This is a genomic window from Klebsiella sp. 10-1, assembly GCF_009758445.1.
Taxonomy (GTDB): domain Bacteria; phylum Pseudomonadota; class Gammaproteobacteria; order Enterobacterales; family Enterobacteriaceae; genus Klebsiella; species Klebsiella scottii.
Map to the genome: position 1 here is coordinate 1,143,598 of NZ_WQRE01000001.1, position 111,705 is coordinate 1,255,302.

Annotated in this window: 112 protein-coding genes, 1 tRNA gene and 6 pseudogenes (1 of these 119 only partly in view); 61 read left to right on the forward strand and 58 right to left on the reverse strand. The window is 54.4% G+C overall.

What is annotated here, in order from left to right; all coding sequences use genetic code 11:
- Positions 1–419: 419 nt before the first annotated feature.
- The 12 genes and pseudogenes from GO007_RS29390 (at position 420) to GO007_RS05500 (ending at position 7,806) form a co-directional block, all read left to right on the forward strand.
- Positions 420–542: a hypothetical protein gene (locus GO007_RS29390; protein ID WP_255430872.1), complete on the forward strand. Its 123-nt coding sequence runs from the start codon at positions 420–422 to the stop codon at positions 540–542.
- Positions 543–731: 189 nt separating this feature from the next.
- Positions 732–1,043 carry a Ref family recombination enhancement nuclease gene (locus tag GO007_RS05450; protein ID WP_095096535.1) on the forward strand — a complete coding sequence of 104 codons (312 nt, stop codon included), beginning with the start codon at positions 732–734 and terminating at the stop codon, positions 1,041–1,043.
- A gap of 35 nt (positions 1,044–1,078) precedes the next feature.
- The gene (locus GO007_RS05455) at positions 1,079–1,381 is read left to right on the forward strand and encodes a RusA family crossover junction endodeoxyribonuclease (protein WP_095096538.1); all 303 of its coding nucleotides are present in this window, start codon (positions 1,079–1,081) and stop codon (positions 1,379–1,381) included.
- Between the two features lie 88 nt (positions 1,382–1,469).
- Positions 1,470–1,737: pseudogene (locus tag GO007_RS05460) on the forward strand (antiterminator Q family protein).
- A 323-nt stretch (positions 1,738–2,060) separates the two neighbouring features.
- Positions 2,061–2,705: a hypothetical protein gene (locus GO007_RS05465; RefSeq protein ID WP_095096541.1), complete on the forward strand. Its 645-nt coding sequence runs from the start codon at positions 2,061–2,063 to the stop codon at positions 2,703–2,705.
- A 408-nt stretch (positions 2,706–3,113) separates the two neighbouring features.
- Positions 3,114–3,194, forward strand: a tRNA-His gene (locus tag GO007_RS05470).
- 842 nt (positions 3,195–4,036) lie between these two features.
- Positions 4,037–4,309: a hypothetical protein gene (locus GO007_RS05475; protein WP_095096546.1), complete on the forward strand. Its 273-nt coding sequence runs from the start codon at positions 4,037–4,039 to the stop codon at positions 4,307–4,309.
- 11 nt (positions 4,310–4,320) lie between these two features.
- Positions 4,321–4,509 carry a phage holin gene (locus tag GO007_RS05480; RefSeq protein ID WP_095096548.1) on the forward strand — a complete coding sequence of 63 codons (189 nt, stop codon included), beginning with the start codon at positions 4,321–4,323 and terminating at the stop codon, positions 4,507–4,509.
- A gap of 61 nt (positions 4,510–4,570) precedes the next feature.
- Positions 4,571–5,104 (forward strand): annotated as a pseudogene (locus GO007_RS05485) (lysozyme).
- Positions 5,097–5,675 carry a lysis system i-spanin subunit Rz gene (locus tag GO007_RS05490; RefSeq protein ID WP_095096551.1) on the forward strand — a complete coding sequence of 193 codons (579 nt, stop codon included), beginning with the start codon at positions 5,097–5,099 and terminating at the stop codon, positions 5,673–5,675. Before GO007_RS05485 ends, GO007_RS05490 begins: the two are co-directional and overlap by 8 nt.
- Before the next feature lie 109 nt (positions 5,676–5,784).
- Entirely contained in the window at positions 5,785–6,075 is a 291-nt protein-coding gene (locus GO007_RS05495; protein WP_095096554.1) for a hypothetical protein, read from the forward strand.
- Between the two features lie 795 nt (positions 6,076–6,870).
- Positions 6,871–7,806 (forward strand): LysR family transcriptional regulator, encoded by a 936-nt coding sequence (locus GO007_RS05500; RefSeq protein ID WP_095096556.1) that lies wholly within the window; start codon positions 6,871–6,873, stop codon positions 7,804–7,806.
- On the opposite strand, the gene GO007_RS05505 is transcribed toward GO007_RS05500, so the two are convergent.
- Genes GO007_RS05505 through GO007_RS05520 form a run of 4 tightly spaced genes read right to left on the reverse strand, consistent with a single transcriptional unit; the run spans position 7,787 to position 14,479 of the window.
- Positions 7,787–8,449: a DUF6250 domain-containing protein gene (locus GO007_RS05505; protein ID WP_143350136.1), complete on the reverse strand. Its 663-nt coding sequence runs from the start codon at positions 8,447–8,449 to the stop codon at positions 7,787–7,789. The two genes, GO007_RS05500 and GO007_RS05505, sit on opposite strands and share 20 nt — an antisense overlap.
- 13 nt (positions 8,450–8,462) lie before the next feature.
- Complete coding sequence (locus GO007_RS05510; RefSeq protein WP_095096561.1) at positions 8,463–11,213, reverse strand: exo-rhamnogalacturonan lyase family protein; 2,751 nt, start codon at positions 11,211–11,213, stop codon at positions 8,463–8,465.
- A gap of 5 nt (positions 11,214–11,218) precedes the next feature.
- Positions 11,219–13,483 (reverse strand): TonB-dependent receptor, encoded by a 2,265-nt coding sequence (locus GO007_RS05515; protein ID WP_095096563.1) that lies wholly within the window; start codon positions 13,481–13,483, stop codon positions 11,219–11,221.
- Between the two features lie 15 nt (positions 13,484–13,498).
- Positions 13,499–14,479, reverse strand: a complete 981-nt coding sequence (locus GO007_RS05520) for an ABC transporter substrate-binding protein (RefSeq protein ID WP_095096565.1) — start codon at positions 14,477–14,479, stop codon at positions 13,499–13,501.
- Between the two features lie 269 nt (positions 14,480–14,748).
- Between GO007_RS05520 and GO007_RS05525 the strand changes: the two genes are divergently transcribed.
- Genes GO007_RS05525 through GO007_RS05545 form a run of 5 tightly spaced genes read left to right on the forward strand, consistent with a single transcriptional unit; the run spans position 14,749 to position 18,902 of the window.
- On the forward strand, positions 14,749–15,516 hold the full coding sequence (locus GO007_RS05525; RefSeq protein ID WP_095096567.1) for an energy transducer TonB: 768 nt from the start codon (positions 14,749–14,751) through the stop codon (positions 15,514–15,516).
- 10 nt (positions 15,517–15,526) lie between these two features.
- The gene (locus tag GO007_RS05530) at positions 15,527–16,207 is read left to right on the forward strand and encodes a MotA/TolQ/ExbB proton channel family protein (RefSeq protein WP_095096570.1); all 681 of its coding nucleotides are present in this window, start codon (positions 15,527–15,529) and stop codon (positions 16,205–16,207) included.
- Entirely contained in the window at positions 16,208–16,609 is a 402-nt protein-coding gene (locus tag GO007_RS05535; protein WP_095096573.1) for an ExbD/TolR family protein, read from the forward strand. It begins immediately after the preceding gene.
- A 3-nt stretch (positions 16,610–16,612) separates the two neighbouring features.
- On the forward strand, positions 16,613–18,154 hold the full coding sequence (locus tag GO007_RS05540; protein WP_095096575.1) for an ABC transporter permease: 1,542 nt from the start codon (positions 16,613–16,615) through the stop codon (positions 18,152–18,154).
- Between the two features lie 13 nt (positions 18,155–18,167).
- A complete protein-coding gene (locus tag GO007_RS05545; protein ID WP_095096577.1) occupies positions 18,168–18,902 on the forward strand; it encodes an ABC transporter ATP-binding protein in 735 nt (244 codons plus the stop codon).
- Between the two features lie 662 nt (positions 18,903–19,564).
- On the opposite strand, the gene GO007_RS29070 is transcribed toward GO007_RS05545, so the two are convergent.
- Positions 19,565–19,810 carry a hypothetical protein gene (locus GO007_RS29070; RefSeq protein ID WP_223261750.1) on the reverse strand — a complete coding sequence of 82 codons (246 nt, stop codon included), beginning with the start codon at positions 19,808–19,810 and terminating at the stop codon, positions 19,565–19,567.
- A gap of 286 nt (positions 19,811–20,096) precedes the next feature.
- Between GO007_RS29070 and GO007_RS29500 the strand changes: the two are divergent.
- Positions 20,097–20,303: pseudogene (locus GO007_RS29500) on the forward strand (major capsid protein); the annotation flags it as partial.
- 234 nt (positions 20,304–20,537) lie between these two features.
- Here GO007_RS29500 and GO007_RS05560 read toward each other — a convergent pair.
- The 3 genes and pseudogenes from GO007_RS05560 to GO007_RS05570 all read right to left on the reverse strand — a co-directional run bounded on the left by GO007_RS05560 (position 20,538) and on the right by GO007_RS05570 (position 22,661).
- The gene (locus tag GO007_RS05560; RefSeq protein WP_095098069.1) at positions 20,538–21,149 is read right to left on the reverse strand and encodes a DJ-1/PfpI family protein; all 612 of its coding nucleotides are present in this window, start codon (positions 21,147–21,149) and stop codon (positions 20,538–20,540) included.
- A gap of 151 nt (positions 21,150–21,300) precedes the next feature.
- Positions 21,301–21,495: pseudogene (locus GO007_RS05565) on the reverse strand (IS110 family transposase); the annotation flags it as partial.
- A gap of 632 nt (positions 21,496–22,127) precedes the next feature.
- On the reverse strand, positions 22,128–22,661 hold the full coding sequence (locus GO007_RS05570; protein ID WP_095096582.1) for a hypothetical protein: 534 nt from the start codon (positions 22,659–22,661) through the stop codon (positions 22,128–22,130).
- Between the two features lie 1,026 nt (positions 22,662–23,687).
- Between GO007_RS05570 and GO007_RS05575 the strand changes: the two are divergent.
- Together GO007_RS05575 and GO007_RS05580 are read left to right on the forward strand one after the other, a co-directional pair.
- Positions 23,688–23,855 (forward strand): annotated as a pseudogene (locus GO007_RS05575) (NADP-dependent isocitrate dehydrogenase); the annotation flags it as partial.
- Between the two features lie 776 nt (positions 23,856–24,631).
- Complete coding sequence (locus GO007_RS05580; RefSeq protein ID WP_095096585.1) at positions 24,632–26,806, forward strand: TonB-dependent siderophore receptor; 2,175 nt, start codon at positions 24,632–24,634, stop codon at positions 26,804–26,806.
- 217 nt (positions 26,807–27,023) lie between these two features.
- Here the strand turns inward: GO007_RS05580 and iraP are convergent, their stop codons facing one another.
- Both iraP and GO007_RS05590 read right to left on the reverse strand, forming a co-directional pair.
- Positions 27,024–27,365, reverse strand: a complete 342-nt coding sequence (gene iraP / locus GO007_RS05585) for an anti-adapter protein IraP (RefSeq protein WP_095096587.1) — start codon at positions 27,363–27,365, stop codon at positions 27,024–27,026.
- A 189-nt stretch (positions 27,366–27,554) separates the two neighbouring features.
- On the reverse strand, positions 27,555–28,349 hold the full coding sequence (locus GO007_RS05590) for an AraC family transcriptional regulator (protein ID WP_095096590.1): 795 nt from the start codon (positions 28,347–28,349) through the stop codon (positions 27,555–27,557).
- Between the two features lie 156 nt (positions 28,350–28,505).
- Between GO007_RS05590 and GO007_RS05595 the strand changes: the two genes are divergently transcribed.
- The 3 genes from GO007_RS05595 to GO007_RS05605 are packed head-to-tail and all read left to right on the forward strand — an operon-like array spanning position 28,506 to position 31,634.
- Positions 28,506–30,575: an FUSC family protein gene (locus tag GO007_RS05595; protein WP_095098072.1), complete on the forward strand. Its 2,070-nt coding sequence runs from the start codon at positions 28,506–28,508 to the stop codon at positions 30,573–30,575.
- Positions 30,559–30,774, forward strand: coding sequence for a DUF1656 domain-containing protein (locus GO007_RS05600; RefSeq protein ID WP_095096593.1), 216 nt, complete (start codon positions 30,559–30,561; stop codon positions 30,772–30,774). The genes GO007_RS05595 and GO007_RS05600 overlap by 17 nt, the downstream gene beginning before the upstream one ends.
- Positions 30,771–31,634 (forward strand): efflux RND transporter periplasmic adaptor subunit, encoded by an 864-nt coding sequence (locus GO007_RS05605; protein ID WP_095096596.1) that lies wholly within the window; start codon positions 30,771–30,773, stop codon positions 31,632–31,634. The genes GO007_RS05600 and GO007_RS05605 overlap by 4 nt, the downstream gene beginning before the upstream one ends.
- Positions 31,635–31,654: 20 nt before the next feature.
- Here GO007_RS05605 and GO007_RS05610 read toward each other — a convergent pair whose 3' ends face one another.
- The 3 genes from GO007_RS05610 to GO007_RS05620 form a co-directional block, all read right to left on the reverse strand.
- Entirely contained in the window at positions 31,655–32,686 is a 1,032-nt protein-coding gene (locus GO007_RS05610; RefSeq protein ID WP_095096599.1) for a methionine synthase, read from the reverse strand.
- A 26-nt stretch (positions 32,687–32,712) separates the two neighbouring features.
- Complete coding sequence (locus GO007_RS05615) at positions 32,713–33,690, reverse strand: DUF1852 domain-containing protein (RefSeq protein WP_095096601.1); 978 nt, start codon at positions 33,688–33,690, stop codon at positions 32,713–32,715.
- Positions 33,691–33,979: 289 nt separating this feature from the next.
- A complete protein-coding gene (locus GO007_RS05620; protein ID WP_095096604.1) occupies positions 33,980–34,510 on the reverse strand; it encodes a glyoxalase superfamily protein in 531 nt (176 codons plus the stop codon).
- Positions 34,511–34,838: 328 nt separating this feature from the next.
- Here GO007_RS05620 and GO007_RS05625 point away from each other — a divergent pair, with 328 nt between their 5' ends.
- Positions 34,839–35,378, forward strand: a complete 540-nt coding sequence (locus tag GO007_RS05625) for a DUF2058 domain-containing protein (protein WP_095096606.1) — start codon at positions 34,839–34,841, stop codon at positions 35,376–35,378.
- A 122-nt stretch (positions 35,379–35,500) separates the two neighbouring features.
- On the opposite strand, the gene GO007_RS05630 is transcribed toward GO007_RS05625, so the two are convergent.
- Both GO007_RS05630 and GO007_RS05635 read right to left on the reverse strand, forming a co-directional pair.
- Entirely contained in the window at positions 35,501–35,983 is a 483-nt protein-coding gene (locus tag GO007_RS05630; RefSeq protein WP_095096609.1) for a cold-shock protein, read from the reverse strand.
- A 191-nt stretch (positions 35,984–36,174) separates the two neighbouring features.
- Entirely contained in the window at positions 36,175–37,230 is a 1,056-nt protein-coding gene (locus GO007_RS05635) for an SDR family oxidoreductase (protein WP_095096612.1), read from the reverse strand.
- 111 nt (positions 37,231–37,341) lie between these two features.
- Between GO007_RS05635 and GO007_RS05640 the strand changes: the two genes are divergently transcribed.
- Positions 37,342–38,289: a LysR family transcriptional regulator gene (locus GO007_RS05640; protein ID WP_223261751.1), complete on the forward strand. Its 948-nt coding sequence runs from the start codon at positions 37,342–37,344 to the stop codon at positions 38,287–38,289.
- 97 nt (positions 38,290–38,386) lie between these two features.
- Here GO007_RS05640 and GO007_RS05645 read toward each other — a convergent pair whose 3' ends face one another.
- Positions 38,387–40,171, reverse strand: coding sequence for a diguanylate cyclase (locus GO007_RS05645; protein ID WP_095096618.1), 1,785 nt, complete (start codon positions 40,169–40,171; stop codon positions 38,387–38,389).
- Positions 40,172–40,253: 82 nt separating this feature from the next.
- Positions 40,254–41,453, reverse strand: a complete 1,200-nt coding sequence (locus GO007_RS05650) for an HD-GYP domain-containing protein (RefSeq protein WP_095096621.1) — start codon at positions 41,451–41,453, stop codon at positions 40,254–40,256.
- Between the two features lie 310 nt (positions 41,454–41,763).
- Here GO007_RS05650 and fraE point away from each other — a divergent pair, with 310 nt between their 5' ends.
- Positions 41,764–42,807: a fructose-asparagine asparaginase gene (gene fraE / locus GO007_RS05655; RefSeq protein WP_095096624.1), complete on the forward strand. Its 1,044-nt coding sequence runs from the start codon at positions 41,764–41,766 to the stop codon at positions 42,805–42,807.
- A gap of 25 nt (positions 42,808–42,832) precedes the next feature.
- Here the strand turns inward: fraE and fecE are convergent, their stop codons facing one another.
- From fecE to fecI, 7 genes are all read right to left on the reverse strand, one after another.
- Entirely contained in the window at positions 42,833–43,600 is a 768-nt protein-coding gene (gene fecE / locus GO007_RS05660) for a Fe(3+) dicitrate ABC transporter ATP-binding protein FecE (protein ID WP_095096627.1), read from the reverse strand.
- Positions 43,601–44,548: a Fe(3+) dicitrate ABC transporter permease subunit FecD gene (fecD, locus tag GO007_RS05665; RefSeq protein WP_223261767.1), complete on the reverse strand. Its 948-nt coding sequence runs from the start codon at positions 44,546–44,548 to the stop codon at positions 43,601–43,603.
- Positions 44,549–44,550: 2 nt separating this feature from the next.
- Positions 44,551–45,549 carry an iron-dicitrate ABC transporter permease FecC gene (gene fecC / locus GO007_RS05670; RefSeq protein ID WP_095096633.1) on the reverse strand — a complete coding sequence of 333 codons (999 nt, stop codon included), beginning with the start codon at positions 45,547–45,549 and terminating at the stop codon, positions 44,551–44,553.
- Entirely contained in the window at positions 45,546–46,448 is a 903-nt protein-coding gene (locus GO007_RS05675) for a Fe(3+) dicitrate ABC transporter substrate-binding protein FecB (RefSeq protein ID WP_095096636.1), read from the reverse strand. The genes fecC and GO007_RS05675 overlap by 4 nt, the downstream gene beginning before the upstream one ends.
- A 91-nt stretch (positions 46,449–46,539) precedes the next feature.
- Positions 46,540–48,870 carry a TonB-dependent Fe(3+) dicitrate receptor FecA gene (gene fecA / locus GO007_RS05680; RefSeq protein ID WP_095096639.1) on the reverse strand — a complete coding sequence of 777 codons (2,331 nt, stop codon included), beginning with the start codon at positions 48,868–48,870 and terminating at the stop codon, positions 46,540–46,542.
- A 97-nt stretch (positions 48,871–48,967) separates the two neighbouring features.
- On the reverse strand, positions 48,968–49,915 hold the full coding sequence (fecR, locus tag GO007_RS05685; protein WP_095096642.1) for a ferric citrate uptake sigma factor regulator FecR: 948 nt from the start codon (positions 49,913–49,915) through the stop codon (positions 48,968–48,970).
- The gene (gene fecI, locus GO007_RS05690) at positions 49,912–50,433 is read right to left on the reverse strand and encodes a ferric citrate uptake sigma factor FecI (protein ID WP_095098075.1); all 522 of its coding nucleotides are present in this window, start codon (positions 50,431–50,433) and stop codon (positions 49,912–49,914) included. Before fecI ends, fecR begins: the two co-directional genes overlap by 4 nt.
- 257 nt (positions 50,434–50,690) lie before the next feature.
- Here fecI and GO007_RS05695 point away from each other — a divergent pair, with 257 nt between their 5' ends.
- From GO007_RS05695 to GO007_RS05710, 4 genes are all read left to right on the forward strand, one after another.
- Positions 50,691–51,473: a class I SAM-dependent methyltransferase gene (locus GO007_RS05695; RefSeq protein ID WP_095098078.1), complete on the forward strand. Its 783-nt coding sequence runs from the start codon at positions 50,691–50,693 to the stop codon at positions 51,471–51,473.
- Between the two features lie 584 nt (positions 51,474–52,057).
- Positions 52,058–52,972 carry a kdo(2)-lipid IV(A) palmitoleoyltransferase gene (gene lpxP / locus GO007_RS05700; protein ID WP_095096645.1) on the forward strand — a complete coding sequence of 305 codons (915 nt, stop codon included), beginning with the start codon at positions 52,058–52,060 and terminating at the stop codon, positions 52,970–52,972.
- Positions 52,973–53,063: 91 nt separating this feature from the next.
- The gene (gene leuE / locus GO007_RS05705; protein ID WP_095096648.1) at positions 53,064–53,702 is read left to right on the forward strand and encodes a leucine efflux protein LeuE; all 639 of its coding nucleotides are present in this window, start codon (positions 53,064–53,066) and stop codon (positions 53,700–53,702) included.
- Between the two features lie 128 nt (positions 53,703–53,830).
- Positions 53,831–54,094, forward strand: coding sequence for a DUF2534 family protein (locus tag GO007_RS05710; RefSeq protein ID WP_095096650.1), 264 nt, complete (start codon positions 53,831–53,833; stop codon positions 54,092–54,094).
- A 42-nt stretch (positions 54,095–54,136) separates the two neighbouring features.
- On the opposite strand, the gene GO007_RS05715 is transcribed toward GO007_RS05710, so the two are convergent.
- The 3 genes from GO007_RS05715 to GO007_RS05725 all read right to left on the reverse strand — a co-directional run bounded on the left by GO007_RS05715 (position 54,137) and on the right by GO007_RS05725 (position 55,636).
- Complete coding sequence (locus tag GO007_RS05715; RefSeq protein WP_095096653.1) at positions 54,137–54,259, reverse strand: hypothetical protein; 123 nt, start codon at positions 54,257–54,259, stop codon at positions 54,137–54,139.
- Positions 54,260–54,460: 201 nt separating this feature from the next.
- Positions 54,461–54,565 (reverse strand): YoaK family small membrane protein, encoded by a 105-nt coding sequence (locus tag GO007_RS05720; RefSeq protein WP_041145046.1) that lies wholly within the window; start codon positions 54,563–54,565, stop codon positions 54,461–54,463.
- Between the two features lie 57 nt (positions 54,566–54,622).
- A complete protein-coding gene (locus GO007_RS05725; protein ID WP_095096656.1) occupies positions 54,623–55,636 on the reverse strand; it encodes a GGDEF domain-containing protein in 1,014 nt (337 codons plus the stop codon).
- A 299-nt stretch (positions 55,637–55,935) separates the two neighbouring features.
- Between GO007_RS05725 and GO007_RS05730 the strand changes: the two genes are divergently transcribed.
- The gene (locus GO007_RS05730) at positions 55,936–56,187 is read left to right on the forward strand and encodes a putative hemolysin (RefSeq protein WP_095096659.1); all 252 of its coding nucleotides are present in this window, start codon (positions 55,936–55,938) and stop codon (positions 56,185–56,187) included.
- On the opposite strand, the gene GO007_RS05735 is transcribed toward GO007_RS05730, so the two are convergent.
- Both GO007_RS05735 and GO007_RS05740 read right to left on the reverse strand, forming a co-directional pair.
- A complete protein-coding gene (locus GO007_RS05735; protein ID WP_095096662.1) occupies positions 56,177–56,542 on the reverse strand; it encodes a DUF488 domain-containing protein in 366 nt (121 codons plus the stop codon). The two genes, GO007_RS05730 and GO007_RS05735, sit on opposite strands and share 11 nt — an antisense overlap.
- Entirely contained in the window at positions 56,529–57,005 is a 477-nt protein-coding gene (locus tag GO007_RS05740) for a 2-thiouracil desulfurase family protein (RefSeq protein ID WP_255430876.1), read from the reverse strand. The genes GO007_RS05735 and GO007_RS05740 overlap by 14 nt, the downstream gene beginning before the upstream one ends.
- A gap of 703 nt (positions 57,006–57,708) precedes the next feature.
- On the opposite strand from GO007_RS05740, the gene GO007_RS05745 reads away from it, so the two are divergent.
- Together GO007_RS05745 and GO007_RS05750 are read left to right on the forward strand one after the other, a co-directional pair.
- Positions 57,709–58,992 carry an HAAAP family serine/threonine permease gene (locus tag GO007_RS05745; RefSeq protein ID WP_095096668.1) on the forward strand — a complete coding sequence of 428 codons (1,284 nt, stop codon included), beginning with the start codon at positions 57,709–57,711 and terminating at the stop codon, positions 58,990–58,992.
- A gap of 63 nt (positions 58,993–59,055) precedes the next feature.
- Entirely contained in the window at positions 59,056–60,423 is a 1,368-nt protein-coding gene (locus GO007_RS05750; RefSeq protein ID WP_095096671.1) for an L-serine ammonia-lyase, read from the forward strand.
- Between the two features lie 91 nt (positions 60,424–60,514).
- Here the strand turns inward: GO007_RS05750 and GO007_RS05755 are convergent, their stop codons facing one another.
- The gene (locus tag GO007_RS05755; RefSeq protein ID WP_095096673.1) at positions 60,515–60,955 is read right to left on the reverse strand and encodes a helix-turn-helix domain-containing protein; all 441 of its coding nucleotides are present in this window, start codon (positions 60,953–60,955) and stop codon (positions 60,515–60,517) included.
- 331 nt (positions 60,956–61,286) lie between these two features.
- Here GO007_RS05755 and GO007_RS05760 point away from each other — a divergent pair, with 331 nt between their 5' ends.
- Entirely contained in the window at positions 61,287–61,979 is a 693-nt protein-coding gene (locus GO007_RS05760) for a CTP synthase C-terminal region-related (seleno)protein (RefSeq protein WP_095096676.1), read from the forward strand.
- A 65-nt stretch (positions 61,980–62,044) separates the two neighbouring features.
- On the opposite strand, the gene GO007_RS05765 is transcribed toward GO007_RS05760, so the two are convergent.
- Positions 62,045–63,229 carry a CynX/NimT family MFS transporter gene (locus GO007_RS05765; protein ID WP_095096679.1) on the reverse strand — a complete coding sequence of 395 codons (1,185 nt, stop codon included), beginning with the start codon at positions 63,227–63,229 and terminating at the stop codon, positions 62,045–62,047.
- A 97-nt stretch (positions 63,230–63,326) separates the two neighbouring features.
- Between GO007_RS05765 and GO007_RS05770 the strand changes: the two genes are divergently transcribed.
- The gene (locus GO007_RS05770) at positions 63,327–64,121 is read left to right on the forward strand and encodes an AraC family transcriptional regulator (RefSeq protein WP_189339838.1); all 795 of its coding nucleotides are present in this window, start codon (positions 63,327–63,329) and stop codon (positions 64,119–64,121) included.
- Here the strand turns inward: GO007_RS05770 and GO007_RS05775 are convergent.
- A complete protein-coding gene (locus GO007_RS05775; RefSeq protein WP_045854946.1) occupies positions 64,105–64,551 on the reverse strand; it encodes a DUF441 domain-containing protein in 447 nt (148 codons plus the stop codon). The genes GO007_RS05770 and GO007_RS05775 overlap by 17 nt on opposite strands.
- 115 nt (positions 64,552–64,666) lie before the next feature.
- Complete coding sequence (locus GO007_RS05780) at positions 64,667–65,167, reverse strand: YbaK/prolyl-tRNA synthetase associated domain-containing protein (RefSeq protein WP_095096685.1); 501 nt, start codon at positions 65,165–65,167, stop codon at positions 64,667–64,669.
- 263 nt (positions 65,168–65,430) lie between these two features.
- Between GO007_RS05780 and GO007_RS05785 the strand changes: the two genes are divergently transcribed.
- Entirely contained in the window at positions 65,431–66,579 is a 1,149-nt protein-coding gene (locus GO007_RS05785) for a glycosyltransferase family 9 protein (RefSeq protein WP_095098081.1), read from the forward strand.
- A 147-nt stretch (positions 66,580–66,726) separates the two neighbouring features.
- Here GO007_RS05785 and GO007_RS05790 read toward each other — a convergent pair whose 3' ends face one another.
- Entirely contained in the window at positions 66,727–67,614 is an 888-nt protein-coding gene (locus GO007_RS05790) for a LysR family transcriptional regulator (RefSeq protein ID WP_095096688.1), read from the reverse strand.
- Between the two features lie 112 nt (positions 67,615–67,726).
- Here GO007_RS05790 and argC point away from each other — a divergent pair, with 112 nt between their 5' ends.
- From argC to GO007_RS05820, 6 genes are all read left to right on the forward strand, one after another.
- A complete protein-coding gene (argC, locus tag GO007_RS05795) occupies positions 67,727–68,650 on the forward strand; it encodes an N-acetyl-gamma-glutamyl-phosphate reductase (RefSeq protein WP_095096691.1) in 924 nt (307 codons plus the stop codon).
- Between the two features lie 364 nt (positions 68,651–69,014).
- Complete coding sequence (locus tag GO007_RS05800; protein ID WP_095096693.1) at positions 69,015–69,677, forward strand: DUF3313 domain-containing protein; 663 nt, start codon at positions 69,015–69,017, stop codon at positions 69,675–69,677.
- Positions 69,678–69,917: 240 nt separating this feature from the next.
- Positions 69,918–70,391 (forward strand): paraquat-inducible protein A, encoded by a 474-nt coding sequence (locus GO007_RS05805; RefSeq protein WP_312009745.1) that lies wholly within the window; start codon positions 69,918–69,920, stop codon positions 70,389–70,391.
- Entirely contained in the window at positions 70,384–71,004 is a 621-nt protein-coding gene (locus GO007_RS05810; RefSeq protein ID WP_095096698.1) for a paraquat-inducible protein A, read from the forward strand. Before GO007_RS05805 ends, GO007_RS05810 begins: the two co-directional genes overlap by 8 nt.
- Positions 71,001–72,635: a PqiB family protein gene (locus tag GO007_RS05815; RefSeq protein WP_095096700.1), complete on the forward strand. Its 1,635-nt coding sequence runs from the start codon at positions 71,001–71,003 to the stop codon at positions 72,633–72,635. Before GO007_RS05810 ends, GO007_RS05815 begins: the two co-directional genes overlap by 4 nt.
- Positions 72,632–73,237, forward strand: coding sequence for a PqiC family protein (locus GO007_RS05820; RefSeq protein ID WP_095096703.1), 606 nt, complete (start codon positions 72,632–72,634; stop codon positions 73,235–73,237). The genes GO007_RS05815 and GO007_RS05820 overlap by 4 nt, the downstream gene beginning before the upstream one ends.
- Positions 73,238–73,325: 88 nt before the next feature.
- Here the strand turns inward: GO007_RS05820 and GO007_RS05825 are convergent, their stop codons facing one another.
- Positions 73,326–73,949, reverse strand: a complete 624-nt coding sequence (locus GO007_RS05825; protein WP_095096705.1) for a TetR/AcrR family transcriptional regulator — start codon at positions 73,947–73,949, stop codon at positions 73,326–73,328.
- A 55-nt stretch (positions 73,950–74,004) separates the two neighbouring features.
- Positions 74,005–74,142, reverse strand: coding sequence for a hypothetical protein (locus GO007_RS05830; protein ID WP_157349081.1), 138 nt, complete (start codon positions 74,140–74,142; stop codon positions 74,005–74,007).
- 96 nt (positions 74,143–74,238) lie between these two features.
- On the opposite strand from GO007_RS05830, the gene dgcJ reads away from it, so the two are divergent.
- Entirely contained in the window at positions 74,239–75,756 is a 1,518-nt protein-coding gene (gene dgcJ / locus GO007_RS05835; RefSeq protein WP_223261753.1) for a diguanylate cyclase DgcJ, read from the forward strand.
- 183 nt (positions 75,757–75,939) lie between these two features.
- On the opposite strand, the gene GO007_RS05840 is transcribed toward dgcJ, so the two are convergent.
- Entirely contained in the window at positions 75,940–77,142 is a 1,203-nt protein-coding gene (locus GO007_RS05840) for an MFS transporter (protein ID WP_095096708.1), read from the reverse strand.
- 79 nt (positions 77,143–77,221) lie between these two features.
- Positions 77,222–77,605, reverse strand: coding sequence for a tautomerase family protein (locus GO007_RS05845; protein WP_095096711.1), 384 nt, complete (start codon positions 77,603–77,605; stop codon positions 77,222–77,224).
- A 105-nt stretch (positions 77,606–77,710) separates the two neighbouring features.
- Here GO007_RS05845 and GO007_RS05850 point away from each other — a divergent pair, with 105 nt between their 5' ends.
- From GO007_RS05850 to GO007_RS05860, 3 genes are read left to right on the forward strand one after another with little or no spacing between them, the layout of a single operon-like run.
- Positions 77,711–78,172, forward strand: a complete 462-nt coding sequence (locus tag GO007_RS05850; RefSeq protein ID WP_095096714.1) for a MarR family winged helix-turn-helix transcriptional regulator — start codon at positions 77,711–77,713, stop codon at positions 78,170–78,172.
- Between the two features lie 51 nt (positions 78,173–78,223).
- Positions 78,224–79,078, forward strand: coding sequence for an AraC family transcriptional regulator (locus GO007_RS05855; protein ID WP_223261754.1), 855 nt, complete (start codon positions 78,224–78,226; stop codon positions 79,076–79,078).
- 55 nt (positions 79,079–79,133) lie between these two features.
- Positions 79,134–79,544: a DUF2000 domain-containing protein gene (locus tag GO007_RS05860; RefSeq protein WP_095096717.1), complete on the forward strand. Its 411-nt coding sequence runs from the start codon at positions 79,134–79,136 to the stop codon at positions 79,542–79,544.
- 244 nt (positions 79,545–79,788) lie between these two features.
- Here the strand turns inward: GO007_RS05860 and GO007_RS05865 are convergent, their stop codons facing one another.
- The 8 genes from GO007_RS05865 to GO007_RS05900 form a co-directional block, all read right to left on the reverse strand.
- Positions 79,789–80,082 carry a YciI family protein gene (locus tag GO007_RS05865; protein ID WP_095096720.1) on the reverse strand — a complete coding sequence of 98 codons (294 nt, stop codon included), beginning with the start codon at positions 80,080–80,082 and terminating at the stop codon, positions 79,789–79,791.
- Between the two features lie 182 nt (positions 80,083–80,264).
- Positions 80,265–80,636 (reverse strand): VOC family protein, encoded by a 372-nt coding sequence (locus tag GO007_RS05870; protein WP_095096723.1) that lies wholly within the window; start codon positions 80,634–80,636, stop codon positions 80,265–80,267.
- Between the two features lie 342 nt (positions 80,637–80,978).
- Complete coding sequence (locus GO007_RS05875; protein ID WP_095096726.1) at positions 80,979–82,094, reverse strand: M20 family metallopeptidase; 1,116 nt, start codon at positions 82,092–82,094, stop codon at positions 80,979–80,981.
- Positions 82,094–82,849 (reverse strand): glutamine amidotransferase, encoded by a 756-nt coding sequence (locus GO007_RS05880; protein WP_095096729.1) that lies wholly within the window; start codon positions 82,847–82,849, stop codon positions 82,094–82,096. The genes GO007_RS05875 and GO007_RS05880 overlap by 1 nt, the downstream gene beginning before the upstream one ends.
- Before the next feature lie 15 nt (positions 82,850–82,864).
- A complete protein-coding gene (locus GO007_RS05885; protein ID WP_095096732.1) occupies positions 82,865–83,944 on the reverse strand; it encodes a phosphotriesterase family protein in 1,080 nt (359 codons plus the stop codon).
- A 3-nt stretch (positions 83,945–83,947) separates the two neighbouring features.
- Positions 83,948–84,949: an ABC transporter permease gene (locus GO007_RS05890; RefSeq protein WP_189339824.1), complete on the reverse strand. Its 1,002-nt coding sequence runs from the start codon at positions 84,947–84,949 to the stop codon at positions 83,948–83,950.
- An 18-nt stretch (positions 84,950–84,967) separates the two neighbouring features.
- The gene (locus tag GO007_RS05895; protein WP_161795676.1) at positions 84,968–85,714 is read right to left on the reverse strand and encodes an ATP-binding cassette domain-containing protein; all 747 of its coding nucleotides are present in this window, start codon (positions 85,712–85,714) and stop codon (positions 84,968–84,970) included.
- A gap of 381 nt (positions 85,715–86,095) precedes the next feature.
- Positions 86,096–87,118: a LacI family DNA-binding transcriptional regulator gene (locus GO007_RS05900; RefSeq protein ID WP_095096741.1), complete on the reverse strand. Its 1,023-nt coding sequence runs from the start codon at positions 87,116–87,118 to the stop codon at positions 86,096–86,098.
- A 344-nt stretch (positions 87,119–87,462) separates the two neighbouring features.
- Between GO007_RS05900 and GO007_RS05905 the strand changes: the two genes are divergently transcribed.
- Positions 87,463–88,416, forward strand: a complete 954-nt coding sequence (locus GO007_RS05905; protein WP_095096744.1) for an ABC transporter substrate-binding protein — start codon at positions 87,463–87,465, stop codon at positions 88,414–88,416.
- A gap of 3 nt (positions 88,417–88,419) precedes the next feature.
- On the opposite strand, the gene GO007_RS05910 is transcribed toward GO007_RS05905, so the two are convergent.
- Positions 88,420–89,289: a ribokinase gene (locus tag GO007_RS05910; RefSeq protein WP_095096747.1), complete on the reverse strand. Its 870-nt coding sequence runs from the start codon at positions 89,287–89,289 to the stop codon at positions 88,420–88,422.
- A 26-nt stretch (positions 89,290–89,315) separates the two neighbouring features.
- Here GO007_RS05910 and GO007_RS05915 point away from each other — a divergent pair, with 26 nt between their 5' ends.
- Positions 89,316–90,161, forward strand: coding sequence for a BtpA/SgcQ family protein (locus GO007_RS05915; protein ID WP_095096750.1), 846 nt, complete (start codon positions 89,316–89,318; stop codon positions 90,159–90,161).
- The gene (locus GO007_RS05920; protein WP_095096753.1) at positions 90,161–90,805 is read left to right on the forward strand and encodes a TenA family protein; all 645 of its coding nucleotides are present in this window, start codon (positions 90,161–90,163) and stop codon (positions 90,803–90,805) included. The genes GO007_RS05915 and GO007_RS05920 overlap by 1 nt, the downstream gene beginning before the upstream one ends.
- 173 nt (positions 90,806–90,978) lie before the next feature.
- On the opposite strand, the gene GO007_RS05925 is transcribed toward GO007_RS05920, so the two are convergent.
- Positions 90,979–91,677: a GntR family transcriptional regulator gene (locus GO007_RS05925; protein WP_095096755.1), complete on the reverse strand. Its 699-nt coding sequence runs from the start codon at positions 91,675–91,677 to the stop codon at positions 90,979–90,981.
- A gap of 260 nt (positions 91,678–91,937) precedes the next feature.
- Between GO007_RS05925 and GO007_RS05930 the strand changes: the two genes are divergently transcribed.
- Together GO007_RS05930 and GO007_RS05935 are read left to right on the forward strand one after the other, a co-directional pair.
- On the forward strand, positions 91,938–93,473 hold the full coding sequence (locus GO007_RS05930) for a PTS transporter subunit EIIC (RefSeq protein ID WP_095096759.1): 1,536 nt from the start codon (positions 91,938–91,940) through the stop codon (positions 93,471–93,473).
- An 11-nt stretch (positions 93,474–93,484) separates the two neighbouring features.
- Complete coding sequence (locus GO007_RS05935) at positions 93,485–94,813, forward strand: 6-phospho-alpha-glucosidase (RefSeq protein ID WP_095096762.1); 1,329 nt, start codon at positions 93,485–93,487, stop codon at positions 94,811–94,813.
- A 275-nt stretch (positions 94,814–95,088) separates the two neighbouring features.
- Here GO007_RS05935 and GO007_RS05940 read toward each other — a convergent pair whose 3' ends face one another.
- The 5 genes from GO007_RS05940 to GO007_RS05960 all read right to left on the reverse strand — a co-directional run bounded on the left by GO007_RS05940 (position 95,089) and on the right by GO007_RS05960 (position 101,141).
- Positions 95,089–95,652 carry a YagU family protein gene (locus GO007_RS05940; RefSeq protein WP_095096765.1) on the reverse strand — a complete coding sequence of 188 codons (564 nt, stop codon included), beginning with the start codon at positions 95,650–95,652 and terminating at the stop codon, positions 95,089–95,091.
- 470 nt (positions 95,653–96,122) lie between these two features.
- A complete protein-coding gene (locus tag GO007_RS05945; protein WP_370525526.1) occupies positions 96,123–97,871 on the reverse strand; it encodes a glycoside hydrolase family 13 protein in 1,749 nt (582 codons plus the stop codon).
- A gap of 98 nt (positions 97,872–97,969) precedes the next feature.
- Entirely contained in the window at positions 97,970–99,025 is a 1,056-nt protein-coding gene (locus GO007_RS05950; protein ID WP_095096770.1) for an aromatic amino acid transport family protein, read from the reverse strand.
- Between the two features lie 28 nt (positions 99,026–99,053).
- Entirely contained in the window at positions 99,054–100,193 is a 1,140-nt protein-coding gene (locus GO007_RS05955; protein ID WP_095096773.1) for an MFS transporter, read from the reverse strand.
- Positions 100,194–100,241: 48 nt separating this feature from the next.
- Positions 100,242–101,141, reverse strand: coding sequence for a DMT family transporter (locus GO007_RS05960; protein ID WP_095096776.1), 900 nt, complete (start codon positions 101,139–101,141; stop codon positions 100,242–100,244).
- A gap of 211 nt (positions 101,142–101,352) precedes the next feature.
- On the opposite strand from GO007_RS05960, the gene GO007_RS05965 reads away from it, so the two are divergent.
- The gene (locus GO007_RS05965) at positions 101,353–102,432 is read left to right on the forward strand and encodes an iron-containing redox enzyme family protein (protein WP_095096779.1); all 1,080 of its coding nucleotides are present in this window, start codon (positions 101,353–101,355) and stop codon (positions 102,430–102,432) included.
- A gap of 3 nt (positions 102,433–102,435) precedes the next feature.
- Here GO007_RS05965 and GO007_RS05970 read toward each other — a convergent pair whose 3' ends face one another.
- Entirely contained in the window at positions 102,436–103,014 is a 579-nt protein-coding gene (locus tag GO007_RS05970; protein ID WP_095096782.1) for a TetR/AcrR family transcriptional regulator, read from the reverse strand.
- A 54-nt stretch (positions 103,015–103,068) separates the two neighbouring features.
- Positions 103,069–103,512 carry a MarR family winged helix-turn-helix transcriptional regulator gene (locus GO007_RS05975; protein ID WP_223261755.1) on the reverse strand — a complete coding sequence of 148 codons (444 nt, stop codon included), beginning with the start codon at positions 103,510–103,512 and terminating at the stop codon, positions 103,069–103,071.
- Between the two features lie 171 nt (positions 103,513–103,683).
- Between GO007_RS05975 and GO007_RS05980 the strand changes: the two are divergent.
- From GO007_RS05980 to GO007_RS05995, 4 genes and pseudogenes are all read left to right on the forward strand, one after another.
- Positions 103,684–103,988 (forward strand): annotated as a pseudogene (locus GO007_RS05980) (NAD-dependent epimerase); the annotation flags it as partial.
- Between the two features lie 329 nt (positions 103,989–104,317).
- Complete coding sequence (locus tag GO007_RS05985; RefSeq protein ID WP_095096787.1) at positions 104,318–105,007, forward strand: helix-turn-helix transcriptional regulator; 690 nt, start codon at positions 104,318–104,320, stop codon at positions 105,005–105,007.
- A gap of 70 nt (positions 105,008–105,077) precedes the next feature.
- A complete protein-coding gene (locus GO007_RS05990; RefSeq protein ID WP_095096790.1) occupies positions 105,078–105,827 on the forward strand; it encodes an SDR family NAD(P)-dependent oxidoreductase in 750 nt (249 codons plus the stop codon).
- Positions 105,828–105,871: 44 nt separating this feature from the next.
- The gene (locus GO007_RS05995; RefSeq protein WP_095096793.1) at positions 105,872–106,216 is read left to right on the forward strand and encodes a cupin domain-containing protein; all 345 of its coding nucleotides are present in this window, start codon (positions 105,872–105,874) and stop codon (positions 106,214–106,216) included.
- Between the two features lie 85 nt (positions 106,217–106,301).
- Here the strand turns inward: GO007_RS05995 and GO007_RS06000 are convergent, their stop codons facing one another.
- Positions 106,302–107,180 (reverse strand): LysR family transcriptional regulator, encoded by an 879-nt coding sequence (locus tag GO007_RS06000; RefSeq protein ID WP_157349082.1) that lies wholly within the window; start codon positions 107,178–107,180, stop codon positions 106,302–106,304.
- A gap of 137 nt (positions 107,181–107,317) precedes the next feature.
- On the opposite strand from GO007_RS06000, the gene GO007_RS06005 reads away from it, so the two are divergent.
- The 4 genes from GO007_RS06005 to GO007_RS06020 all read left to right on the forward strand — a co-directional run bounded on the left by GO007_RS06005 (position 107,318) and on the right by GO007_RS06020 (position 109,340).
- Positions 107,318–108,043: an AzlC family ABC transporter permease gene (locus tag GO007_RS06005; protein WP_223261756.1), complete on the forward strand. Its 726-nt coding sequence runs from the start codon at positions 107,318–107,320 to the stop codon at positions 108,041–108,043.
- Complete coding sequence (locus GO007_RS06010) at positions 108,033–108,338, forward strand: AzlD family protein (protein WP_095096799.1); 306 nt, start codon at positions 108,033–108,035, stop codon at positions 108,336–108,338. The genes GO007_RS06005 and GO007_RS06010 overlap by 11 nt, the downstream gene beginning before the upstream one ends.
- A gap of 120 nt (positions 108,339–108,458) precedes the next feature.
- Positions 108,459–109,019, forward strand: a complete 561-nt coding sequence (locus GO007_RS06015) for a nucleotidyltransferase family protein (RefSeq protein ID WP_095098096.1) — start codon at positions 108,459–108,461, stop codon at positions 109,017–109,019.
- Between the two features lie 69 nt (positions 109,020–109,088).
- The gene (locus GO007_RS06020; RefSeq protein ID WP_143350151.1) at positions 109,089–109,340 is read left to right on the forward strand and encodes a plasmid SOS inhibition protein A; all 252 of its coding nucleotides are present in this window, start codon (positions 109,089–109,091) and stop codon (positions 109,338–109,340) included.
- Positions 109,341–109,513: 173 nt separating this feature from the next.
- On the opposite strand, the gene GO007_RS06025 is transcribed toward GO007_RS06020, so the two are convergent.
- Positions 109,514–109,882 carry a cell envelope integrity TolA C-terminal domain-containing protein gene (locus GO007_RS06025; RefSeq protein WP_157349084.1) on the reverse strand — a complete coding sequence of 123 codons (369 nt, stop codon included), beginning with the start codon at positions 109,880–109,882 and terminating at the stop codon, positions 109,514–109,516.
- Between the two features lie 833 nt (positions 109,883–110,715).
- Here GO007_RS06025 and GO007_RS06030 point away from each other — a divergent pair.
- Complete coding sequence (locus tag GO007_RS06030; protein ID WP_095096805.1) at positions 110,716–111,120, forward strand: nuclear transport factor 2 family protein; 405 nt, start codon at positions 110,716–110,718, stop codon at positions 111,118–111,120.
- 179 nt (positions 111,121–111,299) lie between these two features.
- Here the strand turns inward: GO007_RS06030 and GO007_RS06035 are convergent, their stop codons facing one another.
- Positions 111,300–111,705 carry the 3' portion of a LysE family translocator gene (locus tag GO007_RS06035; protein ID WP_095096807.1) on the reverse strand. The gene runs 302 nt beyond the window's last position, so 406 of the gene's 708 nt are visible here — the last part of the coding sequence; its start codon lies off the right edge, out of view; it ends in the stop codon at positions 111,300–111,302.

Genomic DNA, 111,705 nt, shown 5'->3' on the forward strand with positions numbered 1-111,705 from the left:
GTACCGTCATTCAATTTTAACATTAAATGGTTTTTGCACTGTAATCTCTGGTTGTTGATTGTTAGTTTATTTTTGTTGTGAATATGATGCAGATAAATTATTAGGTGTCAATATTTAGATTTCGTTAGTGCCCTGAGAATACTAAATCGTTGCGTTTTGGTCATACCTTTAACATCATTATGTATGGACGGATAGTATGCCGTGGAAAATGAAGGTTTGTTCCTTTCTAAACGATCGTCAAATGAAACTTAATTAGAATTCGTATTTCAGTTATTCTTTGCTTACATCATTGTATTACCAGTTGATGCGTTCAGCACATTGTGAACTGTTATCTCACAAATATAATCCGCCACGATAAGCCGCGTGCAGGGAAGGGAGGGACAGGGCCTGTAACGGCAATACTTTATGTTGGAAGTTATATGAATATCGAAGAACTGCTTCAGTTTATTACTATCGTTGGTCGCTATGAAGTCATTACTAGTTTGGATGGTACGTATGCGGTGATACCGATCCCAGCAGAGGCAATTCTTATTACCAAGTAATCACACCAACAACTTTCGACGCACTTTAAGCCTGACGAGTTGTGACGTATACTAACCTCGTCAGCCTGAACACCAGATAACCTGTCGCACCATCACGGAGATAACAGTGGTGGCGCATCAAAAACAGAACTTCTTCCCACACCGCACATCCTGTCGCGGTGTATTTGTCTTTTCTGCTGGTGGCTCGGCATGACTAAGGCAGAACGCATATATCTTTCACGAGTGTCTGCACTGGGCTGCATAGTGTGCCGTAACCTCTGTCTGGGGGATACGCCGGCGGAGATTCATCATATCCGGACTGGGCAGGGCACCAGCCAGCGGGCCGATCACTATAAAACAATCCCACTTTGCCACATCCACCATCGCACCGGTGGTTACGCTGTGGCTTTCCATGCTGGCCGCCGTATCTGGGAGTCTAAGTTCGGTACTGAAGCGGAGCTATTGCTGCAGGTTTACAATGAGCTGGGGGGCCTGAATTATTTCGTAACCGGCCCCGGGTAGCTCAATACCTTGTCACCCCATTGGGCAAACCTCGGATGACCCAGTCGGACAGGTGGAAAGAACGTCCACCTGTTGTCCGGTACCGGCATTATTGTGATGACGTTCGTCTCCATGAGATCCGGGTACCGGAGGCGGGCGCCCATATCACTTTCGTTCTGCCGATGCCGAAAAGCTGGAGCAAAAAGAAACGAGCTGAGATGGATGGTCAACCGCACCAGCAAAAACCGGACATCGACAACCTCACTAAAGCTCTGCTGGATGCGTTGTTCGAGGACGATGCACACATATGGGATGTTCGAACATCGAAGCGCTGGGGTGAAATCGGGATGAGAGACTGAAGGGGAACATAATGCGTGATATTCAACAGGTGCTGGAACGCTGGGGGGCTGGGCGTCAAACGAAGGCTCCCAGGTAGATTGGTCACCGATTGATGCTGGGTTTAAAGGTCTGCTCCAGAAAGAGGGCAAATCGCGGCCATCATGCTGTGACGACGACGGTAGGTATGTTGAGAAAGACAGGACGCAATAATGAACTTGAGTTGATTATGCTTCACTACATGTACGGTGTATCCAAGTCCACAATTTCCCGCTGGAAGAAATGTTCTGAAGGAAAAATTAGGCAAAGACTGATGATAGCGGAGACGTTTATTGCCGCCTGCATCATCATGTCGGGGGCAAAGCTTGAGATCACGTAGCTGGATAATGAAAGTTGCATAAAAAGCTATTCGTAACGAATTATACTCGCTATTGTGCTAAGAGTAATGACTTCGACTTAACCCTTAACAGTTCTGGAATATCTATAGTCCAATGGATAAATCATTGAAACTGTTTGTGACAATAATGTTGCATTGTGATTCCATTTGTCGTTTAACTGTTATTAAAGAAGGTGAGAAGGTGAGAAGGTGAGAAGGTGAGAAGGTGAGAAGGTTTGTAATGATTCTTAATGAATATAAAGTTGCGAGAGGTTCTGTTTAGAAATTATGAGCTATCCTGATATTTTTTATTTGGATGGCTTTTTATGTCTAGAAAAAATACTGGCAGATATTATGTTGTTATTCAATCTTTCTTTATCTTTGTTGCGGTTGCGTTCCTTTTTGTTGTCGGAATGTTACTTGTCAATGAGTTTTCATCGGAAAACGACTTCATTCATCATAAGATAAATAACATCATCAAACATGTAGACAGTGGCTTTGAAAACGATGAGCTTCTTAAAGTCTTTCATGATCTCAGTAATGAATGTGACGATCACTCAACAATAAATGTAGATTCGATTCCAGAAAATGAGTTGAACGAGTTGTATCAGTTTCTAACGCAAAATGATGCGCATATAAAACTTGATGCGAAACGTCAGTCCGAGAGCGATTTGGTTGTCTGTGCTATATCTGCAGCGGAAAATATTGGTGTTCCTGCTGATATGCTTACGGAATTTATTGGCTATACGCTTACGACAGCATCTCAGTCCAATCAACATTTTGAACCTGATGCCTTTCTTGTTTATGCCGCAGAGAATTTTGTGAACACTCATAATGAGTATGGGGTGGAAGGGTATGATTTCTCAATGATTTACAACTCATTGGATGTTATTTTTGAGTTTATGGTTTACCTTCTTCTGGTTACATTTTTGTTTCTACTGATGCGAATAGAAAGGAATACAAGGAAGTGAATAAGTTATTTAAGATAGGTTTGGTTTTATCACGTTAATATCATTGGCGTTGTGGTGATGTTCATCTTCGGGTGAGGCGTAATCAGTCAGTCGACGGTAAAGTTAAAAACAGTTGGTAGCAATCTCGCGGGTTAGGTGACTGATCTAGATCCACCAGTTATTCTGGCCCAACAACACATTTACGTTATTTAGCGGTCGATGATCTTTGAAAGCTTAACTAATCATGGTTGCTGACCAAAGGTTTACATAAGAGGCTCTCAGTACCACGCCTCTATTTGAGCCCATGCTTATGCGTGGGCTTTTTCATTTGTTCTGTCAGAAAGTTAATCACTCTGTGTTTGTCGTATTTAGGTGTACAAAATACAGGGTTGAATGCGAGTATTCATGACGATATCCTTATCTTCTATTCCGCCATTAGCTCAGCCAGGCAAGAGCATTGCTTTGTGACAGGAAGTAGGGGCCGGGGTTCGAGGCCCCGATGGCGGACCAGTTTATCTAATCTTCGCCATTTCTCTCTGATAGTCCGGATACCTGATGATAATCTGGCGTCCGTATTTGCTTCTTGCGATATACATGAGGAAGCCTGTCGTTTCATCATGGCACACATGAAGTGTCCAGCCCCTTTCAGCCAGACATAACTCAATTGCTGCACATTGATGCATTATCAGGGTGTTACGGAAGATTTCCCACGGGAAATGAATGGACTGTGATTCGGTTAGCAACGTATACCGGGCTGAATACCGGCTTAGCTGTTTCCTCAGACTGTACATGGCATCCTCGCCGAAAAAAAGCCCATAGTGGGAACTGTGGGGCAGCAAATTATGCAATAAAGCATTAAGGGCCGGAATGTCTGTCTACCGGATACGAAGATGATAGTTATTCTCATTTAGCATGTAAACAACCTTTCGAAACATAGTGATATGTTGTTTGGGAATTATTTATTCACGACGGGGTATTTTCTTCTGCGTTGTGGTGAATCCCCCTAAGCGGAGGGGCCAAAACAGCAGCCATAGCCGCTAGTTTATGGATACTCACTACTCGCGAGCCACGGAGGCTGTCCAAATGCTCACCGGGAGGCACCCGGCACCACAATATTGCACGATACCTTTCAAAGGCTCACTTCGGTGGGCCTTTTTCTTTTTCAGGCCCGCGGGTATCAATATCCGGTCGCTTTGTTGTCAATCCAGCCCGACGGGCTGAACCACTTTCCCGGTTTAATCCATGAATAAAAAATACCTGTATATCGCGGGCGGCATTGTCGTTGCCGCGTTGCTGCTGCACGCCTGTCGTGACGATAACGAATACACCGCGGGCACGCCGGCATCTCGCTGGTGGTTCTGTCTCAGCCGCAGGCACAGCAGTCTGTCATCGTTCAGAGCCAGACACCGTCGGTGGTGGTGCATGACCATGACAGTGGTTTTCTCAGCGGTATGCTGATGGGCCACCTGATGAGCGGTGGCGGCCACAACTACCACAGCCACACAACTGTGGTACATCACTACAGCACGCCACGCTATACCGGACCAAAAAGCTATTACGGCTCTCGCTCCCGGACGGTCACCCATTCCCGTACCACCTACCGCCGTTACGGTCGCCGTCGTTAAGGGAGCAGTCAATGAACACGCATCACGTGACGACCGCCACCTCCTATGGCGTGGCCATCGGTTCTTTTGTCACCGGGCTGCTGAATTACTTCACTCCGGAAGAGTGGAGTGCTGTCGGTGTACTGGGCGGAATTATTGTGGCGGTAGTGATATCAGTGATTAACGCTCATTTCCGCAATCTTGACAGCAGGGCTTACTGAGAGCATCTGGCCCGGCAGCAGAAAGACGCGCTACCACCAGAACAGGGCCGGGGACAGGATGATGGCAAGAGCCTCTAAGGGTCATATCGGCGTTGCCGTCGTCGCCTGCTCGGTGACGTTGATTATCAATATTGTGTTGTCACACGGCACACTGCGGACCAACCGGGAAGGGCTGGAGCTGATCGGCAACGCTGAAGGCTGCCGCCGTGACCCGTACACCTGCCCGGCAGGCATCATTACCGACGGTATCGGGAACATGCACAACGTGAAGCCGGGCGCCCCGAAGACCGACCAGCAAATCGCCCGGGACTGGGAAAAGAACATCGGTGCTGCTAAATGGTGCGTAAATGAGTATGTCGACGGCAAATCGCTGACGGATGACACCTTCTCGGCAGTGATGTCCATCACATTCAATGTGGGATGCCCGACGATGCGCCGTTCGATGCTGTTTGCGCTGCTGAGCAAAGGTCAGGTGATGCAGGCCTGTAATTAGTTCACCCGCTGGATTTACGGTGGTGGTGTGGTGTTACCCGGTCTGGTGGAACGCCGTGGCAAAGAGAAAACGCTGTGCCTGAAGGGGCTAAGGAATGAATAAATATCTTATTGCCGCGCTCGCCGCTGCCGTTCTTTCACTGGGCTGGGTAGTTGACCACTACCACGGCAAGGCAGTCGGCTGGCGTGCCATGGCACACTGGGCACAGAAAGCCGTTAACAGTCTGGCTGCCACCATCACCGATATGCAGGTACGCCAGGAACAACTGGCACAGCTCGACCGAAAACACACACAGGAATTAGCTGATGCGTATCACGATATCAATGTTTTGCAGCGCGATGTTGACGTTGGCCGTCAGCAGTTGCAGCTCCACGCCACCTGTCCAGCCCTGCCAGCGGGTACCCGTTGTGGGGCGGCAGGAGATAACCAGAGTCTGGAACGCACCCTGATTATGATCGCTCACTGGATGCGTCAGGGGCAGCGGGTGACGTTTACCGAATATGCCAGCCAGTGGACTGAGGCACAGAAACACAGGAAAGACGGTAACCAGTCAACGCCTGAGATGGCGGAGGCCTGGCCTTTTCGTGGGAAACGCTGTATCAGCCCCGGCGGCTCCGATTACTTTGCGCAAGGAGTCCGGGGGGGGAACGTGTCGACGATGAGACGGAAATAAGGCATGCGGTAACGGATTACTGGCCAATTATCCGGCGTTTAACGGTGATGGTCTGGAGTTGCATAACCGGGGAAGTACGTGGGTTCACCCCGCCGAAAAGCCGGCGTTTATGACGGCGGCGATCAGCTGCCTGGACTGGATCCGACGGTTCGGGCTGCTGAACAGTCAGGTGAAGTATTTCAATACCGACAATCCGACATCGTACGGTCTTAAACATCACATTGAGGATTTTAACAGGCAAAACCACGGGCAGAGCGTTTCTCACCCGGCATACATCATGAACGGAGCGGTGATGGTGGCGATGGTGGTAAGCGGATATAGGGTAAAACAGGCCACCCGAATGAATGTGTGGTTTAACATCTCACGAAAGACGTTAACGTTCGCCATGAATAAAAAATAAGCGTGTGGTATGGGTTGGGACAGGGCGGGAGGGATAATTTCACTGCCCTGTACCACCCTCCAGCCCACGCCATTAAAGGAATTGTGTACAGGCGGCTTAGGTGGGATAGCCAAAACGGTGATTTTCTTTATATACGGTTAAAATAGCCCTGTTTTTCGTAAATATATTTCTCAGATGTTAATTATATGATTCTGGTTCAGTCGGGACATTCTTAGGCAGGACAAATCTCAGCATACGGCCGCAAGGTGGACAACCCACAAACCAGCCAAGGGTACGAATATGGTAATGGCCCGGATGGACGTTCCCGAATTTGGTAAACAGGCTGACGTGCTGGCGAAACACAGAAAAGGGACCTTGTGAGCGTGGTGGACTATATGCAGACCAATCACTGGCCGATGTCATGATGCATTAGGGGGAGCCGTTAGGATAGGAAGGAAATGCTGTGTATAAGGAAAGCAAGTATAAAAGCAGTTCGGGGCCTTCCGCACCGGAGTAGGACGCGCATAACACACCAGAGGATTTCTGAATACTTCCAGATCTCTGTTCTATAACGAAAGGAATCGTAGCAGTGGAGGCTGCTTGTCCTGCAATGACTAATAGTCAGGACAGGCTTACGAGTTGCTCATGACTGAAGGAGATTACCTCAATCACTCCGCGCAATTGGGTCTATCCTTCAGCATCCAGAATTACCTGCTAACCATATGCGTATATAATTATGATATTAAATTCTTTCAGTTACATTCACGAAACTCATAACCTGAAAATTAATTTCTGTACTTTATGGTTTTTGCACCTATGAATATTGAACTGCGCCAACTTCGCCATTTCGTTGCGCTCGTTGAATTCCGTAACTTTACAACGGCAGCGCAGGCAATGAAGATCTCGCAACCTGCTTTTAGTCGAAGTATTCAGTCGTTGGAACAAACGGTTGGTGCACGACTCATCAACCGTCAGAATCCACTTGAGCCCACCAAAAAAGGCCTGCTGGTGCTGGAACATGCCCGCCAGCTTTTACAGCACAGTCAGGATCTCCTTAACGATATTGCCGCATTTAATGAAAAAGACGACGGTGAAATTCGTTTTGGTCTTGGGCCTGCTCCCGCAGCCTGGTTATTACCGCAGGTGATGGGGGCGTTCTCCCGCGATTATCCGCGCGTACGTTTGCTATTTCGCGTGGATAACTGGCAGGCGTTGGGCGAAAAATTACAGGCGGGGGAGTTCGGATTTATTGTTGCCGATACGCGTAATTTTGAATTTGATACACGCTTTCAGGTTCAACCGCTGATCCGCCACCGCTGGGGTTTTTGCTGTCGCCAGCAACATCCACTGGCACACCTGGACGAAATAACTGTTGAACAACTGTTCAGTTACCCGCTGGCCGCCACGATCCGCCCGCCGAACTTGCACCGGGCGTTGGTACAGCTTAGTGGGCGTCAGGATATTCGTACCAGTATTGAATGTGAAAATGGCTACAGTCTGCTTGAGGTGGTTCGTCATTCGGATGCGATTGGCACCACCAATTACTCACAGGATGCCGCGCAACAAGGGCTGAATATGCTGAAAATCGCCGGGCTGGATGACGATACCGACGAGTTTTATACCCACTATGGCATTGTTTCGCTGGCGGGTGCGCGCTTGTCGTGGCTGACGCGCACCCTGATGGAAACGTTTATGCACGTGGATGAAGCCATTCACGGTCAGCGTGAGACGGCTACAACGGCGTTACTCTAAAATTGCGGATCACCTGCCGCGACCACACAGTTCGAAATGCAAAATATCCGGGCGCGGGCGGCGAGGTGTAGGCCGCGCTGAACCACAATTCACCGTCTACCCACAGGCGGGTGGCGTTGTTCGCCACTTCAATCACCATATGATAAGCGTGGTGCGGGCGTAGCAACCGGCTGGCATCGGTGAATTCCTCAAGCAACTGGCGCTTACCGCGACCGTCGTAACGGCGAAAACGGCTGGTGGTATTCCAGTTGCCGCCAATACCGGCGTAATACAGCTCCAGCGCGTCGTACTGGCTTAACTCGCCGTCGCGAGTAAATAGGTCCGGGTTGGCCGGATCGCGCGCCGCCCAGAACAGGTTAACGTCAGACAGTCGGTCATGAGGGCGGTTTTGCATCATGACTTCGCGGGTAAAACTAATGCGATAGGTGCCGGACAGGGGCTTGTTCAGCCACATAGTTAACCCGGCGGCGCTGTCTATCTCCAGGGTATTGGCATCCACGAATATCGCTGTATCCTGCGGTTTCTCCTGCTCTACGCGCCATCGTTGTGGCTGGCCTTGCTCATCTCGTCCCCAACTCAACACATATTGGTGCTGGGGGCCGTGACATCGTTCGATCCCTGCACTGTAACTTAAATCCGTCATGGTTTTTCCTGCATTATTTATCCGAAGGGGTGTTCAGCAGTGCCAGCAACGAGAGCGCTGTGAGTCCCCACTGCGCAACGGCGTTGGTGGCAAGATTGGTCTCACCGGTGCTGCCAGAACGTTTATCAATATTGGAGTCGATGGCGGCTTCCCGCACCGGGTACAGCACTTCTGGCGGTCGGATCAGGCGCTGCTGCTGATTGGGATGGGCAATGCCGCCTTCGCCGCTGTCAAATTCGCGCCAGGCACGTTTCGCCAGCGCATTATCGTGCTGGTACCAGGCGGCAAACGCGGTTAGACGGGCGTGGCCCTGTACCAGATTGAGTTTTTTCACCTCTTTGCCAACTGTCTTACTCAATGCAGGCAGATCGTTGTACAGGCGACAGTAATCAAGCCATGCCTGGGTGAAGTCTTCATCCGGCAGCAGTTGCAGTAATTCACTGCAAATCTCCGCCAGCCCGAACACGGCGCTTAAGTGGGAGATAAATAACTGATCCACCGGGGCGGGCTTAAATTCGCCGCTGTCGGCGTTCATTTCGGCTAAGCCGGTGAAAAAGCCATGTGGCTGTGCGGCAATGGATCGCATGCTGGCGAGCAGTCGTTGGCGCATGGCGTCATCATTACGCCGTTCCCATGCCGTTAGCCACGCAGCGGCCACGGCGCTCCAGTCCGTGCCGAAATAGAGGCTGACAAAACGGGGATCTGCCGCGGGCTGCTGTCCGATTTTGCGCCCAGGCGACACGCTTTTTAGCGTCCGCACCCCTTCGATCTGCTCATCCATCAAATCGCCAATCCGCTCGTCAGCAGTGAGGTAAAAGAGAAAGCGGCGGTTTGCCACGGTGGAGATACGCAGTTGCTTGGCACTGTCGCCCCAGTGGCGTACGTTATGGCGTGAACCGAGCGGTGCAAAACGCCCCAGATGATAAACATCCACTTCCCCGGTGTGGCGCGTCATCGCCTCCGCCATGCGGAACACATCGGCGCGCCCGCTATGTAAAAAGTAGTACCACAGCCACAGATCGGTGCTCAGCTCTGAGTTATCCCACGCATAACCGCCAACATCGTAACGCCAGACGTGGCGATCGCCATCGTAGGTGTGCATTACGTCGCCAAAATCCCAGAAACCGTACCATTTACGCTGTTCCACTTCCCGGCGATAAAAGTCGAAATACCAGCCCAACTGCTCGCGCAGCGGCTGATGCTGCTTGCCGAGAACGCTGGCCGGTGCCCATACCGGGCCAAACACACCTGCCCGCCACAGGTCTTCCCCCTGCGCCACCAGCAGCGGCGGTTGTTGCATACGTTGCGCGATTGCCACCAGATGGCTGTCATCAGGCGTGCGTGGCAGTAAGTCGATAAACAACTCACTGGTGCGCGCTACGCCGTGCGGCGTATCGAAACCGGGTTCATAATCTTCGTAGGTGATATCCAGCGCATCGCGCTGGGCGGTAAAGCTGCCGAGCCCCATTTCATCATGCCAGCTACGCATATCCATCGCTTCCGCCCACGGTGACCACAGCCACAGCGTCACCGTGGCGAGATCGGTGTGCGCGCGGGCAATCTCGAGGCTGGCCGGGTAACTCTGCCAGAAGTTGCGCAGACCAAACGCTACGCCGCCCTGCGCTGAGCCAAGATAGCCGACGCCACCGGCACGCGTGCCGGTGGCCGACAGCACCCAGCCCTGATTTTCGCCGGTGCGTTTGTGGATATGGTAACCATCGGGGTGGTGCTGCGTCAGGCGATAGCTGCCAAATGCCGGGATCGTTGCCAGCCGTTCGGCAACAATTGGCGTAAAGTCACTCAGGGCAGGCGTTGCAGCACCTTGCAATTGTGCTGCGATCACCGCGCTGCCGGGATCTCGACGCAGGCCGGTCAGACCACGTATCGCTTCGCGAAAGATCCCGCCCTGGTCGGAAACAAAACGCACGTGCCGATCGTGAAGCGCCGCCTGCTGCGGTGTATCAAATGCCAGTCCCACACCGCTGATTGCCCGCTGTGGCCGCTCGTTGTCGTAGAGAAGGGTATGCATCACGCGCACCGTTCCGGATCCTGCATACCAGTACAGCCGTACCACAAACTGAATCACGGCATCGCTGCCTTTGCGGTGCGTTCCCCGTAGCGTCAGCACCGCACGTTGTGGGCCATTTTGTTCCAGCACGACTGAATCTGCATGACCGGCCAGCGTGTCGACCGTCTGCGTTTCATCGGCTTCGTCACTGGTGCGAGTGCGTAACACCAGTCGTCCATTGGTCAGCGCCAGGCGTTGATCCTGCCAAATCTCTTTCACCAACGTGTCGCCGCGGCGGGCGATCACTGCCCGCACAGTGCCGGTATCAATGATCCAGCCACTGTCGGTTTCTGTGGCGATGCACACCCCGACGGGTTTCTCCGGCACAGGTACCACGCTCAGCTGTGCGCCACATGGAACCTCTCCCCCCAGCGCGTGAGCCGACCATTTAACGGAGCCGTCCGGCCACCAGGCCAGCGGCCAGCTTTGCAGATCGCGCTCGCCGCCTTGCTCCTGCAGTACAAACGCACTCTGCGCTTGTACTGCGCCCTGTGTCCACGGAACGCCCCAGGTCACGCCGCTAAATGACGCTGGCTGTTGTTGCTCCAGCCAGTGTAGTTGCACCTTCACTGGTATTGCACTGGCCTCATTTTTCCGGGGGGCGGCAAGGCCCGAGCCTGACCATAGCGGCAGTGCCAGGCTGAGCAGGGCGCTGTCACGCAGGAAGTGACGGCGTGAGTACGGAAAATAGCTCATAGTCCTTACCCTTTGAAGTCCCAACCCACGGTGACGCCGAACAGACGTTCGTCCGCAAGTTGCCCGTAGGCGGAGCCGTAATCACCGGCTTTGATTACCCGGTAGTAAGATTTATTCAACGCGTTTTGCAACCACAGTGAGACGCGCCAGGTGTGGTTATCCTGCTTACCGCTTAACCCGGTGGAGAGGTTAAGTACGCCGTAAGACGGAATGCGCGTGTAGTCGGAGTTATCGACCGTGCCGTAGGTCCAGCTGCGCCAGGAGTATTGACCTGAAACAAACACCTGCAGGTTATCAAAGGCGTTCCACTCGTAACGGGCGCGGGCGTTCCAGCTCAGTCGTGGCGAGCTAAAGACGCGTTTACCGGTTAGATCGCAGGTGGCGGGTGCATTTGCCTGCAACGAGATTTCAGCCGGGCATTTGGCATTTTTGAAATCCAGGTAGCTGGCATCAAGCAGGGTGCCATTCAGGGCGAGGCTCAGGCCTTCTGTCGGGTAAAGCGCCAGTTGTGACTCAATGCCACGGCTGCGGTATTTACCCGCGTTAATCAGATAACTGCTGAGCGTCTCTTCATCATAGGCGGTGGTCTGGAAGTCACGCACTTCACTCCAGAACAACGCGGTATTCCATTCAACTTTACGTTGCAGCCAGTGGGTTTTGACCCCCAGTTCAACCGAACGGGTTTTCTCCGGATCGATATACAGCGAATCCGTACCGGCTTTTGATGCTGCGCCGGAGGAGATATTCAGACCTCCGGATTTCTCGGCATAGGCCAGCGTCAGGTAAGGGGTGATATTGGGTGTCGCATACCAGTTGAGGCTGGCGGTAGCAGCAGGCAGGTGGTTGGTTTGCGACAGCTTGCCGGAATCAAAATCGTTTTTGTTGATCCGGCGGAAAGAGCCAGTTTTCTTCTCGTAAGTGCCGCGCAGGCCGGTAATCAGGTCCCACTGCTCGTTCAGGTGCCATGTGCTGTTGGCGTAGAGCGAGACGGCATTGTCATTCAGCTTGCCAAAACGCTGTACATATTTACCGGTGTTGCTGGTATTGCCGTACCAGGTTGTGACTCTGGAACCACTGTAATAGTGGTCATGGGCGAAGGTATCGAGGTTTTCGCCCCAGTAATCGATACCGACGGTGTAGTCGACGACGCCGCCTTTAGGCGAATCGAACCAGAAACGCTGTTCCCAGATGCGATCGTGCACATCTGCGCCACTGTTGGCATACAGCGGGATACTCAGGCCATCGGCACTTTGCGGCAGAAAGCGGAAATAACGCCAGGATGAGAGTGAATGCAGCGTGTAACCGCTATCCAGGCGCAGATCCGCCGCCAGTGAGGTGCCGCCTTGGGTGACGCGGGTTTTGGACTCATCGTCCAGCGCCACCTTGCGGCCTTTCACCACCGTTGCGCCGACCTGGCTTGCCCGATTAAGGAACGTATCGTTTCCGTTCACCGCATGGGTATCGACCAGCGACATCACCGGGAAGCTTGTGGCTTCGCTGTAGTCGCCAATAAAGCGCACATCGAGGTTATCTGCCGGTTGCCACAATAACTGGCCCCGTACACCATTGCTACGGCTGCCGCCGAGCTTATTGCCGGTTTGCACATTATCGACGTAACCGCCTTTTTCAGTGTGGGAGAGATTGATGCGCCCGGCGAGGGTATCGGTCAGCGCGCCGGAGGCCATCAGCTTTGACTGCACATAACCCCGCTGGCCAACGGATTGCTCAAGCGAATATTCCGGGGTGAAGGTCGGTTTGCGGCTGCGGATATCAATGGCACCCGCGCTGGTATTAAAGCCATACAGCGTGCCCTGCGGGCCTTTTAAGACATTGACGCTGTCTATATCCAGCAGATCGTTGGCCAGCATTCCCGGCCGCGACAGGCGCACGCCGTCGAGAAATTGACCGACGCTACTGGGCATACCGATATTGATTTCGCTGCCTCCGCCATCGCCAATGCCGCGAATGGTGACCCGGGTGTCGAGTGCGTCGGTGGCGGCAATATCCACGCCGCTGATGGCCTGGGAAAGATCTTCAAACCGATACAGTCGATCCTGCTCCAGCGTTTTGCCCTCCACACGTGAAGAGAGGGTGGTTTGCTGGCGTACCTGTGGCCGCGAAGCACTGACTTTCACTTTTTTCAGTTGCACTGTGGTGTCAGTTGCACTGTTGCTGGTGGTTGTCCCGGTGGTATCAGTCGCCTGCGCGGTCGATAATCCCGCCAGAATACTGGCGGTAAGCAGTGAATAATGCCATTTGCTTCTCATCATTATTATTCCCGTCTTTTAATTTGTTTTTAAAAACGAACTGTCCAGCCATTGATTCACATCGACAGGCTGACGAATTAGTTTCGTCTGCCGGGCAATATCGATCGAGTTGGTTAATTGCGATACAAATTGCGCATCCAGGTCAGGAGATAACCGCTGGGATAATGGCGGTAAACCATCCCATTCTTCGCGCAACAGGGTTTGTGGGTAGCCAGATTGATTAGCCAACAACTGAATAAACGCGTCTTTATTTTTATCTTCGCTGGCCCACGCCGCTGCTTTACGTTGCACTTCAACGATCCTCTGCAAAATATCGCTATTGGCACGAGCGAACTGCCCCTCAACGAGGATCAGACCACTTAATTGACCGGCTCCATTTAGATCGCGAGTCGACAGTGGAATATCCGCCACGCCCTTATCCCGCAGCGCTAGTGTGTTATTCCCGCCCCAGGTAGCGTCAATTTGTTTCGCGGCCAGCGCTGCGCTGGCCGCGGCAAAGTCGAGGTTGATGATTTTCACCTCGCTGGCTTTCAGACCCTGCGACTCCAGCGCAGAAACGAACGATAATTCTGCTGCGGTACCGCGAAATAAACCGATGCGTTTGCCTTTTAAATCCTCCAGCGTATGAATGTTGGTGCCTTTTGCCACCGCCAGGTAGTGGTTAATACCACGAGCGGCAACGCCAATGACTTTACTGTCCAGTCCACGCGAACGCCCGACAATGCTGGCGAGATCGCCAAGGTAGGCCATATCAATTTGATGGTTGGCGAAACCTTCGTTAATCACCGGCCCGGCACCTTTAATAAACAGCCAGCGCACCGAAATACCACTGCGACCAAACTCCTGCTCCAGCAATTTCTGGCTGTAAATCACATCCACCAGCCCGCCGCCTGCGGGTTTATCTCCGGCACCAATATCCGATACCGCAATACGAATCTCATTGGCTGTCGCACCAGCCAGTGTCGACCAGGCCAGGCTTAAACTGACCAAGGCATTCATCAGCCATTTCGGAGAAAGAACACATTTCACGCTGCCACCCGCTATTTATTGATTATCCAGGCGGCAAGATTTAAAGGATGGTTATTCTGCTGGCTAATATAAAAATCGGCATTGTATTTTTGGATATTCGCTAAATCAGGCATAGCGCGAAAGTAAGCGGTCATGCATAGAATGGAAATAAACTATGCGAAATACGCATTAGCCATGTTGGCAATTTGCTTTTAAATAGCAGAGACCTAAGAAAATATTAATGCCAGGAGTTGTAGAGAATGACGCAGATTGTCTGTGCCGGTGAACCTGGAATTACCGGGAATGCATTATTGACGCCGAAAAAAACACGCCGGGTTTTTACCCCGGTAGACCAGTTGCTGGCGCTGGCGGTTGCTGTGGGATTACACGCGGCAATTTTGCCGTGGCTGCTCACTGCGCCACCCGCGGTGCCGCCGGTCAGCGTACCGCAGGCCTTACCGATGGAGATTGAATTTGCTGGGCCACAGCCGGTTGCCGTTGAGGCGCCACCACCGGAGGTGGTGTCTGAACCGGTTGTGGAACCGCCGCCTGCACCGCCAGAGGTGGATGAAAATGCGCTCGCCGCCGCGAAACCGAAAGTGCGGCCTGAGACGAAAGCGAAACCTAAGCCGGTGAAGAAGAGGGCCGTGCCGAAACCGAAACCACAACCGGCGGCAGCGGTGGCGAATAAACCGCTACATGCGGCGGTGGCACCGGAAAACCCGGCACCGCCGGTAACGTCGGTCACGCCGCCGCTGGCGAACGCCAATTACTTGCACAACCCTGCGCCTGAGTACCCCGAAAGTGCCATTAACCGGGGGCTGGAGGGAACCGTATTGCTCAAAGTGCAGGTCAGCCCGGCAGGGAAAGTAACGGAAATCCAGATTTACAAATCCAGCGGTGTAAGCGCACTCGATGAGGCGGCGCTTGGCACTGTCAGGCGCTGGTCGTTTGTTCCGGCTAAACGGGGCAGTGAGGCCGTGAGCGGCCAGGTCATTGTTCCGATCGATTTTTCGCTTAATTCATGAGGTACTTTTGATGACTCCCGAACATTTTAACCTAACTTCACCGGAAGGCGCGGTCATTGCCGTACTGGTGCTGTTTTCACTGTTCACGTGGACGGTTGGCGCGCTGAAACTGGTGCAGTATTTGCGTTTGCAGCGTCGTAATCAGCAGTTTCGCCGCCTGTTCTGGCAGCAGGAAGATCTGCGTCAGGCACTGGCACAAAACTCAACGCCCGGTGCGCTGGCAAACCTGGCGCAGGCGGCACTGCATGCACCGGAGCGCCTGAAAGGGCGTAATACGCTGGAAGTGCAGTTGCCGGATCGCGTTGAGCGTGCGTTGCAACAGCAGATCCAGCGTGAGCGGCGTACGCTAGAATCCGGGCTGGCACTGCTTGCGAGTATCGGTACCACTTCACCGTTTATTGGTCTGTTCGGTACGGTATGGGGAATTATGGCCGCCCTACGGAATATTGGTCTTGCGGGTTCCGCCAGCCTGGATACTGTCGCCGGGCCCATTGGCAGCGCACTGGTGGCAACCGGCATTGGTATTGCCGTCGCGGTTCCGGCGGTGCTGATTTACAACTACTTCCAAAGGCGTCTGAAACTGGCGGTCGCGGACATGGATGACTTCGCGCATGACGTCTACAGCCTGATGCAGGCGCAGGGTTTTCAGGGGGCCGCCTTTACGGTCGACGGGTTGAGGGGGGCGGCATAAATGGCATTCTCTTCGAACAATCACGACGATATTATGAGCGAAATGAATATCACGCCGCTGGTGGATGTGATGCTGGTGCTGCTGGTGGTGTTTATTGTTACCGCTCCGATGCTGACCAACGCGATTCCTGTCAACCTGCCTAAAACCTCTGCCGTGGCCCCGGCGGATCGACCCGATCCGTTGGTGGTTAGCGTCGATGGCACGCAGCAGCTGTTTTTGAATAAACAGGCGATGGCGCGTGAACAACTACTGAGCCAGTTGACGGAGGCGCAGCGCGCCAACAGCGACGTAGTGGTGCAGGTGCAGGCGGATAAAGATGCCAGCTACGGCACAGTGGCAGCGTTGCTGGCGGATATTGAGCAGTCCGGCATTCACCGCCTGGCACTGTTAACGCAGAAATAGCCGATGCTCAGTGCTAAGCAGCGTTTACTTCAGCAGGGCAGCGGCTGGCTGTTACCTGTCGGGCTATTAGTCTGCTGGTGGCAGGCCAGCCTTCATGGCTGGATGTCCGAGCAGATTTTACCCTCCCCGGCGCTGGTGCTGGAGAGCGCCCGTGACTTTATTGGCGAGGATCTGCTGCGCGAGTTGCCCATCAGTCTGTGGCGGTTGGCCGTGGGGCTGGCGGGCGGCATTGCGCAGGGTTTTTTGCTCGGCATGGTCTTTGGTTTGAGCCAGACGGTTCATCGCCTGTTGATGCCGCTCTTTACCGTGCTGGTGCAGATCCCGACGCTGGCGTGGATCCCGCTGTTAATGCTGATGCTTGGTATCGGTGAAGCATTGAAGCTCACTGTGCTGATCAAAGCGGTGACCGTGCCAGTGGCGCTTTATACCTGTGCGGGCGTGCAGCAGATCCCCCCGGGACTGAAGGAGGTGGCGCGCAGCTTGCGCCTTTCACCATGGGTATATGGGCAGCGGCTGGTATTACCCTCGCTGTTGCCCTTCCTGATGACCGGCATCCGGCTGGCGTTTTCCCAGGGTTGGGTGTCGCTAATTGCGGTTGAGTTACTCGCCTCCAGTGAAGGGCTGGGTTATTTGCTGGTGCAGAGCCGGCAGTTGTTTATGCTCGATCTGGTGTATGTCTGCGTGGTGGTTATCGGTGTGCTGGGGTTTGCTGGCGAGGGGTTGCTGCTATCACTCAGCCGACGCTGGATCTCCTGGCCTGCTCCGGTCACTGGGGCGGGAAAGGTAACGTCTCCCGTCACGCGCGATCTTTATGGCTGGCTGCTGCCGCTGACATTAATCATGATCTGGCAACTGGCTTGTGCCGTTGGCTGGCTGAACAGCGCCTTTTTCGCTTCACCGCTGACGGTAGGGCAAACGCTCTGCTCCGGGTTGTTGCAGGGCATACTGGCCAGCGAACTGGCTGCCAGCCTGTGGCGTATGCTGCTGGGGTTTGCGGTGGGAGCTGTTGCCGGGTTACTGCTGGGCGGGTTTACAGGCAGCAGCGTGTGGGCTGACCGTGTGTTCACACCGCTATTTTCTGCGCTACGCAGCGTGGCTATTTTTGCCTGGCTGCCGCTGATCACTGCATGGTTTGGCCTCGGGGAGAGTGCGCGGGTGGCTTTTATTTCGCTGGCGAGCTTTTTCCCTGTGCTGTTAGCAACGCACCAGGGGATCGCCCAGTTGCCGCCAACGTTACAGGAAGTCGCCACGGCTTTGCGCCTGTCGCCATTATCCCGCTTGCGTCACCTGGTGCTGCCAGGAATGTTGCCACACCTGTTTACCGGGCTGCGTCTCGGCATGATGCATGCGTGGGTGGGGACCATTGGCGCGGAGTATTTCGTCTCATCGGGCGAAGGGCTGGGCAGCATGATGATGCGCGCCCAGCAGCTGCTGGCGGCGGATCGCATCCTTGCGGGGATTGTGTTGATTGCGCTGGTGGCCGCTTTTATTTCCTGGGCCATCGGTCGGATTGAGCGCCGCCTGACTGCCTGGCGCTACGACTGACAGTGAGAACCTTATGACCTTACAATTTCGCCATATTCATAAAACGTTTACTGTTAACCAGCAGCCGATGGCCGCGCTGGAGGACATTGACCTGACTCTGGCACCGGGTGAACTGGTGGCGATTATTGGTGCCAGCGGCTGTGGTAAATCGACGCTACTGAGGCTTGCCGCCGGACTGGAGCGTGCGGAGCTGGGAACAATTACCGTCAATGATCAGCCATTACAGGGGATACCGTCACAGGTAAGTCTGGTGTTTCAGGAGGCGCGGTTGTTCCCATGGCTGACTGTGGCGCAGAACATTGAACTGGGCATGGAGCAACTTTCGCTGACGCCGGAGTATAAAGCGAAACAGGTGGAATATTATCTGTCCATGATGGGATTAAACGGGTTTGGTCGTGTATTTCCCCATCAGTTATCCGGCGGGATGGCACAGCGCGTGGCGATTGCTCGTGGTCTTGCCACTCAGCCGGAAATATTGCTGCTGGATGAGCCTTTCGGGGCGCTGGATGCGTTAAAGCGACAGCAGTTGCAGGATGTACTGGTGACCATTCGTCAGCATACACCGTTGAGTATTTTGCTGGTGACACACGATGTGGAAGAAGCTCTATACCTTGCCGATCGTGTGGTGGTTATGTCTCCGAGACCAGGGCGAATCCGAGCCACATTGCCTATTACGTTGCCCTGGCCTCGAAGCCGCACCGACAGTGCATTGCAATCACAGCGTCAGCAGTTGTGCGATTTATTATAATTGTTTTATGTTTCCATTTAGATTTGTCCTTTGAATTTTGAGACACTTCGATGCTCTTAAATTAATGACTAGCCTTAAACCAGTCATTAGACCAAGCCGGAGTTAAATATGATCGAAGTAAGGTTGACGTATTACGTTAATCTGCAGGTTGGTTCTGGCCTGCTGGTCACGACTATGGGGATTTTCTCTGGTATGTAGGGGGCCCTACCTAACCTCTGCTCATACCTGGATCTCGGAACAGAAGCTGAAGGTGACCCCGTGGCTGGGCTTGGGTTAGGAACGCCCGGCAGAACCGCAGGGAAAGTGATTTATGTCTCTGCCTTTAGATCGATACCGCCAGCCAGACACAGGTGCAGGCCTAAAAAACGGGCGTACTGGATATCGATGTTCTCAAATGGCTGTGTTCGCCGGCATCGGCATCTCGGTTTAGTCACTGGCCAAGGTGTAAGGAAAACAAAATGCAGCAGGCTAATGAATACAACGATCTGATGGAAGGGAAGCCGCTGAACTCATATATCCGGACAAAGCTCATCAGGAGCTGATGGATATCATGGACATAATGAACCGCAGCGAAAGTCTGGTGACAATAAAGCAGCTGGCAGAGATATTCACGCTGAGCCGTCGGATGCTACTGATCAAGGCGCGACGAGTTTCATTTTCAGCTACAGCTCACTCATTTCTTGTATTGCCGCAGGAGCGCCAAGTCCAACAGGTGGGGCATCTACTGTTTCTTGAAATTTTTCAATCAATTCCGCTGGTATGCCTAAAGGAAATAGCGTTTGGTAAACACCTAACATCGTTCTAATTCTTGGATTTAAATTTTGGGTGTCTTCTCCAGGATTAATCAATTCTGCTATCAACTTGCGAGCTAAAGCTTTACCGATATTAACCTCGTTAATTCCTGCCATGACTTCTCTTGGAACATCAAAGGGATCATTAAATATGACCGGGGAACTCCATCTAAGGCTACATGAATCAAGAACAATCTTTCCCGTATTCAACGGCATATACTTAAAAAATGTCGAACGTTCATGCATTCTGTGGGGTGAGTGCATAGATTCCTCTTGTTAAATGTGCGATGGCTTTCATCAATGTATTGCACGTTGTATTGCATCCAAAGATTTCCCATTTCAATTCTATAGCTAAAACGCAATGAAATCATTCACATCCTTTCGTATTTGACTCATGTAGCTGAAACACGAGGTTAATCCGCAGATGACCCTGCGCCGCCTGCCGGACGAGGATCCGCAAAAACTGGCCGACCCGGCCTACCGCCGCCGTCTCATTCTGCAAAATATGGGCGATGAGGAACTGGCAATCGCGCAGGAGGTAGAAAAGGTGCTGCCGGAGCTGGTGAACACACTGAGCGACGGCCACAAGGCGCTGGATCCGCTGGAAGTGCTGGGCCTGCTGCTGGCAGCGAACAAGGAACTGCTGGCGCGGGTGGAAACGCTCGAGGAGCGGCTGTCCGGATAGTGAGCTGAACAACATGCTGAAAAAAGCCCCTCATCAGGTGTGAGGGGCGGGGAAGTAATAATACAAATCAGGGCTGTTTAATGTATTAGCTCAGACTTGATCTGACGGTTTTCACTAACAGCACACAATCAAATCTGACAATCTGCTTTGAAAAGCGGACTACATTATTCCGGCTGGATCGATAGAGAGGGATTCAAATCCCATTCCTTCTTTTATTCGTTCAACATTAGCTCTTGATGTCAGCTTTTCTATTAAAGTAAATGCAACATTAATAGCTGTTGCCGGACTCTGAGACGTAATAATATTTCCGTCCACCACTATGGGGCGCTGAACAACATTGACTCCCATTTCTAGCAACTGCGCTTGACGCTTACTGCTCAGATGATACGTTGTGCCCGCTCTTCCTTGTAGAGCGCCACTCTTTGCAATTGCTAAGGCACCTACGCAAACAGAAGCAATAATTTTGTTTTTTGCGTTAAATTTTCGGATAAGATTTAGAAGCCGCTCATCAAATGCATCTTCATAAAAGCCGGCCCGACTCATCCCCCCTGGAATAGCTATGGCGTCAAAGCCATCATCATCAATTTCATGTAGTTGATATTCTGGTTCGATAGTGAAATTCCAGGCGCATTTAACTTTTTGACGTAGACCAACTGTCACTAATTTTATGGGTTCTAATCCGTATGTTGTTGTCCAGCCAATGGTATCTGTGAATACACTAGCCTCATACTCTTCTAATCCCTGGCAAAGGAATAAGATAACTTTCTTCATCTTATGATGTCCATGATAACTATACAAATTCACAGTGACGATAGCATAAACACTCTGCATTTTTAACCTGTTGTCGGTACGGTTTTAATCTACCACTTGAGAGACTACGGAGTGAATGTCTGCTTCACGCCCTGAGATATTCGACAAGTTTTTATGGCTTTAGTAAGGGCGACTTTCGCGCTTCCAGTGCCAGCAAATATTTCGCTTCGTCGTACCGGGTTTTGGCCTTCCAGCAGCGGTAAATTATCCTTATCCATTTAAACACCAAAGCCCGGATAGCTGCTTGATGCGATTTTCCTTTTTCTCGCTGGCCCTGGTAATACAGTCTGGCCCAGTATGATGAGTTAACCGTCTTCGCAGTCCATTATCAGGTACACTTTCATCGTCTATTCTGACGTCTGGTATCAGTTCTGTCCATCAAGTCTTGTACCACTCAGGCAGACCTTTAATCCACCAGTCAGGAGGATTATAAGATAATTGAGTCGAGAGAAATTGTCGGCTTTTTTTAGATGCGAGATTTGATCCATCCCCTTCTTCAACGATCCGCGCAGCAATCAATCTGCCGAAAGGAGTTAACCTGATGGCTAATTTATCACCATAAATGTGTGTCAGATTTAACAAGCCCGAGTATTCCATTCTCTGGCAAGAACTTTGAAGGCTCGAGACATGTATCGGACAAGACATTTTTTCACTCAGTAACGTTCGGATCGTACGGAGAGTCACTGCTCCTTCATTATGTATCGTCAATGACGAAAGTATAGACAAAATATTACATTGCAGGGGGGAAGACCGTCGTTTTGTGATGATTTTTTCGATAATGTTAGTTTTCTTTCTGTCCAACAATGATGCCCTCTCAATTTAGATTTAGAAAACAGTTAATGAGTTGATGACAACCAATTGCTATTTTAGTATGTGATTAGAATCTGAATAAGGCCGCAAGTCTGCGGCCTTAAACATTATTTAGGCTTCGTTTTTTTGTCAGAGGCGATTGCCTGCCTGATGATTTTTTTTTGGTATGAACAACCAGGAAAGCAATGATATTATTCCTAAAATTAGTCCTCCACATCCTACATGTGTCAATAATTCTACCGGTAGTACGCTATGGGCTGCTTTTTTCCCGATCACAGGGGCGTAGAAGAACATAGCAAGCCAGGCAAGGGGATAAAATACGGACAGTCCCAAAAGGATGGACGTTATTTTTTTTCTCAAATAGCTCATGTCTGTTAATGCAGTAATGATGACCATGCCCAGCACATAAGCGCCGATTCCACCCGCATGATAATGAGCGCGTTGCACCATCTTCCACATTGTGATGCTATCTTTTTTTGCATTGGGGAAAAGATCGGGATGTAGCGACATACCTGAGTGGATATAATTTTTGAAAAACTCATCGCATACGCCGAACAATATTCCCATGATTATATTCATTAAGAGCATTGAAATGGCGAGTGCAAGACCGATCTTAACAGGGGAAAGATCGATTCCTGGTTTGATTCCTTTTAGGGTAGTCATAAAAAGCCTTGTTATGAATGTGTGAAAATATTTGTATATTGTTACGAGGTTGTGTTATTGCCTACATGTCAATCATTCCTAAAAAGAGAATCATTCGTATAATCATCCATATTTTATTTAAACGAAACGTATACGACTGATGTTTATACAAAATACTCTATCCATTAGTAGTGCGGAGTTATAAACGATACTACATCTTGTGTTGTATATTTCTGTTCATCATAGGTTTGATGTGTTTTGAATATTTTAACAATTTATTTTCAATTATATACTGGTAGGTATGATTGATGGTTGCATATCAAAATAGAGGTGATGTGAGTATATGAAATAATAAGAAAAAGAGCCTCAGCACCAGGAATCACATACTGAGGCAAAACAGCAGTTACAGAATTAATCCAGCAAATGGTGTATTTCCATTAGCTGATAATGAAATTACCTAAATAATAATCAACAGGGCATCAACAAATTGTTCATTCTTGTCATTAATTACAATTTGATACTGTTTATGAAACAATAAAATAAAACTTATTCACAGATGCTTATCATTTTTATTGTGATATTAACACGAGATCAAAATTTGTATTTTATAATATCGAGTACTGTCAGATAGACAGGTTTTCGTTTTACTGCTGTTTTGCACTCATGAAGTATAATAGAAGATGTGATAATTATATGAGGCAATATAGATATATGCTGTCAAAAATAAAAAATAATGTCGAAACAATTATTTTCGTGGTATTGGCTGGCATCTATCTGCTGGCGATGGACGCTGGTGTTGAGTATGTCAATCATGGGCACTGGTTTGTCGTTAGGTGAAAGGTATAGTCAAGAGATGGCGACGTCTTCACTGATGTATGATTAGACGATGGTCGGGTGCTTGATGCATTAATCATCAGAGATACTTCTGCAAAACTAATTTTATTAATATATATCAATACGTTAAAGTTACGATGGAATGCAATAACTTAACGCGTTGCAACCCACTAAAACGCATTATAAACATAATGTTATGTGACTTTCAGAGTAATACTGCTGCGCCACCTGCAGTGGTTCGAAGCCGCAGACCTGATCGTTAAAGGCACCGAAGGCGCTATCGCCGCTAAGACCGTGACCTATGACTTTGAACGTCTGATGGAAGGCGCTAAACTGCTGAAATGTAGCGAGTTTGGCGACGCGATTATCGCGAACATGTAATCCAGCCTCTGGGTTAGACAAAAACGGGAGCCAATGAGCTCCCGTTTTTTATTATATGCTGTTCATTTTTGACTTTTATTAGTTTCAATTATCCGGTTTTTTTCTTACTTAAAATCATCTTAAAGCGACTTACCTCGCGGGTAAAAGCGTAAAACAATTTCGCATGCTTCCTCTATTAACCCGGTCAGGCATCTCTGCTCAGTTTACGCTTTATTCAAAATTAAGTTGGCTCACTATATCCACGATAGTGAAAAGGCTATTTGACCCTGGGCCCTGACCGGAAATTCCTGATTATGAGCGAGGCCAGGTCACAACCTCAGATTTAACTGATTCACCCGACCGGTATTACGGCGTTACCAGGCGGTAACCCGTGCACTATTGTTGATGAGGGAACGCATCAGCGAAATAATGACGATCAATGTAAAGGTTTGTATGATCCTGAGCACAGTTTCTCCTCAATTTACCCGCACCCAGGGACGCTGTTTCAGGCGTAACGCCGAAGTTAAATGAAAAGCCAGATAATTTCAATACGTTATTACTATTCCCATTGCTATGATTTATAAGCATATTAGTGACTTTTTTTTTGCCTGCTTATTATAGGTGTCGTTTTGCGATTTTACTTATTAGCGCACTTACGTTTATTTACATATAAAGCGCAAAGCCATCAAATAATGTAGAAAAAAAGGAGGAGCTATTTCACTGTGTGTACAGTGATAATCATTCTCATTATCATAAGCATTTACTTACAAATATTAACTCTTCTGGGGATTATCTAAGTGAATGTAACTTTATGTAAGAAGCGCCCGATTGCGCTGTTTTTGGCTGGCTTCCTCACCTCACCGGCTTTTGCGGAAGAACCCACGGAGAAACTGGCTGACGATGAAACGATGCTCGTCACCGCTGAGCAGGGCCTGAAACAGCAGCCCGGCGTCTCGATCATCACCGAAGAAGACATTCAAAAAAGCCCTCCAGTGAACGATCTCTCCGACATCATCCGCAAAATGCCCGGCGTGAACCTGACCGGCAATGGCGCCAGCGGCAGCCGCGGTAACAACCGTCAAATCGATATCCGTGGTATGGGGCCGGAAAATACCCTGGTGCTGGTTGATGGCGTGCCGGTGAGTTCTCGTAACTCCGTGCGCTACAGCTGGCGCGGCGAACGCGATTCTCGCGGCGATACCAACTGGGTGCCAGCGGAAATGGTGGAACGTATTGAAGTGATCCGCGGCCCGGCAGCGGCCCGCTATGGTTCTGGCGCTGCGGGTGGCGTGGTAAATATTATTACTAAACGCCCCACCAATGACTGGCACGGCTCGCTGTCACTTTTCACCAATCAGCCGGAAAACAGCAAAGAAGGTGACACCCGCCGCGCGAACTTCAACCTCAGCGGCCCGCTGGCGGGTGACGCGCTAACGATGCGTCTGTATGGCAATATCAACCGCACCGATGCCGATGCCTATGACATAAATACCGCACAAAACGGCTCCTATGCTGCCGGTCGCGAAGGCGTGCGTAATAAAGATATCAGCGGCGTGCTGTCCTGGAAAATGACGCCAGCCCAGATCGTTGATTTCTCCTATAGCTATAGCCGTCAGGGCAATATTTATGCGGGTGATACGCAAAACAGCAATGGTAATAGCAGCGCTGGCGGTTTAGTTGAGTCGCTGTATGGCAATGAAACCAACCGTTTATATCGCCAAAACTATGGCATCACCCACAACGGTATTTGGGATTGGGGAACGTCCAGACTTAATTTTAACTATGAAAAGACCAATAACACGCGTTTAAAAGAAGGTACTGCCGGCAGCGTTGAAGGGATGATCAACAGCGATGTCTATTCGACCAGCCGTCTGGAAAGCTATCGCGCGGGCGGAGAAATCAACTTCCCGCTGCAGCTGCTGGTTGATCAAACGGTGACCCTGGGCGCGGAGTGGAACCGCGATGAGCTCAACGATCCGGCCTCCATGCAGTCGTCAAGCACTAACTTCTATTTACCGGGTAGCTCAGGCGATCCTTCTCAACGCAGCAGTAAAAATTCCGCAACGATTAGCTCGCTCTATTTCGAGGATAATATTGCCGCGACCGACAGCACCGAGATTATTCCGGGGCTGCGCTTTGACTATCACGATAATTTCGGCGCGAACTGGAGTCCAGGCCTGAATATTTCGCAGGGACTGGGGGAATATTTCACCATGAAAGCCGGTATTGCACGCTCGTTCAAGGCGCCAAATCTGTATCAGTCAACGCCGGGCTACCTACTTTCCACGCGCGGCAACGGCTGTCCGATTGGTCTTAGCAACTGCTATTTACTGGGTAACGACAACCTCGATCCTGAAATTAGCGTTAACAAAGAGGTGGGGATTGAATTCAGTCATGCCGGCTACGCCGCTGGCATTACCTACTTCCGCAATGACTACAAAAACAAAATCGTGTCCGGCACTTCTGTCGTTTACAGCAGCAGCGACTATAACGTGCTGCAGTGGGAGAACGGGGGTAAGGCCATCGTTGAAGGGCTGGAAGGCAACCTGACCATTCCTCTGATTGCCGATACGCTGGAGTGGCGCTCTAACGCCACCTACATGTTCCGTTCTGAAAGCAAGAAGACCGGCAATCCGCTGTCGGTGATCCCGGAATTTACCATCAACTCCCAGCTGGAATGGCAGGCCACTGAAGATCTGAGCGCGAACGTTAACTGGACGCAATATGGTCGCCAGAAACCGCGCCAGTATGCGGAAACGTCCCTTGAAAGCAGGAATGGCCTTTCACAACGTGAAATTAGTCCTTATTCCATCGTTGGCCTGAACGTTAACTACGATATCACCAAAAATCTGCGCGCCAATGCGGGTATCAACAACCTGTTTGATAAGCAGATCTACCGTGAGAACGCGGGGGCTTCAACCTATAACGAACCGGGGCGCGCTTATTACGCCGGCGTAACCATGTCGTTTTAATTAATGGTGGGCGGCCTGAGGGCTGCCCCCACTATTATTTACGGTCCGGCCGATTAATGCGCGATAGCGTTCCTGGCGATGGCTCCCGTTTCTTATGCCGCGCAAAAATTCCCCTCAGCCCTGCTAACCAAACTGGCCGCTACTGAGCCTGTTTTCGCGTCAACGATGATTTGCCTGGGTGGCTTTTGTTTTATCGGCCAGCTATTGGCGCGTGAGCTCAATCAGGGCGCTGATCGGATGAAGGGGAGGCGTTATCCGCCGCTTCCTGGTTTATCTCATCGCCATGCGTGCTGATCAGCTGCGTTAGCGCGATTTGCTCATGGAATTTTGTCAAAAGAAGCTCAGCGTCCGTTTTCAGGAGGTCTTCGGAAGATTCAAGAACCGAATTTATCGCCTTAGAGACGCTGCCTACCAGTTCTGATACGCCGCCTTCTTTGCCGATGGCAAGCATTAAGGCGCTGATCAGTAAAGACTGTGCTTCAACCTGAGCCGCAAGCTGTTTGCTCTCTGCGTCCATAGAAGAGATTTTCGCGATGATGCTGAGAATGACATTGTTCATGATACTCCTCAAATCAATAAGATAAACGGGGTTGCCGATGGCTATCTTCGTTGTTGGTACGGCGAAATACCCATAGCACATAAATATGCCAGAAAAAATATCTTCAGTGTTAGCAGGGCCGCGATCTTGCAGGAATGCCGCAAGGAAACGGGCGAATATGCTTAACCGCGGTTCATCCGCGCGCGAGGATCAGGAAGCCGCCTTTTTGCGTTCGGCAAAATAGTGCGCCGGCGTGCTGCCCATCATTTTTCTGAACATGGTTATGAAGGCATTAACGGACTCATAGCCTAATTGCGTCGCGACGTTTTGTACGGACGTACCGCTGGCCAGCTCCTGTAGCGCAATAATCAAATGCAGCTGCTGGCGCCAGCGCCCGAAGGTCAGTCCCGTCTCCCGCTGCATCAACCGCGCCAACGAGCGCTCGCTGAGCGCCAGCCGCTTCGCCCACTCTTGCTGCGTGCTGCGATCTTCCGGATGGCTCACCAGCGCATCGGCCATAGCGCGTATTTTGGCATTGGCTGAGACCGGCAGGCTGAAGTTCTGCTGCGGCATAGCGGCTAACTCATCGAGCGTCACCCGGGTCAGCCTGGCCGCATGGCTATCCGCTGGATACCCGACGTCCTCGCGGGTTAACCGCTCGACCAGCTCTTTGATCAGCGGAGAAACCTCGAGGGTACAGCAGCTATCCGGGAGCGCCGCGGCCCCGGGTTCAATAAATAAATAGTTGAGGTGTGCATTCCAGGTGGCTTTAGCGCTATGGGGGATGCCGCCGGGGACCCACACGGCACAGTCGGGGGGGACGATCCACAGGTTATTTTCCGCGCGACAGATAACGGCGCCGTAAAGCGCGATGATCAGCTGCCCCTTACGGTGGGTGTGGACCGGCACTTCCGCGGCGTAGTCAACGAAATCAAGATGCCGGGCGACCGCCGGGCACCCGGCGGCGTCAGGATCAAAGAAGGTGGTGGCGTATTGAGGTTGCATCGTATTCAAGATGCCGGGCGACCGCCGGGCACCCGGCGGCGTCAGGATCAAAGAAGGTGGTGGCGTATTGAGGTTGCATCGTATTGGCAGTATTTGGGTATTTTTTGACAGAATATAGTATTTAATGAGATGTACAAGCCGGTAATAATTGCCGGTATGAGCAAAATATACGTTCGTCCGTCCCGCCTGCTGCGGGCTAAAAGCGTGGTCTTCCGTCATGCGGGAGCGATACTGGCCTCGCCCGCCTTCCTGAGCGATGCCAATGCCTTGCTGTACTCCGCCAGGAGCTTTGCGGCCGCGATGCTGGCTTATTACATCGCCTTATCTATTGGCCTGGAAAGGCCCTCCTGGGCCATCATTACCGTCTATATTGTGTCGCAAACGTCGGTTGGCGCGTCGCTGAGCAGATGCGTCTATCGTCTGACAGGGACGCTGGCGGGCGCCGGGGCAACCGTTTTAATCGTGCCGGTTTTTGTCAATACGCCGATAGTTTGCAGCGTGGTGCTCACCGGCTGGATTACCTTCTGCCTTTTCCTGTCGCTGCTTGAACGCACGCCCCGCGCTTATGCCTATGTATTGGCCGGTTACACCGCCAGCCTGATTGGCTTTCCCGCGGTACTCGCTCCCGGCACAATTTTTGATGTCGCCATCACCCGGGTGCAGGAGATCGCGATCGGCATCCTCTGCGCCGCCCTTGTCCACAGGTACGTTTTGCCAAAACGGCTATCAGGACTGTTTAACGGCAAGGTAGCGGAAACGCTGGGTTCTGTACGCCAGACGATCGCCCGCGCGCTAACGGGTAAACCCGATGAGGCCTCAGAGAGCCTGCGGCTGGCGCTGGCGCTGCAGTTCCTGCAGGGGGTCAATCACCATCTCCCCTATGACTTTGCGCTCCCGGGTTCCGCCCTGAAGGGGAGAAAAGCCATCCATGACCGGCTGGCGCAGCTGCTGGTGGTCAGCGGCGAATTGCGCGATCGCCTGCAGACGATCGATGCCGTACCTGGCGACCTGCAGCGGCTGCTGGACGATGTCATAAAATGGCTGGCCTGCGAGGAGGCGGGAGAGCGAAAAATAGCGGGAGAAGCGCTGGAAGAACGCAGCGCCCGGCTAACGGCGCGGCTCGCTTCGGATGCGCAGACGTTCGCACAAGAGCTGCAGGTGAGCCTGGCCCGTCATCTCCGGCAGGCAATCAGCCTGCTGCTGCAGTGCGAACGACTCGCTGACGCCATCCGCCATGCGCAACCCGCGCAAATACCGACCGAAAGCAGGGCGGTAAAGGGCTACGTTTTCCACCGCGACGGCCTCGCGGCTGCGCGTACCGCGCTGGGGGCTTTCACGATAATACTGAGCGGCTGCCTGGTATGGATTTACTCTGCCTGGCCCGATGGCGGCACGGCGGTTTCCATTCTCGGGGTCTGCTGCACGCTGTTTGGCAGTTTCGATACTCCGGCACCCCATATCGTGAAGTATATCGTCGGCTCAGCCTATGGCGTGACGGCGAGCCTGATCTACAGCTTCGTCCTCCTTCCTCAGATTACCGATTTCAACGTGCTGGTTGCGGCGCTTGCTCCGGTCTATTTACTGGCCGGATCGCTGCAGGCGCGGCCGCCCACCACGTTTATGGCTATGGGGATTACGCTGACGCTGCCCATTTTGTGCGAGCTAGGCGCCCACTACAGCGGAGACTTCGCCGTGGCGGTCAATACGGCCATCGCCCTATTTGCCGCGACCGGTTTTGCCGTGGTGAGCATGAGCGCGCTGCAAACGGTGCAGGCAGACTCCGCCATCAATCGCCTGCTGCGCATTTGCCGGCGCGACGTCAGGCGCAGCCTGAAGGGGACTTTTGCGCCGGATGAGGCGCGGTGGACGAATTTGATGATCGACCGAACGGCGCTCCTGCTGCCGCGCCTGCAGCGAAGCCGGCAATCGTCGGGGCAGGCGCTCAACCAAATGCTGCACCATCTGCGCGTGGGGCTCTGCGTTATGCGGTTACGCCGTTTATGCCTTCAGATGGGGAGTGAAGCGGTAACGGAGATTGACGAGCTGCTTTCCCGGCTGGCCCGCAGGGAAAACACCGCGGCGTTACGCCAGCGAATCGAAGCCATAGCTGAGCGTTATTCTCCGACGACGGTTGAGCCATCGCGCCGGCTGACAGACGGGCTGGTTGATCTGCACTGTGCCTTGAGAGAACAAAACAGGGAGCCATCCGATGATGAGCGACGTTAATTTTGGCGGAGTCTTCGTCCCCGGTCTGCTGGTGGTCGCTCTGGTGGCCTTAGCGTGTACGCTGCTGCTGGTGCCGCTTTTCACTTTCAGCAGGCTGTACCGCAGTTTGCCCGCTCGCCCGCTGATCGGGTTCGCAACTTATATTTTTACCTTTTTCCTGCTTATGCAGGGACTTAACGCGCTGGGGTTATTAGCATGAAGTCATTTCTATCTCTGTTGAGCCGCTACGCGCTGACGCTAAGCGCGGTCGCGGCGGCGTCCATTCTGGCTTTCACGATGTGGCAGCATTATGCCGAGAAACCCTGGACCCGGGATGGTCGGGTTCGTGCGGATGTGGTGCGGATTGCGCCGGATGTTTCCGGGCCCGTAAACGGCGTGGCAGTGAGGGATAATCAGTGGGTCAATCAGGGCGATATTCTCTATACGATCGATCCGCACTGGCTGAAGCTGGCGGTGGTAAGCGCCCAGGCCGAAGTTGAAGCCAGGCGCCATGAGATGTCCATGCGCCAGGATGCCGCCCGTAGACGCGCGCAGCTCAGAAGCGTGATTTCAAAAGAGGATCTCCAGCAAACGGACAGCGCGGCGAACGTCGCGGCGGCGAACTATCATGGCGCGCTGGCGTCGCTGGAGCTGGCGCAGCTTAACTTATCCCACGCCACGGTTCGGGCGCCGGTCGCGGGCTACGTCACGCATCTCAGGCTGCGTCCCGGTGATTACGCCACCGCCGGAGTGACCACCGTTGCCGTTATCGATGCGCAGAGCTTCTGGATTGTGGGCTATTTTGAGGAGACGAAGCTGCGTCATATTCGCGTGGGCGATACCGCGCAGATCGCGCTGATGGGATTTGAACCGACCATAACCGGCCACGTTGAGAGTATCGGACGCGGGATAGGCGACAGCAATGACGAGACGGGCGGGCTGGGTCTACCGGAGGTAAACCCGACCTTTAGCTGGGTGCGGCTTGCGCAGCGAGTGCCGGTACGTATCCATATAGACACGCTACCGGCGGGGATCGAGCTCGTCGCCGGCCTGTCCGCGAGTATCGCCATCATCCCTTAATGGCGAATAATCTGGCGATGTTACTTGTTTGCAAGTTCCCGGCGAACGATCTCTGCGCCTGCGCTTAAGGCATGGAGTTTACCCGTGGCTACCCGGCGGGAGAGGGGAGCCATGCCGCAGTTGGTAGAAGGATAGAGCTTGTCGGCATCGACAAACTGCAGCGCCTTACGCAGGGTACTGGCGACCTCTTCTGCCGTCTCGATGGTGTTGGTCGCCACGTCGATGGCCCCGACCATCACTTTTTTACCGCGGATCAGCTCAAGCAGATCCATGGGAACGCGCGAGTTATGGCACTCCAGGGAGATGATATCAATATTAGAGGTTTGCAGTTTAGGAAACGCTTCTTCATATTGGCGCCACTCTGAGCCTAAGGTCTTTTTCCAGTCGGTGTTGGCCTTGATGCCATATCCATAGCAGATATGTACCGCTGTTTCGCATTTCAGCCCTTCAACGGCTCTTTCTAAAGCGGCGATCCCCCAGTCATTGACCTCATCAAAAAAGACGTTAAAGGCGGGCTCATCGAACTGAATAATATCGACCCCGGCCGCTTCCAGCTCTTTCGCTTCCTGATTGAGAATTTTTGCGAATTCCCAGGCGAGTTTTTCGCGGCTTTTGTAGTGGTTATCGTACAGCGTATCGATCATCGTCATGGGGCCAGGCAGGGCCCATTTAATCGGTTGAGTGGTCAGCTGACGTAAAAATCGGGCATCTTCGACAAAAACGGGCTTTTGCCGAGCCACGGCGCCAACCACCGTCGGCACGCTCGCATCATAGCGATTACGAATTTTAACGACCTCGCGTTTCTCAAAATCAACTCCGCTGAGATGCTCAATAAACGTGGTGACAAAGTGCTGCCGCGTTTGCTCGCCGTCGCTGACGATGTCGATGCCCGCACGCAGCTGGTCTTCCAGGGACAAGCGCAGAGCATCCTGTTTCCCCTCGACGAGTTCTTCGTTGTGCAATTTCCACGGCGACCACAGGGTCTCAGGCTGCGCAAGCCAGGAAGGTTTAGGTAAGCTGCCGGCGGTTGAAGTCGGTAATAACGTTTTCATAATGGATGACCTTTATTTTCTATTAATCAAAGAGGGCAGCTAGCAGACCATTGCGCAAGAATATTCTGGTATGGTTTGATGAAATGCTCTTCGGTAAATTTTCCCTGTTCAATAGCCAGCCGGCTACGCTCTTCCCGGTCATAAACGATTTTGGTCAATGAATGATCCTGGTGATTCAGGTTGGGCTGATAGTATTGTCCTGCCGCCGAGTTGGCATTGTAAATCTCCGGGCGGTAAATCTTTTGGAAGGTCTCCATTGTGCTGATGGTGGCGATCAGCTCAAGATCGGTGTAGTCACTCAGCAAATCCCCGGTGAAATAAAAGGCCAAAGGCGCGGCGCTATTTTTAGGCATGAAATAGCGAACCGCTAAGCCCATTTTGCCAAAATACTCTTCGGTCAAAGATGAACCATTTTGCTGGTATTCGATGCCTAATACCGGATGCTGATTGCCGGTCCGCTGATAGGTGTCCTTACTTGAAATACTTAAACATATAACCGGTGATTTTTTAAACTTCTCTTTATACTGGGTGGAGTTGACAAAATGTTTAAATATATTGCCATGCAGAACGCCAAAGTTGTCCGGGATGCTAAATTGTGCCTGGTTCTTATTGTGCTCTAACAGCACGACGCTAAAGTCATAATCTCTCACGTAGGACGAGAAATTATTCCCCGCAATACCGTCAAGGCGTTGCTGGGTCTTTTTATCGATAATATTAGTTTTCAGTATTTCGATCGCCGGGAAGGTTTCGCCATTGGCTTCGAGATTCATTTCAACAGAAATAATTTCAAGTTCAACCGCATAACGATCGCCTTTAGGGTTATCCCAATGCGCCAGCGTATTGAAACGATTGTCAATCATCACTAAGGTGTTGCGCAAATTCTGCTGGCGGTCTTTCCCTCGGGCTAAATTCGCGAAGTTGGTGGTAATACGCGTATTTTCAGAAGGGTTATAGTTTTCATCGAAAACCGTGCTCTTAACCGTAAACGTAAAGTCTTTATTCATCGCGATCTTGTATCCCAGGTTCTGACATGAAAACTGAATTTCTTCGGTGGTTTTTCAGCAGCGGTTGGTTTGCTCAGCCACCACTCTTCATGTTGTCAATAAGTTAATATTGTGTATTTTATGCCAGAGGCGTTGGATGAGTGAAAGCGACTTAATTTCATTACAACATGAGCCATCTTCATGATCCGGGATGAGGCCGGGGACGGCGGCGTCGCACGCGCCCCCGGCCTGCAAGATTTCCCCCGGAAATCGACGGGGGAAGGGCGCTGCGCGGAGGCGTTAGCGGGGATTAGCTTTGGCAGAAACGCAGCCTGTTGCCAAAGGGATCGTGAACCTCAAGGGTTTTCCCCCAATCCTGGTGCGCGATTTCTGGCCGTCCGTAGCCGTAATTTTTGTGCCTTAACTCATCCCTGAATAATTCAATGTTGCGCATCGGTATAAAAATTGTCGCACCCGGGCTGGCGTCGCCGTGATGTTCTGAGAGGTGCAGCTGCAGGCCGTTTCGGCCGATGCCCATATAAAGGGGGAGGTCAGCCGCAAAACGATGTTCAAATTCAACGCTGAAGGCGAGAAAATCTACATAGAATTCCCGCGCCTTGCGCTCGTCAAACATGCGTAAAATGGGAATGCTTTTTTCAAAAGACACGGCCGCCGGCGCCGCCGGGGGATCTAACCGTGCCGATGCCGTATTCCAGTCCTTATAGCCCAGCTGCTGCGCCACGATTTCAAGCGCGGAAGAGTGGGTTATTTTGACATTGCGCGACTCAAGCGAGTTGCGCAGTTTTGTCGCCATAAGTTTTGCCTGCTCGATCGAAAACATCTTTTCTCCTGTCGTCAGGGTATTTTGGCGCTCGCATTACCAAACCCCGATCGTCACAAGATGTGAGCTAAGCAACGTGGGATAATGACGTGCTTTCACCCTTTCCCGAAGGAAGCGAGCGGCAGGCAGCACGGGCCGAAGATTAAAATATATAATGAGAGTTAAGGACGCAAGCGCTACGCCAGGCATCCGGGACGTCGGTCCGGGATTAAAGGAGTCGATAAACGCGGGCGTCGCTTTCTTCACCCGACCGGCGCCAGCAGCCTGGTACATCGGCAAAAATTACAGGTATAATCCCACGCATTATTCAACGGGTTCAGAAGCGGAAATGACAAAACTTACCTTACAAGAGCAGATGCTAAAAGCGGGTCTGGTGACCAGCAAAAAAATGGCTAAAGTCCAAAGAACGGCCAAAAAATCACGCGTTCAGGCGCGTGAGGCGAGAGAGGCGGTGGAAGAAAACAAAAAGGCGCAGCTTGAGCGCGATAAGCAGCTAAGCGAACAACAAAAACAGGCCGCCTTATCTAAAGAGTATAAGGCTCAGGTGAAGCAGCTGATTGAAATGAACCGAATCAGCGTCTCAAGAGGCAATATCGATTTTAACTTCACCGATAACAATTTAATTAAAAAAATCGTGGTCGATAAGCCGACCCACGCCCAGCTGATTAACGGCCGCCTCGCTATTGCGCGCCTGATTGCTGAGGGCAGCGGCGAGAGTGAATACGCGATTATCCCCGCCGTCGTCGCCGATAAAATTGCGCAGCGCGATGCGAACAGTATTGTCTTAAACAGCGCGCTGAGTCAGGAAGAGCAGGATGAAGACGATCCGTACGCCGACTTTAAAGTGCCTGATGATTTGATGTGGTAAGCCGGCTTTCGCCGCGGCTTGCAGATGAAAAGTCCTGCAGGACTTTTCATTCAGTTTTGCGGGCGGAGAGCTTTTGGCGAACGTGGCCCTGGCCCTTCGGCACGGGGCCGCTCCGCGCGATCTCAGACCTTGAGCATTTTCACCGTGGCATCGACGTCTATCTCATCTTCCGAGAAGATTAGCGTCGTTCCCTGGAAGGTGGTGATCGCCAGTTTTTTCAGCGCGCGCATTTCACCCGGCTCGGCGGCTGACTTCGGCCGGATACTCCCCATCAGCGCCCCCACCGAGAGCACCGCATTTTCTTTATCGATACGGATATCGGCAGGCACTTCTTCGCTGTAGACCAGGTAAGACTTGATCGACGTGAGCTTAATGCGCTCGCCGGCGATATAGATATATTTGCTTTCCGGGACGACCTTCACCGCATAGGCCGACAGGCCCTTGTTATTGGTCGTGGGTTCGAAAGTCACCGCCGCATCTTTCTTAATCAGCTCCGGATTGGCGACCTTAATCACATGAAAATAACGGTTATCGCCGTTTTCATCTTTGATAAATCCAAAACCTTTATCTTTAAACCAGGTTGTGATTGTTCCGTTCATCGCCATTACCGCCTACTTAATCGTTTATCTACTGAGTTTTTGCAGCGCGCAGTGTAAAGCACAATGCCTGCGCAGACTACGTCTTTGCTTTAAGTCTGGATGATAAATTTCAGGTATGCGAGCAGGCGGCGGCCGGCTAACGGCGAATCAGCCGCGGCCTGGCTCATTGAGCACGGGTTGACAAGCGCATACGTCGTTCAGGGAATGAGCCTCATCTGGCGAAACCGGGTAAACAGCTGATAGAACATCTGCTCGGTTTCACGGTAATCATGGAAGCCGGCGCGGCGGATCTTGCTGCCATCGGCGAACATGTCGTAGTCCCAGCTAAAAACAAAATCGACGAATTCCCAGCCGGTAATTTGGCCGATATCGCTCTCCCTGAGCCGATATTTTGCCGCCATTTTTTGCCAGATGGCCGCTTTATCCGCCATCACCTCCCGCAGCGACATCGGCAGGGGCGGGGCGACCGGCAGTTCGAACCAGGCCGCAATGCGGGGCCACATCTCCTGCCAGCGGAACAGATCGCCGTTATTGACGTTGAAGGCCTGGTTCTCAGCCGCCTCGCTGGTGGCCGCCCACAGCGTCGCTTTGGCCAGCAGGCCGGAGTCGGTCATCTCAATCAGGCTCTGCCAGGCGCCCGGCCTGCCGGGGAAGCGCAGCGGAATGTTTAACTCCTTGCAAATAGCCGCATATATCGCCAGCGACAGGGCAAGATTCATCGGGTTGCCGGTGGATAGCCCGCCCACGACGGAGGGGCGTAACGCCGTCCAGTGCCAGCTTTTCCCTCGCTGACGCTCCTCCAGCAGCCCCTGCTGGGCAACGTTGAACTCCGGCGGCATATGCTCCGCGTCGCTTTCGCGCGCCGGGGTCTTAAACGGGCCAAGATGCGCACCATAGACCTTATAGCCCTGCATCAGGCTGACGTGCGCCAGCCGGGGCGACTGCTCGGCGGCGCTGAGCGCGTTATCCAGCATATTGAGATTCGGCTCCACCAGCCCGGCCCAGCTATCGGCATGCTGATAGGCGGCATAAAACAGATGGCTGACCTCCAGATGCTCCAGCGCCGCCATCGTCGCCTGTCGGTCATGCAGGTCTACCGCCAGGTAGCGCACGCCGGGACGCGAGATGCCTCCCCGCCGCGACAGCCCAATGACCTGCCAGCCGGACTGCTCCAGCTCATCGATAAGCTTGTTTCCGGCGACGCCGTTGGCGCCGGCAACCACGGCCAAACGCTGATGTTGTTGAGTCTTCATGCTAAGCACCTCTTTTCGGGTCGAAAGTGAAACCAGAGCATGATTCATTAGCGATGAAGGCAGAAGATAGGGATATGTAATAAGATTAATAACAAAACCTTTGAAGTGAAGATGATGAACAAGCTCAAAGCGATGGAAATTTTTATCCGGGTGGCTGAAACCGGCAATCTCTCGGCCGCAGCCCGTAGCCTGGGGCTGACCCAGCCGGCGGTCAGCCAGCAGGTCATGGCCCTCGAACAGAGCCTCGGCGTGGCGTTACTGCTGCGCACCACCCGCTCGGTTACCCTCACCGAGCCGGGCGAGCGCTACTATCAGCAGATTCGCCCGATCCTCGATGCGCTGACCGAGACCGAGGAGACCTTGCTCAGCCAGCAGCAAAAACTCAGCGGAACGCTACGCGTGCAGGCGCCCACCGGGATCGGCCAGCATCTTCTGACGCCGATTGTTATCGCCTTTCAGCAGCGTAATCCGCAGCTTAGCGTCGAGCTGATGCTGGAGGACCGGCTTGCTGATGTGGTGAGCGAAGGGATCGATCTTGCCATCCGCCTGGGAGAACCCACCGGGCTCAGCCAGGTCGTCAGACGGCTGGCTAAAGTTCAGCGCGTGCTGGTGGCCGCGCCGCATTATCTGCAGCAGGCAGGGACGCCGTCGCGGCTGTCAGAGCTGGCGCAGCACCGGACGCTTCGCTACAGCGGCCTGGCCGCCGGGGATGAGCTGACGCTGGAAGGGCCGGGCGGAAAAGAGACCGTGCGCCTGAACGCCGTTTTCCGCGCCAACAATAGCTTTTCGCTCATTGCCGCGCTGGAAGCGGGAGGCGGGATCGGCGGCATTCAGCAGCCGCTGGTGGCCAGCCAGCTGGCACAGGGAACGCTGATCCAGGTGCTGCCGGATTACCGCTGGCAGCCGCTTGCGCTGTATGCGCTCTATCCCGCCAGGCGCTTTATCCCGCTGAAGGCCCGGATGCTCACCGAGGCCATTATCAGCGGATTGAACAACGTCAGCGGGATAGCAATGCATAGGTCCCTCGACCCTCGCGGTACATCGTTTGCCGGTCTCTGAACGCCCGAGCTGGATACTGCTCCGAACCTGCCGCTGAAAGGCCGGATCGGCAAGCGAGGTTGGCGAACGTTGCTGAGCGGGGATAGGCGACTCGCCGTCAGTCGGTCTTGAGCATCCCGAAGCTGACGATCCGCGAGCGGCCGAGCTCTTTTGCCCGATACAGCGCGGCGTCGGCGGCGCGCAGCAGGCTGTCGCTTTGCGTATGCTGCGGGAAGCTAGCAATCCCGATAGAGACATCTATCTGACCCATCTCGCTCAGGCCGTAGCGCAGCGTCATGTTGCGGACGTTGTTGTAAATATCCTCGGCGCACGCCAGCGCCGACTCTTCGTTGGTGCCGGCGAGCAGGACTAAAAACTCTTCGCCGCCGTAGCGGAAAGCCATGCCGATGTCGCGCACCGCGCGCTGCACGATGGACGCCACGTTTTTAATCACCAAATCACCCGCTTCGTGACCATACCTGTCGTTGATCGCTTTGAAGTGGTCGATATCGATCATCAGGCAGCTCAGCGGCGTGCCGTTGCGTACCGCCAGATTCATTTGGGTATGCAGGGCGTCTTCAAGGTGGTGGCGGTTGCGCAGCCCGGTCAGCGAGTCGAAAAGCGCCTTTTCCAGCAGCGCGTTGCGCAGGCGCTGGTTCGCCAGCGCCAGGCCCAGCGCTTCGGCCATCAGCTCAAGATAGGCGCGTGAAGGGGCCGTGGCCGGCGTGACGTTTCTGAAGGAGAGCAGGCCGATGGCTTCCCCCTGGGCAATCAGCGGGACGCAAAGCGACCACTCCGCGCTCGACTCCGGCAGGTGGTAGCAGGCAATATCCGGCTCGCCGTTAACCGGAGGATGGCTCAGACCGCGCCGCACGGCCCAGCAGTTCTCGGGATGAAAGACCTCCGGTTCATCCGGCGGCGAGAGCCAGCGGGCGACGCAGCGCATCTGCCAGGGGTCGAGGTCGAGAATATACAGCCGCCCGGGGATCTCCGGCGCGATGTTGGGCGCGAAAAGCTCGGCTACTTTAATCACATCCTCGAAAGATTCGCACCCCTGCAGGCGCTGGGTCATCCGCGCCAGCAGCTCGCGGATCGCCCAGTCGGCGTCCCGCTCCTGCTCCAGACGCTGGCGCGCCAGGCCGTTCTCGCGGAAAATGCGGATCGCCTGCGCCATATCGCCAATCTCATCAATCTGGGTGAAATTAGGCGCTTCGACCGCATAATCCTGCGAGGCGAGCCTTTGCACGACATCGCTCAGGCGCACAACCGGGTACAGCACCCGGCGTTGCAGAATAAAACCAAGTACAAACAGGAACATCAGCGCCGTCAGTCCAACCATCAGCTCTGACAGGCTGCGCCAGGTATGGGACTTTTCGGTGGCTTGCGCAATAGCGCTGTTGGCCCGGCCTTCCAGCAGCAGCCGGAAGTGGTCGATCTGCGTCTGAACCCGCTCCAGCTCCTGCTCATAAGGCTTACCGTACAGCAGGCCGACCGCGTCTTTATCCTCACCGCGGGCGATATTAGCCAGCGCCGCCTGCTGCTCGTCCTGCAGCTCGTCGGCAATCCGCAACCCCTCGCGCAGCAGCCCCAGCTCCTCGGCGGTCGCGCCGTTATCTTTAAGCTTTCCTAGCCGCTGCTCGATGGCGGTCATCACCTGAGCCTGCTGGCGATACTCCTCCAGGACCTCAGGGCTTTTATTGATGACATAGGTTCGCGCGAGGTCCGAAAGCGCCCAGGCGTCCGTTTCAACTTCTTCGGTGAGCTGGTCGAAAATCTGGCGCTGTTGCACCGCCTGGCGTTCGGCAGTATCCGCGTTTGAGGCCATCAGCATCGCAATGCCTGAGGCGAGGGTCAGGGCGACGGTGATGCCGTAGGCCCAGTTGGTCATGGTGGCGATTCTCACCCGTGTTTTCCTTGCGTGCAGATGAATTTATAATGTCATTTTTTATTATAGAACCCCGTCCTGTCCGCCGGCTGCCGGCAGGTCACGGTGGCGACTGGTCGCGTTTTTTGCCGATAATTTCGCGATGGAGCGTTGCGGCATGCTGGCGTAAAACGGCAAAAACATTCGCATCCAGCGCGCCATTTATAACATCGTTTTCAATCAGCCGTAATGCCTGCTGATAGCTCATCGCCTGGCGATAGGGGCGATTTTCGGTCAGCGCGGTAAAAATGTCGGCGACGGCGATGATTCTGTCCGGCAGATGCAGATAATCTGCGCTCAGATGCAGCGGATATCCGCTGCCGTCGAGCTTTTCATGATGGTTGGCGGCCCAGTTAATAATCTCGCCAAGTTCGCTAAAGGCGCTGAGAAGCTCGCCGGTCATATAGCTGTGTTCGCGCACCTGCAGCCGCTCCTCCGGGGCCAGCTCTCCCTGTTTTTCCAGAATATTTAGCGGGATAAAGATCTTGCCAATATCGTGCAGGTAGCCGGCGGCCTCGATTTTCTTACACTCTTCTACCGGCAGATCCATGTAGCGTGCCAGCTGCCAGGATATTTCGCCGACCATAATACTGTGGCTGGCGGTGAAGCTGCTGTAGGTATCAACGATTTTGGCAATCAATAAGCAAATATCCTTCAGGCCGTCGATATCGATATACAGATCGTTAATCGGGCCGATAATTTCCAGCATCCGCTGGATATGGCCGGGATTAAGATGCAGCCAGAAGTGCTCCTTTTTCGCCAGCTGACACAGGGTACGGCACAGCTGCGGGTCCAGCTCCTGATGCAGGGTGCGGAATTTATCAATAATAATATCAGTCTGATACGCGGTCGCCGTCTCGTCTGCGGAGAGCAGACGTTCGAAGGAGTCGGCAAAACAGACGATATGCTCGTCGAGGCTACCTTTATAGTCCACGCTGAAGTGGTGGTGACGAATAATGGGCAGGATCGGCGCGAAGGTGGCGAGGCCGCTGAGCATTTCCACCCCTCGCTGCTGGTGAGGATCGTCAAGGTTATCTATCGCATTGAGCGAGGTAATCATCCGCTTATCGCCCAGCACGCCGATATCGTGCAGCAGCGCGGCGCAAAAGATGGTCTGCTGCTGCTGACGCGGCAGCCGTAACGCCAGCGAAAGCTCAAGGGCGATGAGGGCCGTTCGCTGCATATGCAGATGGAGTTCGGGATTGATTATCTGTATGACACGAGTGGTAAGCATCAATGCTGATTTTAAGGCGAGACGCATCGTTTTTCCCTCTTCGCGATATCCACATAAAATAGGTCGATCATGGCCGTTACTGTCGTGATAATTTAATGGCAACGCGTCTGAAGCGGGACGACGAAAATAATAAACGCTTAGTCCGGCGGCGATTTCATTGTCAAAACATGCCCATCCTGGAGCATCGCTGCACCAAATCTGCGCGAGAAATGAATGAAAAAGCCTTTACTGCCCGATAGTTAACCATTTTGCCTGTAAAAAGAAAATAAATAGTGGCAAGCCGTTTGCATTAACTCTCCGCCAGTTTGATTAATATCTATTTTGGGGATGAGTGAATATGAATTTTAGAGCATTACTTGCGATTGCGTTACTGACAATGAGTTCGTTGGCTGCCAGTGAAACGCGCCTGCCGCATATCGTGATCCTCGCCACCGGCGGGACCATTGCCGGGTCGGCGGCCAGCAATACCCAAACTACCGGCTATAAAGCCGGCGCAATTGGCGTCCAGACCCTGATTAACGCGGTGCCTGAAATGAGCAAGGTTGCGCGGGTGGACGGCGAGCAGGTGGCGAATATCGGCAGTGAAAATATGACCAGCGATATTATCCTCAAACTCTCTAAGCGGGTGAATGAACTGCTGGCCAGAGACGATGTTGACGGAGTGGTGATCACCCACGGTACGGATACGCTGGATGAAACGCCTTACTTCCTCAACCTGACGGTGAAAAGCAATAAGCCGGTCGTCCTGACGGCGGCGATGCGGCCGGCAACGGCGATAAGCGCCGATGGCCCGATGAACCTGCTGGAGGCGGTCACCGTCGCCGCCGATCCCGAGGCGAAGGGGCGGGGAGTGATGGTGGTGCTGAACGATCGCATCGGCGCCGCGCGCTTTGTGACCAAAACCAACGCCAACTCCCTCGATACCTTCAAAGCGCCGGAAGAGGGCTATCTGGGCGCTATCGTCGGCGGCAAGCCGCAGTTTGAAACGCGCGTCGATAAGATTCATACCCTGCGTTCGGTATTTGACGTCCGTCAGCTGAATACGCTGCCGAAGGTGGTGATCATTTACGGCTATCAGGACGACCCGGAATATATGTACGATGCGGCGATTGCTCACCACGTTGACGGCATTGTCTATGCCGGAACCGGCGCCGGTTCGGTATCCGTGCGCAGCGCCGCAGGGATCGAAAAAGCGCAAAAAGCCGGCATCGTGGTGGTGCGCGCCTCTCGTACCGGCAGCGGCGTGGTCCCGGCCGACGATAGCCAGCCTGGGCTGGTGGCCGACTCGCTGAACCCGGCAAAAGCGCGCATTCTGCTGATGACCGCCCTGACGCAAACGCGTAACCCGGAGGTGATTCAGAACTATTTCCATACTTACTGATCGCCCTGTTAGCCGGAGGCGTGCGCTATTTCATCACGCACATCGGGCGCTTTGAGATAGGGTCGGGGTGAATTTCCGCCTCCAGCTGGAAAACGTTGCGCAGCAGCGCGGGCGTCAGCACCTGCTCCGGCAGGCCCTGGGCCCGCACTTTACCGCTTTCCAGCACCACCAGATGGTCGCAGTAGCGGCTGGCCTGATTAAGATCGTGAAGGACGGTAACCACCGTCTTTCCGCACATCTGCAGCTCGCGCATCAGCTTCATCAGCTCCACCTGATGATTGATATCCAGCCAGGTTGTCGGCTCATCAAGCAGTACCAGCGGCGTATCCTGGGCAAGGATCAGCGCCACAAACGCCCGCTGTCTCTGCCCACCGGAAAGCTCGCTAAGCGTCTGCCCGGCGAGCGGCGTCATGCCGGTACGTTCAAGCGCGTCGGCAACGATCCGCCGATCCTCGGCGTTGAGGCGTCCCCACAGCGGCAGCCACGGGCTGCGGCCGTAGCTGACCAGCTCGCGTACGCTAATCCCTTCGGGGGTATGGTGCTGCTGCGGCAGCAAAGCCAAATGGCGGGCCAGCAGGCGCGGGCTAAAGCCTGACAGGGCCCGCTCGCCGAGCCATATTTTACCCGCCGTCGGCGTCAGCAGCCGCGAGAAGCACTTCAGCAGGGTTGATTTACCGCAGCCGTTTGGCCCGAGCAGGGCGCTGATCTGGCCGCCGGGAAGGGTCAGATCCAGCCGGTCGATAATGCGTTTGGCGCCGTAGCCGGCGCTCAGGTTTTCAGTTCTCAGTTCCATTCAACGTACTCTTACCAGCAGCCAGATGAACCATGGCGCGCCGATAACGGCGGTTAATACGCCCGCCGGCAGCTCCATTGGGGGATGAATCGTACGGGCCAGCAGATCGGCCAACAGCAGCACCAGCCCGCCGGTCAGCGCCGAAACGGGCAGCAGGTAGCGGTGGCTGCCGCCCGTAAAGCGGCGCACGAGGTGCGGCACCACCAGGCTAATAAACGCGATCGGGCCGCAGACGGCGACGCTAACCGAAGCCAGGGCTACCGCCAGCAGCAGGCCGCCGCGGTGGAGCAGCCGGAGATTGACGCCGAGGGTCCCGGCCCGCTCATGGCCAAGCGCCAGTAAATCCAGGCTGCGGCTAAGCAGCAGGCTTAACGGCAGCAGGATCGCCAGCACGGGCAGGGCGATAGCGACGAATGAGCCGTCCCGCGCCCACAGGCTGCCCGTCAGCCACAGCAGCGCGTTGTTGATCTCCTGGGGCCGGGAGAGCAGCAGGTAGTCGGTAAGGCTGGCCCAGCAGGCCGACAGCGCCACGCCGGTGAGCGCCAGGCGCATCGGACGGGCAAAACCGGCCAGTGCAACCAGCGCCAGCATTGCCGCCATGCCGCCGCTAAACGCCACCAGCGGTAGCCACAGCACGGACAGTGACGGGATAAAATAGAGCGCGGTTACCGACGCCAGGCTGGCGGCATGGTTGATGCCGAGAATATCCGGCGACGCCAGCGGGTTGCGGACCAGGCCCTGAATCAGCACCCCGGAGACCGCCAGCGCGGCGCCGACGATCTGCGCCAGCACCACCCGCGGCAGGCGATACTGCATCAGGACGTAGTGGTACTCGCTGGTTTTGTGCCAGCCGTCGAACAGCGCCTGCCAGGGCAGCGGAACGGCCCCCATAAGCAGGGAGATCGCGTTTAACGCCAGCAGCGCCAGCAGCAGGCAGGCGATGCGCATTTTCATCCGCGCCTCCTGACCAGCCAGACAAAGCACGGCGCTCCGACCAGCGCCAGCACCGCGCCCGCCGGGAGCTCTCCGGGCCAGGCCAGCGCGCGGGCGAGAATATCCGCCAGCAGCATAAATATGCCGCCCAGTAGCGCCGCCATCGGCAGCAAAACGCGGCAGTCCTGGCCAACCCACAGGCGCGCAAGATGCGGTACCAGCAGGCCGATAAAGGCCACCGGCCCCGCCACGCTGACGCAGGCGCCGGTCAGCAGCAGCACCGCCGCGTTGATCGCCAGCCGCAGCCGGGAGAGATTCACCCCCAGCGAGTGGGCGGTGCTATCGCCGACGTGGAGTAAATTCAGGGAGTTTGCCAGCAGAAATACGCCGGGAATAATCAGCGCCGCAAAGGGAAACAGCTGCCAGAACTCCGGCCAGCGAACGTGCGAAACGCCCCCGGCCAGCCAGTATAAAATTCCGTAGGCGTGATCTTCGGCCAGCAGCAGCGTAACGCGGGTCAGCGCCATGCACAGCGCTGACAGGGCGATCCCGGCGAGGATCAGGCGGTTGCGGTCGAGCTCCTGACGCCAGCCGCCGCCGGCCGCCATCACCAGCAGCCAGCTGACGCTGCCGCCGCAGGCGGCAATCAACGCCAGAGAATAGCCCGCCAACGGCGCCGGGCTGAAGGCGCTGGTTAGCGACATCGCCAGCGCCGCGCCGCTGTTGATGCCGAGCAGGGACGGCGAGGCCAGCGGATTATGGGTTAAGATTTGCAGCAGAGAGCCAGAGAGCGCCAGGCTGCTACCGAGCGCGATCGCCACCAGGCTTCGCGGCAGGCGAAGATTAAGCACCAGCGCCTGGGCCAGAGAGGGCGTTTTGGGGACCAGCAGCGCCTGCAAGGCCTCCAGCGGCGCAACGGGGATCGCCGAATAGCTAAACAGGCTCAGCCACAGCAGACCCGCCAGCCCGACCAGCGGCAGCCCCCAGACCAGCAAAGCGGAACGGGATGATTTCATTGCTGCACGTCGACCGCCTGGTGGTGAATAATTTTAACCGCATCAGCGGCGATGCGTTCGGCGGCAAACATGCCGCGCATCCGCGCCCAGCTGTTGCTGTCAACGGCGGCCACCTGCTGCTTCTGCTGCGCCTGCAGCATCTGCCATAGCGGGTCCTGCTGCCATTTGCGCACGATGCTTTCCGTCCGATAATGAGCAACAAACAGCCACTGCGGGTTGATGGCCAACAGCTGTTCGAGGCCGATCGTCGCCATCGGCGCGCCGGCGATGGCCGCCGGAACCGACAGCCCCAGCGCGCTCAGCACGCTGCCGGTATAGGTATCGCGCGAATGCAGGTTGAACTGCTGTTCGCGGGAGGTGCCGAATACCACGCTGGCGCCGGCCGGCAGCTGGCCGGCGAAATCAGCCATCCGCTGGCGATGCTGCGCCAGGCGCTGCTGCATAAGCGGGTCCTGGCCGACGACTTTGCCGATAATGGCCGCCGACTGCAGGTTTTCTGCGTAGGTTTCATTGCGCGACTTCAGCAGCAGCACCGGGGCGATTTGCCGCAGGGCGGCGTAAATACCGCGATGGCGGCTGCTATCGGCCACGATCAGGTCCGGGCGCAGGGCGCTAATCGCCTCCAGAGAGGGCTGGGCGCGGGTGCCGACCGACTGCCACGGTTTCAGATGCGCGCGGACCTCGGGCAAAATGCGCGCGGGGTCGTTATCGTCGGCGATGCCGACGGGGCTGACGTCAACCGCCGCCAGCGCATCGGCGAAGGAGAGCTCCAGCACGACGATCCGCTGCGGGGGGGTATCGAGGGTAAATCGCCCCTGCTGATCCTCGACCGTCACGGCAAAAGCCGCGCCGCTGAGCGCCAGCTGCGCGGCGAATAGAAAACGTAAAATAGCCAACATACTCACTCCAGAATGGCGGGACGCCGGGATCGTCCCGCCGATATCATCCACAAACATCACCGCCTCAGGCTGAGGCGGTGAACGGCCATCGTCAGAATTTCATCGACCCCTGCAGGTACAGGGTGCGCGGCTGACCGGCGTAAATGCCTTTGTTGTTATCGTCGTATGAACGGGTGTAGTACTCGTGGTCGAAGATATTCTTCACCCCGACCGCCAGGTTGAGGTTGGCCATTTGTGGACCAAAATCGTAGGCGACGCGCGCGCCCCACAGCATAAAGCCCGGGATGCGGCCGGTGCTGCCGTCGGCGCTTTCCGCAACCGTGTTGGCGTTGTCGGCAAACTGGCTGGACTGGAAATCGCTATTGAGGTTGAAGGTCCAGCTGCCCGGCTTATAGTCCACGCCGAGGGTGCCTTTATGCTTCGGCGAGAACGGGACCTGATTGCCGTAGGTGTCCCCTTTTTCACGGATTTCGGCGTTAACGTACGCGTAGCTGGCGTATACCGACAGGTTGTCGAGGCGCGGCGTGAGATCGCCAAGATCGTAGCGTGCCTGGGTTTCCAGCCCGCTATGGCGGGTTTTACCGCGCGCGGTGACGGTATCGTTGGTCTGGTTGGAGTCGTACTGATTATTGAAGTTAATCAGGAACAGGCCCATTTCCGCGCTCAGCGCGCCGTTGTCGTAGCGGCTGCCGATTTCCCAGGTGCGGGCCTTTTCCGGCTCCACATTGCCGCTCTGCACAGCCTTGCCAATTTGGCTGTACTGTACGGTGCCGAACGATCCTTCGGTGTTAGCATAAAGATTCCAGCTGTCGGTGAGATGATAAAGCACGTTGAGCGCCGGCAGCGGGGCGTTGTAGCTGACCTGCTCGCGGGTGCCCTTCAGGTTATTATCCTGATAGGACTCAATATGTTCGAAGCGCATGCCCGGGGTGATCGTCCAGTCGCCGATATCAATGCGGTCGTCGATATACCAGGCGTGCGCCTCGGTACCGGAACGGGTATCGCGATCGTAAGGGCTGGCGGTGCTCGGCAGCTCGCCGCTGGCGGTCGTGGTGTAGTAGCGCATCTCATGGGTGGATTCATTCACGTAGCGATAGCCGACGCCCACTTCATGCGCGGTAGCGCCGAGCGTAAAGCTCTGGCTGTAGCGCGGCTCGATCCCCCGAACCCAGTATTCGCGCGGAGAAAGCGTAATGCGCTTGCCCTGCTCAAGGTAGCCGCTGCGCAGCGTGTGGGTATAGAAGCCCTGAATATTGAACTTATGCATGGCGTCCGGCTGAAACTGATAGCCGAGGCTGGCGAGCTGGCGGCGCCCCCAGAAGCGGTCGTACGGGCGGGTAGACTGCCAGCGGTCGGCATCATAATCGGCGCGGGAGAGCCCGCCGGGCATGTCGGCCTCGCCGTCATAATATTGCAGCAGGCTGTTAAAGGTATGCACCTCGTTTGGCGCATATTTACTTTTCAGCATCACGTCGTCAATGCGGGTGGCGCTGTGCTCGCGCCAGTCGCTGCCGCGCGTTCCTGAATAGAGCAGCGCGGAGCCAAACCCGTTATCCGCCGTGCCGCCAATCATCAGATTGTGCGTCTCCTTGGGATTGTTCTGCGAGGAGGTTGGGCTCAGCTGGCCTTCGATGCCGCCCTCAATGCCAAAATCCTGCGGAATAGCGCGGGTGACGAAGTTAACGACGCCGCCAACGCTCTGCGGTCCGTAGCGCACGGCGCCCGCGCCGCGAACAACGTCGACGGCATCCATATTGCCCAGCGATACCGGAGCCAGCGACAGCTGGGGCTGGCCGTAGGGGGCGAAGGGCACCGGGATACCGTCCATCAGCACCGTGGAGCGGCTGGCCAGGCGCGGGTTCAGGCCGCGGATGCCAAAGTTCATCGCCAGGTCGTGGCTGCCGGTGCCGGTATTATCCGGGGCGTTGACTCCCGGGATGCGGTTCAGCACCTCACGCATGGTGGCGGCGCCGGTTTTGGCAAACTCGTCGCGGCGGATGACGTCGCGGGCGCCGGCGTGTTCAAACACATCGTTTTCCCGCGCGTCTCCTAGCCAGTCGCCGATAACCGTCAGCGACGCCTCATTCTCAACGGGTGCGGGCTCCAGCGTCCAGGCGTTATTGCCCAGCGCTTTGAGCCGCAGGCCGCTGCCGTTCAGCAGCGTTTGCAGACCATCCTCAACGTCGTAGCTGCCGTGCAGGCCATCGCTATGCTTGCCCCGCGTCAGGCTGGCGTCGGTTGAGAGGGTGATGCCGCTGCGGGCGGCGTACTGATTGAGCGCGGTATCTAAATCTCCGGCGGCGATATCAAACTGAGCGGCGGCAAAGACCGGCGCAGCGGCCAGCGCCGCCAGCGGCAGCAGGCTTAAACGGATTGCCATCACCAGAGGCATTGGTTTGCGTAGAACGCGTAAAGGCGTCATGTGTTCTCCACGATTGTTTTGGTTGTTTTCACCTGTTAAGTCGAACGAGCAGGGGAAAAGGGACAATGGAGAATGAGAATTTTTTGTATTTTTTTTCTCAGGCGGGGACGACGGTGACCCAATAGCGGGTGGCAAACTGCAGTTTTACCGGCAGCGTTTGCGTAATAACCTGCAAAATCGTCCCGGTATCGTTCAGCGGGAAGGTGCCGCTCAGGCGTAAATCGGCAACGCGGGGATCGCAGCGCAGAATGCCGGGGCGATAGCGGGACAGCGTGGCGATAACCTCGCGCAGGGGGCGGTCGCGAAAGCTGAGCACGCCCTGAGTCCAGCTATCTTCACCGGCGCTCAGCGTCTGTATCGGGGAGAAGGCTTCAGCGCTGAAGCGCAGGCTTTCTCCGGCTTCCACCCTCCGGTACTGGCCGTGCGCTAATCGCACCTCAACGGCGTGCTGCTGCACCGCCAGGCGGGTTTCATCGGCAAACTGGCGAACGGTAAACTCCGTGCCCAGAGCGGTGAGGTTGCCGTCGCGGGTCTGTACGCGGAACGGCCGCTGGAGAGCGTCGCGGGCGGTGCGGATGGCAATTTCGCCGTAGCGCAGGCGCACCAGGCGCTGCTGCGCGTCGAAATAGATGTCGGCGGCACTGTCGGTGTTCAGGGTCAGAACCGAGCCATCCGCCAGCGGCTGGCGACGCGTTATCCCCTTGGCCGTGCGGTAGTCGGCGCGAAGCCCCTCCGCCAGCTCGCTGTCCCACAGCCGCCAGCTCCCGCCGGCCATCGCCAGCAGCATCAATCCTTTCAGCACCTGACGGCGGGCTGCCCGACCGTCGTTGAGGGCCCGGCTGGCAAGCGCGCCCGGAAGGTGGCCCATCTGCTGACGCAGGTTTTCGACCTGCTGCCAGGCCCAGCGGTGGTCAAGGTCCTGCTCATACCACTGCTGCCAGCGGGCTTCCTGCTGCGGATTGGGGCGCCCGTCGCTTAGCAGGGCATACCAGTGGGAGGCCGACCGCAGGGCCTGGCGACGCGAGTCGGTAAGTTTCGTGGTCACAGGCCGTTCTCCAGGCGAAAGAGCAGGCAGTGCTCGGTCGCTTTGGCCACATATTTTTTCACCGAACTGACGGAGACCGTCAGGCGTACGGCGATCTCGGCGTAGGTCAGGCCTTCCAGCTGCGAGAGTAAAAAGGCTTCCCGCGCCTTCTGACTCAGGCCATCCAGCATCGCGTCGATCTGCTGCAGCGTTTCCAGCTGAATTTGCTGCAGCTCGGCAGAGGGCGCCAGCGCCTCGGGGAGCTGGGCAATCATCTCAAGCCAGGCGCGCTCCAGCGCATTGCGGCGAAACAGATCGATCATCACCCGTTTCGCGATGGTGCACAGAAAGGATTTCGGATCGCGGATGGTCGTTAAGGATTCACCGGCCATCACCCGCATAAAGGTGTCCTGGGCGACGTCATCGGCGTCGAACGAGGATTGCAGTCTGCCGGTCAGCCAGTTTTTCAGCCAGCCGTGATGGGCGTGATACAGCGAAGCAAGCGTCAGCGGTGCGGCGGTGGCGGAAAGTGAGGACATGGCCGAATTCAGAAAAATGGAACGATAGCGCATATGTTAATATGAGAATGTTTCTCATTACAATTAAAACGCAGCGTTAAGTTCGTCTCCAGGCCGGGTGGTTACTTTAAGTAATTGTTATCAATTGCAATTGATTTTACCGGCGCGCGGCGGCGGCTTGCGAACGGTCAAATGCAAATAAAAGTCATTATCAATATTCCCTCGTCAAAGATAATGATGTATTTATAATGCATCTTATAAATCATGAGGTGCTGCAGATGAATGCGAGTGAAAAGGCCGGACACACATTTTTAGCCAGTCTGGGAAAAACCCGGCTGCGGCCCGGCGGCGTAGAAGCGACGGAGTGGCTGTTCCGCCAGGCCGATTTATCCTCCGAGAGTACGGTGCTGGAGGTGGCCTGTAATATGGGAACCACTTCGATAGAGCTGGCGAAACGATTTGGCTGCCGCGTGTACGCCATCGATATGGATAAAGATGCGCTGGCGAAGGCCCGGCAAAATATCGTGCTGGAAGGTGTGGATAATAAGGTGCTGGTGATGGAAGCTAACGCCACCCGGCTGCCGTTTCCCGATGCCACCTTTGATGTGGTGATTAATGAGGCGATGCTGACCATGTATGCCGATAAAGCCAAAGAGAAGCTGGTGGCGGAATACTATCGCGTGCTCAAACCCGGCGGCCGCCTGCTGACCCACGATATTATGTACACTCAGCAGGCGCTGGGGGAGGGGGAGCGCATGGAGCTGCAGGGGGTGGTCAAATCTCACGTCAGCCCCATGAGCCAGGCGCGCTGGCAGTCTCTCTTTGAAGAGGTGGGGTTTGACTCCGTTCGCTGCCACGCGGGGCCGATGTCGCTGATGTCGGCGCGGGGGTTGATCAAAGACGAAGGTTTCAGCCAGGCGCTGAGAATCATCTGTAATGGCCTGCTTAAGCGGGAGAATCGTCCGCGTTTTCTGGCGATGATGCGCTTTTTCCGGCGTCAGCGGCGGCAGCTGAATTTTATTGCCTGCTGTTCGGCGAAAGGCATTGCTGTACATAAATAATGCGGAATAAGCGTTCGAAATAAAAGCAACCTTATATATCTGTCATTATTTGTCAGGAAGATAAAATAAGCCGAGTCTTATTTTTGTTCTCCCCGCCGGCGATAAATTTTTGTTCCAATATGAACGGGGAGAATTATTCGCACCGATGCCGCCCTGGACCTCGCGGCTGCTTCCTCTGCGCCTCGGCCCGCGTCATTATTACGCCGCGCCAGGGGTCGCTGAACGCGCTGACAGCGCCGGGGCGCCGGGCCTTTGCTGAACGGGCGCGGTGCCGGGTGCGAGGCGGGGAGCGGCGGCACAAAGGGGCTCTTCTGCAGGTGCAGGCCCATCACCTGCATAAATGAATAGCATGGAAATGATTTTACAGAAGAATACTTTTAATTTATTATTCATTTTTAATTTACATTTTGTAACAAGTATGCTGGTATTATGTTTTTTTCCCCTCCCTGTTCATTTTTACTTGCCCGAGTGAATTTAGGCAGATTACTATTGTCGTACTAGCTATATGTACCGCCTAACGACTGATGAAAGGAATCGTTTTTTCCTTAAGCGTTACCTCATTTAGGATGTTTACAGGAAAAATCATGCCTTCCGCTTTTAATAAGAGTCTTTTGCATCCCCGCAATTGGGGGACCTGGTTTGGCCTGGCCATTCTCTGGTCAATCGTGCAATTACCCTATCCGCTCCTGCACAGCATCGGTACCACCGCCGGTAAGGCCTCGCGACGCTTCCTCAAACGCCGGGAGCATATTGCCAGAAGAAACCTTGAGCTCTGTTTCCCCGACATGTCTGCTGAAGCGAGAGAAAAGCTGATCGAGCAGAACTTTATGTCGCTGGGAATGGGGTTGATTGAGACCGGCATGGCGTGGTTCTGGAGCGATGAGCGCGTCAGGAAATGGTTTGACGTAGAAGGTCTCCAAAATCTCGAAAAGGCCATGAATGCTGGTAAGGGCGTAATGGCGGTCGGCGTGCACTTTATTTCTCTTGAGCTCGGCGGTCGTACTATGGGCCTGTGTCGGCCGATGATGGCGACCTATCGTCCGCACAACAGCCCGCTGATGGAGTGGGTGCAGACCCGTGGACGCCTGCGCTCGAATAAAGCGATGATCGATCGCCGTAATTTGTCCGGCCTGGTGCACGCGCTGAAGGCCGGCGAAGCGGTGTGGTTTGCCCCCGATCAGGATTACGGCCCGAAAGGCAGCGTCTTTGCCCCGTTTTTCTCCGTGCCGCAGGCCGCGACGACCAACGGTACCTACGTCCTGTCGCGTCTCTCCGGCGCCAAAATGCTGACCATCAGCATGGTGCGTAAAGCGAACGGCCAAGGCTACACCTTATATATCAGCGAGACGCTGGACGATTATCCTGGCGAAGATAAGCAGGAAGCGGCCGGCTACATCAACAGGGTTATCGAAAGAGAGATTCTGCGCGCGCCCGAGCAATACCTGTGGGTTCACCGGCGTTTCAAAACGCGTCCGCTGGGCGAAGGTTCTTTGTACTAAGCCAACAGGCACCGTAAGCTCTTTCAAAATCACGTTAGTTGCGTTAACGTGAGCGCGATCATATTGTTTGTTGAACGCGAAGGAGTGCAGTGTGTTCGCTGAGTTTGGTGTTTTGAACTATTTGACCTACCTGGTCGGGGCTATTTTTATCATTCTGGTGCCTGGCCCAAATACCTTTTTTGTCCTGAAAACCGGCATCGCGCACGGCGTCCGGAAGGGCTATCTGGCGGCGGCCGGCGTGTTTATCGGCGACGCGGTGCTGATGCTGCTGGCCTTTGCCGGCGTAGCCACGCTGATTAAGACGACGCCGGTACTGTTCAATATTGTGCGCTATCTCGGCGCCATCTATCTGCTGTGGCTGGGCGGGAAAATGCTCTACGCGGTGCTGACGCAGCGGGAAGGTCATGCCGACACCGACGCCGAGCCGGCGAGCGCGATCCTGAAACGTTCGCTGACCCTCAGCCTGACCAACCCGAAGGCCATCCTGTTCTATGTCTCCTTTTTCGTCCAGTTTATCGACGTTACCGCGAAGACGCCGGGCCTGGCCTTCTTTATTCTTGCGCTGACCCTGGAAGTGATTAGCTTTATTTACATGAGCTTCTTAATTGTTTCCGGCTCTTTTGTGACGCGCTACGTTAAAACGAAAAAGAAGCTCGCCAAAATTGGCAACAGCCTGATTGGCCTGATCTTTGTCGGTTTTGCTGCGCGCCTGGCGACGCTGCAGTCGTAAACGGTCGGCCGGTATCGCTGAGCCGGCCTGGCAGCGATAATCTCTGGCTTGTAACAAAAGCCCTTCAATTTTAATTGCGTTGGTGTTACATATACAGCCGATTATCGGTCAGATAAAAGGGAACCCGGATGATTCTGCATAAGCTCATCAGCAATAAAAACAGTAAGAAATTTTTCCTGTCGGTAACGGTGGTGTTTGCCATCGCTCTTGCCGTAGTTGGACGTGCGACGTTTGGCGGCGTGGTGAGTGAGTACAATATGCCGTACTCAGAGTGGACAACCTCGATGTTCTTCCTGCAAGGGGCGATGGTGACGGTCTACAGCATCGTGTTTACGCTGCTTTTCTCCATTCCGCTGGGCTTCGTCTTTTTAGGTTCTGACCGCCAGGACTAAATGAAACAAGGCGAACGCCGGTTCGCCTTGATCCGCCTTTTTTCACCAGCCTCTGCCGTCGTAATGATGGTGGTGGTGTCTGTGATGATAGCCATCATCAACGATACATCCCGATAACAGCGTGCATAGCGCGAGCAGCAACGACAACACGATCGGTTTTTTCATTCTCACTTCTCCGTTAGTCCGCCGTCCGCCCGCGACTGGCGGCGGGTTCGGCTGGTGAAGTGAGTGTATCGCGTTAAGTTATTGAGTGGATAAGACAACTCTGCAATTTAAGCGCGACGGCAAAGGGCGGTTACCACCAGCCAAACTGCACGCCAGCTAGCGCGATAGCGGCGATAATAACCATCAGAATGGTGCTTTTTTTCACGATGCGCCGCCCGGTGCCGCGTAGCCGCCAACAAAGAACCAGCCAAGAAAAATAACGGCGATGATAAAAATTACTACCGGAAAAAGAATACCCAATTTCATTGTGTTGTCCCTGAGCATGCGAGTGATGTCCGCTATCATACTGGAAATACCGGCAGTTTAGTCAATATCCAGGAAGGTCTCTTTACGGCGCGACTTTTTATCCTGATACATCGCATCGTCCGCGGCCCGCAGCGCGCTCTCCATATCCATCGTTTGCGGATTGACGTCAATCACGCCAAAGCTGGCGCCCGGGTAGCTGATACGATGCCCGGCCAGGAAGTAAATTCCGCTGATCTCTTTGCGCAGAGCGGCGATAAACGCCCGCTGCTCTCCGGCGTCGAGACCCGCCCCGACAATCAAAAACTCGTCACCGCCGAGGCGACCCACCAGATCCCCTTTGCGCACGCGGGCGTTTAAGCGTTCGCCGATCTGGATCAGGAAGCTATCGCCGCACGGATGGCCGAACCGATCGTTGATCGCCTTAAAGTCATCGAGATCGATAAAGATCAGTAAAATATTGCGCTGCAGTTCGCGCGCGCGCGGGAACATCGCCGAGAGGTGCTTGAACAGCGCGCGACGATTGGGTAGGCGGGTTAATTCATCGGTGTAAGAGTGCATCTCCAGCGCCGAGTTGGCGGCGCGCAGCTGTTCGACCAGCGTCTCTTTCTCAACGTAATGGGAGATGAGGTTGGCGAACAGGCTCATCACCTGCTCACCTTCCAGGTTGTAGGGCTGTTTCTGACGGCTGGTGGCGCAGAGCGTGCCGTACAGTGAGCCGTCGGTCAGGCGAACGGGAATGCTGAAAAAGGTGGCGATACCGAGCTCCTGGGCGGCAATGCACGAGCGCCAGCGGCTGGCAACGTCGTTGCTGAACAGGCAGTTATCATCGATGGCACGTTTGCACAGCGACTCATTCCACGCTATGGAAAATCCTTCCGGTATCGTCATTTCGCTACTGTTGTGCGCATACATAACCAGCTGGCGCTGAGCGCTAAGATCAATACGAGTCAGATAGGTTGACTCCATTCGGGTCACAAGTTCCAACATTTCAAGCAGTTGTCGCACTAACAGCTCCAGCGAATGTTCGTTGGCGAGCGTTTGCGAGACGCGGGCAAGAATAAAATCTGACATGAATGTACGGCTCCCGATCGCCGAGCGTTATCGCCGGTAAAGAAGGCTGAAAACGGCCAACAGCGAAAAGTAAACATAGATACAACAAATTTAACACATTAGCTGAGGGAATACCTGCGGTCGCAGCGGGAAAAAAGCCCCGTCGGGGGCGACGGGGAAAACTCATTGATTATGGAATGATCTGTTCTCTGGTCAATTAGAGAACAAGCGCTACTCTACGGCGCAAAAGTGTAGTTAAAATGGAGAAACCGTGAAGAATCAGGGCACCATAGCGGCTTTGATCAACAAAAGGAGTCAAAATGAAGTGGATGACCATACTACTGCCTCTGGCACTGGCCGGATGCGCGAAACAGCCGCAGCCGCAGGATGCGCCGCCGCCGCCGAAGTCTATCGGCATGGCGAACCCGGCCTCGGTCTACTGCGGTCAGAAGGGCGGTAAGCTGATACCGGTACAGACGCCGCAGGGCGTACGCAGCGACTGTAAGCTGCCCGGCGGGGAAACCCTCGATGAATGGGAGCTGTGGCGCCGGGATCACCCCGCTAAGGCGTAACCTCGCCGGCAGGCAGGTTTTCCAGCCACTCAGCCAGCACCAGCGCATGGTTTTGCCGGGTATTTTTGGCGGCGTAAATCAGCGTTAGCGGCTGCTGGCGAGCCAGCGCGGCAAGGCGCAATCCTTCGACACGGTGGCTTTCCAGCTCCCGGCAATACTGCTCGCGGAAGCTGGCGAAATCGATGACTTCACCGTGCAGGGCCTTGCGTAACTCCGCGGAGGGGGTCAGGGTTTTGCACCACTCATCGTAGCGCAGAGCCTCTTTTTTAATTCCCCGAGGCCAAAGCCTGTCGACCAGCACGCGATAGCCGTCGCCGGCTTCAGCCGGATCGTAGACGCGTTTACATTGGATCATCGCTATTCTCCATCTGTTCCATCCAGGCAAGCAGCTGCGGGATCTGCCCGTCGGAAAAAACCGTAATACCGTGTTGGCGCAGCAGGGCGGCCGCCACGCCGGAGCCGGGCTTACGCTGCCCGCTAAAGGTGCCGTCGTAGATAAACTGGCTGCCGCAGGTCGGGCTGCCGTCGGTGAGCAGCGCCGCCTGACAGCCTCCCTCCTGGGCGGCCTTCAGCGCCAGCCAGGCGGCCAGCTGATAGTGCGCGGTGACGTCGTGGCCGTCGCTTTCAACGATGCGCCCGCGATTTTGCATCACCTCCGCGCCCTGGGCATCGAGAATTTCTGCCGGCAGTCTTGGCACCGGTAGCCCGGCGGCCAGCTCAGGGCAGTGGATCACCAGCCGGTTTTCGCGCTGCCAGCGCGCCAGAGTCTCGGCCAGCTGCGCCTTGTCGCTGCCGTTATAGCGTACCTGAAACCCCATCAGGCAGGCGCTCACCAATATTTTACCGCCGGTAATAGCGCCAGGCTGCTCCGGCCGGGGCGAAAGCGAACGGGTCGTCCCGTCATCATCCATAATGGGAAGTGGTTTTAGCATCGGTATCTCCGGTATAAAAAATTCACTGTGATGCCTCAGTGATATCGCGGCAGGCGCGCAAAGCAGCCCGCAGCGTTTGGCAATGCAGATATTATCATCTGCCATGACCGACTGCCAAAGCGTGTCAGGGCGTCGCTGCCGGCAGGGGGTGGTCTTGTTGCAACGGCTGCAATCCCCCTGGAATCAGGAGTGTTATTTTTTTGTGCAACGCATAGAATAGATCAGGACACATTGAGTTGTTATTGCTACAAATGGATTTTGCTCTTGAATCAGCCCGTATCTCTGCGGGTTTTTTTTATTTAAAAAACGGGGCTTTTCTACGCCACGCGGCTCTTGTAATATATTATTTGCACGACTATCTGAAGTTCTTTTTATAATAACGTATTAAAAATGATACCTTAAAAATATATTAAATCTCAGGTGCTATTTTTGATACTTTAAAAGTCCTCGTGATAAATCAGGTTATGTGATCGCCGTATGTACATCAGTTTGGCTTAGTTTAATAAAATAGCAAAACAAACACTGCGATTTATTACCTGAAACAGAGCCCGTTAAATTGGGTTCCACTCTATATTATTGAGGCCATATTATGGAAAGCGTTCAAAATACCCTCGTCGCTCGCGAGAGCAGCGGCTGGAGAAAAAGTGACACCGTCTGGATGCTGGGACTGTACGGGACGGCTATTGGCGCCGGGGTTCTTTTTCTGCCGATTAACGCCGGGGGTGGCGGTTTAATTCCGCTGATCATCATGGCTATTCTCGCATTTCCGATGACCTTTTTTGCCCATCGCGGTTTAACCCGTTTCGTGCTCTCAGGTAAAAACCCTGGCGAAGATATTACCGAAGTGGTGGAAGAGCATTTCGGCATTGGCGCCGGCAAGCTTATTACCTTGCTCTACTTCTTTGCTATTTACCCGATTCTGCTGGTTTATAGCGTCGCGATCACCAATACCGTCGACAGCTTTATTACCCATCAGCTTGGCCTGGTCTCTCCGCCGCGCGCAATTTTGTCGCTGATTTTAATTGTGGGCATGATGGGCATTGTGCGTTTTGGCGAAAAAATGATTGTTAAGGCCATGAGCGTGCTGGTGTTCCCGTTTGTGGCGGCGCTGATGATCCTGGCGCTGTATTTGATTCCACAGTGGAACGGTGCAGTTCTGGATACCCTCTCGCTGAGCAGCGCCTCCGCAACGGGGAACGGCCTGTGGATGACGCTGTGGCTGGCTATTCCGGTGATGGTGTTTTCCTTCAACCACTCGCCGATTATCTCATCCTTCGCGGTGGCGAAACGTGAAGAGTATGGCCAGGACGCCGAGCGTAAATGCGCCCGCATCCTCAGCTATGCGCACATCATGATGGTGCTGACGGTGATGTTCTTCGTCTTCAGCTGCGTGCTGAGCCTCTCTCCGGCAAACCTCGCGGAAGCGAAAGCGCAAAACATCTCCATCCTCTCTTACCTGGCGAACCACTTCAACGCGCCGCTGATTGCATGGATGGCGCCGATTATCGCCATGATCGCGATTACCAAGTCCTTCCTCGGCCACTACCTCGGCGCGCGTGAAGGCTTTAACGGCATGGTGATCAAGTCTCTGCGCAGTAAAGGCAAATCTATCGAGATTACCAAGCTGAACAAAATCACCGCGCTGTTCATGCTGGTGACCACCTGGATAGTGGCGACCCTGAACCCGAGCATTCTGGGTATGATTGAAACCCTCGGCGGCCCGGTTATCGCCATGATCCTGTTCCTGATGCCGATGTACGCCATCAATAAAGTACCGGCCATGCGTAAGTACAGCGGCCACATCAGCAACGCGTTTGTGGTGGTGATTGGCCTGATTGCCATCTCCGCCATCTTCTACTCTCTGTTCAGCTAAGCCCCCGGCGCCTCCTGTCACAGGAGGCGCATTCGTTTTGCTTTGTAACCCTATGGGTGCCACATGATTAGCGTTTTCGATATTTTCAAAATCAGTATCGGGCCCTCCAGCTCACACACCGTCGGGCCGATGAAGGCGGGGAAACATTTTGTCGATACCCTGCAGGAAAAAGGCCTGCTGCATAAAGTGACTCGCCTGGTGGTGGACGTATACGGCTCCCTTTCGTTAACCGGTAAGGGCCACCATACCGATATTGCGATTATTCTTGGACTCTCCGGCTATTTGCCGGATACCGTCGATATCGACGCCATTCCCTCGATTATTCGTGACGTTAATACCCTGCAGCGTCTGCGTATTGAAGAGGGCCAGCGGGAAATTGCGTTCCCGGTGGTGGAATGCATGCGTTTTCATAATGAGTTTCTGCCGCTGCATGAAAACGGTATGAGCATTACGGCGCTTTGCGACGGAAAAATCGTCCACTTCCAGACCTATTACTCCATCGGCGGCGGCTTTATCGTCACCGAGGAGGAGTTCGGCAAGAGCCAGGATGCTGAAGTCGACATCCCTTTCCCGTTCTACTCAGCCCGCAACCTGCTGGCGCACTGTCACGACAACTGCCTGTCGATTTCCGCGGTGATGATGAAAAATGAGGCCGCCCGCCACGGACGAGACAGCGTTGAGCAGAATATGGCGAAAATCTGGGAGACCATGAGAAACGCCATTAACCGCGGCATGAGTACCGAAGGCCTTCTGCCGGGGCCGTTAAAGGTGCCGCGTCGCGCCTCGGCGCTGCACCGCGTGCTGGCTCCCCAAAGCCAGTCAATTACGCCGCTTAGCGCAATGGATTGGGTCAACATGTTCGCGATGGCGGTGGGGGAAGAGAACGCCTCCGGCGGACGGGTGGTCACTGCGCCCACCAACGGCGCCTGCGGCATCGTGCCGGCGGTGCTGGCCTATTATGACCGCTTTATCAAAACGGTGACGCCGGAAATCTATATGCGCTACTTCCTGACCGCCGGCGCGATAGGCATATTGTACAAAATGAATGCCTCTATTTCCGGCGCGGAAGTTGGCTGCCAGGGAGAGGTGGGCGTGGCGTGTTCCATGGCTTCCGCCGGGCTGGCGGAGCTGCTGGGCGGCAGCCCGGAGAAAGTTTGCATTGCCGCTGAAATCGGCATGGAGCACAACCTCGGGCTGACGTGCGATCCGGTTGCCGGTCAGGTACAGGTACCTTGTATTGAGCGCAACGCGATTGCGGCAGTGAAGGCGATCAACTCGGCCAGCATGGCGATGCACCGCACCAGCGATCCGAAAGTTTCGCTGGATAAAGTCATCGATACCATGTTTGAGACGGGGAAAGACATGAACGCGAAATATCGGGAAACCGCCCGCGGCGGGCTGGCGATTAAAGTCGCGGTCTGCGAATCCTGAAGTCCGCCAACGCCGCCTGCGCCGCAGGCGGTTTTTTTCGGCCCTCCTCCTGAACGACTACTCCAGCCCGCGGGCTGTTTCCCTTATCAGGCTAGCTTTTTTTCTCTGCCTCCGACGGCAGAAAAGACCAGACAACGCTGTGGGACGCTGACGAGGTGTACCATTCGTTAATGGTGGCGTTCGCTTCGCTGGCCTGTTCGGCGACGGCGCATTTCTCTTTTGGCGGCTGCGCTTTTTTGCGAATACGGATGCGGGGAGGGGCGGTGGCATTGATTTGCGCATTAAAAGTTCGAATGTGCGAATCGAATAAAATCGACTCCAGCTGATGCAGCCGATCCAGACCGCGCAATATTCCGATCAGCGTGCTGAGGGTAACGGATTCACCTAATTCTACGCGTTTGATGGTTGCCGCCCCGACCTGCGCGCGCTCGGCGAGTTCAATTTGGGAGAGCCCGAGCTGCATGCGAGTTTCTTTAATTCTGCGGCACAGTTCAGAGATAATTTCGCTATCGGACATCGTACTGAAACGCATCTTGCTGCCTCTACTGCTTAATAAATCGTTACAGATTATTTAACAGGCTAATTTATAAATAAAGCGAATAATTTCTTTTTTGCGATAGTAATAACACTGTTTTTTATTTAACAAAATAGCTACAGAAAAAGGGATAAATAAATAGCGGGAATTGAACAGGATAGTGAAAGACAAGCTATATTTTTTTATTTATTTCCCCGCGGATAACGCCCCTCACGCCAAACTCCGGTTGTCCGACGGGCGAAAAATAAGGATTGTGTTCCGTGAGGGAGATCGCTAATCTGAGGCTCCTTGTGTTGCCCGAAAATCGTTCTGACATAAGGACCCTGCTATGAACACTCCCCTGCGTATTGCCCTGGTTGGCGACTACAACCCTGACGTTATTGCTCACAAAGCGATTCCCCTCGCCATTGATGATGCTGCTGCCGTGCTGGAACTGCCCCTGCGCTATGACTGGCTGGCGACCAGCGATATCCACGATGCCGAGGCGCTTGCCGATTACGACGCCATCTGGGTCGTTCCCGCCAGCCCCTATAAAAATGCCGCCGGCGCGTTTATCGCGATCCGCTATGCGCGCGAAAACAGCATTCCGTTCCTCGGCACCTGCGGCGGTTTTCAGCACGCGATCGTCGAGTATGCGCGCAACGTCATGGGCTGGCAGGATGCGGGGCATGCGGAAACGGATAGCGAAGGGCGAATGGTTATCGCGCCCCTGAGCTGCTCGCTGGTGGAGAAAACGGCGGCGATTGAGCTGCGCGCTAATACGCTGATCGCCCGCGCCTACGGCCGCGACAGCATCGAAGAGGGCTATCACTGCAGCTACGGTATTGCCGAGGAGTTTGCCCGCGAGCTTGAGCAGGGCGACCTGCGGGTGACGGGCTGGGACGAAGAGGGTGATACTCGGGCGGTGGAGCTGGTGACGCATCCGTTCTTTGTCGCGACGCTGTTCCAGCACGAGCGCAACGCGCTTGACGGACGTCCTTCGCCGCTGGTACACGCCTTTTTACGCGCGGCCAGCCAATAATTAACCCTGGCCCGCACGACGACCCCGGAACGCCGGGGCCGTCAGGGCGAGGGCAAAAGAGCGCTTTAGCCGTTAATCTCCCTGGCGCGGCCGGCAAGGGCGCCAAATATGGCCATCGCCACGGCGCTCAGCGCCACGACGATTAACGGAATATGCCAGTCGCCGTTGGCATCATGGATTTTCCCCATCACCGGCGGCCCGCAGGCGGCCAGCAGATAGCCGACGGCCTGCGCCATACCGGAAAGCGCCGCTGCCTGGTGCGCCGAGCTGGCGCGCAGGCCGATAAACGTCAGTCCCAGAATCATCGTCGCCCCGGAACCGAAACCAAAGACCAGCGCCCAGATAACCGCCTGCCCGGGCGCCAGCCACAGCCCGGCGGAGCTGACGGCGCACATTAGCGCCACCAGCACCGCGATGCCGCGCTGGTCTTTCAGTCGGTGCAGAATCAGCGGGATCGCGAGGCCCGGCGCGGCGGTGGCCAGCTGAAGCAGACCGTGCAGGGAGCCGGCCTGCGCTTCGCTATAGCCAAGGCTCTGCAAAATTGCCGGCAGCCAGCCGACTATCACGTAATACACCAGCGAGTTAATGCCGAGGAACAGCGTCACCTGCCAGGCCAGCGCCGAGCGCCAGATCCCGCGGTTGTGCATTGCGCCTGACGCGGTCAGCGGAGCGGCGACCTGCCTGCGCGACTGCGGCAGCCAGAAGAACAGCGCCAGCAGCGGGAAGGCCATCAGCATGAGCAGCGCGCCGCGCCAGCCAAAGCCGGCCAGCGCCAGCGGGACCACCACGGCCGAACCCAGCGCCGCGGCGGCGCCCATGGTGAGCGAATAGGCGCCGGTCATCTTAGCGACGTGCTGCGAAAAATCGCGCTTGATTAAGCCCGGCAGCAGCACGTTCCCTAAGGCGATACCGCAGCCGATCACCGTCGTACCGCCAAAGAGCATCGCGGCGGAAGGCAGCGAGCGCAGACCCATACCGAGGCAAATCAGCCCCAGCGCGATCAGCAGGCTGCGTTCGATACCAAAGCGGCGGGCTACGCCTGCCGCCAGCGGCGAAACCAGACCAAAGGCCAGCAGCGGTAGGGTGGTTAGCAGCCCGGTCTGGGCGGTGGTCAGACCGTACTCCGCGCGAATGGCGTCCAGCAGCGGGGCGGCGCCGGTAAAGGTCACGCGCAGCGTGGTGGCGATCAGTAAAATACCGGCAATCAGCAGCAGATTACGGCGGCCGGCAGTGGGAGGAACAGAACTCATGGCTATCTCAGACCAGTAAACAGGGTGGCTACAATAGCGCGTTTGCCGATTGTTTAAATCAAGCTAAAATGACAGATTATCGCTAATATCGGACAATCTGATGATTGGTTTGAGTCTTGACGGCTATGACCCGGACAGCGGGCGCGAAGCGGCCCTCGCGTTTCATATTCAGGTAGTTGAGGATGAGCAGTTTATTCCGCGCCATCAGCACCGCAAAGGGCAGCTGATCCTGGCGCTGCACGGCGCGCTAACCTGTGAGGTGGAAAACGGGATGTGGATGGTGCCGCCGCAGTATGCGGTGTGGGTCCCGGGCCAGCAGCCCCACAGCAACCGCGCAACGCCGGGAGCGCGGATCTGCTTTTTGTTTATCGAGCCGGGAGCGGCCCCGATGCCGCAGCGCAGCTGCACGCTGAAGATCTCTCCGCTGGTGCGCGAGCTGATCCTGACCCTTGCCGGGCGCAGCGCGACGGAGAGTGACAATCCCACGACCCGACGGCTGGTGCAGGTGCTGTTTGACGAGCTTCCGCAGCAGCCGGAGGAGCATCTGCAGCTGCCGGTTTCCGCGCACCCGAAAATCCGCCAGATGGCGGAGCTGATGGCGGTATCTCCGGCGCAGTGGCAGACCCTCGGCCAGTGGGCGGCGGAGTTCGCGATGAGCGAGCGTAACCTGGCGCGGCTGGTGGTTCGCGAAACCGGCCTCAGCTTTCGCCGCTGGCGGCATCAGCTGCAGCTGATCCTGGCGCTGCAGATGCTGATCCGCGGGCAAACGGTGCAGCAGGTCGCGCACGGCCTGGGGTATGACTCGACGACCGCGTTTATCACCATGTTCAAAAAGGGCCTCGGCCAAACTCCCGGACGCTATCTTGCCAGCCTGACTACGACTTTCCGATAAACAGCGAGATGATCCCCGCGGCGATCAGCGGGCCGACGGGCACCCCGCGGAAAAGCGCGACGCCGAGGACGGTCCCCACCAACAGTCCGGCGACCAGCTGCGGCTGAGAACCCATCAGCGAGACGCCGCGTCCGCCGAGCCAGGAGACAAACACCCCGACGGCGATAGCCAGCAGCGACTTCCAGTTAACGAACGAGTGCAGCAGCGTCGAGGGGGGCAGAGTGCCGCTGGCGATGGGCGCCATCACGCCGATGGTCAAAATGATAATACCGATCGTCAGCCCCTGTTTTTCAATCCACGGGAAAAAGACGTTGAGCGGCGTGACGCGCACGATAATTAAAACCAGGATAGAAATTGCCACGGTGGTGTTGTGGCTGATAAAGCCGAGCGCGGCCAGCCCCAGAAGCACGAACAGGGTGGTATCGAACATGTCAGGAGATCCTTGCCAAAATAATAAGCCCGTCTACTTTACGCATAATAGCGTGAATAAACAGGCTTATTTGTCACGCTGGCGCGCTTTCAGGAGGCAGCTAATACGAGACCGCTCAGGCTTCCCGGCGAAAGGCGACCAGTTCGGGGCGGGCGATGCGGAGATAGTCGGCCGTATCGAGGATAATTGACCTGTCCAGCCGTCCGGCGTTAAAGGCGATTTCGCTGAAGTTTTCGAACAGCAGCGGGTCGGCCACCAGGCGCAGAGCCGGATGGAAGCTGAAAGGGGGAATGGCGCCAAAGACGCAGGCCGTCAGGGCATCGACTTCGGCGGGGCTGGCCAGCGAGGCTTTGCTGCCGCCAATGTGCAGCGCCAGGCGCGAGAGATCGGCCTGCTGGTCGGCGGCGAGGATCGCCAGCACATGCTGATTTATGCCGTGGCCTTTCACTTTGCAGACCAGCGCCTTCGCCCCTTGTCCGAGAGCGGTGCCGCGAATTTCAGAAACCGCCTCGCATTTTCCCACCGCCTCATGCTCTACCAGCCGGTAGCGGGCCTGGCGTTCGTCGAGTAACGCCAGCAGCCGGCGGTGGGTGTTCGGTTTTTCAGGTGCATTCATGCGCGGTTCTCTCCGGGGACAAAACGGCAAGTTTAATCTTCTCCGCGCCGGATGAAAACCGTCGGCCGTTGCCGCGATCTTCCACATTAAATTCATATTTCACTCATTTTATCTCCGGAACGATATGCTGGAATAGTGAAAAGTATTACTATCCTCCCGCTGCTCAAAGCGAAAGGAATTTATTAATCAAGCGAACTTTTCTCATTTTCTTTAGTCCTTAATCAGACTAACGAGGTGCTGTTGATAGTGGTAACGAGGTTATGATGATGGAAAACGCAGCGGTGCAGGTATCCCCCCGGAAGTTCAAAAAAATAAGGGAACTGAACAGGCGCCGTAATTATTTTATAAAGAAAGTCCGCAACGTGATGCGCGTTTATATTGCTAAAGCGTTCTGGGACAAGCATACCCGTCGGGAGGTCGACGTCAGTTCGGCGAAAACCGTGCTGCTGATGCGTAACGAAGGCGCGGTAGGGGACGTGGTCGTTGATTCCGCGCTGGTCAAATGCCTTCATGAATCCGGCTATATCGTGGATTTCCTGCTGACCAAATCGAATAGTCAGGTGATGCGCCATAACCCGCGAATCCGCCACATTTATGAGGCTGACAATGTCGATTCCGCCGCTTTTCTGCGCAAGTTTACGCACAATGTTCCTCAGTCTGTTATTAATGAGCTGGCGAATAATAAGTACGATATCGTTATTGACCCCTCTTTGTTTGATATGCCCGTACACAGAATGTTGCTTCTCCGACAAATAAAAGCAAAATCAGTGCTCGGCTTTAATAAATGGCCATCAATTAACCATTACACCACCTCGTTTAAATTTGATTGCGAAAACTGGCATGTCAGCAAAACGTTTGATTTTATTGCTGAGCATATGAATCTGGATAAGAAACATCTCACAACCTACGACCTGCATATTCCGCAGGATGTCCACCAGCAGGTTCGCCAGCATCTGGCCGCTATCGACGGACCCAGAGCGGTGGTGAACATTTTTGCCGGCCATCAGGATCGCAGCCTGTCGCAGGAGCAGCTGTCGGCGCTTATCGCCAGACTGCAGGCGGAGTATCCTCGGGTTAACGTTATTCTGCTCGATCATCGCAACGAAATTCGCATTCCGCTGCCGGAGAAGGTGAGCGTGAATCCGTTTAAAACCCTGCATCATGCGATGGCGCTGATTGCCGAAGCCGACCTGGTTATCTCGCCGGATACGTCGATCGTGCACATGGCGGCGGCGTGGAAGAAACCGCTGGTTGCGGTCTATAAAGATGTGCGGATGAACAACCGGCTGTGGGCGCCGGGGTATGACAACGCGCGGCAGATCATCGTTAAATGCGGCAAGGTACACCAGCAGCACGATATCGCCGATCTGATCGTGGCGCAGATCGATCCTCAGGTGCTGAAAAACCGCTAAGCGCAAAATCGGCCCGGGCTACCGCCCCTCGCTAAAGTTCGGCGGCGGGGCCTATGCCCGACGATGGACGTGCCCGATAGGCCGCCCCGGGGAGATAAAACCTGGGGCAGGCACTCCCGCAATCACGTGCGGCAGTTGCCGGTGAATCTACTCCTGCTGCAGATCCCGCAGCGCTGCAAGCAGATGCTGCGTCGATAGCTCGTTTTCACTCTCCCGCCAGGCTAATCCTAGCTCTCTCCACAGCGCCGGCTTTAAGGGACGAATGGCGATACGGCTATCGGCGGAGAGCTGGGTACCCGATTCAAGAGGCAGCAACGTGGCGCCATACCCGGCACCCACCAGGCTTTTAATGGCATCGTTGTAATCAAGCTTGATCCGCGGCGTGGGGCTATGGCCCGTATCGGCAAACCAGCCGCTGGTCAGCTGCGACAGGTGGGTGCCGGAGCCGTTCAGCACCAGGGGCTTTGCCATCATCCATTCCGGCGTCACCACGTCCGGCGCCGCCCAGTCCGCAGGCAGGAACGCGACAACGGGATCTCGCCGCCAGGCATCAATTTTCAGGCCGCTGCTTCGGGGCTGTGGAAGCGCCACGATACCGATATCGAGCGAACCGGATTTCAGCTGCTCAAGGGTCTGCTGCGACGTCAGGACGGTAATGTGTACGTCAATATTCGGATGGGACTGCGCCAGTTTTTCAATCGCCCGCGGCAGCAGATAAGCAATGGCTCCGGTCGACGCCCCAAGCCTGACCTGACCGCTCAACCCCTGAGCCTGGCGGGATATGTCGTCAAGCGCATAGGCGACGTCGGCAAGGAGCCGGCGGGCGTGCGCGACCATGTTCTCTCCAATGGCCGTCGGCCTGACTTTGCCGCGGGTGCGGGAGAGCAGCTTAGCCCCGACGCGGCTTTCAAGCTCGGAGATATGCAGGCTGACCGTCGGTGGCGCCAGGTGCAGCAGGCGGGCGGCTTCGTTGAAAGAGCCGGTATCGGCAATGGTGATCAGCGTGCGCAGCTGATCGAGATTGATCTCCCGCATAGGCGTACCTCAGAAAAACTGAATTTGACGTTAGGATAATTCAACTTTACCAATACTTAAACCTGGCACAACATTCATGCACTGACGTTCTGTCTGGTTTAAGGAAACGACGATGACTCACGTATTTATTGATGGCGAGCAGGGCACAACGGGTTTGCAAATCCACGATCGTCTGCGCCACCGTTCAGATATTAAACTGATGACTCTGCCCGTATCCCAGCGCAAAGATCGGCGCCTTCGGGCTGAGATGCTGAACGGCTGCGACATCGCGATTCTGTGCCTGCCCGATGAGGCGGCGCGTGAGTCGGTCGCGATGCTGGAGAATCCACTGGTGCGGGTAATCGATGCCAGCTCGGCCCATCGCACCGTCTCAGGGTGGACGTACGGTTTCCCGGAGATGAGCGCCGACCAGCCCGATCGCATCAGAGCGTCGAAGCGCGTAACCAATCCAGGCTGTTACCCAACCGGCGCCATTGGGCTCCTGCTCCCGCTGGTGAACGCCGGGCTGCTGCCCGCTGATTATCCCGTTTCCATCCATGCCGTATCCGGCTATTCAGGAGGCGGAAGGGCGGCGATTGAGCTGTACGAAGGCGGTTCTGCAGGCTCCGGGCCTGCTTTTCAGGCGTATGGTTTAGGCCTCAGGCACAAGCATGTGCCGGAGATCGCGCGCTATGCCGGGCTCTCCACGCCGCCGTTTTTCATGCCGGCTTACGGCGCGTACCGTCAGGGGATTATCCTCAGCGTGCCGTTACAGCAGCGCCTGCTGCCTGAACGTGCCGATGCAGCAGCAATACACGCCTGTCTGACGCAGCATTATCTCAATAGCGGGCAGGTAACGGTGCTGGCACCTGAAGTCGCCGGCGAGACCGAACGTCTCAATCCGGAGCGTCTGAACGGCACCAACGATATGGAACTTGGCGTATTTTCCAATCCTGAGAGCGGGCAAATACTGCTGACGGCGGTCTTCGATAACCTCGGCAAAGGGGCATCGGGAGCCGCGGTGCAAAACCTGAACCTGATGATCGGCGCCGGCTAACTTTCGCCTGGCGCGACACAACGGTGTTCTTCCAATGGTTCGGCAAGGCGAAAGATATCATATCCGGGCCCGGAAGAGGCGTGAAACCCCTTTTTTTCAAATTGTTATGCACTAATACGCCCGGCTCATTGTCTGCGCCGGGCGCCGCGTTGTCCTGCGCATCCGCTCTCCTCAAAAAAGCCATCCGCGCTGCATCCATGCGTTAATTCCCAAACGGAATATTTTCGCCGAACAATTAAGTTGACAGATTTCAGTGATGCGATCAAAACTAAACCGTACAGTTCACATTGAGTGTGAATTTGACTGTTTTTACGCAAGGCTGGCCGGTAGGCGCAGCCCTTAACCAAAACGAAAGGATCTGCACATGAAGATGTTAAGGCAAATCGGTGGGCTGGCGGTTATCGGTGTCACCCTGCTGTTGGCGGGCTGTGCCGGTAATGAGCCCGTGCGTTACAGCGGTATCGACTCGGCTTCAAAGCTGACGGCAAACACCGATGATAATGCCGATCGCATGCCATATCGTTATTCGCCTCTGGTGGACTGGCGTAAGTACGACAGCATCATCATTGACCCGGTGAGAATTTATCAGGGCAACGATGGACAGTTTGACGATATGGCGCAGGCCGATCGCCAAACGCTTGCCGCTCACATGCAACAGGAGTTCAGCAAAGCGCTGAGCGCGCGCTTTAAAGAGCTCAAAGAGCCCGCGGCGAATACCTTGCGTCTGAAGTTGACGCTGACCGGGGCTGACACCACCCCGCAGGTGATCGGAACGTTCACCAAATTCGATCTGGCAGGGGGCCCCTACAACATTGTGCAATCGGTGCGCGGCGGTCGGGGGCTAATGAGCGGTTCGGTGGATTATGCCGTCGAAATTTATGACGCAAACAGCCACGAACTGCTGAAAGCCTACGTTGCCCGGCAGTATCCGAATGCCATGAATATCTCTGCCAGCATCGGCTCGCTGAGCGCCGCCGAAGTCGGTATTGAAAAAGGGGCGGAAGAGCTGGCGGAAGCGCTCAGGTAGCCTCAGACACAGTACGCGCAGCCGGAAGCTTTTAAGCGCAACCGGCTGTGATTTTCCCCATTAGCAACGTCCTGGCGGCCCGGCGTTATGAAGACATTCCCTCATCTGATCATCTGCCCACATTGCGACAGCGTTTACCAGAGATTACCCTGCGCGTCGGGCGAAATCGCGCTCTGCCAGCGTTGTTATGCAGTGCTATGGCGTGGTCACCGGCGTGTGCCTGGCCATGTACTGCCCCTGATGCTGACGGCGGCAATCATCCTATTTCTGGCCTGTATTTTTCCGGTTATATCCGTTGGGTTTCACGGGATGGCGAACGACGTCACGCTGTGGAATGTGGCATGGGCGCTGGCTGCCGGAGATGGCAATCCGATTATGGCGGTCTGTACCGCTTTTCTTCTGGTTATTGCCCCTTTCTTACAGATAACCCTCACGGTATGGCTGCTGAGCTTTGCGTATTTCGCGCGTCCGGCACCGGCGTTTATCTTCATTATGAGAGCGCTCAAGTGGCTGCATCCCTGGAGCATGGTGGAAGTTGGCGTGCTGGGGTTTCTTGTCGCCGGGATAAAGCTCTCGTCACTGCTGGATGTCTCCATAGGGCCGGGCGGTTGGGCGCTGGCCCTATCTTGCGTGCTGGTTGTCCTCATCAACAGCCACGATCTGCGTCCGCTGTGGGATCTGCTTACGGTCGAGGAGAAGGGCCGTGGTGAGTAATCCCCCCTTTGCCCGTCAGATGCAGGTGTGCCGCTGTTCTCTGTGTGGCCTGGTGTGCGCCGACGAAACGGCGTTCGGCGTGCGTGGTAAATGTCCTCGCTGCCAGACGGTGCTGCCCGGCCGCCAGTCCGGGCGTCCGCATTTGAGCTGGGCGCTGCTTTTAACCTCCATGATCCTATACGTACCCGCCAATATTTTCCCGGTAATGTACACAACGCTTCTCGGTCATGGCAGTGAAAGCACGATCCTTTCCGGCATCGTGGCCTTCTGGCGAAGCGGGTCGTGGGGCATTGCGGCGATCATTTTTATTGCCAGCGTGATGGTTCCCTGCCTGAAATTTCTGTCAATGAGCGTATTGCTGATCTCAACTGCCCGAAAGAGCCGCTGGGCCAGATGCGAACGGGCCAGGCTGTACCGGATAACGGAGTGGATTGGCCGTTGGTCGATGCTGGATGTGGTGGTGGTGGCCGCAGTGTGCGGTCTGCTCCGCTTTCATGTGCTCAGCGAGGCCGAACCCCGGGTTGGGATTCTGCTTTTCGGCCTGGTGGTCATTTTGACTATGTTTTGTGCGCTGAGTTTTAAACCAAAAACGCTATGGGAAGACAAGCAATGAAGCCTCCTGTTTCGGGTATTCCTCTTTTTCGTCACGGCCGCTGGCGCAATGCCGTCATCTGGCTGATCCCCGCGGTCGCGTTTGTGGTCGCCGTGTCGATGGTTATCCAGGCACGCCTGTCCGTCGGGCCGGAGGTGGTGATTACGTTTCGCAGCGCCGCCGGTCTCGAAGCCGGAAAAACAGCGGTGAAATATAAAGATGTCACCGTCGGGCTGGTGAAGGAAATCACCCTCAGCCCCGATAACACCCAGGTGTTAGTACGGGTCACGCTTGGCAGAAGCGCTCAGCATCTGGCGCTCGCCGACACCCGATTTTGGGTGGTCAGGCCGCGAGTCGGGATGAGCGGCGTCAGCGGCATTGATACGCTGTTGTCAGGGGCCTACATCGGCGTGGACAGAGGGAAGTCCGATGAAAGTAAATACCAGTTCACCGGAATGGAAACCCCTCCGGCTATTGTCAACGACATGACGGGCAGCCAGTTTATGCTGGAAGCGGACGACCTTGGATCGCTGGATATTAACTCTCCGGTTTACTATCGCCGCATTCCGGTGGGGCGGGTCACCTCCTGGCAGCTGCGCAAAGACGGCAGGGGAATCGATCTCAACATCTTTATTGATGCCCCTTATGACCGCCTGGTCACGGCGGATTCGCGATTCTGGAATGTGAGCGGCGTGGATCTCTCGGTAGGGAGCGACGGTTTTCAGCTTAAAACCCAGACGCTCGCCGCCATCATGGCGGGGGGGATCGCGTTCTCAAGGCCGGATGACCCAACCCGCGGCGTGCTCTATAAGCAAACGCGTTACAAACTGGCAGCTGATCGGGAAAGCGCGATGGCGCCTGAGGATGGTCCGCCGGTGCGTTTTCAACTGCGTTTTGAACACGGCTTACATGGCCTGAACATTGGCGCTCCGGTTGAGTTTTCCAGCGTGCGGATCGGACGCGTTGCCGCCGTCGAGCTTGACTATAACCCCGACGGATATCGCTTTCCGACCATTGTGGATATTGACGTTTATCCCTCGCGGATGGGCAATGTGCTGGAAAAGCTGCCGAAACCAACAGGCGACACGGACCTCAATACGGCCCTTTTCACGCGCGAGATGATCGCGCACGGGCTGCGAGCGCAGGCCACTTCCAGCAGTCTGCTGACGGGGCAACTTTACATCTCGCTCGATTTCTTACCGGATGCGCCAAAAGTGAACTTTGATGCGACCAGGCGCCCGGTTGAGCTGCCCACCGTGAATGGCGGGCTGACAATCCTTCAGGACCAGCTCACGGATATCGCCAGGAAAATAAACAAAATGCCGCTGGATAAGATCGGGACCAACATGAATAACACGCTGGAAGAGCTGAATAAAACTCTGCGAATGGTGAACAATCAGTCTCTGCCCGCCGCCAACCGCCTGATGCAACAGACTCAGAAAACGACACAAGACGCGCGGAACCTGCTGGCGGAAGATTCCCCCCTGATGATTAACCTCCTGCAGTCCTTACAGGAGACCACGCGAACGCTGCGGGCCGTCCGCAGCCTGACAAACCAGCTGGATCGCCAGCCGGAATCGCTATTGCAGGGCCGCTCCGCAGATGCAGAGCTGAACGATCCCCGTTCACTTAAGGCAGGAGAACGACCATGAGAACCGTTTTATGTCTTATCCTCGGCGTCATGTGCCTGCCGGCAGGATGCTCATCTCCCCAGGTGCGCTACCACTCGCTGGTCAATTCTGACTCCGTTTCCCGCGCCGTCGCGCAGGCCGACTTTGTGATTGATCTGCTGCCCGTTGGCGTTCCGGCCCAGCTGGACACTCAACAAGTTGTGGTTCGCCAAAGCGACAGTCGCATCGTCGTTCTGGACAACGATCGCTGGCTAAGCCCGCTGGGCGATGAGCTGCAGACGGCGCTGTCCCTCAGCATGACGCAGCAGCTTAACACTGTGGATGTGGCGGGGCTGGCGCGGGATAACAGCAAACCTGTGATACGGGTTCTGCTGCAGGTTCGGCGTTTTGATAGCTGGCCCGGCAAGGCCGTCAGCCTGGATGCTGGCTGGAGCCTATCCACGCAGCGAGGGGACGAAAATCGCCGGCTGGTGTGCAAAAGCCACCTGTCGCAAACTCTCTCCGGCGATCCGGCGCAGATGTTTGCTGCCTGGCAGCGCGTGGTTGAGCGCCTGGCGAGCCAGATAGGACAGACCGCGACGGACTGGGTGGCGACGGGCGCGGCCGTTTGTCGCCGTGACTAATCTTTCTTAGCGTAACTTTCTTAGCGTATAAACAACCGGGTTCGCGGCGGCGAACCCGGTCTTCACATGCCCGCTGGCCGGGCAGGGGCTATTCAGGTTTTTTAAGCGCGCCGTCGAGAAACAGCCGCACGCCATTCCTGACCATCTCACTGACTTTTTCCTGAGTAAAATCGGGCATATTGCGCAAGAAAAACAAGACCTCGGTTTCCGCTTTGATCAGCGATGTAAACTGGATGGCGCGAAGCATTGGCTCCGACGGCGCCAGTTCACCCCGTTCCATCGCCGCCTGCATTTCCTGGGCCAGCGCCTCCATGCTTTGGCGGATGCCGGATTCCAGAAACAGTTTCCCGATATCGGAGTGGCCGGCTTCGCCCAGCACAACGCGATAGATCTGCAGCGCCTGGTTATCGCATGCCACTACCCGCAGCATATCTTCACCAAAGCGGATGAGTTTTTGTTCCAGGGAGAGGTGCTGGTTTTCCGGTTGAGTCAGCCCGCTTGCCGCTTCGGTGAGAAACCTGGCGCTGTAGTTGCGCACAACCGTTTCAAACAACGCCTCTTTTGAAGAGAAGTATTTATAGAGCGTGGCCTTCGAGCCACCGGCACGTCTGGCTACTTCATCCATTGAGGCACGTTCGTAGCCAACCTCCAGAAACACCTCGGCGGCGGCGGCCACGATCCCCTCGCGGCGCGCTTGCGTCAGTACCTTCATGTTGAACCCTTAGCTGGTTAAAAAATGAATAACTATACCGTACGGTATTCACGCATTATGCCACGGTAGCGCGCTGAATGCCTTGACCGGGATCGCTCTCTGCGGGCAGCGCCGTCACGTCGCCGGCGGCATTTGCTGCCCGATATTGCTTTAAACCGTCGTGGCCGGGAATTTCGCGGCCGGTTGAGCTCAACGGACATGTTTCCCGTGGTCATTACCGGGTGAGAAGGTATTGATTGATGCTATAATTGCCGTCACTTGTTGGTGGTACGACAGGGAGTTAGCCATCTTGTCCAGTCAAAAATATATCAGCGCAATCGTACTGATCGTGGTTTGCACTACGGCTCTTTTTACCGCGTTGGCCGTTCGTGAAGGGCGTGCTTTGCAGAATTATATGGGATATGTTGCCGAAAATGGTAAATCAGCACTTTTCCATGAAGAGTCCATTAACCAGAATATTGCCACCCGGCTTTCGCGGGCATTTTATACCCAGGCATTTTCTGCCCCCTCAAGCGAACGTGAACGGAAAAATGTCTGTCAGTCCCTTGAAACTGAAGGCGACATCCACGGCTTCAATCTGCTGAAAAAGAACAGAAATAACCTGCAAGGTACCCTGCAAACCCGCAATGAATCGTGTGAAGAATGGGCGGGTGATATTAATGCGCTGGCGGTTATTCACTCCGCGGAGAGCGCGGCTATATCGAAGTACAGCTTTTCAAACTATGCCGGTTATACTTTCAGGAATATCAGATACTATATCGATCTTTCTCATAACTATATTTATATTAATCATTTGATTAATACTCAGAATTACACTTTTAGTAACTGGTTAGTTGGCGATAATAGCAGCATCAATATTGCGCGCAGCGCGCACACCATTTCTATTGATGACAACGCCCTGAATGACCTGCTTAAAGGTGAAAGCACGCTGTCTCATATCTATCATGATGGATATACCCAAAACAATATTATCAGCATGCTTACCCCGGTGTTTTTGGGGGATAAGGTGAAGGGCATTCTGATCACAGACATCAATATTAACGATCTTGTGGTTTCGTTTAAAACCGTCGATCGCCCGCTGCTGTGGCGCTTCCTCTCGTTGTATGTTACTGATAATGTGACTGGAACGCATATTTTTTTCCATAAACCCTACGTCAAAACTTATGATTTGATCAGCTACGCAGACTCGCTTACCCAGTATTACACCCTCCATGCGAAGCTGGACGCCATCTACGTCATTATTGCCAATTTATGGCTGTTCATGCTTTATATCCTGGGAACCTGGGCGCTATGTCGCTATGCCCGTAAGCAGTTAATCAGGCATGAATCGCTTTCCCGGGATAACGTGACGGATGCGATGACCGGACTGTGTAACAGAAAAATCATGGCGCCGGAGTTTGAACAAAAAATCCGCTCCCTCGTTGAGCGAAATATCCCGGTCACGGTTATTGCAATTGACAGCGATGGGCTTAAAAAAATTAATGATACCCAGGGCCATCATATGGGGGATAAAGCGATACAGATGCTGGGGTCAGCGCTGGGGAGCGCCATTCGTAAGAGCGACTACGGAATACGGCTGGGCGGCGATGAGTTCTGTCTGGTTCTTATTGATTATTCCCTGAATAAATCCCGCGATGTTATTGCCCGCGCGCAGGAACATTTGCTCACCATCGATCGTGATAGGCTGGTGGCGTTTTCCTGGGGCGCGTATCAACTTCAGTCGGGGGATACGCTGGCGCAGGCGATGCTCAAAGCTGACGATTTACTCTATCAACATAAACGCAGCAAATATGCCGAACGGAAATGAGGATATTAAGAAGGCGTCGCTGACGATAATAACAGCGACGCGGCTCTGTAAAGTGAAAAGTTAATCAGAAGCAGTGGCTCATGCCGATATGCAGTATCAGGTCTTTATTTTCTCGCCACATGAGAAATATCAGCAGCAGGAGGGCCAGAATGAGGCAAGCCGCTACGGTCCTGAATGAACAATTCATACTTTCAGCCCCGTCAGCGCACGCTTTGAAACTTCCCGAATGGGCCAGTTCAGCGCCGCAGCGATAACGCTGAGAACGATACTTACGTACCAGACAATGCTATAGCTTCCGGTGATATCGTAAAGATATCCTCCCAGCCAGCCGCCAAGAAAAGCGCCTGCCTGATGCATCAGGAAGATAATTCCCCCCAGCATTGATAAGTTCCTTACGCCAAACATTGTTGCTACCGTTCCGTTAGTTAACGGTACGGTTGAAAGCCAGAGAAGCCCCATAGCGATACCAAAACAGTAGGCCGACCAGGTTGTAACCGGGAACGAGATAAACAAGGTAATGATTACCGCCCTGACAATGTACATCAGACTCAGTAGCTTTGTTTTTGAATAGCGGCTGCCAAGCATCCCGGCGAAATAGGTCCCGAAAACATTAAATAAACCGACCAGAGCCAGCGTGGTGGTTCCGGCGATGACCGGGAGATGGTTATCCATAAGATATGAGGGTAGGTGAACACCAATGAAGACGACCTGGAATCCGCAGACGAAGAACCCGAGGGATAAAAGCCAGAATCCGGAGTGTCCCAGAGCTTCCCGTAATGCTTCGCTCATCGTCTGATGCGGTTCAGAATGCGCCGCTTCCTGACGCTGAAACAGCGCCGCGGCGGGCAGCATTAGCATAGCAACCATGCCGAGAGCGATCAGGGCCGATGCCCATCCCAGCCAGTGGATCAGCACCATGCTGCCGGGCAGCATGGCAAACTGCCCAAATGACCCCGCCGCGGCAGTGAGCCCCATTGCCATGCTACGTTTTTCAGCGGGAACGGCGCGGCCAATAGCCCCGAGAATGACAGAAAATGAAGTGCCGGACAGACCAATACCAATCAGTAATCCGGTACTGAGCGAGAGCAGCAGGGGGGTATGCGCAAACCCCATTAGCATCAGTCCCGCAGTATAAAAAATCGCCCCCGTGATGATGGTTCTGCGAGTCCCGAAGCGATCCGCCAGCGCCCCGGCAAACGGCTGCGCAACTCCCCAGATAATATTCTGTATTGCCATCGCAAACGCAAAAACTTCGCGTCCCCAGCCAAACTCAGCGCTCATAGGATGCAGAAAGAGGCCGAATCCATGCCTTATCCCAAGGGAGAGAAAGAGGACCAGCGCCCCGCCAGTAATCAGCCAGAAGCTTTTATTCTGCGAAAATGTCATTAAAAACCCTCGAGGTTAATTGATAAAACGTCATCAACGACTTTATTTTTCACTTCTGACCGCACCCCGTAGCCCGGGATCATTCGTCCGCGTACTGCGCCTCACCGTTGCCGAAGGACCAGTTTTCTTTTTTGACTTCCACCAGACTGATAAAGACATCTTGTTGACGAAGTCCCACCGCGTGGTGGAGTCCGTCTGCAATAGCCCGGTACAGCGCCTTTTTTTGCTGCGTGTTACGCCCTTCGTTCCAGGTTATCTGAATGGCAACGAAGTCATCGGTGCGATTTATGCCGAGGTAGCCCGGATCATAAATCAACCCTGCCGGCTCATATTCACCGATCGCCTGAAAACGGTCATTCTCCGGGACGCCCACGCTCACCAATGCGTCGTAGACCGCGTCAGCTACTTTCTGACGATAGTCGGCGGGTTTCCCTTTACGTAAATCGATGCGAACAAATGGCATAACGTCTCCTCGCGGCTGATTGAAAATACGTGCATATGCTCTTATTTGCAATATCAGCATATGCTGGTAAAATCAAGACGTCAACGTTAATCAGGAAGGGGATGTATGTCTCAGAATGAGGGTATCGGCGCGTCGTCTGGCGTAAGTTGTCACTGCACTACCTTGCGCAAAGCCTCCCGACGTCTGTCGCAATATTACGACAGTATTTTGGCTGAAAGCGGGCTCAAGACCACCCAGAGGGCGATTCTGGCCCAGCTGCGGCGAGCTGGCAGCCTGTCGGTCAGTCATCTGGCTGAGGCCCTGGTCATGGATCGGGGAGGACTTGCCCATACGCTCAAACCTCTCCAGCGGGATGGCCTGATAAGCGTCGACGCAGACCCCTCCGATGGGCGCTCGCGTCTGGTGTCGCTGACTCCGGCCGGCAGGGAAAAACTCGGCGAGTCGGATGCCAGCTGGGCGCAGGCGCAGCAGCAGTTTGAACAAAAACTTGGGAAGGCGGAGGCGGCGACGCTGCAGGCCCTGTTGTCCCGTCTTGTGGCAGCCGAATTTGAACAGGACAACATCTAATAATGCAGGCAGTCAGGCTGATTCTCCGTCGATCTTTGTCAGAGCGTGGTTATGTCAGAAGTTGCTGAACAGGCGATGCCTGGAGACTGGCTCGATTTTCGTCGTGATGCCGAAACGGGCATTGAAAGCGTTAACGCCCACTTTACGGGTCACGCCTATGATAGCCACGATCATGAAGAGCTACTTCTGGGCGTAACCCTGCAGGGTTCACAGCGCTTCAGCTGCCATCGCACGGTACATACCAGCACGCCGGGCAAGGCCATCCTCATCGAGCCCGGCGCTGTGCATGATGGTTACGCCGCCCAACGCGATGGCTTCACGTATTCCATGTTGTATATTCCGCAACGGTGGGTGTCGGACAGCTTCCGCCAGCGTGGTATGGGGGATATTTCGCTAATACAGGCGGCTTTTCGCCATACCCTCACGGATGACCGCGCGTTAATTGCGTCGATCTCCCGGGCTTTTGATGCGCTACACAACGGCGAGGGGAGGCTTGCACGGGATGAAAGTCTGGACAGATTGCTGGCTCACCTCACACCCCATGTCGAACTGAAGCCCTCGGAAGAGCTGACCGACTCTCGCATCAAAATGAACCGGGTCAGGGATTATTTGTATGAGCATCTGGCAAGAAATCCCGGACTTGATGAGCTGGCAAAGGTCAGCGGTATCGATCGCTTTCGCTTAAGCCGCCAGTTCAAGGCTGCATTCGGTCAGTCGCCTCATGCCTATCTTGTCAGGCTACGCCTTCGCACCGCGCGCGGGCTGTTGGCCCGAGGATTTGCTCCGTCGCTGGTGGCGTCGCAGACGGGGTTCGCCGACCAAAGTCATTTAGGCCGCTGGTTCAGACGCGCTTACCGTATGTCTCCTGCGGCATTCCAGAATCACTGCTCAAACGTTCTATACTGATATTCCGCCGTCATGTGAACATGCCTGCTTCGTAGTTAAAAACGGGAATATTTGAATGACGTTTGACACCAAAATTGCATTTATCGTGAGAGATGACTTACCTGACTGGCAGCGCCTGAATGTTGTGGCATTTCTGGCTACGGGGATTGCTTCTGCGGCTCCGGAAATTATGGGTAAACCTTACGTCGATTCGCTAGGCCGGCATTATGGCAACATGTCCGGCCAGCCCATGCTGATTTTTGAGGCGGACCTTGAAAAACTGCAGGCGGTTCACCGTAAGGCGCTGGAGCGGGAAGTGACCATCATTCCTTATATTCATGCCATGTTCTCCACCGGGCATGATGAGGCAAATCGCGAAGTATTTATCGCCGCCGATGCGGATAATCTGGACTTCGTCGGTATCGGTATCCGCGGCCATAAAAAAGCGGTGGATAAGGTTATAAAGGGTTTATCCCTGCATAAATAGTTTACCGCCACAGCGGGGCCTGGCAGCGATTCCTTTCCTGAACCTCTGCACTTCGTCAGTCCGAAAGTATCCCGGCCCCGCATCAACATCGCTTTTCACCTGATTGCTGCCTGACGGAGATGAAACGCGTTGCTTGCTCTCTTTATGGCCGGTGTTTTCCGCATAGTCAGGCGCCGGCGGCGATTCAAACTGGGGAATGTTCCGTTATGGGCGGCTCAATATGAGCTACTGAGCCGATGTAAAGTCAGAAAATATTTTCGAGCAGCGGAGCCTTCATACTGGCATCGAAGGGAATAATTTCCGCTTTAGCTATTTTTAATTTTTGGAATGGGTCCTGGCGGAGACGTTCTTCCAGAGATTCGAGGTTGTCAGATTTTGCAAGTATGACGCCGCCATTACGGGGAATTCTTCTTCCTGATGCCAGAAACACGCCATCGGAGTAGCCTTGTTTAAGCCACTCAACATGTGCAGGTATTTGAGAATCAACTTCTTCGAGTGGTTTTATATAAGTTAAAACAACTACATAAATGATGCTCATTTTAAAGTCCTTATGCAAAGAAAGCCTTAAAATGCTACCACCGCAGGAAGTAAAGCTGAAGCAGTAAGATAAGCGCCCGGCATATTAGCGTCGCAGACGGGATGGCGACAGCGACGCTATTATGGCGGTGGAAAATTACCGGTATAAGGACATATGGGGGTTGGCTATAAAACCGACCTTAATTACTTCTGCAGGATCTGCCCAACATCGATACGATTTCCATCCGGGTCGGCGAAAACAAATGCCCGAATACCATAATCTTTATCTTCCAGGCCTTTAATAATCCTGGCGCCAATTTCCTGACAACGGGCGTACAGGGCATTTGCATCATCAACCAGAAGATGTGCGACAGGCCACGAGGACGCTTTGTGCCGCGGCTGGAGAGTCAAATGTAGCTCAGCCTCTTCACGCTTTATGATCATAAAACCCAGCGGATCTCCGTTTTCAAAAACGGCCTTGAAGTTCAGCCCGTTGATATAGAACTCTTTGGCAATCATGATGTTTTTAACGGGTAACACGGCGGCTATACGACCAAATCTGACAAGATGCTGCATGATCAACCTCAATATTGTTAATCAATGAATAGCATAGCGCTGGGCGGTGCTGGAGCTACGCGGCTGGGCGGTGCCAGATGATTGATGAAGATATAATATTTCCCCTCGGGGTGAAATTGAAACTTTTGCGGCGCGTGACCAGACCTTATTTACCCGCGCTCCTCCGGGTCATTAACGCCGGCCTCCGGCGCTGGGCAGGCTATTTGATAAACCGCGTTCGGCATCCGCGCCGGCTGCGCTTTCCTTGCGGAGCTGGCTGATGCAGGGGCAGGGCGGCCCCTGATGATTATTTAGTAAAAAATCCGCCTTTATCCGGAAGGGGCGGGCAGCGTTTTGGCGCCGTTAGTCCATCCAGTCGTCGATAATCGCCCCGTACAGTCGCTCAGCCTCGTCCAGCCGGCTGAGCAGGCAGTACTCGTCGGTCTGGTGGGCCATCGACGGTTCGCCGGGGCCGAGAATAATGCAGGGCGGATTATCCAGCGCGGGCAGCAGCAGGGAGGCGTCGGTAAAGTAGGGCACAACGCGCGGCTCCAGCGGCCTGTCGTGCAGCGGCTGGCAGCGCCGATAAATCTGCGCTATCCATGCGTGCCTCTCTTCGCTCAGCACCGCGGGCAGATCGACCAGCGTGGAGAGCGTCACGCTCTCGCCAAGCAGCGAGCTCAGCCGCTGTCGAATGGTGGCGTGCTGTAAATTGGGCGCGCTGCGGATATCCACATCAAAACGCGCTCGGTCCGGCACGGAATTAATATTTAGCCCGCCCTCAATGCGCCCGACGTTCAGCGTGGGCTGCTTCATCAGCGGATGCGGCGCTCCCGGCGAAAAATGGCGGATCTTACCCAGGGCATCCGCCGCCAGATAGATAGCATTAATCCCCAGCTCCGGCATCGCCCCGTGGGCGGTTTTCCCCCGGGTTTCACAGCGCAGCCACAGCGCCCCTTTATGGCCGATAACCGGGTAGTTGGCGGTGGGTTCGCCGACGATCAGCGCGCCGATCTCCGGCAGCGGAGCGGACTCGATCAGCGCCCGCGCGCCGTCGCAGCCGGTTTCTTCCCCGCCGGTGATGAGCAGCACCGCGCCGCGTCCGGCGAGGATCTCCTCCCGCCGCCGGACGCAGGCGACGGCGAACGCCGCTATCGCCGCTTTCATATCGCTGGAGCCTCGTCCGTAAAGACGCCCGTTCTCGATCTGCGAGCCGAAGGGGTCATACCGCCACCGCGCATTGCCGAGCGGAACGGTATCCAGATGGCCGGTAAAGGCCAGCGGTTTACCGGCCGCCGCTCCCGGCAGACGAGCAATCAGATTGCTGCGCCCTTCGCCGAACGACGACAGCGAAATCTCGAAGCCGCTATCGCGAAGCCAGTCGGCAAAAAAACGCATGCAGTCGGCTTCGTTTCCCGGCGGATTGATGGTGTTAAAGCCCAGCAGATGCCGGGCCAGTTCGAGGGTGGTGGTCGCCATCAGCCGCGTTCCGTCAGCCAGTCGAGGCAGTTAATCCACAGCTGGCGATAGCCGGGCCATTTGGCAAACTCCTCGGGCAGCCAGTGTGCGGACATATCGCTGGTCCACACCAGCGAACGCCCCTGCTGATATTCGCGCACCGCCAGCAGCGGATGCCCGGTGCCGGCAACGGTCGCCAGCAGCCTGCCTTCCGGGTGCATTTCCACTTCGTTATAGCCCAGCAGCCACGGCCACTCGCCCGGAATATCGTTAAACAGCGCGTGGGATTCGGTCACTTCGGCATAGCAGCCCTCCGGGGTTTCAATGCGATCGTCCCACGCCAGGCAGCGCACCGGCAGAACTTTCTCCACCGCGGTATGGCGATAGCGCGCGCTGCCGTTAATCCCCTGGAAGCTGTAATAGCCGCCAATCATCATCAGCGAGCCGCCGGCAGCAACGTAGTCATGCAGCAGCGTCAGACGGTTGGCGGTACGGCGGCTTTTCAGCCAGGTGTCCGGGTGCAGCAGCAGCGTGTTGGCGCCAATATCCGACAGGATAATCGCATCCCACTGCTGCAGTTCCTCCTGCGTCAGCGGGAACTCGGTTGCCGCCGCGTGGGCCGGCATATAGGTGATGGCATAGTGGCTATCGGCCAGCGCCGCCAGGAAATCCGTCGCGCCGTTGTGCCAGGTAGCGGTAGCAAACTGATCGAAGCCTTTAACGTGCGTTGAGGTGCTGGTCCAGGATTCACCGACCAGTAAAATTTTCTTCTTCATTATGACCTTTCCTTTTTATCCGCCAAATACCCGCTGGGGATTTCTAATCATCAAGGTTTCAAGCTGTTCGCCGCTGACGCCGTGGCGCCGCAAGCGAGGAACAAAATGCTTGAGTATGTAGCCGTAACCGTGGCCGCCGTAGCGGGTGAGCATGGTTTTCAGGAAAACGTCCTGCGACAGCAAAACCTGCTGGATATAGCCGTCGTCAATCAGCTCCCGAATGGCGCGGGCGTTCTCCTCGTCGGAGGGCGACTGCGCCGACTCATCGGCGTAGTAGTAGCTCATGCCGATCATGTCGTATTCGAGAAACGCCCCGCGCTGCGCCAGCTCGCGCTGATAGCGCTTATCGGCAAAGCTGGGATTCATATGGCACAGCACCGTATGGCGCAGATCGGCCCCTTCCTGTTCGAGAATATCCAGCACCCGATGACCAAGCCGCTCCCAGCCCGGTAGGTGGACCTCGATCGGTACGCCGGTCGCGGCGCTGGCCCGGCCCGCCGCGCGCAGGGACTTCTCTTCATCCGGGGTGAAGCGGCTGGATATGCCGATCTCGCCGATCACCCCGGCGACGATCTCCGGCTTCTCCTCCGCGCCGCCGAGGTCGTAGATCAGACTCTCGGTCAGCTGTTCGACGCTGCTGCTCTTCACCCACTCGGGGTGCGACGGCTCCAGATAGAAGCCGGTGCCCATAATAATGTTCAGCCCGGTCAGACGAGCGATGCGCGCCAGCGCCTGCGGATCGCGGCCAATGCCGATATTGGTCGGATCGACCACCGTTTCCCCGCCAAGGGCGCGATATTTCGTCAGCTCTTCAATCGCCACGTCGACGTCAAACAGCTGGCAGTTATCGCGGCTGATCAGCGGGTTCAGCGACAGCTCGCCGAGGTTTTCCATCTTCACCGGCATTTCGGCAAGATGGCGATCGCTACAGCAGCAGGGCGGAACCCATTTGCCGGAGGCATCCAGCAGGATATGCTCATGCATCAGCGTTACGCCCATCTCGCTGACCGGCAGCGGGCCAAGCACCGTCATCACGCAGCCGCTGCTGATGCCGACCGGCAGCGGAGTGGGGTGGCGAAAAATTGATCCTTTCATGAGCTATCCTTTCGCCGCTGAGCGCGTGGGGTTAAGAATGCGGGTGTTCAGCCAGATAGCCAGCAGGATAATGGTGCCGGTGGCGATCTGGGTGTAGAACGGCGAGATATGCGACAGGATCAGCCCGTTCTGAATGACCGCAATCGACAGCGCGCCGAGCAGCGTGCCGATAATGGTACCGAAGCCGCCGAACAGGCTGGTGCTGCCGAGTACAACGGCGGCAATGACCTGCAGTTCGAAGCCTTCCCCCTGGTTGGATGAGCCGCTGCCGAGGCGCGCGGTAATAATCATTCCGGCCAGCGCGGCGGCCATTCCGCTGATGATGTACACCCTCATAGTCACCGCTTTGGTGTTAATCCCGCTGCGCCGTGCGCCCTCGGCGTTGGCGCCGATAGCCGTAACGTAGCGGCCAAAGCGCATATGATTCAGCACGATATGCCCGATAACCAGAACCATAACGCCGATCAGCGCCGGCATGGGGATACCCACGACCCAGGCGCGCCCGATAAAGGTAAACAGGCTGTCGGCGGGAACCGGAATCGAATAGCCCTGGGTCACCAGCAGCGCGATGCCGCGAACAACGGCCAGGGTGGCGAGGGTGACGATAAACGCCGGAATGCCTTCATAGGCAATAAAGAAGCCGTTAATGGCGCCGACTAATCCGCCGAGCAGCAGACCGCCGAGCAGCACCACCGGCCACGGTAAACCCCAGCTGTTGAGGGCGATGGCGGAGAGCGCGCCCACCAGCGCGAGGGTGGAGCCCACCGACAGGTCGATGCCGCCGGTGGTAATCACCAGGGTCATCGCGGTCGCCACGATCAGCAGCGGGGCGCTCTGGCGAATGATATTCAGCCAGTTGGTACCGGTAAGGAAGTTGCTGGTAATGAGCGAAAACACCACGCAGCAGAATACGAAAAACAGCGCGATGCTGACCACGCCCGAGTGGTTATGCAGCAGGCGCCGGGGCAGCGAATGCTGGATCATGCGGGAGCTGCTTAAGTTCATGATACTCATCCTGTTACCTCAGTGTGCAGCCGCAGAGCGGGCGGTGAATTTTTCGCCCACGATCAGGTTAACGATATCGCTCAGGCTGGTGTCGGCCACCCGGCGGTCGGCGACGTTGGTGCCTTCATACATCACCATGATCCGGTCACAGACCAGGAACAGGTCCTGCAGGCGGTGGGTGATCAGAATGACGCTTACGCCGCGAGCGGAAACGCGGCGGATAAGCTCCAGAACCGCTTCCACTTCCGCAACGGCCAGCGCGGCAGTGGGCTCATCCATAATCAGCACCTTGGGGTCAAAAGCCGCCGCGCGGGCGATGGCGATGGCCTGGCGCTGGCCGCCGGAGAGATTGCGTACCAGCAGACGGGTATCGGGAATAGAAATACCCAGCCCCTTTAGCATCTCCCGCGCGTCGGCGTGCATTTTGGCCTCGTCGAGGAAGGGGATGCCGAGCACCGATTTCATCGGCTCGCGGCCCATAAACAGGTTACCCGCGACGTCGACCGTGTCGCACAGCGACAGATCCTGATACACCATCTCGATATGGCAGCGGCGAGAGTCCGCCGGATTGGTAAACTGGTGCTGTTCGCCATCGATGCGGATGGTGCCGCTGGTGGGGATCACCGCCCCGGATAGCACTTTGGTCAGGGTTGATTTCCCCGCGCCGTTATCGCCCACTAAGCCCAGCACTTCGCCCGGAGCCAGCTCCAGGTTCACGCCGCGCAATGAGCGTATCGACCCGTAGGTCTTGGTGATATTGATCATCTCTACCCTTGGCGGGGTAGTTTGTGGCTGCTGCATCCGATCACTCCCATCGCTATTGCCGGGAAAATGTTCGCCCTTCCGGGTAAAAGAACTCCATCCAACACGGCTTACACCCTTGTAAACCGGTTTACCTGCGGAGTGGAGCTTTCACAAGCACGGTCAGGTCAAACGCTATTTAAGATATTTGTTCGCCAGTTAGAACATTGCAGCATCCGTGCCAGGGCAGAAAAAACACAGCAGCCCCATTACTTAACTCTCTGTAAAAGAAAGAATTTATTAACGGTTTATAAGTAAACCGGTTTACTAATTATAATCAACAGATTTTGAGTTGAACGTTTTTTGCGCCAAAACTGGGCGCTTTTGCGCCATTTTGGGACGCGCTTAACAAATCTTGATCGAATCGCGACCGATCCATTCCACCGGCAGGCGGGTTTCCGCCGGGATATCTTTCTCGTTATTCAGCAGGCGCAGCATGATGCTCACCGCGGTGCGGCCCAGCTCGCGCGCGGGCTGGCGAATGGTTGAGATGCGCGGCTGGGTAAAATCGGCATAGTTTGCGTCATCGAAGCCGACCAGCGACAGCGCCTCCGGCGCCTGCAGCCCGCAGGCGCGCAGCCCGTCGAGCAGACCAAGTACCAGATAGTCGCTGGCGGCGAAGACGGCGGTGGGGCGAAGCGGCTGGCTGAACAGGTGCCGCAGCGCCTGCTGGCCGAACTCGCGCTGGTAGTCGCCGTACATTACCCACTCGGGGGGCCAGCTCAAACCGGCCTGCTCCATCGCGGTGCAGAATCCCTGGTAGCGTTCACGGACGCTCATCAGCTTGTCCGGCCCGCCGACGAAGGCGATACGGCGGTGCCCGGCGGCGATCAGCTTTTCCGTCGCAATCCGCCCACCCTGGACGTTATCGGCAAAGACTTTCGGCACCTTGCTGCCGGGAATGTCCTCATCCAGCAAAACGATGCGCTCGTGACGCTGGATCTCTTTACGCAGCAGGCCGTTATCGGGGCGGTTGGTGGTGAACAGCAGGCCGTCGACCTGGCAGGTATCCAGCCAGCGAATGAACTGGCACTCTTTTTCCGGATTATTGCGGGTGATGCACAGCACCAGGCTGTAGCCGCTGGCCGAGGCGGCCTCTTCGGCGGCATCGGCCAGTTCGGCGAAGAAGGGGTTGGTAATATCGGGGAGTACCAGCCCGAGGGTTTCGCTGCCCCCTTTGCTAAGGCGGCGCGCCAGGCTATTTCCGCGATAGTCCAGCTCGCGGATCGCCGTTTCAATGCGGTCGATAGTTTCCTGCGGCAGCACAATATTGTTGTTCATATAGCGAGATAAAGTGGCCTTCGACAGTCCCGCCAGCTTTGCCACATCGGATAACAATACGCGTTTTATACTCATTTCCTGCGCCATTTCTACCAGAGTCGGCTATCTGTAACATAGTTAAGCGCGGTCAATACAGCAATTTCTCGGGCAACAACGACGTTAAATAAATGCTTGACAAAATTTAATCGGCGGAGAATTGTATAGGCAGTTTACCGCATCATCCGGGAAATGATTCCCAAACCCGTTTAAGTCATTCCAGTCGCGCACCGACACGGACCGGTTGCCGGAATGAAATTAAGCAGGTCCAGCCGAACAATCGACGATCGTTCTGGCCATCTGGACGATATTTGCCCGCCAAAAAATAATCCTTCTGCGTTCGCACCGCGGCGCGGAACTCTGCTGGCTATCAACTATTCCCGATGAGGATACTGATGATGTTATTTAACACCGGAAAACTGCGTTCTATTGCTATTGCAACGTCTCTGCTGGCATCGCTTAGTTTTATTTCTTCCGCCAGTGCCGCCAATCCAACCTATGCTTTAGTTCAAATTAATCAGCAGGCTTTGTTTTTTAATCTGATGAATAAAGGCGCGCAGGATGCAGCCAAAGCGAGCGGAAAGGATTTAGTCATTTTCAACTCCAACGATAATCCCGTCGCGCAGAATGATGCGATTGAAAACTATATTCAGCAAGGAGTTAAAGGCATCCTCGTCGCCGCCATCGACGTTAACGGAATTATGCCAGCGGTAAAAGAAGCCGCCGCCGCTAACATTCCGGTGATTGCTATCGATGCCGTATTACCGGCGGGGCCTCAGGCGGCTCAGGTCGGTGTGGATAATATCGAAGGAGGCAGAATCATTGGTAAATACTTCGTTGACTACGTGCAGAAAGAGATGGGCGGCCAGGCGCGGCTGGGTATCGTCGGCGCCTTGAACTCGGCGATTCAGAACCAGCGGCAGAAGGGCTTCGAAGAGACGCTGAAAAGCAACCCGAAAATTACCATCGCCAACGTAGTCGACGGGCAGAACGTGCAGGATAAAGCGATGACCGCGGCGGAAAACCTGATTACCGGCAACCCGGATCTGACGGCGATCTACGCCACCGGCGAACCCGCTCTGCTGGGCGCCATTGCCGCAGTGGAAAACCAGGGGCGCCAGAAGGATATTAAAGTCTTCGGCTGGGACCTGACGGCGAAGGCGATTTCGGGCATTGACGGCGGCTACGTTACCGCCGTGCTGCAGCAGGACCCTGAGCAGATGGGGGCTGAGGCCCTGAAGGCGCTGAACGCGATCGCTTCGGGTAAAACCGTGCCGAAAACCATTCTGGTTCCGGCTACGGTGGTGACCAAAGCGAACGTGGATACCTACCGCTCGCTGTTTAAGTAATCTTCAGGCATCGCCCGTCGCTAACAGGGCGGCGAGTTCCTGGCCGTCGGGGAATGCGCTGAACGTCCCCCGGCGGCTCACGGTGATGGCGGCGGCGCGGCTGGCATGAGCCAGCGCCAGGGCGTCCGGCGCCACTCCGCGCCGCAGCGCCGAGGCCAGCATAACGGCGAGAAAAGTGTCGCCGGCGCCGGTGGTATCAAGCGCCTCGACGGCGGCGGCGGGCGAGAAGCTGCGCTGGCCTTCGCGGACCAGCCAGGCGCCGGCGGCGCCCTGGGTAATGACTAAGGTCTGCACGCCGTACGGCTGCAGCTGCTCCGCCTCTGACTCATTGACGACCGCGATATCGACCAGCGGCCACAGGAGAGAAAAATCAGGATTGACCGGCGAAGGATTAAATACCGTCGTCATACCGCGCGCTTTGGCGAACTGAAACAGAGCCCGCGTTTTTTCCAGCGAGAAATTACCCTGCTGCAGCAAAATATCGCCTGCAGCGCCGTCTGCCAGATGCGGAATAATATCATCGAGGCTAAATGTATCGGCGGCGGCGGTAGTGGTAATAATCGCATTATCGCCGTCGGCGCTATTTAAGATAATCGAGGTGTCGCTATGTTGGTTGAAATGTCCGGTGGGTAGCAGCGTCAGTGGTTCATTTATTAGCTGCTGGCGTATCCAGGCTCCGTTGCTGTCATTTCCCGTGGCCGCAATTAAGCGTGTATCTATGCCGCAGCGGGATAATATAATCGCCTGATTCGCGCCTTTTCCGCCGAGATCCTGCGAAACTTTAATACCATGAATTGAGGCGCCTTTTTTCGGGATATCCGAAATGGACCAGGTTTCATCTACGGTAATATTACCGATAACGTAAACACGCATAGTGTTCCCTTAACAGGATGGATAACATGACTTCTATATCAGCAGAAAAGACCAATGCAATACAAGATATTTTTTCACGTAGTAAAGTAGTCATTGGTGTGATTCACTGCGACCCATTTCCTGGTACGCCTAAATATCGTGGTAAATCAGTAAGTGGTATTATTGAACGGGCGCTTCGTGATGCGGAAAATTATATTGCGGGCGGCGTTCACGGTCTGATTGTTGAAAACCACGGCGATATTCCCTTTTCCAAACCAGAGGATATCGGTCCTGAAACATCGGCGCTGATGGCGGTCATTACCGAGAAAGTTCGCGAGCGCTTCGGCGTGCCGCTGGGCATTAACGTGCTGGCCAACGCCGCTATTCCGGCGCTGGCTACCGCGCTGGCGGGGGGGGCCGATTTCGTCCGCGTAAACCAGTGGGCCAACGCCTATATCGCCAACGAGGGGTTTATTGAAGGGGCGGCGGCGAAGGCGCTGCGCTATCGCAGCCAGCTGCGCGCGGAGCATATTCGCGTCTTTGCCGACAGCCACGTCAAGCACGGTAGCCACGCAATCGTGGCCGACCGTTCGATTCAGGAGCTGACCCGCGACGTGGACTTCTTCGAAGCCGACGCGGTGATCGCCACCGGCCAGCGCACTGGCGATAGCGCCACCACGGAGGAAATCGATGAGATCCGCGCCGCAACCGCGCTACCGCTGCTGGTGGGCTCCGGCGTGACGCCGGCTAACGTCTGCCAGATCCTCGGACGCACCCAGGGAGTGATCGTCGCCAGCACCATGAAAGTAGACGGCGTCTGGTGGAACGATGTCGATCTGGCGCGGGTTAAGCACTTTATGTCGGTCACCCAGGCCGTGCTGGAGGATGCGTAATGGAAGCGTTTAGCGAGCGCCTGCTGCGTGAACATCAGCAGGTCTGGCAGGCGATGCAGCAGCACCGCTTTGTGGTTGATATTGAGCAGGACCGCCTGCCGGAGACGGTATTTAACCGCTATCTGGTTTTTGAGGGCAACTTCGTCGCTACGGCGATTGCGATTTTTGCCCTCGGCGTCAGCAAGGCGCCGGATATTCGCCAGCAGCGCTGGCTGATCGGCGTCCTCAATGCGCTGGTGGACACGCAGATCGCCTGGTTTGAACAGGTACTGGCCGAGCGCCGGGTTAATCCCGCCGACTATCCGGACGATCGGCCCGGGGTGCGCCGCTTTCGCGACGGCATGCTGCGGATAGCCCGGGAGGGGAGCTATGAACAGATTATTACCCTGATGTTCGGCGCGGAGTGGATGTACTACCACTGGTGCCGGCGGGTGAGCGAGGGCAGCCAGAGCGATGCGGACCTCCGGCGCTGGGTAGAAATGCATGCGGAAGAGGAGTTTTACCGCCAGGCCCGCTGGTTGAAGGAGGAGCTGGACCGCTGCGCGATGGCGCTTAATGAAAGCGAAAAGCAGGCGCTGTCAGCGCTGTACGGCGAGGTGCTGCAGTGGGAGATCGATTTCCATACCGCGGCGTATGAGGCGTAGCCGCATCGATAAACACGAGGTGAGCTGAAGCGGCGCCCCGATCCCTGGGGCGTCAAATACCGCATCCGGCGCGTTGTGCGGCAGAGGGGGAAACATATGCCCCTCTGTGCTGACAAACTAAATGCAAACGGACTGCCGGGGCCGTAGCGTGCCGCCAGCTGAGGCTCGGCGCTCTAACGGCGGGTGATATGTTTGACGTTGTATTTGTTGGTATTCTGGTAGATATCGGATAAATCGACGCAGATATTATTCTGCGCATAGCTGAGCGACTGCACCCGCAGCAGGAGGCTGTTTTGCGGCACCTGCAGGAACTCCGCCTGTTCCCGGGTTGCCAGAACCGGCGAATAGCTACGATGGCTCTCGAGAATGGAAATATTGCACTCTTTCTTGAAATAGTTAAATTTCGATCTTTCCAGATTGCCGATGCTTAACCACGGAAAAATCGCCACCGGGATATAGCTGTTTTCAATCAGAATGGGCACGTCGTCGATAAGGCGAATGCGTCGGACGTAATAGACTTTTTCCCCAGGCTCAATTTTTAACTGCTGGGCGATAGCTAGAGGGGCGTTGATCATGGTGAATTCAATCACCTTATTGCGATAATTGGTCACGCCGACGACATGCATCTGGTAGTTAAACCCATCGAGCTCCCCTCCATGATAGTTGCTCTTGCGCGCCACATACGAGCCGCTGCCGTGCCGTTTGACGATCAGTTTTTCCTCTTCAAGCAGCGTTAGCGCCTTACGGATAGTCATCACCGAAGCCTGAAGCTCCTGCGCCAGCGTCTTTTCGCTGGGTAACGCATCCCCGATTTCGTATTCGTCGCTGTTGATGCGATTTTTTAGCTCACCTGCAATTGATTTGTATATCACTTATAGATGTCTCTGGTGGATGAGTTGCTGCGAGATTATAATTTAATTCATTGATTAATAATAAAATAAATAAATTAACCGTTACAGATATCGAAATGTCATCTAAAAATAGGCTTTTACATATATATCTATTCCATTCAAAGGTATATGACTTTCATCACAAATGATGATTTTGCCGATCTGATTTATTTCGACCCCGACATAAGCTGGGTTCCATGTTCCGCGGCGCTGGCAGGCGCCGGATGGTAAAGGGGTCGATAATGGTTGGGGTTAAAAAGTTACAGGACTTTTCAAAAGCGATGATTGGGCCAGTTTTATATCTGCCGGTTATTGGCCTTTTGATTGCATTGCTCAGCATCACTAGCAATAAAATATGGGTGGCCGAAAGCAGCACGCTTTATCTACTGGGTAAATATGTTTCCAGTATGCTTTGGGCAATCATGAATAATCTCGGCTTTTTCTTTTGCCTGGGGCTGGCCAGCGGGCTGGCGAAAAGCCGTAAAGCGGAAGCGGCTTTCGTTGCATCCATGACCTGGTTTATGTATCTGGCGGCGAATAACAGCTGGCTAACCCTCACTCAACGACTGGCCGCAGGCAGCAGTAATGCGCAGCTATACGGCAGCGGCCAAACCTTTATTTTTGGCTTCCAGGTTATTGATATGGGAGTGTTTCTCGGCATCATTCTTGGCTGTGCCGTGGCGTTTATCCACAACCGATTCGTAGATATCGAGTTTCGCGGCGCATTCTCCATCTATGGCAACAGTAAGCTCGTGCTTATCATCATGATCCCGCTGGTGGGCCTGTTTGCCATCGGTACCGTTTATTTCTGGCCGATTGTTGAACATGGGATATCGGCTCTCACCGGAGTAATGAAAACCTTCGGTGCGGCGGGCGTGTTTCTCTATGGTTTCCTTAATCGTTTCCTTATCCCGACAGGATTACACCACCTGATCTGGTCGCCCTTTGTGTTTACCTCCATCGGCGGGCAGCTGCTGATAGAGGGACAAACGGTGGTCGGCGCGAAGCCCATTTTCCTCGCTGAAATCGCCAGTAATACCGGCGGCGCGTTAAGCGATTCGGCGCGTTTTTTAACCTACGGGATGGTGAAAATATTTGGTACAGCGGGCATGGCCCTGGCATTTTATAAAACCGCCAGAGCAGAAAATAAGCAGAAATTAAAAATCACCCTGATTCCATTGATCGTGACCTCGTTTCTGGTCGGCATCACCGAGCCTTTTGAGTTTTTATTTATCTTTACCGCGCCGCTGCTCTGGCTGGTTTATTCGCTGCTGGATGGATTTTTCCAGATGCTTGCCTGGCTTCTTAACGTCCGGGTATGTGCGACCAACGGCATTATCGATTTCATTGTTTATAACATTCCGGCAGGCGCGCACCTGACGCGCTGGCCCATCTTTGTGGTCCTCGGCTTAATGGAAACAGCGACGATGTACTTTGTCGGTAAATTCATGATCACCCGCTTCAGGATGAACACGCCGGGCCAGGAGCAGGGAGAGCCCGTCGGCGAAAAGCAAGCGAGCGCCGCTCCTGCCGGTAAAGCATCCGGTGAACAGGTCGTCCTTGGGCTGGGCGGAAAAGAGAATGTCTGCTCCGTCGAGAGCTGCTTTACCCGACTTCGGGTCGACGTGCGGGACCCCGCTTTGATTCAGGAAAGCATACTGAAGAATAGCGGTGGCGCCAGCGTCATTATCAATGGTCATCACGTTCAGGTTATCTACGGCTTAGGGGTAAATAAAGTTCGCAATGCCGTAAATAGCTATTTAGATATTCATGAATAAAGAGGTGGAGAATGAAAGATAAATTTGTTGTCACTATTGCCGGCGGCGGAAGCACCTATACTCCGGGTATTGTAATGATGCTGCTGGAAAATATGGACCGTTTTCCCCTGAGTGAGATTCGGCTCTATGACAATAATCACGATCGTCAGCGCGTTATCGGCGAAGCTTGTACCATTCTGGTGGCGGAGCGCTATCCGCAGGTCGCCTTCAGCTTCACCACCGATCCGCAGGAGGCGTTCAGCGGCGTCGATTTTGTGATGGCCCATATTCGCGTTGGCCTCTATGAGATGCGTGAAAAAGACGAAAAAATCCCCCTCAAATATGGCGTTATCGGCCAGGAAACCTGTGGGCCGGGGGGAATTGCCTATGGTATGCGCTCCATCGCCGGCGTGCTTGAGCTGGTGGACTATATGGAAGCCTACTCGCCTGGGGCGTGGATGCTTAACTATTCCAACCCGGCCGCTATCGTTGCCGAGGCGACGCGCCGCTTACGGCCCGCGGCCAAAATCATCAATATTTGCGACATGCCTGTGGCGATTGAAGGGCTGTTTGCCGACATCCTTGGGCTTCCCTCGCGTAAAGAGATGAACGTGAGATATTTTGGCCTGAATCATTTCGGCTGGTGGACCAGTATTACGGATAAAGCCGGCAATGATTTAATGCCCGCCTTGAAGAGTCATGTCGCCGAGCTGGGTTATTGCAGTCCGAAAGAGGATTTTCAGCATAAAGCCCCGAGCTGGATTGAAACCTTTAAAAAGGTGAAAGACGTCTTTGCGCTCGATCCCGAGACGCTGCCAAATACCTACCTGAAATACTATTTCTATGCGGATTACGAGGTTGCCCACTCCGACCCTGACTTTACCCGCGCCAACGAGGTCATGGCGGGAAGAGAAAAAGAGGTGTTCGATATGGCCAAAGAGATAGTCGTTCGGCAGAGCGCGAGGGACGCCCATTTCCATGCCGGCGCGCACGCCACCTTCATCGTCGACCTCGCCTGCGCAATCGCGTTTAATACTCAGGAGCGGATGCTGTTGATTGTGGAAAATAACGGCGCTATCGCTAATTTTGATGATACTGCGATGGTTGAGGTTCCTTGCCTGGTGGGCATTAACGGCCCGGAACCGCTGGCGATGGGGAAAATCCCGCTTTTCCAGAAGGGGATGATGGAGCAGCAGGTGGCCGTCGAGAAGCTGGTTGTTGATGCCTGGGTTGAGGGCAGCTATCAGAAGCTCTGGCAGGCAATAACCTTATCTAAAACGGTGCCGAGCGCCTCGGTGGCCAAAGCTATTCTCGATGATTTAATTGTCGCTAACCGCAGCTACTGGCCGGCGCTGAATTAAGCCCCGCCTGCCGATAATCTTATCTATGCCCGATGAAGCTGGTCGGGCATTTTCATCATGGCTTTGCACAGCAGCGGAGCGCAGGCGGTCGCGATCCGCGATCTTAGCTGGAAAAGGTGCCCAGGGTACCTTGTGAGGATGCATTAACTTGCCCACAAGGCTCGCAAACACAACATACCTGAACTCCGTCCTTAGCCCTTATCGGGGAGCAGGGGGGCAAAAAAATCGTGCACTTTACTCCCCCCTTGAGGCCAATTTTTGCAGTGCGGTCCGGATTACCTGAACGGAGAGCTCAGAGGGACTTCTGCGTCGGGTTGGTGAGTAATACGGTTACGCAGATCGCGACGGATCATCTCAATCGCCCAGAACCAAAATATATGTCCGACAAGTTCAGAGATATATTCACTGGCGGGGATATTGAGCAATGATGGCGTCAGGCCCAGTAACGGGAATGAGATCCAGTGAACAGCAATGGTGGCGACGATCCCCGCCCATGCCCCTTGCCATAATTTCACTTTAGGAAATACCTCAGCGACTACACAATAACCAATGGCGAACACCAGAGAGAAAATAATATGCGTAACCATGACCGGGTTAATAATGTGTTCTGAAAAAGTGTAGACCGTATGAGTAGGATCAATGCCAAGATAATCACGCAAGAAAATGTACGGCGGGTTAAACTCATCCCGGCCGCCGGAAAATGTTCTCGGCGGCAAAGGAACCTCTGCTCCCCATTTTACAAACGCCGACATTACCCCGGCAATAATACCTACAAATAACGCGACGCCATAACGACGCCGGCCGGGTTCCGTCTGCACAAAAAAATCTTTAACTGCCATTTCTACCACCTCGGAATTACATAAGTTTACGATTATTCATACTCATAAATATGTAGATTCAATTCTTTGATCTCGATCACGCTAAGCTCATAGAATCGCACTGGTATTTATCATGAAATGAGAGTATATCGAGGGCCAGTAATGGTAGTTGACAAACCCTACGCTGGCGCAATCGTGAATATTCCATCGGAATGGCTTTCGTTCACAGGTGGGCTTATCATGCCCAAACCCGGTGTCTGAAAGGGAGAGAGTTTCAGCGTGGATGGGCTATTTTTCAATCGCGTCAGCCCCCCATCCAGCGGCGATTTTAATAAATTTAAATAGCTTCCCCGGTACCGTTTTCCATATTATACCGGGGGCCGTGCGTTTTATTTAATCACCTCTGGAACATCATCGCCCGCGTATTTTTATGCGTGTCCAATAGCGCAATACATTGCGGAAACATAATGCCGATAATGTCCTGTACAGGCTTACTGTAATTTATATACCCCCGCTTGCCACGGACTCAATGCGATCGCGGTACTTTCTTTTGCTGTATCACGGCGCTGATTCGTCTCGATAACAACCTGCTCAACGGCGTCCTTAGACGGCAGGGTATAGCGAACCGGCTGTTCTTTAAAGTTCACCACCACCAGATAACGTTCATTATCCAGGGTTCGGGTATAAGCGTAAACGGTATTATCCTGCGGGTTGAGGTCCTGATACGCGCCATAAACGAGCGCCGGGATTTGATGACGCAGGTGAATCATTTGTTTGTAGTAGTTCAGCACCGATTTATCCTCAGTTAACTCGCGTTCAGCGTTGATTTGCACATAGTTCGGATTGACGTGAAACCAAGGCGTAGCGGACGTAAACCCTGCATTATGACTGTTATCCCACTGGAAAGGCGTTCTGCTGTTATCCCGGCTGGTCAGGCGCACGTTGTCGAGAAATTCCGCTGCCGTCACTTTTCCGCTTTCGACATAATCATGCCAGAAACCTTTAACTTCAATATCGTCAAATTCGCTTAGCTTTTTAAAAGGATAGTTGGTCATTCCCAGCTCTGACCCCTGATAAATAAACGGCGTCGCCCGCTGGGTGAGGGTGATTGTCGCCAGCGCTTTAGCCGATGCTTCCCGCCACTGCGGTTTGTCATCGCCGAAATGAGATACCGCGCGGGGATTGTCATGGTTATCGAGGAAGAACGTGTTCCATCCGTACTCCCCGACGGTGGTATCCATTTTACTGATGATCTGACGGAACTGAGAGAGCGTCCACGGCTTATGGCGCCAGCGCTCATTGCTGTCGCGGTCAAGACGAATTAAGTCAAACATAAAAGCCATGTTCAGCTCATGGCGCCGGCGGTCAAAAAACTGCGACGAGCGATCCAGCGGCACGCCAAAGATTTCCCCTGCGGTGGCGACATCATAGCGGGAAAGGACCTCCCGGTTCATTTCCTGAATATATTGATGAATATTGGGGCCCATGGTGTATTGTTGGGCAAAATTTTTCTGTTGCTCAGGAGTCAGGTCGGGGAATCCAGGTATTTTTGAATAGGTCGCCACGGTGTCAAAGCGCATCCCTGAAACGCCTTTATCCAGCCAGAAACGGAGCATTGCGTAGAGATCTTCGCGGACCTTCGGGTTATCCCAGTTGAGATCGGGCTGCTGTTTGGCAAAATAGTGCAAATAGTATTGTCCTGACTTCGCCTCTTTTTGCCACGCCGAGCCGCCAAAAAAGGAAGGATAGTTATTCGGTGGCTGATTATCCTTTCCGTCACGCCAGAAGTAGTAGTCACGATAAGGATTGTTTTTATCACTTTTACTTTGAATAAACCACGGATGCCGATCGCTGGTGTGATTGATGACGACGTCGATCATTAAGCGCATATTTCGTTTTTTCATTTCGGCGATGAGCGTATCGAAGTCCGCCATAGTGCCGTACTCTTTCATGATCTGACGATAATTGCTGATGTCATAACCGTTGTCGGTATTCGGCGAGTCGTAATGGGGATTTATCCAGATAGCGTCAATGCCGAGTGATTTGATATAGTCCAGTTTTTCGATAATGCCTCGAATATCGCCAATGCCATCGCCGTTGGTATCTTTAAAAGAACGCGGATACACCTGATAAAAAACCGCCTCTTTCCACCATGCCGGGAAAGTATTTTCCTTATGAACGCCGATATCCTCGGCGAAGGAGGCGGGGGCGCTGAAACCCGGACAAGCCCAGGTCATCATGAGAGATGATAGTGCAACCGCAACCGCCGTGCGGCGTTTAACAAAAGACATAATTTTTTCCTTATGAAGTACGTTGTGAATGCTTAAATTTTTTATCGTTAAATAAAGGCGTAAATCATCAGCAGCCAAAGTATGGCGCCAACGACAATGATAAATTTCAGCAGGAGGTTATTCCCCGGGAAGGTATATACCGGAGGCAGCGACGAGCGTCGGGCCTTAATGAGCAAGGAGGGCGGGAGTAATATACTCCACAGCACTAATGAGAGTCCGCCAAAGGCCAGAGCAGATAAAAAACCTTGCGGGGTGAAAATGCCGGCCAGGGCCGGAGGAAAATATGTCAGAAATATCGCCAGCGGCCGCGAGGCGCGGCGGTACCGGTTATTAAGCATATCCTCAAGATAATCACACAGGCCGATTGAGGCTGACATCAGAGAGGCCAAAACGGCAATGCATCCGAATGATATGAACATCAGACCGGTGCCGGACGCGGGCTGGTTGATGTTGAGGGCCGCCATAAACGCGCCGATGTTTCCACCTTCGTCGCTGACATGCTGAATAGCCTGAGGAGTGAGTACTCCCATGATAATGGTCAGCCAGAAGGCGTAGATGAGCAACGAAACGGCAAAGCCGTAATAGAGAGACCGCGTAATAGCGCGGTGATTGTCCCGTCTGTACATCCTCGTCAGGGAGGGAATGCTGCCATGAAAACCAAAGGCAATAATACATACCGGAATGACTGGCAGGTAGTGCTGTAGCGACGTTCCACGGCTGGTTTCCATCAGCCTGAGCAGCTGCACGCCGCCGGCAGCGCCTGCGAACAGCAGCAGAAAGAGGCTAAACTTCACCGCAATCAGGCAGGAGAGAATATAGCCGGGTAGTCTGCCGCCTGCCCACAGAATAAGCGAGGTCGTCAGCGACAGCAGGGCAATCGGGAGCCAGCCGCGGCCCATCCCGGCGGGAGGCAAGAGGCCGTTTAATATTGACGCCGCGCCTGATATATACGCATAGGTGAGCAAATAAAGCACAACACAAAACGCGATACCGATGACTACGCTGGCGCCGGGGCCGAGCAGCGCCTTCGTGAAGGTGTGAAAGCTTGCTCCCTGGGGAAATCGCATATTGATATCGACGAGGATCGGCCACGTCACCAGCATCAGGAGCCCTGTCGCCGAGGGTGCCTGTCTATTTTCTTTTTTTGCCAGTTTTCCATTGTGTTACCTTCATTGAAGTGACTACCAGAAGAGACAGGATCGCCAGCGATAAGCTGCTTACGCCAAGCGTCCTGTCGAAACCAATACCGGTATCCGTCAGTTTTACCGCGAAAAAGCTAATCGTTCCGGCGCTCGCTGTTTGAATAAAGCCGGTGAGGGATGCGGCAACCCCCGTCTTATTGCCTTTAATTTGCAGAGCGATAAAGTTAGCGGTCGGATAATAAGCGCCAAGGCTGAAGTTAAAAACCATCGCGCCGACAATGCATAAAATAAGCGAGTGGCTGCCGAGGATAAATGGCGCAACCGACAGGGCGTTTAGCAAAAATAAAACCCACGGATTGATGAACTGTTCGAATTTCGCAGCCTGATTACCGATAATGAAAAACAACACCGATGCTGAAAACAGCAGGGAATAGTTCATCGTACTCAGACCAAGCTGCTGCATAAAGATCGCCGGCGACAGCGAGATATAACAAAACAGTGAGCTCAGGATCAGCGAAACCAGCAAGGTTCCGTGGATAAATGCCGGAGTGATAAATCCGCCGGTTGAGGAAGTGGCTACGCGATCGTGATGCGCGAGGGCGCGCGGGGACAGTAGCATGGTCAGGACGCTAAATAGCGCCATGATCAGAAAAATCACGTTCCAGCTCAGATGCCCGAGGATCACCGCGCCCGCCAGCGGGGCAATAAGAGGAACGACGGCACTGGCTGAGGATATATCGGAAAGCGCGCGTTTTAGCTTCAGCGGGGGGAACGTTTCTTTGGCGATGGCTTTTGAAAGCACGGGGCCGGCACCGGCGCCCACGGCCTGTAATACCCTGCCAGACAGGAGCATCATTAAATTCTCGGCCATAAAACAGAGGATGCTTCCGGCGAGGAAAATGGCAAAGCTGAGCGTCAGTACCCGTAATTTACCAAATTTATCACCGATAAATCCCGATACTAACTGGCTCGCTGCGTATATCACAAGAAAGCCGCTAATAGTCAACTGGATGGTTGAGTAATCTGTATTAAAGGCCGTTTGTAGGATCGGCAGCGCGGGCACGATCATATCCGTTGCCAGCGCCGATACCGATGCGGCAAGAATAAGATACAGATACATCCTGAGCATAATAAATGCTTCCTTAATTTAGCGGGTTAAATCATCGGGGATTGTTATTTAATTTCTTATGGCTTTTTTCTCGATGGAACAGATGCCGATCCCTGTCATTATTAACAGAGCGCTCGCCAGATGATATAAATGCGGTTGGGTATGTAAAAACAGGATGCTTAATATACCGCCAGAAAGAGGGATTATATGAGTGTAAATTTCACCGCGAGTAGCGCCAATCGCGGCAATGCCTTTATTCCAGAATAAATAGGCCAGCCATGAGGGGAAAATAACCAGGTACGCCAGGCCGCTGAGGAAAAAAGCATCGTGATATGCGCTGAAGGAGATGGCCGGCTGTCGCGATAGCCAGACTATTACCACCGGAATCAGGAGAAGGGCGCCAACAAGCGAGCTGACGGCGACGAAAGCGTTCGCAGGGATGCGTCGGTCTTTATTGCGCAGCAGAGAACAGTACAGTGCCCAGCTTAGCGCCGATCCCATAGCCCAGAGATCCCCCGACCTGAAACTCTTCAGTCCCTCCGGGTGCAGCAGGTTGCCCTGCAAAAGGAGGATCAGCACGCCGGCCGTACTGAAGATAACGCCCAACCAGTTACGTGCCGAAACCCGGTCGCGGAAAATAAGACGATTAATAATAAGAACCATGCAGGGGGTCGCGGACATATAGATCGCGGCGTTCAGCGCGGAGGTGGTCTGCAGGCCTATATAGAGCGTTAAGGGGAAACTAACCTGTCCACAGAGCGTTAAGATCAGCAGCGTGGCGGCGTTTTTACGCAGCAGCATGCGACTCTCCCCGATTTGCCGATGATAAAGCACAACCAGCAGCAGCGCCGTCAGCGCCCATCTTGCTTCGGTCATCAGAATCGGATCTGCACCCTGAACGAGAATATGCCCTACGACATAATTCCCTCCCCAGAACAGGGCCGCCAGCGTGAGTAACAGATAAGGCATGCTAATTCCTTGCATCGCTTAAAACTGTACTAAATGGTAACGTTAAAATTTTAATAACATCAACTTTTTTTTAAATGAAAATGAAGTTTTGAATTTTAATTAATATTATCATTTAGTTAACTGTTTTTAACGGAAGTGATAAAAATCTCATTGCAGCATGTTTGGCTGTACTATAACGTATATATACCATGCATTTTACAGGGATAAATTAATGCGTACCATTGCGAATGATGTCACCGGCAACGAGCGTAATTCCTCTCTCTCAATGCCTTCTCTGGATGAAATGATTGACCAGCTCATCCACAGCAATGCACTGTCGCTGAAACTGACGGCCAATCCGCTTCTTGCAGACAGGCTCTGGCATCTTACGGAGAATACCTGCGTCAGGGCTTTTTCCGCTGCCGATCCCGAAGCACGAAAGTGCGCCCACGGCGCGCTGTTCACGCTTTATCAGGCCTGGCTGGCTGAGCCGCTATCCGCGCCGGCGAATAACCAGTTCCACCCTCTGCTCAGCGCAGTAAGGACCTATATTGAGTCAGAGTGGCTTCGGGCGGAAAAGAAACGTTTTATTTCGCATAAGCCCGTACTTAACGCCGGTAATATCGTGGATGAGCTTCGTGATTTATGTCAGAAGCATCCAGCCTCACACCATCCGCTTTTCGACTTTCTCTCCGCTTCAGCTTCCGCAGCGCAAATAGATTATTTTTTCAAAAGCGATAGCGCGCTTAATCTTCTGTTTTTCGATCTGGTTGCGATGGGGCTGGTGGGCTCCCTGCCGGAAACGCGGGCAGAGATTGCCCAAAACCTCTGGGATGAGATAGGGCAGGGAAGTAACGAAATCACTCACGTCAATTTGTATAAGGATCTACTGAAACGCAGAGATATCGCCTTACCCGAAAATCATTTCGCTCACCTGTATGAGTGGCAGGGGCTTGCCGGGTATAACGCGTTCATGCTCGGCGGCGTGAACCGGCAGCATTACTATAAATCGCTTGGCGTGATGGCGATGACGGAGCTACTGGATCCGCCGCAGTATCAGAAACTCGTCGAAGGGTGCCGCCGCATTGGCCTGACGGAACGCGATGTGCATTATTACTCGGAACACATCACGGTGGATATCGGTCATGCCGATGGATGGCTGAATAACGTGATTGTTCCCATCGGCAAAAAATATCCGGCAGCACTGGAGGAAGTCTACGTGGGCGCAACGCTGCGTCTGCAAACATGCTGCGATTACTACGATTGCCTGCTTGAGTCCCTGCAGGCGCTGAAGGCTTCCGACGCCGTGTGAAGGTCAGAGCGTCCCGCCTTCGGAGTAAATAAGCGCTTTCGCCGCGCTCCAGGCCGTCATTCCCGGGGGGATCTCCCGACACTCTGACGACTCTGCCTGCTGGGCGGCGATTGCGCCATCGATAAGAATGAGCATCATCATCGCCACCCGTTCCGCCGGTTCCGGTTTTAATATCAGCACGAGAATATCGCGGAAAAATTGGTAAAGGCGCGATTTAAACTGCGAACATTTCTCCCGGATTGCCGGGGATGAGGTGCCATATTCGAAGAGCGCGCGGGTAAACATACAGCCATGGAAATCCTCACAGGTGAACCAGTTGTTATAGTACTCAAAAACGGCAAACAGCTTCTCCCGCGGGGAGGATTTATCCGCAGTAATGCTCTGCAGAGCCTGCATAAACTCGTACTCTTTCAGCTGTAAAATGGCAAGGATGAGCGCTTCTTTATCCGGATAGTAGCGATAGAACGTCATTTTGGAGATGCCCGCGCACTCCGAAATACGATCGATGCTTGGCGACTGATATCCCTCCCTGTTAAACAGAGACATGGACTGGCGGATGATTTCCGCTTGTTTTGGCTTCATGCTGGTTCCTGCCGGGTTATTTAACGTCATCTCTGTTCTCTTGTTCCGCGTCATTCACCTGGCGGTATCTTTAGCCGGTTGCGCAAAATTATTCAGGGTGTCACGAAGCGCTTCAAGCTCGGCTTCCGACAGCTGGCTGGCGGATTCTATGCTGCCACTGATGCACCAAAGTTTGTCCTGCAGGGCATTTCCTTCATCGGTCAGGGTGATGAGAACCCGCCTTTCATCCGTATTGTCACGGGTACGACATATGCGCCCTGCGCGCTCAAGACGCTTCAGTACCGGCGTGATGGTCCCGGTGTCCATGCCGAGATTATTACCGATTTCACCCACCGTGCGGGGAGTCATACGAAAGAGTTCAAGCATGACCAGATACTGGGGGAAGGTAAGCCCCAGCGGATCAAGGAAAGGCTTATGCAATCGGTTCATCCGGCTGGCCGCGCCATAAAGCGCGAATGAAAGCTGGGTTCCGATTTCCCGTCGAGTCTGCGTTTTCATGTTCGAGAAAGTTACCTTGCTGTTGATTATCTAGCGCAACAGATAAAATCGTAAAGTAATTTATCTGAGAGATAAAGAGCGACCTCCCGGTATTCTGGCACAAGAGACATCGGCGTTTGCCAGCTGATATCAGGCTAATGGCATCAACTTCGGCAATGACCGCCGCAGGACTTCCATATACAAGGTCACCGGGACCCCGATGGCGCGGAAATGATAAAAGCGATTCAGCGAGCCGTGGCAAGCTATGGCGGCGTGGCTAAAATAAAACCATTTCCCTGGTGGTTCATTTATATGGCCGCGCCTTTCAGGGCGACCTTGCGCGAAATTTTAGAGATGCGCTACCTGGGGCGTCAGCCGGTGCGCCTGCACATAAGTTTCTGGGCTCCGAGCCGCATACTCCTCTTGATGACGCTGTTCACATGACGCTACGAGGCCTGGGCTGGATTGCGGACAGACCCGCAGGAACGGGCGCATAAATCGTTCTTAAACTCTACGGGCTATATCTCAGCTAAAGGAATGATATGTAGCTGCATCCAGGATGAGGTATTCTTCGGCAGTCTGTCATCGGGCCGCTGTTGATAAACGTTATGCCGTCGGCAATCGGCCACTTCAGGGAAAGAGCGAACATGGTGATAATCCTCGGCGTCCCGCAGGAGAGCCCGCGCAACTCCGACGCAAAAAATTTACGGCGGGCTAAAGCCGGGCAAAACCCGGGAGCCGGTGATTTTCTGCGTATCGCGTCCTTATTCGAGCCAGGCGCCGGGAAGTTCGCTGAGCGCCATATGCTGTATAACAGGAAAACGCTATGACCCGAACGCAAAGGCTGCTTGAATTGCTCCAGATACTGCGCGAGCACCGGTATCCGGTAACAGCATTGACCCTTGCAGAAAAATTAGGAATAAGTGTGCGTACCGTGTACAGGGATATTCAAACGCTCCAGCAGCAGGGCGTGTGTATTGAGGGCAGTTCCGGCATTGGATATATTATTAAGTCTGACTATCATTTACCCCCGCTGACTTTTACCCCGCAGGAAATTAACGCCCTCACTCTCGGGCTAAACTGGGTATGTCATAACACCGATTCTGATTTTAAAAAGATCGCCAAAAGCACGCTGGCTAAAATACGCTCAGTTATGCCGGATAAATTAAAGGAGCACATCGAATATCAATCTTTTCTGACCGGGCCGGATGAAAAAGATGAGGCTTTTTTTGCTGAGCTACGTCATGCAATTAACTACAGAAATAAAATTGAAATAACCTATTGCGATAAAAACGATCGGCGATCTTCCCGGGTAATATGGCCGGTGGCGCTGGTCTATATGGAGGAGTGTTGGCTGCTGGCCGGATGGTGTGAGCTGCGAAGCGATTTCCGTCATTTCAGAACCGACAGGATCGTTCGGATCTCGATGCTTGCCGATAAATATAATGAAAGCAGGGTCCACCTGTTGCGAAAATGGAGGAAGCAAGAGGGCCTTAGCCTGGATGATGAGTACTGACAAAAGCTGTCACTACCATTTTATATGCTGCTGTAGAGCAAAAACATCATGATTCTTTACAGGAGCGAGCATGAATTTTCAGGACAAAGTCGCGGTCATCACCGGAAGCACCGCCGGTATCGGGGAGGTGGTCGCAGAGCAGTTACATAAATCGGGCGCGAAGGTGATCGTGGTCTCCAGATCGCGCGAACAGGCGGAGCAAAAGGCTAAATCGTTGTCACCCGACGGGCGGACCGCCTTGGGCATCGCGTGCGATGTTTCGCAGCCGGCGCAGGTGGAGCGTATGATTGATGAAGCCGTGGGCCGTTTTGGCAGGCTTGATTATGCGGTTAATAATGCAGGTATAACCGGCGATCATAATAAAAATATTACGCAGCAGACCATCGAAAACTGGGAGAGGGTGATCGCGACCTCCTTGAGCAGCGTTTTTTACGGTATGAAATATGAAATTCCGCAGATAGTAAAATCCGGCGGCGGTGCGATCGTTAATTTATCCGCAGTCAATGGGCTGGTCGGTATTCCAGGGTTGGCACCTTATACCACGGCCAAACACGGCGTTATTGGCTTAACCCAAACGGCAGCGCTGGAGTTTGCGGAACAGGGCCTCCGGGTAAATGCGGTGGCCCCGGGATACGTCAGCACGCCGCGTATTAATGAGCTCCCGGCATCTATTCAACGCGCGTTTGCAAATAGCCATCCTGTAAAGAGAATGGCTAAAATGCAGGAGGTGGCGGATTTTATACTGTTCTTGTTGTCAGAAAAGTCAGGGTTCTGTACCGGAGGCGTTTATCCCATTGATGGCGGCTACCTGGCGGAGTAAATCTCTTACCTGAAATGCGGGTAGCGTAAAAAAGGAGCAGGGCGATGATTTCAAAAGACAACGCCGGGCATTATGTCTGGGGTGATAATTGCGACGGTTGGTATCTGGTAAACCGCCAGGATATGCTGGTCATTCACGAAAAAATGCCGCCAGGCACATACGAAAAGCGACACTATCATTCCGTTTCCAGACAGTTTTTCTTCGTGCTTCAGGGCGTGCTGACAATGGAACTGGCAGGTAAGAGGCACGAGATCTGCGCTCAGCAGGGGTTAGAAATCCCTCCCGGTTCAGAGCATCAGGCCAGAAACGATAGCGTATTTCCCGTCGAATTTATCGTTATCTCTCATCCGACGACACGCGGAGATCGTACGGATCTTCCGCAATCCTGACGATTATTCCGGGACTCTGGATCTGTCGCCGGGCGCGGTGAACCAACGGCGTTAACCACGCCCGTTCATGACACAAGACGGGCCGTCACCTCGGCTCAGGGTTGCCGGGAGCGAAAGGGTACGCAGCCGATGTTCTCAGCGTCCTGAGCAGCGACTCATACAGACTCCCGACCGCCAAAGAGTCTTTCGACGCCCGGCTTCGGTACAGGGCCACGGCCATCGGCTCCAGCGGCCCCAAAAGCTGCTCCCTTCCCAAAATTTGCAGGTGAGGCGGGGCGCTGCACTGGGTAAGGACCGCGACCGCCAGACCGCTCTCCACCGCCGCAATCTGGCCTGAGAGGCTGGAGCTGTTGTACACCACTTTATACCGCCGGCCCTGTAGCGCTAACGCGTTGATAGCGCTGCGCTTTGCCATGCTTGTGCTTTCATATACCGCAACAGGTAGCGGGTCGCGCCTCCAGACCTCAAATTGCGCGGAACCCACCCACACCATCGGTTCATAAAATAATAAAGTCCCCTGGCTGGCATATTCCCGGGAGACCAGCGCAAGGTCTAAATCGCCGCTCTCCACGCGAGGAATAAGCGACGTCGATTGTTCGCAACTTAACTCGATCTCTATCGAGCCAAAGTTTGGCGCAAATCTCTTGAGGGCAGGCGTCAGGTATTTTGCAGCATAGTCATCCGGAACGCCCAGGCGAATGCGCCCCGTTAGTTCCTCGCCGTGAAATGCGGCCTGCGTCTCAGCGTGCAAATCGAGCATCCGCCGGGCATATCCCAGCAGTTTTTGTCCTTCAGGCGTGAGCTGGTTTTGCCGGGGGCCGCGCAGTAAAAGCTGGCAACCCAAAGCCGATTCAAGCTTTTTAAGCTGCATGCTGACCGCCGACTGGGAACGATGAACTTCAGGCGCCGCCGCGGAAAGCGACCCCGCATCCACGACTGCGACAAAGCATTTGAGCCAGTCCATCTGCAGATCCTGAAAATGCACGCTGGTTCCTTGTATTCGATAATCAAATAGTATTATCAATTATTATGCGTTTTTGTTGAGTGTGCAATGCAGGCATAGTGACTCTCAGTTCAGGTTTACGCGACCGGAAGAATACGATGCCCGAGATGACAAAAAAGAACCCCGATTTATATCTGCTGAGCCGTTCATCAATTTGCTCTGGTTTTCGCCAACTGGTGCCGATTTCATTATTTGTGGCTGTTTTTGGCGCCGCCTTTGGGCTCGCTGCGTCGCAGGAAGGGTTAAGCCATCTTACGGCGACCATGATGAGCCTGCTGGTTTTCGCAGGCTATGCTCAGTTCGCCACGCTCGGTCTGTGGGGCGAGCAGGTACCGTTATTCACCCTTATGGCGACCGTTTTTGCGATTAATGCCAGACATCTTTTAATGGGGGCCACGCTGTACCCCTGGTTACGTTATTTATCGCCGGCGAAGCGCTATGGGATCATGATGGTCGCATCCGATGCGAACTGGGCCATGTCCATTCAGGCATTTAGCAGGGGAAAGCCGGGGCTGGGTTTACTCTTTGGCGGCGGTCTGGCGCTGTGGTTTTTTTGGGTTATCGGCACGATGGCGGGGCTTTATTTCGCCAGCGCCATCCGCGATCCCAAAAGCTATGGTCTCGATATGGTGATGGGATGCTTTCTCCTCTCAATGGTGTTTGAGGGGGAAAGAAACCCGCGGACGTTCATTATCTGGGCGGTGGCGGCCGGCGCATCGCTGATGGCCTATAAATGGTTGCCAGCAAATAGCCACGTCATTGCCGGAGCCCTGGCCGGAGGGATCGTTGGGATCGTGCCGGGAGGTAAAAATAGTGAACATTGAGATGTCGGACGCAGGTGCCTTAATTATTATCATCGCGATGGCGCTGGTAACGCTCGCTACCCGCTGGGGCGGCGTATACGTGATGTCTTTTGTGCCGTTCAACAGCAAAATAAAAAACTTTATTCAGGCCATGTCCGGTTCCGTACTCGTGGCAATTCTCGCTCCCACAGCAGCAGCCGGTGACCGCGGCGCGCAGATGGCGTTGCTGACAACCGCCATCCTGATGCTGGTTCTTAAACGGCCCTTAATTGCTATCGCCTGTGGAATCTTTGCCGCAGCGTGGGTGAGGCATTGAAAATATGATGAACAGCGCTGGCATCGCCGCCATTATTTGAGCCGCTGGTCGTTGAAGCATGTCGCGAGCGGCAGAGTGCAGTTAAGATATTCTGCAATAATGGCGTTGTTGAGGATGACGATGGAATATCAGAAGGCGTTACAGAGATTGTTGTCAGAAGATCCCGGGAGGATGAAGGCTCTTTATGCCGTTCAAACCTTAAGGCTCAACGACGGCTGGATCGGCGCCGGATTTGTGCGGGATGCGGTCTGGGATCACCTGCATGGATATGGCCAACGGCCTGTCTGCGGAGACGTTGATGTTGTCTGGTTTGACGCAGCGCGCTGCACTCCTGATTACGATCGCCATCTGGAAGCAACGCTTAGCCAAATGACCTCAACGTTCGACTGGTCGGTGAAGAACCAGGCCAGAATGCATCACCATGGCGGCAATGCGCCGTATCACTCTACGGAGAATGCTATCCGCTACTGGCCTGAAACGGCCACGGCTGTCGCCGTCAGAACCGACGAAACGGGCCTTATTGAGATTATCGCCCCATATGGCCTCGCTGATTTGTTCGAGCTTCGTTTAAGGCCGACGCCTCAGTTTGCGGATGAAAAGTTGCCCGTATTTAAACAGCGGGCTGCCGCCAAAAGATGGTTGGAGCGTTATCCAATGCTGCAGCTTATGGTTCCCACATAGTCAGAACTTGTCGAACGGGTTTTTCATTCTTCAGCAACGCCTGCTGATAGCCGGTGGAGGAAGCACTTTATCGGCGGTCACCGAAAGCTCTGCCCGTTACCGTTGTCTTCAGACGTTCAGACCGGGCTGTTCCCGGAAATACAGCATACCCGGACCGATCCCGTGAACACCTGGTACCGTCGGTGGGCCGATGAATTCGACGCGGTAGCGCCTGGGCCTGTATTCTGGCGCGGGCAAACGCGGCTCTCATCGCTGGACGTCCCGGCGTGGCTTCACTACAGCCGGGAAGGGTTTACATGTACCAGCATGCAAAGTCTTTGAACTAAACGCTGGTGTTTAAACAAGGGTGTTCCCGGCCTTCAATATGGTGGTTTGTTAAGGTTTACCTTAGGGGTTGGCAACACCGTCGAAAGGGACGGTGCGTTTACCGGGGTGGAGTGCATCAGAAAAGATATCTAAGATGGCTGCCAAATCCGCGAGGATTCATTAACTTTTTATGGTAAGAACTCCATCCTGATATTTTTGAATTTCAGCCAGGTCTCTTCATCCGGCGGGGGCGGGAGCTGAGAGTTTAATACTACGGTTCGGACCATGTTACAAAGCTCAGGGTCACCTTTATTGATGGTTGCATCTTCAACACTGCCATCACGAAATAGTTTAATATTCAGGTCACATTCTTTCCCTTTGTATACTTCGTAGTTTTCTATTTTGCTCCGAATAGCGGTTTGTATCTGTATAGAATAGCGATACGGTTTTGATCTGTTTGGTTGGCTGGCTAACCCATTGTTTATAGATAATAAATCATCCAGCTGTCCCTTTTCTATATCGGATTCCTTTGACACGGTTTCATGTGCGTTCTTCACCTCATTCTCTTTTGTGTGTGTGCATGAAGTAATAAATAAACAGGACAGTAATACAACTGAATATAAAGGGGCGCGTATCCGTCTCATTGTCAACTCCAGATATTTAATAGCTCATTTAGTAGATGCTGGCTTAACTTAGCATACATTAATTATGATAGAGAAACACTGTTGGCTGAGGCATTATCAAATCTGTCCGGGCAAATATGGATATTTTTAAAAAGAAATTCGCGAGGGATTTACTGATATACGCATTATGTGTTACCAGCCTTTGCGCGATTTTGGTATCCACGGAATGGACGATGGCACGCTGATTCTCTCCTTAATCCCCCCCAAACAGGGAGGCGTATTTTTATGCCGGGCGTCATATAATAACTCCCGGTTATTATGATGTTATTTGCAGTAAATGGATTTTACGCTCTTGAATCAGCCCGCCCATATCTCTGCGGGTTTTTTTTCGTCCCGTTTAGCCCTGATCGACTATAGCGCTCGATCATCAGGCTGCTTAGCTTTCGGTCAGCTGCGCACCCGTAAGGCTTTGGCGAATCACGTGGTGGTTGGTGGTGGTTGGTGGTGGTTTCAACCTACGCCTGTCTTTCACCATGAATTTTCCCCGGCCACTTCACAAGCGCCATTAGGGGAGCGCCTGGAAAATATCTTACGTTAAGCCCGCTGCTCACGCTGGCATGACGGGCTGCTTTGAAGGAGAAGCTGGCTGAGTAATGTGCCAACGGCTCCTCAATTGCATCACTGAACAGCACCTGAGGATAAGGTGATTTTTAAGACAATCAATTAATCTAAAGATCCTTAATTACGATTACTGAGACTGACAGGTTATGACAATTCAAACTCCCCAGGCAGTAACGGAAGCTTTTTTTCATCGTATAGCCACGGCAGAAGATGTTCATGAAATAGCTGAACTGGTTAGTGAAAATGTAGACTGGCTGGTTGCGGGAAATACTCGTGTAGTTCCCTGGATTGGTCGCAAACACGGAAGAAAAGGTGCGGCAGAATTCTATGCGCAAATCAGGGCGCAGATTTCATCAGAACATTTTGAAATTAAAGATATACTTATCAAAGATAAGCGTGTCGTGGCTATCGGTGAGCTTGCATCACGCGTTAAAAAAACAGGTAAGTTGATTGAAACCGAATTTGTATTCGATATGTGCATTGAAGATGGTCTCATTACCCGTTTTCGCATGTTCGAGGACAGCCACGCAGTTTCTGAAGCATGTCTTTGATTTATAAATTAATTTACTCCCTCAGGACATTACATTCAAACGAGCGTACAGCGAACCGTTTAGTTATTGAGAGTTCGCTGTCCTGATACTGTATTCAATACTGACCTGCTCTTGTTCAATGATACATAGCAACGTCTGCGCCTGGCGCAAAGGGCACGGGCCGAGGCGTAAGACGCGTGCTATGGGTAAGAAACCGACGTTGTGCTTACGGTGTCAGGCAGGTGAGGGGGGGGGTAATTTTTAGGTGTCGATACAACACCAGAACCACTAAATAGCATTCGAACGCCAAGTGCCACCATGACAACACCTGTAAATCGCTCCTGCCATTTAATAAATGCAGGATGTTTACCTAACCAGTTTCCGAACGTTCCTGACGCCATTGCGACAGAACCCAGAGATATAATCCCGGCCAGCTTTTGTATACCGCCTAAAACAAGCAGCTGTAGCCAGACAGGTCCGGCGGCGGGGTCGACGAACTGGGGCAGAAAAGCAAACATGAATAGAAGAGATTTTGGATTAGTCAGGCTGTTCAGCGCGCCCTCTTTGACCGCATTCCAGTCAGAAATTCTGACTGTTTTCCGCAGT

What these genes read in the sequence shown, in the direction of transcription:
- GO007_RS05985 (WP_095096787.1), top strand. Translation starts at nt 104,318, where the DNA reads ATGACCCGAACGCAAAGGCTGCTTGAATTGCTCCAGATACTGCGCGAG.
- GO007_RS05560 (WP_095098069.1), bottom strand. Translation starts at nt 21,149, where the DNA reads ATGAAGAAAGTTATCTTATTCCTTTGCCAGGGATTAGAAGAGTATGAG.
- GO007_RS05615 (WP_095096601.1), bottom strand. Translation starts at nt 33,690, where the DNA reads ATGAATAAAGACTTTACGTTTACGGTTAAGAGCACGGTTTTCGATGAA.
- GO007_RS05520 (WP_095096565.1), bottom strand. Translation starts at nt 14,479, where the DNA reads ATGAATGCCTTGGTCAGTTTAAGCCTGGCCTGGTCGACACTGGCTGGT.
- GO007_RS05840 (WP_095096708.1), bottom strand. Translation starts at nt 77,142, where the DNA reads ATGACATTTTCGCAGAATAAAAGCTTCTGGCTGATTACTGGCGGGGCG.
- GO007_RS05545 (WP_095096577.1), top strand. Translation starts at nt 18,168, where the DNA reads ATGACCTTACAATTTCGCCATATTCATAAAACGTTTACTGTTAACCAG.
- GO007_RS05965 (WP_095096779.1), top strand. Translation starts at nt 101,353, where the DNA reads ATGCGTACCATTGCGAATGATGTCACCGGCAACGAGCGTAATTCCTCT.
- GO007_RS05855 (WP_223261754.1), top strand. Translation starts at nt 78,224, where the DNA reads ATGTCAGAAGTTGCTGAACAGGCGATGCCTGGAGACTGGCTCGATTTT.
- GO007_RS05735 (WP_095096662.1), bottom strand. Translation starts at nt 56,542, where the DNA reads ATGATCCAATGTAAACGCGTCTACGATCCGGCTGAAGCCGGCGACGGC.
- argC (WP_095096691.1), top strand. Translation starts at nt 67,727, where the DNA reads ATGACTCACGTATTTATTGATGGCGAGCAGGGCACAACGGGTTTGCAA.
- GO007_RS05915 (WP_095096750.1), top strand. Translation starts at nt 89,316, where the DNA reads ATGACTTCTATATCAGCAGAAAAGACCAATGCAATACAAGATATTTTT.
- GO007_RS05765 (WP_095096679.1), bottom strand. Translation starts at nt 63,229, where the DNA reads ATGAGTTCTGTTCCTCCCACTGCCGGCCGCCGTAATCTGCTGCTGATT.
- GO007_RS05945 (WP_370525526.1), bottom strand. Translation starts at nt 97,871, where the DNA reads ATGATGACCTGGGCTTGTCCGGGTTTCAGCGCCCCCGCCTCCTTCGCC.
- GO007_RS05975 (WP_223261755.1), bottom strand. Translation starts at nt 103,512, where the DNA reads ATGAAAACGCAGACTCGACGGGAAATCGGAACCCAGCTTTCATTCGCG.
- GO007_RS05695 (WP_095098078.1), top strand. Translation starts at nt 50,691, where the DNA reads ATGAATGCGAGTGAAAAGGCCGGACACACATTTTTAGCCAGTCTGGGA.
- GO007_RS05775 (WP_045854946.1), bottom strand. Translation starts at nt 64,551, where the DNA reads ATGTTCGATACCACCCTGTTCGTGCTTCTGGGGCTGGCCGCGCTCGGC.
- GO007_RS05890 (WP_189339824.1), bottom strand. Translation starts at nt 84,949, where the DNA reads ATGAACTTAAGCAGCTCCCGCATGATCCAGCATTCGCTGCCCCGGCGC.
- GO007_RS05570 (WP_095096582.1), bottom strand. Translation starts at nt 22,661, where the DNA reads ATGACTACCCTAAAAGGAATCAAACCAGGAATCGATCTTTCCCCTGTT.
- GO007_RS05715 (WP_095096653.1), bottom strand. Translation starts at nt 54,259, where the DNA reads ATGAAAAAACCGATCGTGTTGTCGTTGCTGCTCGCGCTATGCACGCTG.
- GO007_RS05800 (WP_095096693.1), top strand. Translation starts at nt 69,015, where the DNA reads ATGAAGATGTTAAGGCAAATCGGTGGGCTGGCGGTTATCGGTGTCACC.
- fecA (WP_095096639.1), bottom strand. Translation starts at nt 48,870, where the DNA reads ATGACGCCTTTACGCGTTCTACGCAAACCAATGCCTCTGGTGATGGCA.
- GO007_RS05720 (WP_041145046.1), bottom strand. Translation starts at nt 54,565, where the DNA reads ATGAAATTGGGTATTCTTTTTCCGGTAGTAATTTTTATCATCGCCGTT.
- lpxP (WP_095096645.1), top strand. Translation starts at nt 52,058, where the DNA reads ATGCCTTCCGCTTTTAATAAGAGTCTTTTGCATCCCCGCAATTGGGGG.
- GO007_RS06030 (WP_095096805.1), top strand. Translation starts at nt 110,716, where the DNA reads ATGACAATTCAAACTCCCCAGGCAGTAACGGAAGCTTTTTTTCATCGT.
- GO007_RS05515 (WP_095096563.1), bottom strand. Translation starts at nt 13,483, where the DNA reads ATGATGAGAAGCAAATGGCATTATTCACTGCTTACCGCCAGTATTCTG.
- GO007_RS05905 (WP_095096744.1), top strand. Translation starts at nt 87,463, where the DNA reads ATGATGTTATTTAACACCGGAAAACTGCGTTCTATTGCTATTGCAACG.
- fecC (WP_095096633.1), bottom strand. Translation starts at nt 45,549, where the DNA reads ATGAAATCATCCCGTTCCGCTTTGCTGGTCTGGGGGCTGCCGCTGGTC.
- GO007_RS05675 (WP_095096636.1), bottom strand. Translation starts at nt 46,448, where the DNA reads ATGTTGGCTATTTTACGTTTTCTATTCGCCGCGCAGCTGGCGCTCAGC.
- GO007_RS05820 (WP_095096703.1), top strand. Translation starts at nt 72,632, where the DNA reads ATGAGAACCGTTTTATGTCTTATCCTCGGCGTCATGTGCCTGCCGGCA.
- GO007_RS05790 (WP_095096688.1), bottom strand. Translation starts at nt 67,614, where the DNA reads ATGCGGGAGATCAATCTCGATCAGCTGCGCACGCTGATCACCATTGCC.
- GO007_RS05500 (WP_095096556.1), top strand. Translation starts at nt 6,871, where the DNA reads ATGAATATTGAACTGCGCCAACTTCGCCATTTCGTTGCGCTCGTTGAA.
- GO007_RS05510 (WP_095096561.1), bottom strand. Translation starts at nt 11,213, where the DNA reads ATGAGCTATTTTCCGTACTCACGCCGTCACTTCCTGCGTGACAGCGCC.
- GO007_RS29070 (WP_223261750.1), bottom strand. Translation starts at nt 19,810, where the DNA reads ATGGCAGGAATTAACGAGGTTAATATCGGTAAAGCTTTAGCTCGCAAG.
- GO007_RS05640 (WP_223261751.1), top strand. Translation starts at nt 37,342, where the DNA reads ATGATGAACAAGCTCAAAGCGATGGAAATTTTTATCCGGGTGGCTGAA.
- GO007_RS06005 (WP_223261756.1), top strand. Translation starts at nt 107,318, where the DNA reads ATGCCCGAGATGACAAAAAAGAACCCCGATTTATATCTGCTGAGCCGT.
- GO007_RS05870 (WP_095096723.1), bottom strand. Translation starts at nt 80,636, where the DNA reads ATGCAGCATCTTGTCAGATTTGGTCGTATAGCCGCCGTGTTACCCGTT.
- GO007_RS05875 (WP_095096726.1), bottom strand. Translation starts at nt 82,094, where the DNA reads ATGGCGACCACCACCCTCGAACTGGCCCGGCATCTGCTGGGCTTTAAC.
- GO007_RS05535 (WP_095096573.1), top strand. Translation starts at nt 16,208, where the DNA reads ATGGCATTCTCTTCGAACAATCACGACGATATTATGAGCGAAATGAAT.
- GO007_RS05995 (WP_095096793.1), top strand. Translation starts at nt 105,872, where the DNA reads ATGATTTCAAAAGACAACGCCGGGCATTATGTCTGGGGTGATAATTGC.
- GO007_RS05885 (WP_095096732.1), bottom strand. Translation starts at nt 83,944, where the DNA reads ATGAAAGGATCAATTTTTCGCCACCCCACTCCGCTGCCGGTCGGCATC.
- GO007_RS05880 (WP_095096729.1), bottom strand. Translation starts at nt 82,849, where the DNA reads ATGAAGAAGAAAATTTTACTGGTCGGTGAATCCTGGACCAGCACCTCA.
- GO007_RS05625 (WP_095096606.1), top strand. Translation starts at nt 34,839, where the DNA reads ATGACAAAACTTACCTTACAAGAGCAGATGCTAAAAGCGGGTCTGGTG.
- GO007_RS05860 (WP_095096717.1), top strand. Translation starts at nt 79,134, where the DNA reads ATGACGTTTGACACCAAAATTGCATTTATCGTGAGAGATGACTTACCT.
- GO007_RS05755 (WP_095096673.1), bottom strand. Translation starts at nt 60,955, where the DNA reads ATGCGTTTCAGTACGATGTCCGATAGCGAAATTATCTCTGAACTGTGC.
- GO007_RS05525 (WP_095096567.1), top strand. Translation starts at nt 14,749, where the DNA reads ATGACGCAGATTGTCTGTGCCGGTGAACCTGGAATTACCGGGAATGCA.
- GO007_RS05960 (WP_095096776.1), bottom strand. Translation starts at nt 101,141, where the DNA reads ATGCCTTATCTGTTACTCACGCTGGCGGCCCTGTTCTGGGGAGGGAAT.
- GO007_RS05990 (WP_095096790.1), top strand. Translation starts at nt 105,078, where the DNA reads ATGAATTTTCAGGACAAAGTCGCGGTCATCACCGGAAGCACCGCCGGT.
- GO007_RS05780 (WP_095096685.1), bottom strand. Translation starts at nt 65,167, where the DNA reads ATGAATGCACCTGAAAAACCGAACACCCACCGCCGGCTGCTGGCGTTA.
- GO007_RS05845 (WP_095096711.1), bottom strand. Translation starts at nt 77,605, where the DNA reads ATGCCATTTGTTCGCATCGATTTACGTAAAGGGAAACCCGCCGACTAT.
- GO007_RS06000 (WP_157349082.1), bottom strand. Translation starts at nt 107,180, where the DNA reads ATGGACTGGCTCAAATGCTTTGTCGCAGTCGTGGATGCGGGGTCGCTT.
- GO007_RS05900 (WP_095096741.1), bottom strand. Translation starts at nt 87,118, where the DNA reads ATGGCGCAGGAAATGAGTATAAAACGCGTATTGTTATCCGATGTGGCA.
- GO007_RS05740 (WP_255430876.1), bottom strand. Translation starts at nt 57,005, where the DNA reads ATGGGGTTTCAGGTACGCTATAACGGCAGCGACAAGGCGCAGCTGGCC.
- GO007_RS05505 (WP_143350136.1), bottom strand. Translation starts at nt 8,449, where the DNA reads ATGACGGATTTAAGTTACAGTGCAGGGATCGAACGATGTCACGGCCCC.
- GO007_RS05495 (WP_095096554.1), top strand. Translation starts at nt 5,785, where the DNA reads ATGACGGCGGCGATCAGCTGCCTGGACTGGATCCGACGGTTCGGGCTG.
- GO007_RS05590 (WP_095096590.1), bottom strand. Translation starts at nt 28,349, where the DNA reads ATGCAACCTCAATACGCCACCACCTTCTTTGATCCTGACGCCGCCGGG.
- GO007_RS05825 (WP_095096705.1), bottom strand. Translation starts at nt 73,949, where the DNA reads ATGAAGGTACTGACGCAAGCGCGCCGCGAGGGGATCGTGGCCGCCGCC.
- GO007_RS05725 (WP_095096656.1), bottom strand. Translation starts at nt 55,636, where the DNA reads ATGTCAGATTTTATTCTTGCCCGCGTCTCGCAAACGCTCGCCAACGAA.
- GO007_RS05465 (WP_095096541.1), top strand. Translation starts at nt 2,061, where the DNA reads ATGTCTAGAAAAAATACTGGCAGATATTATGTTGTTATTCAATCTTTC.
- GO007_RS05650 (WP_095096621.1), bottom strand. Translation starts at nt 41,453, where the DNA reads ATGCGTCTCGCCTTAAAATCAGCATTGATGCTTACCACTCGTGTCATA.
- GO007_RS05530 (WP_095096570.1), top strand. Translation starts at nt 15,527, where the DNA reads ATGACTCCCGAACATTTTAACCTAACTTCACCGGAAGGCGCGGTCATT.
- GO007_RS05955 (WP_095096773.1), bottom strand. Translation starts at nt 100,193, where the DNA reads ATGCTCAGGATGTATCTGTATCTTATTCTTGCCGCATCGGTATCGGCG.
- GO007_RS05805 (WP_312009745.1), top strand. Translation starts at nt 69,918, where the DNA reads ATGCTGACGGCGGCAATCATCCTATTTCTGGCCTGTATTTTTCCGGTT.
- GO007_RS05620 (WP_095096604.1), bottom strand. Translation starts at nt 34,510, where the DNA reads ATGTTTTCGATCGAGCAGGCAAAACTTATGGCGACAAAACTGCGCAAC.
- GO007_RS05785 (WP_095098081.1), top strand. Translation starts at nt 65,431, where the DNA reads ATGATGGAAAACGCAGCGGTGCAGGTATCCCCCCGGAAGTTCAAAAAA.
- GO007_RS05920 (WP_095096753.1), top strand. Translation starts at nt 90,161, where the DNA reads ATGGAAGCGTTTAGCGAGCGCCTGCTGCGTGAACATCAGCAGGTCTGG.
- GO007_RS05850 (WP_095096714.1), top strand. Translation starts at nt 77,711, where the DNA reads ATGTCTCAGAATGAGGGTATCGGCGCGTCGTCTGGCGTAAGTTGTCAC.
- GO007_RS05490 (WP_095096551.1), top strand. Translation starts at nt 5,097, where the DNA reads ATGAATAAATATCTTATTGCCGCGCTCGCCGCTGCCGTTCTTTCACTG.
- GO007_RS05635 (WP_095096612.1), bottom strand. Translation starts at nt 37,230, where the DNA reads ATGAAGACTCAACAACATCAGCGTTTGGCCGTGGTTGCCGGCGCCAAC.
- GO007_RS05745 (WP_095096668.1), top strand. Translation starts at nt 57,709, where the DNA reads ATGGAAAGCGTTCAAAATACCCTCGTCGCTCGCGAGAGCAGCGGCTGG.
- GO007_RS05815 (WP_095096700.1), top strand. Translation starts at nt 71,001, where the DNA reads ATGAAGCCTCCTGTTTCGGGTATTCCTCTTTTTCGTCACGGCCGCTGG.
- GO007_RS05540 (WP_095096575.1), top strand. Translation starts at nt 16,613, where the DNA reads ATGCTCAGTGCTAAGCAGCGTTTACTTCAGCAGGGCAGCGGCTGGCTG.
- GO007_RS05730 (WP_095096659.1), top strand. Translation starts at nt 55,936, where the DNA reads ATGAAGTGGATGACCATACTACTGCCTCTGGCACTGGCCGGATGCGCG.
- iraP (WP_095096587.1), bottom strand. Translation starts at nt 27,365, where the DNA reads ATGAACAATGTCATTCTCAGCATCATCGCGAAAATCTCTTCTATGGAC.
- GO007_RS29390 (WP_255430872.1), top strand. Translation starts at nt 420, where the DNA reads ATGAATATCGAAGAACTGCTTCAGTTTATTACTATCGTTGGTCGCTAT.
- GO007_RS05710 (WP_095096650.1), top strand. Translation starts at nt 53,831, where the DNA reads ATGATTCTGCATAAGCTCATCAGCAATAAAAACAGTAAGAAATTTTTC.
- GO007_RS05895 (WP_161795676.1), bottom strand. Translation starts at nt 85,714, where the DNA reads ATGATCAATATCACCAAGACCTACGGGTCGATACGCTCATTGCGCGGC.
- GO007_RS05605 (WP_095096596.1), top strand. Translation starts at nt 30,771, where the DNA reads ATGAAGTCATTTCTATCTCTGTTGAGCCGCTACGCGCTGACGCTAAGC.
- GO007_RS05595 (WP_095098072.1), top strand. Translation starts at nt 28,506, where the DNA reads ATGAGCAAAATATACGTTCGTCCGTCCCGCCTGCTGCGGGCTAAAAGC.
- GO007_RS05630 (WP_095096609.1), bottom strand. Translation starts at nt 35,983, where the DNA reads ATGGCGATGAACGGAACAATCACAACCTGGTTTAAAGATAAAGGTTTT.
- fecE (WP_095096627.1), bottom strand. Translation starts at nt 43,600, where the DNA reads ATGGAACTGAGAACTGAAAACCTGAGCGCCGGCTACGGCGCCAAACGC.
- GO007_RS05600 (WP_095096593.1), top strand. Translation starts at nt 30,559, where the DNA reads ATGATGAGCGACGTTAATTTTGGCGGAGTCTTCGTCCCCGGTCTGCTG.
- GO007_RS05910 (WP_095096747.1), bottom strand. Translation starts at nt 89,289, where the DNA reads ATGCGTGTTTACGTTATCGGTAATATTACCGTAGATGAAACCTGGTCC.
- fecI (WP_095098075.1), bottom strand. Translation starts at nt 50,433, where the DNA reads ATGTCCTCACTTTCCGCCACCGCCGCACCGCTGACGCTTGCTTCGCTG.
- GO007_RS05480 (WP_095096548.1), top strand. Translation starts at nt 4,321, where the DNA reads ATGAACACGCATCACGTGACGACCGCCACCTCCTATGGCGTGGCCATC.
- GO007_RS05610 (WP_095096599.1), bottom strand. Translation starts at nt 32,686, where the DNA reads ATGAAAACGTTATTACCGACTTCAACCGCCGGCAGCTTACCTAAACCT.
- GO007_RS06015 (WP_095098096.1), top strand. Translation starts at nt 108,459, where the DNA reads ATGGAATATCAGAAGGCGTTACAGAGATTGTTGTCAGAAGATCCCGGG.
- GO007_RS05450 (WP_095096535.1), top strand. Translation starts at nt 732, where the DNA reads ATGACTAAGGCAGAACGCATATATCTTTCACGAGTGTCTGCACTGGGC.
- GO007_RS05930 (WP_095096759.1), top strand. Translation starts at nt 91,938, where the DNA reads ATGGTTGGGGTTAAAAAGTTACAGGACTTTTCAAAAGCGATGATTGGG.
- fecD (WP_223261767.1), bottom strand. Translation starts at nt 44,548, where the DNA reads ATGCGCATCGCCTGCCTGCTGCTGGCGCTGCTGGCGTTAAACGCGATC.
- GO007_RS05950 (WP_095096770.1), bottom strand. Translation starts at nt 99,025, where the DNA reads ATGCTGGTGACGTGGCCGATCCTCGTCGATATCAATATGCGATTTCCC.
- GO007_RS05455 (WP_095096538.1), top strand. Translation starts at nt 1,079, where the DNA reads ATGACCCAGTCGGACAGGTGGAAAGAACGTCCACCTGTTGTCCGGTAC.
- GO007_RS05935 (WP_095096762.1), top strand. Translation starts at nt 93,485, where the DNA reads ATGAAAGATAAATTTGTTGTCACTATTGCCGGCGGCGGAAGCACCTAT.
- GO007_RS05760 (WP_095096676.1), top strand. Translation starts at nt 61,287, where the DNA reads ATGAACACTCCCCTGCGTATTGCCCTGGTTGGCGACTACAACCCTGAC.
- GO007_RS05940 (WP_095096765.1), bottom strand. Translation starts at nt 95,652, where the DNA reads ATGGCAGTTAAAGATTTTTTTGTGCAGACGGAACCCGGCCGGCGTCGT.
- fraE (WP_095096624.1), top strand. Translation starts at nt 41,764, where the DNA reads ATGAATTTTAGAGCATTACTTGCGATTGCGTTACTGACAATGAGTTCG.
- GO007_RS05970 (WP_095096782.1), bottom strand. Translation starts at nt 103,014, where the DNA reads ATGAAGCCAAAACAAGCGGAAATCATCCGCCAGTCCATGTCTCTGTTT.
- GO007_RS05865 (WP_095096720.1), bottom strand. Translation starts at nt 80,082, where the DNA reads ATGAGCATCATTTATGTAGTTGTTTTAACTTATATAAAACCACTCGAA.
- GO007_RS05750 (WP_095096671.1), top strand. Translation starts at nt 59,056, where the DNA reads ATGATTAGCGTTTTCGATATTTTCAAAATCAGTATCGGGCCCTCCAGC.